The sequence below is a fragment of the Stenotrophomonas sp. I18B00994 genome (assembly GCF_014145825.1).
In the GTDB taxonomy this organism is placed as follows: Bacteria; Pseudomonadota; Gammaproteobacteria; order Xanthomonadales; family Xanthomonadaceae; genus Stenotrophomonas; species Stenotrophomonas maltophilia.
The window spans coordinates 1-96642 of sequence record NZ_JACIUW010000016.1; the positions used below are offsets into that span (position 1 = coordinate 1).

Sequence of the window (96642 nt, forward strand, 5' to 3'; positions counted from 1 at the left end):
CCAGCGCCAGGATGTTGCCGTTGTCGTCCTTGATGCACGCATCGGTGGACGGGATCGGCCCCGCCCCGCCCAGCTAGCAGCAATCCAGAGCCGCTCTGGACGTTGATGTTGCTGTCGCCGTTGCCGTTGCCGTTGCCTGCCGCAGGCAGCGCCCGCGGCCGCCGCCGCAAAGGAAACCCCTTAGATCTTCTTCGCCAGGGCCTCGGCCAGACCCGTGTAGCTGCCGGGGGTCATCTCCAGCAGGCGCTGCTTCGCATCCGCCGGCAGCTCCAGCCCCTGCACGAACGCACGCATCGACTCGGCGGTGATGCCCTGGCCACGGGTCAGCGCCTTCAGCTGCTCATACGGGTTCGGCAGGCCGTGGCGGCGCATCACCGTCTGCACGGCCTCGGCCAGCACTTCCCAGGCCGCGTCCAGATCGGCGTCCAGGCGCTGTGGGTTCACCTCCAGCTTGCCCAGGCCCTTGGCCAGCGAATCCAGCGCCACCTGGCTGTGGCCGAACGCGGTGCCCAGTGCGCGCAGCACGGTGGAATCGGTCAGGTCACGCTGCCAGCGGCTGATCGGCAGCTTCGCGCTGAAGTGCTCGAACAGCGCGTTGGCGATACCGAAGTTGCCTTCCGCATTCTCGAAATCGATCGGATTGACCTTGTGCGGCATCGTCGACGAGCCGACTTCGCCTTCCTTCAGGCGCTGCTTGAAGTAGCCCAGCGAGATGTAGCCCCAGATGTCGCGGGCCAGGTCGATCAGGATGATGTTGGCGCGGCGCGCGGCATCGCCGATCTCGGCAACATTGTCGTGCGGCTCGATCTGCGTGGTGTACGGGTTGAACACCAGGCCCAGGCCGGTCACGAAGCGCTCGGCGAAGGCCGGCCAGTCCACGTCCGGGTAGCTGGCCACGTGGGCGTTGTAGTTGCCGACCGCGCCGTTGATCTTGCCGGTCAGCTCGACCGCGGCGATCTGCCGGCGCTGGCGCTCCAGGCGGGCGACCACGTTGGCCAGCTCCTTGCCCAGCGTGGTCGGCGAGGCGGTCTGGCCATGGGTGCGCGACAGCATCGGCTGGCCGGCCTGGGCGTGGGCGAGGTTGCGCAGCGTGGTGGCGATGCCGTCCAGGGTCGGCAGCAGCACCTCGCGGCGGGCCTGTTCCAGCATCAGGCCGTAGCTGAGGTTGTTGATGTCTTCGCTGGTGCAGGCGAAATGCACGAATTCCAGCGCCGGAGCCAGCTCGGCGTCGTCCTTCAGCTGTTCCTTGATGAAGTACTCCACCGCCTTGACGTCATGGTTGGTGGTGCGCTCGATCTCCTTCACGCGCGCGGCCTGGGCCGGGCTGAAGCGGGCGGCCAACCCGCGCAGGCGGGCGACGGCGGCGTCGGAGAACGGCGCCAGTTCGACGATGCCCGGTTCGGCGGCCAGCGCCAGCAGCCATTCCACCTCGACCACGATGCGGGCCTTGATCAGGCCGTATTCGGAGAAGATCGGGCGCAGGGCGTCGACCTTGCCGGCGTAGCGGCCATCGAGCGGGGACAGGGCGAGCAGGGCGGAATCGGACATGTCGGCAGGGCTGGGACGAGCGGCGGGGGCCATATTCTACGACGTGCCGGTCAGCTAGTGCCGGCCGCGGGCCGGCAACCACGCCCGGCCCTCGATTCCATGGATTGCCGGCCAGCGGCCGGCACTACCCTTGCGCGCGCAGAACGGCCGTGCAGGTGGAACGATCTGGCCCGCCCTCGTCATCCCATGCTGCGGGCAAGGGAGTATTGTGGCCGCAGCCGCCAGCCCGGGAAGCGACACCCTGCCAGCCGCCGCTTCCCTTTCCCCAACTGAAGTAGTGCGGAGTTGATGCAATGAGCAAAGCTGCAAGCAAGGGTTTCAGAATCGAACACGACAGCATGGGCGAGCTGCAGGTGCCTGCCGATGCCCTGTGGGGCGCGCAGACCCAGCGCGCCGTGCAGAATTTCCCGGTGTCGGGCCAGCGCATGCCGCGCGGTTTCATCCGCGCCCTGGGCCTGGTCAAGGGCGCAGCCGCCGGCGTCAACGCCGAGCTGGGCCACCTGCCGAAGAATGTGGCCAAGGCCATCCAGACCGCTGCTGCCGAAGTGGCCGCCGGCAACTGGGACGCGCAGTTCCCGATCGACGTCTACCAGACGGGTTCGGGCACGTCGTCGAACATGAATGCCAATGAGGTCATCGCCACCCTGGCCAACCGTGCCGGCAAGGCGGGCAAGACCACCGTGCATCCCAATGACCACGTCAACCAGGGGCAGAGCTCCAATGACGTGATTCCGACTGCGCTGCGGGTGTCGGCGGTGCTGGCGACGCACGAGCAGCTGCTGCCGGCGCTGGTGCACCTGCGCAAGACCCTGGACAAGAAGGGCCGCAGCCTGCGCAAGGTGGTCAAGACCGGCCGTACCCACCTGATGGACGCGATGCCGCTCACCTTCGAGCAGGAATTCGGTGCGTGGTCGGCGCAGCTGGCCTCGGCGCAGGAGCGCATCGAAGACAGCCTCAAGCGCGTGCGCCGCCTGCCGCTGGGCGGCAGCGCCATCGGGACCGGCATCAATGCCGACCCACGCTTCGGTGCACAGGTGGCCAAGGCGCTGAAGCAGCAGTCCGGTTTCAAGTTCGACAGCGCCGAGAACAAGTTCGAAGGTCTGGCCGCGCAGGATGATGCAGTGGAACTGTCGGGCCAGCTCAATGCGCTGGCCGTGGCGCTGATCAAGATCGCCAATGACCTGCGCTGGATGAACGCCGGTCCGCTGGCCGGGCTGGGCGAGATCGAACTGCCGGCACTGCAGCCGGGCAGCTCGATCATGCCAGGCAAGGTCAACCCGGTCATTCCGGAAGCCACGGTGATGGCCTGCGCGCAGGTGATCGGCCACCACACCGCGATCACCGTGGCCGGGCAGACCGGCAACTTCCAGCTCAACGTCACCCTGCCGTTGATCGCGGTGAACCTGCTCGATGGCATCGGCCTGCTGGCCAATGTGTCCAGGCTGCTGGCCGACAGCGCGATCGCCGGGCTGAAGGTGCGCGAGGACCGCGTGGCCGAGGCGCTGGCGCGCAACCCGATCCTGGTCACCGCGCTGAACCCGATCATCGGCTACGAGAAGGCAGCGGCGATTGCCAAGCGTGCCTACAAGGAACAGCGCCCGGTGCTGGACGTGGCGCTGGAAGACAGCGGGCTTGACGAGGCCGAGCTGCGTCGCCTGCTGGACCCGACTGCGCTGACTGCTGGTGGCATCCAGGCTGGCGGTGGTGGCGCCGGGGGGTGATCTGCCGGTTGCAGAGTCGAGCCACGCTCGACGGTTGTTCCGGAGTCGGGCATGGTTCGACTCTACGGAAACGAAGAACGCCGCCCTCGGGCGGCGTTTTTCGTCAGCGACGGTCGGCGACGATGTTGCCGAAGGTGTCGGTGTAATCCTTGAACTCGGGGATGCGCTGGATCAGGTCGGCCGGGATCACCTCCATGCCCTCCGGCGGCTGGATCTTCACCGGCTGCATGTTCGGATCGGCCGGTGCGGCCACCAGCGTGTTCTGGCGCAGCACCTGCAGCTTGCCGAACATCGTCTGCAGCATCTGCTTCTGCCCGTCGTCCAGTGGAATCTGGATCTCGTCCACCTTCATCGTGCCGTCGCCGAGGATGATGATGTTCGGTGCCGGCGGGCGGCGCACGGTCACCATGCCTTCGCTGACGGAAATCTTGGGCTTGCCGCGCTCGGCGCGGTGATTGCGGTAATCCTTGTCGCAGCCGACCAGGCCCAGGCAGAGCAGGGCGGCCAGCAGCAGGAACAACTTCTTCATGGCGTTCGGTTCGGGGGCATCCGGGGGGCCCATTGTAAGCCCGCCGACAGTGCCCGACCGGCAACGGAAGGCCGCAGCCGGTCGGGTGCGTCGATTTGTCTCAGTTGGAGAACGTGACCGAGTTGTCCTTGCCGCAGTCGTCCACGTCGCTCTGGTCCATCGTCGCGTAGGGCTTGAATGCCGGCAGCTCGCGCGCCAGTGCCTGCTGGCTGGCCAGCATCGCCGGCAGGCGATCGCAGATGCGCTTGGCCTGGGCCTCGATCTTGGCGGCTTCGGCGTTGATGCGCTTCTCCACCCCTTCGCTGTCGCCGCTGAAGATGCCCTTCAGCGCTTCACCGGCGGCGTTGGCGCCGAGTTTGGCGCCGGCCAGCCCGACATCCATGCCCGCCATCGCAACGGCGACCACGTGACCGCGGTACTCCTGCAGGTGGCGGCGCTGGACGTCGTTGGCGGCGACCTCCTTGCCGGCGATCAGCAGGCGGCCATCCGGCGTGATCTCCGCACGCGGCTGCTTGTCGGCCGAGATCTTGATGTTGCCCTGGGCGATGTCCTTGCGGGCATCGTCCATGGCTTCCTTGACGGTCTGGCCAACGCCGCTGGTGGCTTCGGCGACGCTCTTGCCGACGCTCTTGTCGGGGGCGGAGGACGTGCCACCACAGGCGATCAGCGGCAGGCACAGCAGGGTAGCGGGCAGCAGGCGCAACAGGTTCATGATGTTCCCCTGGACGTGTGTGGAAGAGGATTACTTGCTGCGCGGCAGGGTGACCCGGCCGCTGACGTTGCGGTGTTCGATATCGCCGCTGCCGCTGTGATCGACGGTCAGGCTGCCGCGTACGCCGTCCACCTGGATGTCGCCCGAGCCGTGGCTGCGCACATGCACGTTGCCGCCGATATCGGCCAGATCGATGCCACCGGAGCCGACCACGCCGACTTCGACGCTGCCCTGCACGCGCTTGAACTCGATGTCGCCGGAGCCGACCGTATCCAGGCGTGCGTTGCCACGCACATCGGTGATCTTCAGGTCACCCGAACCGACAGTGCCGGTGATGGCATCGCCGCCGATGTTGCGGACATTGACGTCGCCCGAACCCAGCGACAGCAGATTCAGCGAACTGCCGCCATCGATGGTGAGGTCGCCGGAACCCACTGCAGCGTGGATGCTGCCACGGGTACCGCGGGCCACCGCGTCACCGGAGCCGACGTCCACGCTGAGCGACTGTGCGTTTTCCACGCTGGCGTCACCCGAGCCGACCTTGAACTGCAGCGGCAGGTTGTCCGGCACGCTGCCACGGATATCCAGCCAGGCGTAGCTGTTGCCCAGGCTGATGCCGCTTTGGCGGCCGTCGCGGCGCAGGCTCACCACCAGCTTGTCGCCCACCTTGCGCTGGTCCAGTACCAGCTGGTCCAGCCATTCCTGGCTGGACGCGCAGGCGCGGCCGTCCAGCTGGCCGCCGCCAGCGCTGGCGACCACCTTCAGGTCATGCTGGTTGACCTCGAACACCACCGTCTTGGCACCGGCCACGTCCAGCTTCAGTGCGCGGGCGGCAGTGAACTTGCAGTTCGGAGCATCGGCGGCCAGCGCCGACAACGGCAACAGCAACAACGCAGAACAGGCGAGCAAAGAACGCATGGGTGGTGCCTCCGGGTGGATGGAATCAGATCTCGCCGGCGCGCTTGCGCAGGCGGATGGCGAGGAAGATGAACAGTGCCCCGACGGCCGCACCGATCCACAGCTCCGGCATCGCCAGCGACTTCAGCTGCGAGGCGGGGGACATCAGGCTGACCACCGAATCCAGGTCGCGGCGCGAACCTTCACCTGCGCCGAGGCGGTACAGCAGGTCCATGCCGGGCACGCCGCCCAGCAGCAGGCGGCCGACGATGTTCTGCCAGAACCAGCCGGTGGTCAGGCCGATCAGCGGCATGATCTTGGTGGTGCTGACGATGACGCCGGCAAACAATGGCAGCATCACCGCCCACAGGAACGGCTTGCTCTTGGCCCAGGCCGAGCACAGCAGCAGCCACCCTGCAGTGGGCAGGGCCCAAAGCGCGTAGACCGGAATCCAGCTCAGGTGGCCAGCGGCCAGGGTCAACGGGCTGGCGGGCCCCCAGATCAGCGCCATCGGGCTGCCACCGTGCATCAGCGCGACGATGCTGATGATCAGCATGAAGCCGAACATGGTGATGATGCCGGCAATCACCGCGATCAGCGGTGCCACGACCAGTGCGCTGATGACCTTGGACAGCACGGTCTGGGTATCCGACAGCGGCAACGACTTCCAGAACAGGATGCTGCGGTCGCGGCGGTCGTCGTACAGGGCGCCGAGGCAATAGAAGAACACCACGAAGGCCAGCACCAGGAACGGCCATGCCGAGCTGAGCACCAGGGTCAGGTCAAGGCCGTTACCGAGGTCGGCAAGGTCCTTGCCGTCGATGTTGCGGGTGAGCAGCGCCAGGTCCAGGCCATTGACGTTCACGCTCTCGCCATCGACATGCAGCGCACCGTTGCGCGCCGCGCGGTTCAGCGCGAACAGGCCGAAGGCGATGCCGACGGTGCTCATCACCAGCGAGATCAGGCCGGCGATCAGCGGGGCATACAGGAAACCGCCGCGGTTTTCCCAGTACTCGCGCTTGAGCAGCCAGCGCAGCGTGCCGAGGGGGCTGACGGGATGGTTGACGGCATTCATGCGTAGGTCCCCTTCATGACGGCGACGAACAGGTCGGCCAGGCCCGGGCTGCGGGTCTCGCCAAGGGTGGAAAGCTGGGCGCGCGGTACGCCGTCGAACAGCATTACGGTCTTGCCGAACGCCAGGCTGCGTTCGTCGATCGGCTTCAGGGCGCGTGCGGTCTCCAGCTGGTCGGCGTTGACCAGCAGTTCGGTGTAACGCTGGCCGACCTCGTCCATTTCCGCATCGAGCACGATGCGGCCATCACGGATGAACATGACGTCGCTGAGGATGTGCTCGATCTCTTCCACCTGGTGGGTGGTGACGATGATGGTCTTCTGCTCGTCGAAGTAGTCTTCCAGCAGGCGCTGGTAGAACTCCTTGCGGTACAGGATGTCCAGGCCCAGGGTGGGCTCGTCCAGCACCAGGATGCGGGCATCGATGGCCATCACCAGTGCCAGGTGCAGCTGCACGATCATGCCCTTGGACAGCTCGCGCACGCGCTGCTTCGGCTGCAGCTTGGTGTTGGCCAGGAAGCGCTCGCAGCGTGCGCGGTCGAAGCGCGGATGCACGCCGGCGACGAAATCGATGGCTTCGCGCACCTTCAGCCAGCGCGGCAGCACGGCGACGTCGGCGATGAAGCAGATGTCGTTCATCAGTTCGTCGCGGTGCAGCCGCGGGTCGCGCCCGAGCACGCTCAACTCACCTTCCACCGAGGTGAGGCCAAGAATGGCCTTCAGCGCGGTGGTCTTGCCGGCGCCATTGGGACCGATCAGGCCGACGATGCGCCCGCTCGGAATGCTGAAGCTGGCACTGTCGAGGGCAACGGTGGACTTGTAGGCCTTGCGCAGGCCGCGGGCGGTGATGACCGGTTCGCTTGCGGTGCTATTCATCAGACTTTCCCCTGGGGCAGCAATTCGTCGAGGCTCAGGCCCAGGCGCTGGATGCGCTCCAGCACGGCCGGCCATTCTTCATTGAGGAAGCGCTCGCGCTCGCTGCTGCGCAGCTGCTTGGCGGCCTGCTCGGTCATGAACATGCCCAGCCCGCGGCGCTTTTCGACCAGGCCTTCGTCGGCCAGTTCCTGGTAAGCGCGCGAAACGGTGATGGGGTTCAGTTGGTAATCGGCGGCCACCTGGCGCACCGAAGGCAGGGCATCGCCCGGCTTGAGGATTCCGTCGAGCATCATGGCGATCACGCGCTCCTTCAACTGACGGTAGATGGGAGCGCCGTCGCTCCACTGGATGTCGCTCATATTCAGCTCCGTGGGGTCAGCGGCTGGGCGAACGAGAAATACGGCATGGACAGGGAGCTGTGCAGCCGACGCGGGGGAGGGGGGGAGGAATCGGCGTTCCCGGCCGGTGTAGCGATTGCATCCTGCGCACTGTCAGGCGAGGCGGGGGCGGTGGGCGTGGCCAGCCAGGCCAGCACGATCAGGGTCGAAACAGCAGCGGCCGCGGGTGCGGTGAGGTTGCGACGGATCCGGGCGTTCATGGCTTCCCCCTGTCTCAGGTGACTGGTGTTGTATGCAACTATAACACCGGCACGCCTACGTGCAACCCCTTGCCGTCCCCAACTGATGGCAGGGGTGGTCAAATCACTGAAATATCCGCTTATCCGATTGATTCGGAAGGGAAATCAGGTTCTGGCGCGGGCCGACCCAGGCCCGCCTTCCATTCAGTATTGTCCATGCTATGTCATTACTGCGCCGTTGCTGGCGGGTCGTGCAGGAAAGCGCCATGCAGCGCAAAGCCACAGGCGCCCCTTGCAACAAGGGGGAAGGGGGGCCGGTGCTATAGTTCGGCCGACTCCGGCCGCTACCGGCCGGCCCTGTGAATGGCCACCGCGGACTGCTCTCGATGCCCTTGCCGACCGTTATGCCGCGCCGCCTGCGCGGCCTGTCCCTGCTGACCCTGCTGGTAACCGGCCTGGCCGGTTCCACCCAGGTGCTGGCGGCCGATCTTCTCGACCTCGACTACCGCCCGCTGGCCAGCAAGCAGCAGGTCAACCTGCAGCAGCGCTACCACGGACAGGTGCTGCTGGTGGTCAATACCGCAAGCAAGTGCGGCTATACCCCTCAGTACGAAGGCCTGGAGGCGCTGCAGAAGCGCTATGCCGGCCGAGGTTTTGCCGTGCTCGGCTTCCCGTCCAACGATTTCAAGGGCCAGGAGCCCGGTGACGAGAAGCAGATCCAGGATTTCTGCACGCTCACCTACGGGGTCAAGTTCCCGATGTTCGAGAAGGTGCACGTGGTCGGTGCGGAGGCGACGCCGCTCTATCAACGGTTGACCGCGGCCACCGGCGTGGCACCGGGCTGGAATTTCCACAAGTACCTGGTCGGCCGCGATGGCAAGGTCATCGCCCAGTTCGCCAGCAAGGTGACGCCGGATGATCCGCAGCTGACTGCGGCCATCGACAAGGCGCTGGCCGCAGCGGCCGCACATTGATATCCGGCACGGATGCCTCGACATCGACGGCATGCGTGCGACAATGCTTCTTTTCGCGCCGACGTCGGCGCCCAGACACTTCCAGGAATGCAGCGAATGAAGATGGGAATGCGCGGCGCCGCGGCGTCGGTTCTGATTCTGGCGATGGGCACTTCAGGTGTCGCTCTGTCGCAACAATCGGCTGCCCCCGCAGCCGCCAAGGAGACCGCAACCTTGAATTCCCCCAAGCAGAAGCTCGGCTACGCCATCGGCCTGGACGTGGCCAAGTCGTTCACCCCGATCGCCGATGAGATCGACGTGGCCGCGCTGCGCACCGCCGTGGAGCGTTCGTTCGAAGGCCTGCAGCCGCAGATCACCCAGGAACAGGCCAAGGCCACCGACGCGGCCCTGCGCCAGGTCGTGATGGCCCGCAGCGGCCAGCAGGTGCCGGGCATGGCGCCGGGTTCGCAGCCGCCGAAGGTCGACCGCGTCAAGGTGTCGCAGATGATCGGTTCCTACTCTGTGGGCCCGTCGCTGGCGCAGCTGAAGGACGACATCGATGTTGCCTCGCTGTTTGACGCGATCAGCACCGGCCTGACCAAGGGCCAGCCGAAGATGACGGAAGCTGACGCGACCGCTACCATCCAGGCCTTCATGGGCAGCAAGCAGGCTGAAATGCAGGCCAAGGCTGCCGCTGCTGCGCAGACCAACCGCGAAGAAGGCAATGCCTTCCTGGCCAGGAACAAGACCCAGCCGGGCGTCGTGACGACGGCCTCGGGCCTGCAGTACCAGGTCATCCGCCCGGGTAGCGGCGAGCGCCCGTTGCCGAGCAGCAAGGTGCGCGTGAACTATGAAGGCAAGCTGCTCAACGGCACCGTGTTCGACAGCTCCTATGGTCGTCAGCCGGCCGAGTTCGGCCTGGACCAGGTGATCAAGGGCTGGACCGAGGGCGTTGCGCTGATGCCGGTCGGTTCGAAGTACCGCTTCTGGATCCCGGGCAATCTGGCTTATGGCGAGAACGGCACGCCGGGTGGCCCGATCGGCCCGAACGCGACTCTGACGTTCGACGTCGAGCTGCTGGGCGTCCTGCCGTAAGCCACCACGGAGCCTGCACGGACATGCGCGTTGCGATTTTCGGTACCGGTTATGTAGGTCTGGTGACCGGTACCTGCCTGGCCGATGTCGGTCATCAGGTGGTCTGCGTCGATATCGACCAGGCCAAGGTGGATGGCCTCAACCAGGGCATCATCCCGATCTATGAGCCCGGCCTGGAGCCGATGGTGAAGGCCAACCACGCCGCGTCGCGGCTGGCATTCACCACCGATGCCGCGTCCGCGATCGCGCATGGCCAGGTGGTGTTCATTGCCGTCGGTACCCCGCCGGACGAGGACGGCAGCGCTGACCTGCAGTACGTACTGGCCGTGGCCCGTACCATTGGCCGGCACATGAGCGTGCCGACCGTGGTGGTCAACAAGTCGACGGTGCCGGTGGGCACCGCCGACAAGGTGCGTGCGGCCATTGCTGAAGAACTTGCCGCGCGTGGAGCGGACATCACCTTTGACGTGGTGTCCAACCCGGAATTCCTGAAGGAAGGCGACGCGGTTGCCGACTGCATGCGCCCGGACCGCATCATCATCGGTGCGACCAGCGAGGAGTCGGTGGCGGTGATGCGTCGTCTGTATGCGCCGTTCAACCGCAACCACGACCGCGTGGTGGAAATGGACGTGCGCTCGGCCGAGCTGACCAAGTACGCGGCGAACGCGATGCTGGCGACCAAGATTTCGTTCATGAACGAAATCGCAAACATCGCCGAGCGCGTCGGTGCCGACGTCGAGCAGGTCCGCCAGGGCATCGGCTCGGACCCGCGCATCGGCTGGCACTTCATCTACCCGGGCGCCGGCTACGGTGGCTCCTGCTTCCCCAAGGACGTGCAGGCGCTGGCCCGCACCGCCCAGCAGCATGGTCTTGAGCCGAAGCTGCTGAACGCGGTGGAAGCGGTCAACGATGCGCAGAAGGGCCACCTGTTCGCCCTCATCCAGCGTCATTACGACAAGGGCGAGGACGAAGGCGTGCGTGGCAGGACCTTTGCCGTGTGGGGCCTGGCCTTCAAGCCGAATACCGACGACATGCGTGAAGCCTCCAGCCGTCGCCTGCTGGCGCAGCTGTGGGAAGGCGGTGCCACGGTGCGTGCCTACGACCCGGAAGCGATGCATGAATCGCAGCGCATCTTCGGCGAGCGCGATGACCTGGTGTTCTGCAGCAGTGCTGATGAGGCCCTCGAAGGGGCCGACGCGCTGGCGGTGGTCACCGAGTGGAAGCAGTTCCGCAGCCCCGACTTCCAGAAGCTGCGCGAGCAGCTGAAGGACGCGGCGGTGTTCGATGGGCGCAATCTGTACGATCCGGCCGAAGTGGAAGCTGCCGGCCTGGCGTACTACGGCATTGGCCGGGGGCGTTCGCTGCATGTCTGACCTGCTGCCGACCGAACGCGAGCAGGCGCTGGAAGCGCGCCTGGTCGAACTGGAAATGCGCGTGTCCTTCCAGGAACAGGCGCTTGCCGAATTGAGCGATGCGCTGGCCGATGCCCGCATGCAGGGCATGCGCAACGCCGACGTGCTGCGTGTGCTGCTGGAGGACCTGGGCAAGGTCCGCAACGCACTGAATTCTTCCGATCCGGCGAGCGAACCACCGCCGCCGCACTACTGATCCGAATCCTATGAGCGATACCCTCCGCGACCAGCTGATGGGCCTGGGCTTCAAGCCCGCGCCCAAGCCCGAGCGCAAGAATGATGGCCCCCGCCGTGATGGCCGCCCGCAGGGCAAGGGTGGCAACGGCAATGGAAAGCCGCAGGGCGCTGGCAAGGGCGAGCACAAGCCCGGTGAGCGTCGCGGGCATGGCCACGGTGGCCCGGGCAGGCCCGGCCAGTCGCGTGGCCCGGGCCAGCAGGGCCCGCGCAAGCCGCGCAGCGCCGAAGAGATGGATCTGGCCAAGGCCTATGCCATCCGTGCGCAGCGTGAGAAGGAAGAGCGCATCGAGACCGAGCGCCTGAAGCAGGAAGAAGCACGCGTGCGCCGCGAGGCGAAGGCCAAGCTGGAAGAACTGCTGAAGGACAAGGGCCTGAACTCCGAGGCGGCTGATATCGCTCGCCACTTCCCGTATGGCGGCAAGATCAAGCGCATCTACGTGACCGCCGAACAGCTGACCGCGCTCAATGCCGGTGAGCTGGGCGTGGTCCAGCTCAATGGCCGTTACCTGCTGGTGACCGCCGAAGTGCTGGCACAGTCCGAAGCGGTGTTTGCCGCATCGGTGGCACTGAAGGTCGACCCGAACGCGCCGGCCGAGGAAGATCCCTACGCAGACCCGCAGTACCAGGTACCGGACGACCTGGTCTGGTAACTGCACCTGCTGCACGATGAAAACGCCGGGCATTGCCCGGCGTTTTCGTTACCGGACGCGCGCAGTGCTGTGGCGTGCACGGATCAACGGCAGGCTCAGCGCGAAGAAGCACAGCAGTGCGCCAACCAGAGCGAATCCGCTACCTGCGAGGAAGGCCGTGCGTCCCTCGTCGATCTTCCACAATTGGCCGGCGATGAGCGCGCCCAGCACGCCGCCGACACCGGACGAGAAACCGTACAGCAGGCCCTGGCCATGGCCATTGAGGCGACCGGGGAAGTAGGTCGCCAGCATCTGCATCGCCGCGGCGAAGAACGCGGCAAAGCCCAGCGCGTGCGCGGTCTGCGCCAGCAGCATCACCGGCAGGTTTTCCGGGAACAGCGCGGTCACCGCCCAGCGCAGGCAGGAGCTGACCAGGGCGATCAGCAGCATCCAGCTGGCGTCATAGCGGCGGAAGAAACGGCCGATGGTGAAGAACACGCCCACTTCGAACACCACGCCGATGGTCCAGAGCAGGCCGAGCGTGGATGTGCGATAGCCGTGGTGGTCCATGTAGACCGAGAAGAAGGTGTAGTACGGGCCGAACGAGAGCTGCTCCATGAAAGCGGCCAGGAAGAACGCCAGCACCGGCGGGCGGCGCACGATCTGCCAGAAGCCGCTGGCATCGCCGCCGGTCCTGCCGATGTCGCGTGCGTAGTGGTTGCTGAAGGCCGAGGCGACCAGCAGGACGAACAGCGGCAGCATCATCCAGGGCAGCAGCCCGGCGCGGCCGGCGGTGCCGTCACCTTCGATCAGCCAGCCGAACAGGGTGACGATGGCGATGAAGCCAAGCGAACCCCAGACCCGGATCAGGCCGTAGCGATGGCTGTCGCTGCCGAGATGGGTGAGGGTGATCGACTCGAACTGCGGCATCACCGCGTTGTAGAAGAAGCAGAACACGATCATCGCCGGATACATCCATGGCTGCGGCAGAGGCAGCAGGAATGCGGCGAAGCTGATCAGGGTCAGCACGCAGCCGATGCGCAACAGTCGGATCGGCCGCGGTGAGGTGGCTGCCAGCGAGGTCCAGGCACTGGGTGCAACCACGCGTGTGGCATACCACAGCCCCATCATCACGCTGATGGCGGTCACGCTCATCCCGCGTGCAGTGAGGAACAGGCTCCAGTACGGAGTGAACGCTCCGAGTGCCGCGTAGTAGAAGAGATAGAAGCTGGAGAGGCGGGCAGCAGGAACATTCATCGCGGCATGATGAAGCAAAAAAGGGACGGAGGGGATCAAGTCATTTGTGCCACAAGCGACTTGATCCCCTCCGTCCCCATTCTGTGTCATTCGGGATCGTAGTCGAGGTTGGAGGCCAGCCAGCGCTCGGCCTGGGCGAGCTCCACGCCCTTGCGCCGGGCGTAGTCGGTGACCTGCTCGCGGCTGAGGCGCCCGACCACGAAATACTGGCTTTGCGGATGACTGAAGTAGTAGCCCGACACTGCGGCGGTCGGAAGCATCGCAAAGCTCTCGGTCAGTTCCATGCCGGCGTTGGCCTCGGCCCGCAGCAGATCGAACAGGCGCCGCTTCTCGCTGTGATCGGGGCACGCCGGATAGCCGGGGGCGGGGCGGATGCCACGGTACTGCTCATCGATCAGGGCGTCGTTGTCCAGCGTCTCGGCCTGGTCATAACCCCAGAATTCCGTGCGTACACGCTGATGCAGGCGCTCGGCCAAGGCTTCGGCGAAGCGGTCGGCCAGGGCCTTCAGCAGGATCGCGTTGTAGTCGTCATGCTCGGCTTCGAAGCGCGCAACGTGGGCATCGATGCCGATGCCGGCGGTGACCGCGAACGCGCCGATCCAGTCCTGCCTGCCGCTGTCGGTCGGCGCGATGAAATCGGCCAGGCAGAAATCCGGGCGCTCGGCCGGCTTGTCCACCTGCTGGCGCAGGAAGTGCAGGGTGGTCTCGCCCTGTGGGTGCTGCACGCGCACGTCGTCGCCGACGCTGTTGGCCGGCCACAGGCCGAACACGGCCTTGGCGCTCAGCCACTTCTCGCCGACGATGCGGTCGAGCATCGCGCGGGCATCGCGGTACAGCTCGCTGGCCTGGCTGCCGACGATCTCGTCGGTGAGGATCGCCGGGAACTTGCCGGCAAGCTCCCAGGCCTGGAAGAACGGCGTCCAGTCGATGTACTCGACCAGCTCGGCCAGCGGATAGTCATCGAAGACGTGCAGGCCCGGCTGCTTCGGTGCGGGCGGCGTGTAGTTCCCCCAGTCGCCCTGGAACTTCTGCCCGCGTGCATGTTCCAGCGACACCAGGCGCTTGGCATCGCCACGATTGCGGTGCCGTGCCCGGATCTCGGCATAGTCGGCCTCGTTGGCGGCAACGAAGGCTTCGCGCAGGTCGCGCGAGATCAGCGACTGGGCCACGCCGACCGCGCGCGAGGCGTCCTTCACCCACACCGTAGGCGCTTTGTAGTGCGGGTCGATCTTCAACGCGGTGTGCGCGCGCGAGGTGGTGGCGCCGCCGATCAGCAGCGGCAGATTGAAACCCTGGCGCTCCATCTCGCGGGCGACGTGGCTCATCTCCTCCAGCGAGGGAGTGATCAGACCGGACAGGCCGATCAGGTCGGCATTGTGCTCGCGCGCGGCATCGAGGATCTTCTGCGCCGGCACCATCACGCCAAGGTCGACCACCTCGAAGTTGTTGCAGGCCAGGACCACGCCGACGATGTTCTTGCCGATGTCATGCACATCGCCCTTCACCGTGGCCATGATGATCTTGCCGTTGCTCTTGGCAGTGTCGCCGCTGCGCGCCTTCTCCGCCTCGATGTACGGCAGCAGGTAGGCCACGGCCTTCTTCATTACACGCGCGGATTTCACCACCTGCGGCAGGAACATCTTGCCGGCGCCGAACAGGTCACCGACGATGTTCATGCCGTCCATCAGCGGGCCTTCGATCACGTCCAGCGGGCGGCTGGAGGCCTGTCGGGCCAGTTCGGTGTCTTCCTCAACGAAGGCATCCAGGCCGTTGACCAGTGCATGCGCCAGGCGCTGCGCCACCGGCTTGTCGCGCCAGGCCAGGTCTTCGGTCTTCGCCGCACCCTTCCTGCCCTTGTAGCGCTCGGCGATCTCCAGCAGGCGTTCGGTGGCATCGCTGCGGCGGTTGAGGATCACATCCTCCACGCGCTCACGCAGCTCCGGCTCCAGCTCATCGTAGATCGGCATGGCACCGGCATTGACGATGCCCATGTCCATGCCGGCGGCGATGGCGTGGTACAGGAACACCGAATGGATGGCCTGGCGCACCGTTTCGTTGCCGCGGAACGAGAACGAGACATTGGAGACGCCGCCGGACACATGGCAGTGCGGCAGCGTCTGCTTGATGATGCGGGTGGCTTCGATGAAGTCCACCGCATAGTTGTCATGTTCTTCGATGCCAGTGGCGACGGCGAAGATGTTCGGGTCGAAGATGATGTCCTGCGGCGGGAAGCCGATCTCGTCGACGAGGATGCGGTAGGCGCGGGTACAGATCTCGACCTTGCGCGCACACGTATCGGCCTGCCCGCTTTCATCGAAGGCCATCACCACCGCGGCGGCGCCATAGCGCAGGACCTTGCGCGCGTGTTCGCGGAAAAGCGCCTCGCCTTCCTTCAGCGAGATCGAGTTGACCACGCTCTTGCCCTGCAGGCACTTCAGGCCGGCCTCGATCACGCTCCACTTGGAGGAGTCGACCATCACCGGGATGCGGGCGATGTCCGGCTCGGACATGATCAGGTTGAGGTAGCGGGTCATCGCCGCTTCCGAATCGATCAGGCCCTCGTCCATGTTGACGTCGAGGATCTGCGCGCCGCTTGCCACCTGCTGGCGGGCCACGTCCACCGCTTCTTCGTAGCGGCCTTCCTTGATCAGCTTGCGGAACTGCGCGCTGCCGGTCACGTTGGTGCGTTCGCCGACGTTGATGAACAGCAGGTCCGGGGTGATGACCAGGGGTTCCAGGCCGGACAGGCGGGTAGGGCGGACAGGCGTCATGGCAGGCGTCGGCTCAGCAGCAATAGGGCGGGAAGTGCGGAACGGTGGCGGCGACATTCATGCGGCCTGCTCCCGGGTGCCGGGCAGTGCGCGCGGCGGCAGCCCGGCCACAGCCGCGGCAATGGCGCGGATATGGTCGGGCGTGGAGCCGCAGCAGCCGCCGACCAGGTTCAGCAGGCCATCTTCGGCGAAGCCTCGCAGGGTGCTGGCCATGTCCTCCGGCGTCTCGTCATACTCGCCGAAGGCATTGGGCAGGCCGGCATTGGGGTGTGCGCTGACGTAGCAGTCGGCGACCTGCGCAAGGGTTTCCACGTGCGGTCGCATCGCATCGGCGCCCAGCGCGCAGTTCAGCCCGATCGACAGCGGCCGTGCATGCGCCAGCGAGGCATGGAAGGCTTCCGCAGTCTGCCCGGACAGGGTGCGACCGGAAGCGTCGGTGATAGTGCCGGAGATCATCACCGGCAACCGCGCGCCGCGCGCATCGAACGCTTCCTCCAGCGCATACAGCGCGGCCTTGGCGTTGAGCGTGTCGAAGATGGTCTCGACCATGATGGTGTCGGAGCCGCCGTCGATCAGGCCCTCGATGGCTTCGCGGTAGGTGTCGCGCAGTTCGTCGAAGCTGGTGTTGCGGAAGCCCGGATCGTTCACGTCCGGGCTGATCGAGGCGGTGCGGCTGGTCGGGCCGATCACCCCGATCACGAAGCGCGGCTTCCCCGGGGTGGTTGCGGCCGCGGCGTCACAACAGGTGCGCGCGACCGCAGCGCCGGCCTTGTTCAACTCGTACACCAGGTGTTCGAGGTGGTAGTCGGCCTGGCTGACCGAGGTTGCATTGAAGGTGTTGGTCTCGACCAGGTCCGCGCCCGCTTCCAGGTAGGCGGTGTGGATGTCTGCGACGATCTGCGGCCGGGTCAGCAGCAGCAGATCGTTGTTTCCCTTCAGGTCATGGCCCTCCGGCGTGCCGTGGTCGCAGCCGGGGCCATGGCTGTGATCGTAACCGCCGGCGAAGCGTTCGCCACGGTAATCGTCTTCCTGCAGGCCGTGGCGCTGGATCATCGTGCCCATCGCACCGTCGATGATCAGGATCCGCTCGCGCAGGGCGTCGAGCAGGGCGTTGGCACGCTCAGGATGCAACCAGGGCAGGGCAGGCATGGCGTTCTCGGGCTCAGGGTTTGTGGGCGATCAGCGAAATCACTTCGAAGTGCGGCGGACGCTTCTCGCGGGTGACCGTCTCCAGGCTGGATACCTGCAGGCCGGCCTTGTCGACGAACCTGCGCAGCTCCTTGTCGCTGAAGCCGAGGTTGACGTGGCCGTAGGCTTCCACCGCGGCCTTGTGTTCGTGGCGGGCCAGGCTGCACAGCAGCAGGCGCCCGCCCGGGCGCAGCACGCGCGCGCCTTCGGTCACCGCCTGCGCCGGCTTGCTGGCGTAGGTCAGCGCGTGCATCAGCACTACCAGATCGAAACTGTTGTCCTTGAAGGGCAGCGCATGCATGTCGCCCTCGCGCACTTCCACGTTGGGCAGACGGCGCAGGCGCTCGCTGGCGGCGGCGACCACGCGCGCGCTGGTGTCGATGCAGATGTAGCGCTTGGAATGCGGGGCCACCAGTTCGGCCAGCACGCCGTCACCAGAGGCGATGTCCAGCACGTCGCCGGTCTCCAGCAGCGGCAGCGCGGTGCGGGCGAGGGCTTCCCAGGTGCGCCCCGGGGAGTAGTGGCGTTCCATGTCGCCGGCCACGCTGTCGGCCCAGTTCTGGTCGGAGGCGCGGTGGGCCAGCACGGCAGCGACGCGTTCAGCGTCCTGGCGCAGCAGCGGGTCATCGCTTCCGTTGCTCAAGGCATGCCACAATGCACGCTGCGCCGGGTCCAGCTGGGCCTCGTCGAAGCGGTAATAGGCCGATACGCCCGCACGGCGGTCGCGGACCAGGCCGGCTTCCTTCAGGCGCGCCAGGTGGGTGGACACGCGTGGCTGTGCCAGCCGGGTGATCGCCGACAGTTCGGCCACGGTCAGTTCCTCCTGCTCCAGCAGCGCCAGCAGGCGCACGCGGGTCGCATCGGCGAACACCTTCAGGCGGGTCGACCAGTCTTCAAGATCCATAAATATCTACCTATCGCGATATAGAGATATATTCACTGAAAGGGCCCGTCGCGGTCAAGTCGCCAGCGTACGGAAACAGCCGGGCCCCGGTACAATCGGGGCACCTGGGCGCGCCGTATGTAGCCCATAACTTCATGTACCCGGGAGGGTGTTGTGGATTTCAGCTTTACCGAAGAGCAGTTGATGCTGCAGGACGTTGCGCGGCGCATCGCGCAGGAGAAGATCGCCCCGAGCGCGGAGCACCATGACCGTACCGGCGAGTTCCCGCTCGACAACATCCGCCTGCTGGGCGAGAACGGCCTGATGGGCATCGAAGTGCCGACCGAATACGGTGGCGCGGGCATGGACCCGGTTGCGTACGTGCTGGCGATGGTGGAGGTCGCCGCCGCCGACGCAGCCCATTCGACCATCATGTCGGTCAACAACTCGCTGTTCTGCAACGGCATCCTCACCCACGGTACCGAGCAGCAGAAGCAGACCTACGTGCGTGCCATCGCCGAGGGCGAGGCCATCGGCGCGTTTGCGCTGACCGAGCCGCAGTCCGGCTCCGATGCCACCGCCATGCGCTGCCGCGCGGTGAAGCAGGCCGACGGCACCTTCGTCATCAACGGCAAGAAGAGCTGGATCACCTCCGGCCCCGTGGCCAAGTACATCGTGCTGTTCGCGATGAGCGAGCCGGACAAGGGCGCGCGCGGCATCACCGCCTTCCTCATCGATACCGACAAGGCGGGCTTCGGTCGCGGCAAGACCGAGCCGAAGCTGGGCATCCGCGCTTCGGCCACCTGCGAGATCGAGTTCAGCGATTACGTGGCGCGGGCCGAAGACGTGCTGGGCCAGGAAGGCGAGGGCTTCAAGATCGCCATGAGCGTGCTCGATGCTGGCCGCATCGGCATCGCCTCGCAGGCCATCGGCATCGCCCGCGCCGCCTATGAGGCGACCCTGGAATACGTGAAGGAGCGCAAGGCCTTCGGCGCGGCCATCGGCACCTTCCAGATGACCCAGGCCAAGATCGCCGACATGAAGTGCAAGCTGGACGCAGCGCTGCTGCTGACCCTGCGTGCCGCGTGGGTGAAGGGTCAGGGCAAGCGTTTCAGCACCGAAGCAGCGGTGGCCAAACTGACCGCTTCGGAAGCAGCGATGTGGATCACCCACCAGGCGGTGCAGATCCACGGCGGCATGGGGTACTCGAAGGAGATGCCGCTGGAGCGTTACTTCCGTGATGCCAAGATCACCGAGATCTACGAGGGCACCTCGGAGATCCAGCGCCTGGTGATCGCGCGCAACGAGACCGGGTTGCGCTGATGGACACGACGGGGCGGCGATTGCCGCCCCGTTTCCCTTGTGCGATCAACGTGGCAATCGGCAAACGATATCCGTTCCGTTCCATTCACAGACGATCTGCAGCGACTCAGGTGGAGCACCGGGGAACATGTTCACCCCATAGAGGCGACCGGAGTCGATCCATCGATCCAGATCGTCCCGGCTGTTGAAGTTGTAGGTGCCGGCGAAGTGTTGGGCCAGGCCGGGGCTGGTTGCCGCGCCGTCGGGAATCATGTTGCCATTGGCGTCCTTGCTCTGGCCTTGCACGTATCTGGCGGTGTCCACTGACGAAGAGACGATGGCCAGCGTAGTCTTCGAGCCATCGCGCCAGGTGATCCTGTAGATTGCACCGTCGATTCCGAGGGCCTTGCTGACGAAGCTCAGGCCGATCGAGGACAGGAATGTCGCCATGCTGTTCCAGGCCCTCGACGATGTCGTGGCGCCTGTGAATGCCTTGCCCATGGCGCTCTCCAGCCTGAATCGCTCGGTTGCCATCTGCACGACATCGTAGGCGTTGAGGTTCTTGTGCTCTTCCGGGAAGCCTATGCCGCTGGCGTACTGCGGGTCATCAGGATGAACCTCGTACTGGACTCCTCTTCCGGCCCATTGCCGCGGCGCGAACTGTACGGTTGGCACGTTGTTGTCGAGCATCCCCATGACCCGATTGAAGGATGCGTTGATTGGCCCGGGAATCTGCGCCCTGGTGGCGCGATAGCGACACAGCTTGCGATCGTATTCCACATCGAAACCATGGAGCCGGCGCTGCTGGAAGTCGGCGACGATGGTGGGCCCCGTGCCCGAGGACAGCGCCAGCGCGCGTGGATCGCGACAGTTGTCACAGACGAGGATGCCTGCCGCATGTGCGTCCTGGACGCTGCTGGCCGCGAGGAGCGCGCCAAGCAGAAGGGCGGGGCGGCTGAAGCGTCGTAGTGGTGCTCTTTCCATGAACTGTCTCCTGGGCGGCATCGGATCGATTGCCGTGGAGGCATCTGGATAGCAACGATCCGGGCGTGCCGCACTTCTGCGCGCCCAGGAATCCAAAGCGCGGGCCTTATGCGAAACCGGTAGACGCCTTGAGCGCCTCGTTGTGGGCGCAGCAGTGGAAGGGACTTTTCAGTACAGGCCGTATGCGACCGGTCTCCGGGCAGGCGACATGCCAACGATTCATTGGCATTCCCGCTCCTTGGTCGCAGAATGCTCCACCGTTCATGGACACCACCAGATGCTCATCTATCGAGGCGCAGGGCTGCTGACCCTGCTCACACCGATCGCTGCCGTGCTGCTCATCCTCATCCTGTTCCCGGATCCAGCGGCGGGTCGCGGCAATACTTCACTCAGCCAGGTCCTGCTGGCGTTCGGCCTTGGCTCAGCAATCAACACGGTGCTGGGTTTCGTGCTCAATCGAAAGCCGCGTGCACCTGGGCAGCATGCTCCGCATCACTTCTTCTTCCTGCCGATGCAATGGCCTGCACTGGCGATTGTGGCGGCATGCGTGGTGATCGCAGTGTTGCGCTGAGACGCTGCCCGGACAGCGCCCACCAAGGTTGGCGACTACCGGGTATGCCGTTGCCCCGGTAGATGCCAACCTGGGGCGGCATGGATCCAGAAGCGGCAACAAAAAAGGCCCCGGATCGCTCCGGGGCCTTTCTCGTTTCAGTTCACCGCTGGATCAACGATCCGGACGGTGTGCTGCATCCGCGTCGCGCTGGCGTTCCATGAACTCCTTGGACGGTTCATCCAGCTTGTCGCCAAGCATGCGGCGCACGACCACGAAGAACACCGGGATCATCAACAGGCCGAGCAGGGTGGCGAACAGCATGCCGCCGATCACGCCGGTACCGATGGCGTGGCGGGAGTTGGCGCCCGCGCCGGTGGAGATCGCCATCGGGATCACGCCCATGATGAACGCGAACGAGGTCATCAGGATCGGGCGGAAACGCAGGCGGGCCGCTTCGATGGTGGCATCGCGCAGGTTCTTGCCGGCGGCGCGCTGCTCCACCGCGAACTCCACGATCAGGATCGCGTTCTTCGCCGCAAGGCCGATCACGGTGATCAGGCCGATCTTGAAGAACAGATCGTTGGGCAGGCCGCGCAGCATCGACAGGCCGAGGGCACCGAGCACACCCAGCGGCACCACCAGCAGCACCGCCACCGGGATCGACCAGCTCTCATACAGCGCGGCCAGGCACAGGAACACCACTACGATCGACAGCACCAGCAGCAGCGTCGCCGCGTTGCCAGCCAGGATTTCCTGGTAGGACATGCCCGACCAGTCGTAGCCGAAGCCGGCCGGCAGATCGTCGTTGACGATGCTCTCCATGGTCTGCATCGCCTCGCCCGAGCTGGTACCCGGGGCCTGCGAGCCGACGATGTTGATCGCCGAGTAGCCGTTGTAGCGGCTCAGCGACGGCGGTGCCGACACCCATTCGGACTTGACCACCGTGTTCAGCGGGATCATCGAATTGGTGCCATCGGCGTTCCTGGTCAGGCTGGAGGGGCTGTAGAAGCTCTTCAGCGATTCCTGGCCGGTGCGGTACGGACCATCGGCCTGCATGGTCACGCGCTTGATGCGGCCTTCGTAGAAGAAGTCGTTGACGTACACCGGGGCCAGCATCAGCTGGATGGTGCTGTACACGTCCGACACCGACATGCCCATCGACTGCGCCTGCACGCGGTCCACATGCAGCTGCAGCTGCGGCGCGTTTTCCAGGCCGTTCGGGCGCACGCCGACCAGGTGGTCCGGCTTCTGCGCGGCCTGGCCGAGCAGGATGTTGCGGGCCTGCGTCAGCTGCTCGTAACCGGCACCGCTGCGGTCCTGCAGCCACATGTCGAAGCCGCCGAACTGGCCAAGGCCCTGCACGGTGGGCAGGTTGACCACGAAGATCTGCGCTTCCTTGATGCCGTAGAACGCGCCGTTCATGTTCTGGATGAACTCGGGCGCGGTGAACTTGCGTTCCTCCCACGGCTTCAGGCGGATGAAGCCCATGCCGACGTTCTCGCCGGAACCGACGAAGCTGAAGCCGGCCACCTGCAGCATGCCTTCATAGCCATCCTGCTTTTCCAGGATGCCACGCATCTGCGCGAACACTTCGTTGGTCTGGCCCTTGGTCGAGCCCGGCGGCAGCTGCACGATCGCCAGCGCATAGCCCTGGTCTTCTTCCGGCAGGAAGCTGCCCGGCATGCGGGTGAACAGGAAGCCGCACAGTGCGGTCAGCACCACGAACAGGATCATCCAGCGCGGCGCATGGCGCACCGCCGAGGTGATGTGGCCGACATAGGTGTGGCTGATCTTGTCGTAGTACTTGTTGAAGGTGCGGTAGACGATGTTCGGATTGTCGTTGTGCGTCGGCTTCAGGAAGGTCGCGCACAGCGCCGGGGTGAAGCCCAGCGCCAGGAACGCCGAGAACGCCATCGAAATGGCGATGGTCAGGGCGAACTGCTTGTAGATCTCACCGGCGGCGCCGCCCTGCAGGGCGGACGGGATGAACACCGCAGCCAGCACGACGGTGATCGCCACCACCGCGCCGGTGATCTGGGTCATCGCCTTCTGCGTGGCCGGCTTCGGCGCCAGGCCCTCCTCGGTCATGATGCGTTCGACGTTCTCGATCACCACGATCGCGTCATCGACCACGATGCCGATCGCCAGCACCATCGCGAACAGGGTCAGCTGGTTGATCGTGAAGCCGATCATCCACATGCCCAGGAAGGTACCGAGCAGCGCCACCGGGATGACCAGGGTCGGGATCAGCGTGGCGCGGAAGTTCTGCAGGAAGATCAGCATCACCAGGAACACCAGGAACACTGCTTCAAACAGCGTCTTGACCACTTCCTGGATCGAGATCTTGACGAAGGTGGTGCTGTCGTACGGCGAGAACCAGGTCACCCCGGCCGGGAAGCTGGGCTGCAGCTCGTCCATCTTGGCGCGCACCGCCTCGGCCACGTTCAGGGCGTTGGCGCCCGGCAGCAGCTGGATGGCGAAGGCACCGGTCGGCTTGCCGTTGTACTGGGTGTCGAAACCGTAGTTGTTGGCACCGAAGGCAACGCGGGCGATGTCCTTCAACAGCACCCGCGAGCCGTCAGCGTTGGCGCGCAGGATGATGTTCTCGAACTCCTGCGGCGAACTGAAGCGGCCTTCGGCCGAGACCGTGGCGGTGAAGTGCTGGCCTTCCGGCGACGGATCCGAGCCAAGCGCACCGGCGGCGAACTGCACGTTCTGCGCGCGCACCGCAGCCAGCACCTGGCTGGCCGACAGGCCATAACCCTGCATCTTTTCCGGGTTCAGCCAGATGTTCATGGCGTACTCGGAACCGAACTGCTGGGTGCTGCCGACGCCGGGGATACGCGAGACCTGGTCGAGCACGCGCGAACCAACGATGTCGTTCAGCGCATCACGATTGATGGTCGGGGTATCGGACTGCAGCGCCACCACCATCAGGAAGCCGGCGTTGGCCTTGGCCACCACCACGCCCTGCTGGGTCACCTCCGAAGGCAGTCGGGGCGTGGCCAGCGAGACCTTGTTCTGCACCTGCACCTGGGCGATGTCCGGATCGGTACCCGTCTCGAAGGTCAGGGTGATCTGCGCACGGCCGTTGGACGACGAGGAAGAGCTGAAGTACAGCAGGTGATCGATACCGGTCAGCTGCTGCTCGATCACCTGGGTGACCGATTTTTCCGTGGTGTCGGCACTGGCGCCCGGGTAGGTGGCCGAGACGGTGACCTGCGGCGGGGCGATGTTGGGATAGGATTCCACGCCCAGGTTGAGGATCGCGATCACGCCGCTGAGCGAGATCAGGATCGCCACCACCCAAGCGAAGACTGGATGTTCGATGAAAAATTTAGGCATGACGGAAGGTTCCCGTTACTGCTTGTTCGAATCAGTGGCGGCCGGCTTGGCCGCATCGGCCTGCTCGGGCTTGGCCGCGTCGGCCGGTGCCTTGCCAGCAGCCGGTGCGGTGCCCGCCGCAGCGGCGCCGCCTGCGGCCGGCTTGCCGGTGGCGTCCTGCCCCGGGGTCCACGGCTTGGCGACCGCCGGTGCACCTTCCTTGACCTTCTGCACGCCGGCCACGATCACCTTGTCGCCGGCGGCCAGGCCGTCGCTGACCAGCCAGTTGCCGTTCTGCGCGCCATCGGTCTTCACGTTCTTGCGCGCGACCTTGCCGTCGGCGCCGACCACCATCACGTAGCCGCCGGTGGTGTCGCGCAGCAGGGCCTGCTGCGGTACCAGGAAGGCATTGTTGCGTTCGCCCAGGTTGGCCTGGAAGCTGACGAAGGCGCCCGGCAGCAGGATCTGCTGCGGGTTCGGCAGCAACGCGCGCAACGAGACCGCACCGGTGGCCGGGTCGACCGTGGTCGAGGAGAAGTCCAGGGTGCCCGGCTCACTGTAGGTGCTGCCATCGGCCAGCTTGACGTTCACCGTGGCCTTGCCGTCGCCCGACAGCGCCAGCGCGCCCTTGGCCTGTTGCGCGCGCAGCTGGGTCAGCTCGTCCACGCTCAGCGAGAAGTTCACGTACAGCGGGTCGAGCTGGTCGACGGTGGTCAACAGGGTCACATCGCCCTGGCCGACCAGCGCGCCTTCGGTGACCTGCTGCTTGTTGGCCACGCCGCTGATCGGTGCGGTTACTTCGGTGTAGCCCAGGCTGATGCGCGAGGAAGTCACCGCTGCTTCGGCCTGCTTGACCGCCGCCAGCGCGGTACGCTCGGCCGATTCAGCGTTGTCCAGGTCGGACTTGGAGACGAACTGCTGCGGCGCCAGCGAACGTGCACGGTTGGCGGCCACCTTGGCGTTGGCGTAGGTCGCGCGGGCCGAGGCCAGCTGTGCTTCGGAGGCGTTGAGCGAGGCACGCAGCGGCGCTGGGTCGATCAGGAACAGGGTCTGGCCCTGCTTGACCTGCGAGCCTTCCTGGTAGACGCGCTTGAGCAGCACGCCCGGCACGCGCGCACGCACGTCGGCGCTGCGGAACGGCGACAGGCGACCGACCAGCTCGCGCTGCAGCGGCAGGGTCTGCGGCTTGGCGTCGATCACGCCCACCTCCGGCGGCGGGGGCGTCTGCTGTTCCGGCTTCTTGCAGGCAGCCAGCGCGACAGCAACGGCGCACGTCAAGGCAAGGGTGCGGAGTGGGGCGGTCATCAGGAGGAACTCCGGGGTTGGTTTGAAGACGGGGCCGGCGACGGCTGAGGCGCGAAGGCGCGCAGGAAGCTGTCGACGGAGAACTCTGCCCAGCGCCGACGCAACCGCGCGTCATCACGATGGGGGGTATGGAAACGCTGTTTGTCGAAATCCTGACCGGCAATCATGCTCAGCAGCAGTTCGGCCATGAAGTGCGGGTCGTCATGCCGGAGCTGGCCACGCATGCAAACGGTTTCAATCCATTCAGCAAGATGAAGCGTCAGTGCGCCGGCTCCGTGCCGGTACAGCGTACGCGCCTCTTCGGGAAACTGGGCCGCGTCGGCGGCGATCAGCCGGCAGGCCTGGCCCACGTGCGGTTGGTTGAAGTGCTCCAGGAAGTCGGTGGCGAACTGGAGCAGGCTGGCACGCAGGTCGTCAGTGCGGAGTGCACGAACCATGGCGCCGGTAGCGTGGCCGACGTGGCGCTGCATCACCCGGCGCAGCAGTTCCTGCTTGCTGCCGTAGCGCGAGTACAGGGTCTGCTTGGAGCAGCCGGCGTGCTGGGCAACCGCCTCCATGCTCATCTGCATGCCCTGCTGGGCCAGCAGTTCGCGTACGGCGTCGAACACACGCTCATCGCGTGCATCGAGGGCAACGGGGACGTAGGCCGGGTTCACGCGGTGGACTATACCGTCCAGTTCAGGATTGTGGAATCGCATCGGCGTCGCCGCGTGTGTCTTCCGGTAACACGTTTTGCCGATCCTGTCGGCAGTGCTGAAACAGGCGCCAGCACCATACCGGTGCGAACTGAATAGGCGTTTAAACCGCAGCAAACCCGAATCTGCTTATTCCGTCCTGCAGCAAGGCCTTTTCGCGCGGTAGGGCTACAATTTCATTTTCCCAACTGAGCAAGCGCATCGCTCTGCCATGAAACCGCAAAAAACCGCAGCCAAGACCGTGAAGAACAAGACGAAACCAGCAGAGTCGGAGGTCGCAGTGACCGCTGGTTTCTCCCTGGAGCCGGTGTACACGGCCTTGCGCAAGCGCTACCCCGCGGCCGCACAGGCCGAAGCAGTGGCCTTTGCCACTGACTTCTACAAGCGCATGGAGTCGGACGAGTTCCCGCACCACAGCGCTGAAGAGTGGGCCGCTCTCGCGGCTGAGACGCTGGAATTCGCGCGTGCCCGCAAGGCCGGCAAGGCCAACGTCCGCGTGTTCAATCCGACCGCGAAGGCCAACGGTTGGGAATCGCCGCACACCGTGCTGCAGATCGTCAACGATGACATGCCCTTCCTCGTCGATACGGTCACCATGTCGCTGGCCGAGCAGGGCGTGGGCGTCCACGTGCTGGGCCACCCGGTGCTGCGCTTCACCCGCGACAAGGCCGGCAAGCTGGTCAAGGTCGGCGAGGGTGATGCCGAATCGGTGATGCTGCTGGAGATCGACCGCCAGCCGGCCGAAGCCATGGCCGCCATCGAACAGGCCATCAACAAGGCGCTGGACGAAGTGCGCGCGATCGTGCGCGACTGGCAGCCGATGAAGGACAAGGCGTTGGCGCTGGCCGACGACCTGGGCAAGCGCCAGCTGCCGGTCGACGATGCATCGCGCAAGGAAGCACAGGAGTTCCTGCGCTGGGCCGCCGACAACCACTTCACCTTCTTCGGCTACCGCGAGTACCGCGTCGAGAAGCAGGGCAAGGAAGACGTACTGGCGCCGCTGAACGACACCGGCCTGGGCCTGATGCGCGGCAAGGACAAGTCCGCCGCCCGTCCGGTCAAGACTCTGGCCGCGCAGGGCCTGAACGCCACGGCCGGCCTGAAGGATGCGCTGATCCTGACCAAGACCAATGCCCGTTCGCGCGTGCACCGCGCCGGCTACATGGACTACATCGGCGTGCTGGAATTCGACGCCAAGGGCAAGATCATCGGCGAGCAGCGCTTCCTTGGCCTGTTCACCTCCAGCGCCTACAACCGTCGCCCGTGGGAGATCCCGCTGGTGCGCCAGCGCCACGAGCACGTGATGAAGCAGTCGGGCCTGGCTCCGGCCAGCCACAGCGGCAAGGCCCTGCGCCACATCCTGGAAACCCTGCCGCGCGAAGAGCTGTTCCAGTCCAGCGAGGACGAACTGTTCCGCACCGCGATGGGCGTGCTGGGCCTGCAGGAGCGCGTGCGCAGCCGCCTGTTCCTGCGCCGCGACAAGTACAGCCGTTTCATCTCCGCGCTGGTCTACCTGCCGCGCGAGCGCTTCAACACCGACGTGCGCCTGCGCATCGAAGCGATGCTGAAGGACGCGCTGCACGGCGAGTACGTGGACAGCTCGGTGGTGCTGGGCGAATCGCCGCTGGCCCAGGTGCACCTGATCGTGCGCCCGAAGCCGGGTGAAATGCTCGACGTTGATACCGCCGAACTGGAGCAGAAGCTGGCCCAGGTCCTGCGCAACTGGCAGGACGACCTGCGCGAAGCGCTGGTGGCCCGCCACGGCGAGACCGAAGGCCTGCGCATCGCCGCCCGCATCGGCAAGGCGCTGCCGGCCGGTTACATCGAAGACAACAGCACGGCTGTTGCGGCCAACGATGTCAGCCAGCTTGATGCCCTGACCGGCCCGGACGACCTGCGCCTGAGCCTGCAGGCCGTGCCGCGCGAAAGCGGTGATGGCCTGCGCCTGAAGCTGTATCGCCAGCTGGACGACATCCCGCTGTCGGACGCGCTGCCGATGATGGAAAACATGGGCCTGCGCGTGATCGCCGAGCGTCCGTACCGCCTGTCGGTCGACAACGCCCCGGTGTACGTGCAGGACTTCGAGGTCGAATCGACCGCCGGCGCGATCGATGCCGCCAGCGTCGATGAAGCCTTCGGCGAGACCTTTGCCCGCGTCTGGCACGGCGATGCCGAGAACGACGGCTTCAACCGCCTGGTGCTGGCTGCCGGCCTGCACTGGCGCCAGGTCGCCATGCTGCGTGGCTACTGCAAGTACCTGCTGCAGACCGGCGTGCCGTTCTCGCAGGCCTACGTGGAAGGCACCTTCGCGCGCTACCCGCTGCTGGCCCGACTGCTGGTCGAGCTGTTCGAAGCGCGCTTCGATCCGGCTACCGGCCACGAGAGCAAGGAGGACATCGCCGCCGGCCAGGCCCAGCTGAAGGCCCACTTCGACGTGCTGGCTGCTGGCGACGACGCCACCCTGAAGGTGCTCAAGACCGTGGTCGACGCCCGCAAGGGTGACCGCGACGCGCAGATGCAGGCCGCGCGCGATGCGCTGCTGAAGCTGATGGACCGTGTGTCCAGCCTGGACGAGGACCGCATCCTGCGCTCGTTCATGGGCGTGATCGACGCGACCCTGCGCACCAGCTACTACCAGACCGATGCCAACGGCCAGCACGGCCATGTCATCAGCTTCAAGTTTGATTCGGCGCTGGTGCCGGACCTGCCGAAGCCGCGCCCGTACCGCGAGATCTTCGTCTACGGCCCGCGCGTGGAAGGTACCCACCTGCGCTTCGGCGCGGTCGCCCGTGGTGGCCTGCGCTGGTCGGATCGTCGCGAAGACTTCCGTACCGAAGTGCTGGGCCTGGTCAAGGCGCAGATGGTCAAGAACACCGTGATCGTGCCGGTCGGCGCGAAGGGCGGCTTCTTCGCCAAGACCCCGCCGGTGAACGGCGACCGCGACGCGATCTTCGCCAACGGCGTGGCCTGCTACAAGCTGTTCATCCAGGGCCTGCTGGACATCACCGACAACATCGTCAACAACAAGATCGTGCCGCCGGTGGATGTCGTGCGCCACGACATGGACGATCCGTACCTGGTGGTGGCCGCCGACAAGGGCACCGCGACCTTCTCCGACATCGCCAACGGCCTGGCCATCGCGCACGGCTTCTGGATGGGCGATGCGTTCGCCTCCGGTGGTTCGGTTGGCTATGACCACAAGGGCATGGGCATCACCGCACGCGGTGCGTGGGAATCGGTCAAGCGCCACTTCCGTGCTCTGGGCCGTGACAGCCAGACCCAGGACTTCACTGCGGTCGGCGTCGGCGACATGTCCGGCGACGTGTTCGGCAACGGCATGCTGCTGTCGCGCCACATCCGCCTGGTCGCTGCCTTCGACCACCGCCACATCTTCCTGGACCCGAACCCGGATGCGGCCACCACGTTCGTCGAACGTGAGCGCCTGTTCACCGTGCCGCGTTCGAGCTGGGCTGACTACGACGCCAAGCTGATCAGCAAGGGCGGTGGCGTGTACCCGCGCAGCCTGAAGTCGATCGAGATCACCCCGCAGGTGCGTGAAGCGCTGGGCCTGGATGACAACGTCAAGGCGCTGTCGCCGAACGATCTGATGAGCGCGATCCTGAAGGCACCGGTCGACCTGCTGTGGAACGGCGGCATCGGTACCTACGTGAAGGCTGCCAGCGAGCAGCACAGCGATGTCGGCGACCGCGCCAACAACGCCCTGCGCGTGAACGGGGGCGAGCTGCGCTGCAAGGTGGTGGGCGAGGGCGGCAACCTGGGCATGACCCAGCTGGGCCGCATCGAAGCCGCCCAGGCCGGCGTGCTGCTCAACACCGACTTCATCGACAACTCGGCCGGTGTGGACACCTCCGACCACGAGGTCAACATCAAGATCCTGCTCAACGATGTGGTGCGGGCCAAGAAGCTGACCGTCGAGCAGCGCAACAAGCTGCTGGCCTCGATGACCGATGAAGTCGCCGAGCTGGTGCTCAATGACAACTACCGCCAGAACCAGGCGCTGAGCCTGATGGAGCGGATGGCGGTCAAGCGCCTGGGTTCCAAGCAGCACTTCATCCGTACCCTGGAACAGCAGGGCCTGCTGGATCGCCAGATCGAGTTCCTGCCGTCCGACGCCGAGCTGTCCCAGCGCAAGGCGCGCGGCCAGGGCCTGACCCGCCCGGAACTGTCGGTGCTGCTGTCCTACTCGAAGCTGGTGGCGTTCGCCCAGCTGCTGGAATCGGACATCCCGGAAGATCCGTACCTGTCCAAGGAACTGCAGCGTTACTTCCCGACCCCGCTGCAGAAGAAGTACGCCGACGCGATGGAGCGTCACCGCCTGAAGCGCGAAATCATCGCCACGGCCGTGACCAACCAGACCATCAACCGCATGGGCGCCACTTTCCTGATGCGCATGCAGGAAGACACCGGCCGTTCCATCGCCGAGGTCGCCAAGGCCTACACCATCAGCCGCGAAACACTGGATGCACGCGCGCTGTGGGCGCAGATCGATGCACTCGACGGCAAGGTGCCGGAGTCGGTGCAGATCGACGCACTGGAAGTGATCTGGAAGCTGCAGCGTTCGTTCGTGCGTTGGCTGCTGTCGCGCCCGGGCGCGATGCCGGGCATCACTGAAGCGGTCAACCGCTACCAGGGTCCGTTCAACGACATCCGCGTTGCCTCGGGTGTGCTGCCGGATTCGCAGCGTCCGACCTACGAAGCCCTGGTGGCCGAGTGGAAGGAAAAGGGCCTGCCGTCCGCGCTGGCGCAGCAGCTGGCCGAACTGCACTTCCTGGAGCCGGCGTTCGACATCATCGAACTGGCCCGCACCCGCAAGCTGAAGCCGGTGGACGTGTCCAAGGTCCACTTCCGCCTGGGCGATGCCCTGCAGCTGCCGTGGCTGTTCGAGCAGGTCGATGCGCTGGAGGTCAACGGTCGTTGGCACGCCGTGGCACGTGGCGTGCTGCGTGACGAACTGGCGGCCAACCACCGCAACCTGGCCGGCCAGGTGCTGGGCACCAAGGGCAGCAGCGCGGAAGCCAAGGTCGCAGCCTGGATGGGCCGTGACGACAACAGCCTGCGCTTCACCCTGGCGATGCTGGCCGAACTGGCCGAGCAGAAGACCCTGGACTACCCGACCGTTTCAGTCGCGGTGCAGCGCCTGGGCCAGCTGGCGGCACACGGCGCGTAAGTGAAGTAGTGCCAGGCCATGCCTGGCATGCGTGAACCGGAACGGCCCCGCGAAAGCGGGGCCGTTCTGTTTCTGCCCTTGACCTTTGCGACCACCTGACCCGACGCCGGCCGTGAACCTGCCAGGTGGATGACCGGCCCGTCCGCCGGGACCGTGAGCGCCATGGATGGCGCGACCGAGCCCCCATGGATGGGTTTACGGCGTGTCCCGGCGGACGGGCCGGTCATCCGCCCAGCGGGGTCCAGCCCCCGGCGCTCGGTTATGCTCTCCCTCATGCCTTCCCCCCGGATCCACCGATGAGCGACACCCCCCGCATCGCTTTCCTGGCCAGCACCGCCGAGCCCGCGCAGATGGCCCGCGCGGCGATGATCTCGCGTTATGGCGATCACGCGCCGGAGCAGGCCGACGTGCTGTGCCCGCTGGGGGGCGACGGCTTCATGCTGCAGACCCTGCATCGGCATGGGCACCTGGGCAAGCCGGTGTTCGGCATGAAGCTGGGCACGGTCGGCTTCCTGATGAACCAGTACCGTGGAGACGACGACGTGCAGGCCCGCATCGCACGCGCAGAACCGGCCAACCTGCGCCCGCTGGAAATGGTGGCGCTGACCGAGTCCGGCACCAGTACCGGTTCGCTGGCCTACAACGATGTTTCGCTGCTGCGCCAGACCCGGCAGGCCGCGCATATCGGTATCGATCTGAACGGCCAGGAGCGCGTGGCCGAACTGATCGGCGACGGCGTGCTGGTGGCCACCCCGGCCGGCAGTACCGCCTACAACTATTCCGCGCATGGTCCGGTGCTGCCGCTGGGCTCGCACACCATCGCGCTGACGCCGTTGGCCCCGTACCGGCCGCGGCGCTGGCGCGGCGCGATCCTGAAGGCCGATACCGAAGTGCGCTTCCGCGTGCTCGATCCGTACAAGCGCCCGGTCAGCGTGACTGCCGATTCGCACGAGACCCGCGACGTGGTCGAGGTGACCATCCGTGAGTCGAAGGACCGCCGCGTGACCCTGCTGTTCGACCCGGAGCACAACCTGGAAGACCGGATCCTGAGCGAACAGTTCGTTTTTTGAGGACAATGGGCAGCCGGCCGTGCCGACCGCTTGAAGGACCCCCACCGATGGGCGACAACTCCCCCCGTTTGCTGACCGTCGCGGTGACCTCGCGCGCGCTGTTCGACCTCGAGGAAAGCCACGCGCTGTTCGAGAGCGATGGCGTGGCTGCCTATGCCGAATTCCAGCGCCAGCACGAGGACGATATCCTCGGCCCCGGCGTGGCGTTTCCGGTGGTACGCAAGCTGCTGGCTTTGAACCAGGGCGCCAGCCCGGAGAATCCTCGCGTCGAGGTGATCCTGCTGTCGCGCAACTCGGCCGATACCGGCCTGCGCATCTTCAATTCGATCCAGCACTACGGCCTGGGCATCATCCGCGCAACGTTCACTGCCGGCGAGCCGACCTGGCCGTATGTGAAGCCGTTCGGCACCGACCTGTTCCTGTCAGCCAACCCGGAATCGGTGCGCAGCGCGCTGCGCCACGGCATCGCCGCAGCGACCATCCTGCCCAAGCCGCCCGGCGAGACCGCGGCAGCGGCGGCCGACCAGATCGATACCGGTCGCCCGGCCGGCCAGTTGCGCATCGCCTTCGACGGTGACGCAGTGATCTTCGGTGACGAGAGCGAGCGCATCTCACGCGAGCAGGGCGTGGAGGCGTTTGGCCGGCACGAGCGTGAACGGGCCCGCGAACCCCTCAGCGGCGGCCCATTCCGCGGTTTCCTGTCGGCCCTGCATACGCTGCAGGAAGTGTTCCCGGTCGGCGAGAGCGCACCGATCCGCACTGCGCTGGTGACCGCACGCTCGGCACCGGCGCATGAGCGGGTAATCCGCACCCTGCGCGAGTGGGGAGTGCGCCTGGACGAAGCGCTGTTCCTCGGCGGCCGCCACAAGGGGCCGTTCCTGCAGGCGTTCGGTGCCGACATCTTCTTCGATGATTCGCAGCACAACATCGACAGTGCGCGAGAGCATGTGGCCGCCGGCCACGTACCGCACGGCGTCGCCAACGAGGGGTAAAACCATGCCGGGTGGGTGCCAACCGTTGGTTGGCACTGCCATGCATCGACGCCCACCAAGGTGGGCATCTACCAGAGCGCTGTACCGCGGTAGTCGCCAACCTTGGTTGGCGCCGTCCTGGATCCATGCCCACCAAGGTGGGCATCTACCGAAAGCAGCACCATCGAAGGGGCATGACCGGTCACGGGGTGGCCGACATCCCCAGCTGCAGATCCACCACCTTCCAGCGCAGGCCCTGCGGTTCCAGCACCACTTTCATCGGCGGCTGGTCGGGGCCGCGATCGACGTCGATCACGAAGCGGTCCAGCGCTTCGAAGTGATGCTCGGCGTTCTTCAATGGCCGTGCCGGCTCGGTCGCGCCGAAGGCATCACCGCCCTGCAGTTCATTGCGGCCGCGCTTCCACAGCACGTGGCCCTGCAGCATTGCGCCGATGCCGGTCGGGGTCACCATGGTTTCCACCGCTGCACCGCCGAGCTGGTCGCCGAGGTCGTAGAGCAGGGCGCCGAACGGGCTGGCGGCCACGTCCGGGCCGGCCTGGCGTACCAGATAGTCGTTGAGCTGGGCGCGCAGGCTGCTGCGCACGCGAGGGAAATCGACATAGCGTTCCAGTCGCGCCGTGTCGCGTTCTTCGATGGCCTTGGACAGGCCGTGCACGGCCATGTACGGGCCGCCGAACCACCACGCAGCCAAGGCCAGGACCAGCAGCACAGCCAGTGCAGTGAGCTTCTTCATGCTGTCCAGACTGCCGCAAGTGAGGCAGCCAGTGGTGAACGGCAGGTGATGCGGCTCAGAACTCCAGGTCCAGCGCCGCGCACAGGTAGTCAACGAACGGGCCGAGCCCAGCCAGGTCCTTGCCCAGCGTGGACAGCAGGCGCGGGCCGGTCATGGTGGCATCGTCCAGCGAGCGCCACATCACCCAGTTGCGGTGCTTGAGGTCGTCGATGAACTCGAAGTCGGCCGGGAAGCCACGCGGGGGCCGCACCAGCTTTTCGCTCTCCTCGAAATCGAAGCGTTTGCGCAGGGCCGGTGCATGCGCGGCGGCCTTCCAGCTGCCCGGATTGTCGAGGATGAAGTGGCGTACGCGGCGCTGGGTTTCCGGTTCCGGATGCCACAGGCCGGCGCCGACGAAGCTCTCGCCCGGCTGCAGGTGCACGTAGAACGAGGGCGCGGCCACTTCGCGGCGGCGCTCATGGAACAGGCGTGCACCCTGCCAGGTCTTGTAGGGCGACTTGTCGTTGGAAAAACGCGCGTCACGATGGATGCGGAACAGCGAGCCACCGACGCCACGGGTATCGGCGCGGAAGTGCTCGCTGACCTCGGCCAGCGCCGGCTGCAGGTCGCCCAGCAGGCGCAGGAACGGCTGCCGCACGTGGTCTTCGTACTGCTGGCGGTGATCGTTGAACCAGGCCTTGTCGTTGTGCCGCGCAAGGCTGCGCAGGAACTTGAAGCTGGCGTCCGAGAAATAAGTGCTCACAGCGTCTCCTGCAGGTGCTGGCCCCAGTCGCGCAGCGATTGCAGCAGGGCCTGGCGCCGGGTGTCATCGGGCGCTTCGGCGGCCAGTGCATCCAGCTGCTGCTGGTACTGGGGCAGGTTGAGTTCGCCCAGGCCGCCGTCTCCGAGCAGGCGCTGGCGGCGGTAATCCTGCCAGCGCTGGCGTTCAGGCGGCGCGAGGCTGTCGGGATGATTGCGCGCGCGGTAGCGGAACAGCAGCTCCGGCAGGCGCGGGTCGCGGAAGCGACCTTCCAGCGCGGCCAGCTGCTCGGGCGCGGTGGTGCGTGCGAGCGCAAGCAGCGGCTTGTCACCGTTGCCGAGGAAGCCGTCGTACAGCGAGGCATCGACGTCGGCCACGGTGGCGGCGCGGGGCTGGTTGTAGACCTGCCGGGCTTTTTCGGCCAGCTGCGGGGCGAACGCGCGCAGGCGCTCCACCTTGGCTTCGATCGCAGCCACATCCAGGCCGAGGCGCGCGTGGTCATCGGCGCGCAGGTGGTTCCAGGCGATCAGCGCCGGCACCTTGTTCAGATGCACTTCCTTCAGCGGTAACCGTGCCGCGCCTTCGGGCAGCTCGCTGGCGCGCATGTACAGGCGCTGTGCGATCACCTCGGCCGGCAGCTCCAGCAGATCGTCGATCTCGCCTTCCAGGTCGAACACGATCACCCGGTTGTTGATGGTCGGGTGCACGGCCAACGGCAGCACCGGTGCCGCGCACAGGCGGCTGGCCGGGTAGCGCATGGAAATGTGCAGCACCGGCTTCATCGCGGCCACGTCCAGCAGGCCGCCGACGAAGCGCTTGTCGCGCAGCTTCAGGGCGTAGTCCCACAGGCGTGGTTGCGACTGCTTGAACAGCCGCGCCATGCCGATGGTGGCGCGCACGTCGGACAGTGCTTCGTGTGCATCGCCTTCGCGCACGTGGTTGGCCTCGGCCAGGTGCTCAAGCTTGAACGAGGTGGCGCCATCCTCGCGCAGCGGCCACTGGATGCCGTCCGGGCGCATCGCGCGCATCAGCCGCAGCATGTCCAGCAGGTCCCAGCGCGAATTGCCGTTGCGCCACTCGCGTTCGTACGGGTCGTGGAAGTTGCGGAACAGCCCGTAGCGGACGAACTCATCGTCGAAGCGCAGCGTGTTGTAGCCCAGCGCGCAGGTGCCGGGGCGCGACAGCTGCTCGTTGATGCGGTCAAAGGCCTCGGCCTCGCTGATGCCCTCGGCCAGTGCCTGCTGCGGGGTGATGCCGGTAACCAGGGTGGCCATCGGCGAGGGCAGCAGGTCATCGGCCGGGCGCACGAAGAAGCTGACCGGGGTGTCGATTTCGTTGAGATCGGCGTCGGTGCGGATGGCGGCGAACTGCGAGATGCGCGTGCGCCGCGGGTCCTGGCCGAAGGTTTCCAGATCGTAGAACAGGAAGCTGTCAGCCATCAGTGCGCGCCCTCCAGGACCGGCAGCTGCGCGTGAATCTGCGCTTCCAGCGCGGCCCAGTCGATGTTGTCCAGTGAATCATGGCCGGTGGTGGCGGCCACCAGCATGTCGCGTTGCAGTTCGGTGCGGCGCAGCGCCTCGGCGTACGGCGTGTGCAGGAAGGTGACCATGGTGTAGTGCGGCACGAAGCGGGTCGGCCAGCGCCGCTGCAGTTCCTGTTCCAGTTCGCGCTGCAGCAGGAATGCAGGGTCGGCGACGCGGTCGCGCATTTCCAGGTAGTTCTCCAGCGCCATCTGCTGGATGGCACGTGCATTCGGCTTGCGCTCGGCTTCGAACGCGGCGAACGCACCTTCCAGATCATCGGCCTCCATCAGGTGGCGGGCCAGCGCAACGCAGTCCTCGAACGCGCAGTTCATGCCCTGGCCGTGGAACGGCACCATCGCATGCGCGGCGTCGCCGATCAGCACGGCACGGCCCTGCTGGTGCCAGCGATCGAGCGTCAGCGTGCCAAGCAGGCCCGGCGGGTGCTGTTCCCAGTCTGCACGCAGGTTCGGGATCAGCGGCAGGGTGTCGGCGAACTCGCGCGCGAACAGCGCCTCGGCCTGCGCGCCGGTATTGATCGTGGCGAAGCTGGGATCGCCCTGGTTGGGCAGGAACAAAGTGACGGTGAAGGTGCCTTCGTGATTGGGCAGGGCGATGCACATGTAGTGGCCGCGCGGCCAGAGATGCAGCGCGTTGCGCTCGATGCGGAAGCTGCCATCGTCGGCCGGCGGAATTTCCAGCTCCTTGTAGGAGTGATCGAGGAACGCGATGTCCTCGCCCAGCGGCGCCCGCCGGTTCATCGCCGCGCGCAGGGCCGAGCCTGCACCATCGGCACCGATCAGGGTGTCGAAGCGGATGTCATGCGGGCTGTCGTCGCGGTCGTCGATGAAGCGTGCGTAGCCGGCGTCGAAATCGACGGTGTGCAGGCGGCGGTGGAAGTGTACGGTCGCGCCAGCCTGTTCGGCCAGTTCCAGCAGCGTGGTGTTGAGGTCGCTGCGATGGATCGACCAGATCACTTCGCTGTCGTCGCGGCCATAGCGCTGCAGCTGCGGTTCGCCTTCGCGCGGATGCACCATGCGTCCGCGCATCATCACCGCGCGCGCCATGACCTCGTCTTCCACACCGGCCTGGCGCAGCGCATTGCGCCCACGCTCGGCCAGCGCCAGGTTGATCGAGCGGCCGCTCTCATAGTCGGCCACGCGTGGATCGCCACGGCGTTCGTACAGGGTGATGTGCCAGCCCTGGCGTGACAGCAGGATGGCCAGCAGCGACCCGGCGAGGCCGGCACCGATAATGCTCAACGAGCGGGAAGCATGTGCGATCAACGAACTGTCCAGCAGTAGGGGAGGGACCGGCTCAGAGGCCGGCCCAGGCTTCCACTTCCTCGACGAAGTGGTGCACGTCCAGGTAGCGGTTGTAGAGCGGGGTGGGCGAGATGCGGATCACGTCCGGCTCGCGCCAGTCGCCGAGCACGCCGATGCCGCGCAGGTGCTCGAACAGCGCACGGCCGCGCTCGCGCCCACCGATCACCCGCAATGACAGCTGGCAGCCACGGCGCTGTGGCTCGGCCGGCGTGATGATGTCGAGCACGCCGGAAAGGCGTGCACGTACAAGCGCTTCGAGCATGCCGGTCAACGCCAGCGACTTGTTGCGCAGTGCCTCCATGCCGGCGCGCTCGAACAGGTCCAGCGACGCGCGCAGCGGCGCCAGGCCGAGGATCGGCGGATTGCTGAGCTGCCAGCCTTCGGCACCGATGGCGGGGGTGAACTGCGGTGCCATCTGGAAGCGGGTGGCTTCCTCATGGCCCCACCAGCCGGCAAAGCGCGGCAGCGTGGTGTCGCGGTGATGGCGCTCGTGCACGAACGCGCCGGCCACCGCACCCGGGCCGCTGTTGAGGTATTTGTAGTGGCACCACACGGCGAAATCGGGTGCGACGTCATGCAGGCGCAGCGGCAGGTTGCCGACCGAGTGCGCCAGGTCGAAGCCGATGCGCGCGCCCTGCAGGCGGGCAGCACGGGTGATTGCATCGAGGTCGAAGGCCTGGCCGGTGCGGTACTGCACGCCGGGCCACAGCACCAGTGCAAGGCGCGGACCGTGTTCGGCGATGGCGCGCTCGATCGCGGTGAGCGAGATCGTTCCGTTGGCTTCGTCCGGTTGCACTTCCACCAGGCACTCGGCCGGGTCGAACCCGTGGAAACGGATCTGCGCTTCGACCGCGTGTCGGTCGGTCGGGAATGCACCGGCTTCCATCAGGATCACCGGGCGCTGCGCGGTCGGTCGGTAGAAGCTGACCATCATCAGGTGCAGGTTCACGCTCAGCGTGTTCATCGCCACCACTTCGCTGGGCAGTGCACCGACCACGCGGGCCAGCTGCGCGCTCACCAGACGGTGGTAGGACAGCCACTGCGTCGGGCCCGTGAAGTGGCCTTCCACCGCCAGCTCGCCCCATTGCTTCATCACTTCCTGCACCGCGGCCTGGGCGCCACGCGGCTGCAGGCCCAGCGAGTTGCCGACGAAGTAGGTCTGCTCGCCACCGCCATGTCGCGGAATCAGGAATTCGTTACGCAGCGGGCGCAGCGGATCGGCGGCGTCCAGGGCAATGGCGTGGGTGCGGCTGAGCAGGTCGGACATGGTCGGGCAACAGGCTGCAACGGGACCGCCAGTGTAGCGCCTGGGGCATGGCCCGGTAGACGCGGCCACGCTTCGAGCGCCGCGTTTCCTGGTAGCGGCCAACCTTGGTTGGCGCGCGTGGATCCATGCGCCCACCAAGGTGGGCGCCTACCGGTGTGGGCGTCAGCCCGCCGCCGGCACCGGCAGCGGATCCACATGCCCGCACTGGCTGCAGGTACGCAGCTCCAGGCTGGCGTGATAGCGCGCAAACACCTTGGGCAGGTCGGTCTCGATGTTCTGCAGCGGGAAGAACTCTTCGTGCAGCTTGTGGTTGCAGCGTTCGCAGTGCCAGATCACGCCGTCCTTCTCGTGCGGCAGGCGCTTGCGCTCGACCACCAGGCCGATGCCGCCGGGCGGGCGCCGCGGCGAGTGCGGCACCCTGGGCGGCAGCAGGAAGATCTCGCCGGCGCGGATCGGGATGTCGCGCACCGCGCCGTCCTCCTGCACCTTCAGCACCATCTCGCCCTCGAGCTGGTAGAACCACTCCGGGCCTTCGTCGTAGTGATAGTCGGTGCGCGAATTCGGCCCGCCCACGACCATCACGATGAAGTCGCCGTTGTCGATCATCTTGTTGCCCACCGGCGGCTTCAGCAGGTGGCGGTTTTCTTCGATCCAGGCGTGCAGGTTGATCGGCGAGGCGAGCATGGTCGTGGTCCGTAGTGAGGTCAGTCGCGCCGGCCCTGGCGGGGCACGTAGGACAGTGCCTTTTCATAGGCTGGCTTCAGCTCTTCCGGTCCACCGACATCGATGCCCATTTCGCTGACCCGGCCGTTCTTCAGGCTGTAGACCCAGCCGTGCACCATCAGCTTCTGCCCGCGTGCCCAGGCGTCCTCGACGATGGTCGAGCGGCACAGGTTGGCGACCTGCTCGATCACGTTCAGTTCGCACAGGCGCGCGTGCTTCAGCTCGTCATCCTCGATCGCATCGAGGATGCCCTGGTGCTTATGCACCACGTCACCGACATGGCGCAGCCAGTTGTCGGCCAGGCCGACGCGGGTATTGTGCAGGCAGGCGTGCACGCCGCCGCAGCCGTAGTGGCCGACGATCAGGATGTGCTTCACCTTCAACTGGTCCACCGCGTACTGCACCACGCTCAGGCAGTTCAGGTCGGTGTGCGCGACCACGTTGGCGACGTTGCGGTGCACGAACACTTCACCCGGGGCCATGCCGATGATCTGGTTGGCCGGCACCCGCGAGTCGGAGCAGCCGATCCACAGGTACTCCGGGTGCTGCTGCTTGGACAGCTGCTGGAAGAACCCAGGGTCTTCCTTGGCGATGCGGTCGGCCCAGTCGCGGTTGTTCTGCAGCAGGCGGTGGATGTCTTTCATGTGCGGTATCCCTGGCGTCGGGTGGGGGCAAGGCGCGGCCGTTCTGGTCGCGCCGTCGCGGGAAGCTGGGGTGATCAGCCGCTGGAGGCGGACTGTTCACGGTGCCAGCGCATCCACTGCGCCAGCTCATGGGAGGACGGGGAGGCGAGCGCTTCCAGTGCGGCGATCACGGCCTGCTGGTTGGCGTCGGGATGGTTCTGGCTGAGTTTCAGCTTCAGCTGCAAGTGTTCCACCTGGAAGCGGAAGCCGACGATGGCGCGCAGCTCCGGGCCGTGTTCGGCGCGCGCGGCATCGAACTGCCAGGCCTGGCCGACGCTGGCTTCGAAGCGGTCACTGATCGCGCCGACCAGTTCGGCCAGCGCATCAGCGTCGTCGAAGGTCTGCAGCTGGCCACGCAGCTCGGCAGCGGCGTAGTTCCAGGTGGGTACCCGCGCGGCGGGCTCCTTGTCCGGATACCAGCTGGCCGAGACGTAGCCGTGTGGGCCATCGACCAGTACCTTGGCCGCGCCGCTGTGGCGCGACTGCGGGTTGGCGCGGGCCCAGTGGCCGCGCAGTTCGATCTGGTCGCCGTCACGCCGGTACAGCACCGGCATCCGGGTCAGCTCCGGCAGGCCATCGCTGCCGGGGGTGAGCACGGTGACGAACGGGTCGCGCGCCAGCAGGCGGTCCAGCCAGAGCAGGTCGGTCTCGGCGAAGGCGCGCGGGGTGAACATGCAGGGGTCAGGCGCGCCCGCCCAGCGACTGGACCATGCGGCCACGCAGACCCTCGTCGCTGTCGGCCTGCGGCGGCTGCACTTCGTGCAGGCTGAAGCCGCGCAGCAGTGCGTCCTCCTCGTCCAGGCCGTCGTACTCGACGAACTCGGCGTCGAACAACTGCGAACGGGCGGTGTCTTCGCTGTCGTAGCTCAGCGTGTTGCCATCGCTGTCGAGCACTTCGGCGGTGCCGGCCGGGCGAACGCGCAGGCGTGCCCAGATCAGGGTGTTGCCGAGGCTGGCCAGCCACCAGCTGTCGCGCGAGGCGGTGATGTCGTTCATGAGCGTATTACCAGAGCGAGGCCAGCCAGAGCAGGGCGGCCATGCCCAGTCCGGCCAGCAGGGTCAGCAGCGATACCCAGGCCGGTGTCGCCAGCCCGGACAGCGAGCGGTCCGGTTGCTGCCGATAGTCGCGGCGCAGCAGCCAGGCCAGGGCATCGGGCTTGAGGAAGGCGCCGCTGCCGAAGCGCGCGGCGAGCGCCGGATGGCGGTCGCGCACGTGCACCAGGGTCAGCGGCCAGAAGATCACGAAGGCACTGAACCCGGCCACTGCAACGCCGACGAAACAGAGGGCGAAGAACAGGGTCATGGGGGCAGTACCTCCGTGGTCGTATGGGGCTTAGAAGTCCGCGCTGCCCGGGGCGCGCGGGTAGGGGATCGCATCGCGGATGTTGGACAGCCCGCAGACGTACACCACCAGGCGCTCGAAGCCCAGGCCGAAGCCGGCGTGCGGCACCGAGCCATAGCGGCGGAAATCGCGGTACCAGCTGTAGTGCTCGCGATCCAGGCCGAACTGGGCCATGCGCGCGTCCAAGACGTCCAGGCGCTCTTCGCGCTGGCTGCCGCCGATGATCTCGCCGATGCCCGGGGCCAGCACGTCCATCGCGGCAACGGTCTTGCCGTCGTCGTTCAGGCGCATGTAGAAGGCCTTGATGTGCTCCGGATAGTTGGTCACCACCACCGGGCGGCCGACGTGTTCCTCGGTCAGCCAGCGCTCGTGCTCGGTCTGCAGGTCCAGGCCCCATTCGACCGGGAAGTCGAACTTCCTGCCGGACTTCTGCAGCAGGCTGACCGCGTCGGTGTAGTCGATGCGCTCGAACGGTGCGTTGATGAAGTCTTCCAGCTTGGTGATCGCGTTCTTGTCCACGCGCTCGGCGATGAAGGCCAGGTCGTCGCTGCGCTCGTTCAGCACCGCACGGAACAGGTACTTCAGGAACTCTTCGGCCAGGCGTGCGTCTTCGGCTAGGTCGGCGAAGGCGATTTCCGGCTCGATCATCCAGAACTCCGCCAGGTGGCGGGTGGTGTGGCTGTTCTCGGCGCGGAAGGTCGGGCCGAAGGTGTAGACCTTGCTCAGCGCCAGGCAGTAGGCCTCGACGTTCAGCTGGCCGGACACGGTCAGGAAGGTTTCCTTGCCGAAGAAGTCGCGGCTGAAATCGATCGCGCCCTTCTCATCGCGCGGCAGGTTCACCATGTCCAGGGTGGACACGCGGAACATCTGGCCGGCGCCTTCGGCGTCGGAGGTGGTGATGATCGGGGTGCTGATCCAGTTGAAGCCGTTCTCGTGGAAGAAACGGTGCACGGCCTGGGCCAGGCAGTTGCGGATGCGGGTGACCGCGCCGAACAGGTTGGTGCGCGGGCGCAGGTGCGCCACTTCGCGCAGGAACTCCGGCGACATCGGCTTGGGCTGGATCGGGTAGGTGAGCGGGTCTTCGACCCAGCCGACCACTTCCACTGCACTGGCCTGGATCTCGAACGACTGGCCCTTGCCCTGCGACTTCACCAGGGTACCGGTGGCGATGACCGAGCAGCCGCTGGTCAGGCGCTTGATCTCGTCGAAGTTGGCCAGGCTGTCGCCGGCCACGACCTGGATCGGGGCGAAGCAGGAGCCGTCGCTCACATTCACGAAGGCCAGATTCGCTGAACCGCGCACCGTGCGCACCCATCCGCGTACCGTGACTTCGCCGCCTTCCGGGATCTTCCCGGCAAGCGCATGTTCAACGCTGACCACCGTCATGACTTGAATCCTCTGCTGATCGACTCGATCTGTGAACACGGGAGTTTACCGGTTGCAGCGTTCTGCTTGCGAGGCATTTTTCGCGGCAACGGCTCCTTATAATGTCCCCGTACCTCTGGAGTAGCCCCATGGCCGTCAGCCTGACCCCCATTGCCTTCGAGCGCGTGCAGCGCTTTGTCGCCCAGACCCCCGGTGCGCTGGGCCTGCGTTTCGGCGTGACCAAGACCGGTTGCTCCGGTTGGGGCCATATCACCGACCTGGCACGCGACGAGCGCGAGGGCGATACCGTGTTCGAGCAGGACGGCGTGAAGATCTATGTCGACGCCAAGAGCCTGGCGCTGGTGGACGGCACCGTGATCGACTTCGGCAAGCACGGCCTGAGCGAGACCTTCACGTTCAGCAACCCCAATGCCACCGCCGAGTGTGGCTGCGGCGAGAGCTTCACCACCGACGCCGACAAGGCCTGACGGCCCGGCGCGTCCCGGTAGCTGCCGACCTTGGTCGGCACGCGGGGCTCGGCAGGGACCCCACCGATGGAACGACCGGCTTTTACCTATCACCCCAACGCCTACGCCCTCTCCTTCGAAGAGGTCGACGGAATCTGTGACTGCTGCGGCCAGCCGCGCACACTGCGCTACCGGGGGCCGTTCTACACCCGTCTGCGTCCGGATTACCTTTGCCCCTGGTGTATCGCCGACGGCAGGGCGGCGGCCAGCTACGAGGGTGAATTCACCGGCTGGAGTGATATCGAAGGGGTCTCGCCAGACCCGGCCGACCCGCCGCCGAGCATCGCCCGTGAGCTGCTGCTGGAGATCTGCGAGCGCACCCCGGGCTATCCGTCCTGGCAGCAATCGGTCTGGCTGAGCCATTGTGAACGGCCCTGCGCCTTCCTCGGTTTCGCCGGCAGAGACGATCTGCTGCCCATCCTCGACCAGGTCCGGCCCGATGTGGCGGAGGTCAATCCGCGCGACGCCGACTGGGTGCTGGCGCACCTGAGCCGGGACGGGATGATGGTCGGCTGCCTGTTCCAGTGCCTGGAATGCGGCCAGCACCGCCTTCACGTCGACCTGGGGTGAATCCAGGCGGATTCGTGGACTGTACGGGGCTCCGGTAGCGGCCAGCCTGGGTCGGCATGGGGGGGGGCTGCGCCCCCGGTTCAGGTTGCCGTGTGACCCGCCGGTTGCCCGGCACCCCCATCTGCGCCATAATGCGCGGCTTCCTGCCTCCCCGGCGGGAATCCTTGCCCCACCGCGGTATCAACGGCGGGGGGCTGTCCGGCCGCAAGGCCACATCCGAAAGGTAGAAAAAAACATGAGTCGTCATTACGAAATCGTGTTCATGGTCCACCCGGACCAGAGCGAGCAGGTCCCGGCCATGATCGAGCGCTACAAGTCGCTGGTCGAGAACGGCAACGGCACCATCCACCGTCTGGAAGACTGGGGCCGCCGCCAGCTGGCATACCCGATCCAGAACCTGGTGAAGGCCCACTACGTGCTGATGAACATCGAAGCCGACCAGGCCGTTCTGAACGAACTGACCGAGAGCTTCCGCTTCAACGACGCCGTGCTGCGCAACCTGGTCATCAAGCGTGACGAGGCTGACACCGAGCAGTCGCTGATCATGAAGAGCAAGGACGAGAAGGGTGACAAGCCGGAGCGCGGTGAGCGCCGTCGTCGTGACGACGAAGAAGGCGAGTCCAACAACACCGCTGACAACGAAGCCGGCGACGACGCCGCTTCCGCCGCCTAAGGAGCCTTCCCATGTCCAAGTTCTTCCGTCGCCGCAAGTTCTGCAAGTTCACTGCTGAAGGTGTGAAGGAGATCGACTACAAGGATCTCAACACCCTGCGCCAGTACCTGACCGAGAACGGCAAGATCGTGCCGAGCCGCGTCACCGGCACCAAGTCGAAGTACCAGCGCCAGCTGGCGACCGCCGTCAAGCGCGCTCGCTTCCTGGCCCTGATCCCGTACACCGACAACCACGACGTCTGATGCCGGCGGGGCGGCCCGGCGCCGCCCCCGCTGTGCCAGCTATTCGGACAGCCTTTGTTGCGGGGCATCGCCTCGCTAACGAATAACTTATCTGGAGCAATACCATGCAGCTGATCCTCCTGCAGAAAGTCACCAACCTCGGCAACCTGGGCGACCTGGTCGACGTGAAGCCGGGCTACGGCCGTAACTTCCTCGTGCCGCAGGGCAAGGCCGTGCCGGCCACCGAGAGCAACAAGGCCGAGTTCGAAGCCAAGCGCGCCGAATACGAAGCCAAGGCCCAGGCCATCCACGCCGACGCTGAAGGCCGCAAGGCCAAGCTGGAAGGCGCGAGCGTGACCATCGCCGCCAACGCTTCGACCGAAGGCAAGCTGTACGGCTCGGTTGGCCCGCGCGACATCGCCGAGGCCTTCACCGCCGCCGGCCTGCCGCTGGAAAAGAGCGAAGTCATCCTGGGCGAAGGCGCCTTCCGCAACATCGGCGAATACGACGTGCTGGTCCACCTGCACGCCGACGTCGAGACCACCGTCAAGGTCGTCGTCGTCGCCGAAGCCTGATCCCACGCCGCAAGGCCTGGAATCACCGCAGAACGGGCGCCCGCAAGGGTGCCCGTTTTGTTTTTGGCGCCGTTCCGCGGTGTCGGGCCAGGTCCGTCCGACGGGGTGGGGGTGGGCAATGTTCCACGCCCATTCGTAGAACACGTCCACATCGGTATACTCAGGGCGTCACACCCGTTCCACGGGCATCGATCCCAACAGGATCAATGGCTTGGAGGGTAAACGCAGGCCGCTTGCCGGCCCCAGTCCGGAACCCCTATGCGTCTTTCCACGATCAAGCTCTCCGGCTTCAAGTCGTTCGTCGATCCGACCACCCTGCACCTGCCGACCAACATGACCGGCGTGGTGGGGCCCAATGGCTGCGGCAAGTCGAACATCATCGACGCCGTGCGCTGGGTCATGGGCGAGAGTTCGGCCAGCCGCCTGCGTGGCGACTCGCTGACCGACGTGATCTTCTCCGGGTCCAATGCCCGCAAGCCGGTGTCGCAGGCCACGGTCGAGCTGATCTTCGACAACTCCGACCACACGATTTCCGGCGAGTACGCCTCGTTCAACGAGATCTCGGTCAAGCGCACGGTCAGCCGCGACGGCACCAGCAACTATTACCTCAACGGCACCAAGTGCCGTCGCCGCGACATCACCGATCTGTTCCTCGGCACCGGCCTGGGCCCGCGCAGCTACTCGATCATCGAGCAGGGCATGATCAGCCAGATCATCGAGGCGCGCCCGGAAGACCTGCGCGTGTACCTGGAAGAGGCGGCCGGCATCTCCAAGTACAAGGAGCGCCGCAAGGAGACCGAGACCCGCATCCGCCACACCCGTGAGAACCTGGACCGGCTGGGTGACCTGCGCGACGAGATCAGCAAGCAGCTCGAACACCTCAAGCGCCAGGCCAAGCAGGCCGAGCAGTACCAGGCCCTGCAGGAAGAGCGCCGGATCAAGGATGCCGAGTGGAAGGCGCTGGAATTCCGTGGCCTCGATGGGCGCCTGTCGAAGCTGCGCGAAGGCCTGTCGCAGGAAGAGACCAAGCTGCAGCAGCTGATCGCCGATCAGCGCGACGCAGAGGCCCGCATCGAAACCTCGCGAGTGCGTCGCGAAGAGGCCGCCGATGCGCTCAACACCGCGCAGGCGGCGGTCTATCAGGTCGGCAGCACGCTGGCCCGGCTGGAGCAGCAGATCCAGCACCAGCGCGAGCTGTCGCAGCGCCTGCACAAGGCGCGCGACGAAACCCAGCAGGCCCTGGCGGAACTGGGGCAGCACATCAGTGGCGACGAGGCCAAGCTGAGGGTGCTGCGGGAGGCGGTAGAGGCCGCCACCCCGCAGCTGGAAGAACTGCAGGAAGAAAACGAGATCAAGCAGGAAAGCCTGCGCGAGGCTGAAGACCGGCTGGCCAGCTGGCAGCAGCGCTGGGAACAGCACACCTCGCAGAGTTCGGAAGCCTCGCGCGCCGGCGACGTCGAGCGCACGCGCGTGGACTACCTGGACAAGCAGATCCTCGATGCCGACCGGCGTCGTGAAGCCCTGGCCGCCGAGCGCGCCGGGCTGGACGTGGACGCGCTGGAAGAAGCCTTCGAGCAGCTGCACCTGCAGCACGACACGCAGAAGACCGCGCTGGATGAACTGAGCGAAGACGTCGAGCTGCGCAAGCAGGGCGTGGCGGCGGTGCAGGAACAGCAGCGCAATGGCCAGAACGAGCTGGCCGAACTGCGCAAGCAGGCCAATGGTCTGCGCGGTCGCCTGGCTTCGCTGGAAACCCTGCAGCAGGCCGCGCTGGGCCAGGAGCAGGGTGCTGCCGTGGCCTGGCTGAAGGCGCGTGGGCTGGACTCGGCGGCGCGTGTCGGCGAACGCCTGGATGTCGATGCCGGTTGGGAAAACGCGGTGGAAAGCGCGCTCGGCCAGTTGATCGAAGGCGTGCTGGTCGATGACCCGGCCAGCCTGGTCGACGCGCTGGGCGAACTGGGCGAGGGCCACATTGCGCTGGTCGCCAACGATGGCGCGGACCTGAAGGTCGCGCCGACCTCGCTGGCTGCACGCGTGCGTGGCCCGGCAGCGATCCGGCGCCTGCTGGCACACCTGCACGGTGCCAGGGATCTGTCCGAGGCCAAGGCGCTGCAGGCCAGCCTTCCGGAAGGCGATTCGATCATCACCCAGAGTGGCGAGCGCCTGGGCCAGGGCTGGCTGCGCGTATCGCGTTCCGGTGCCGCCGCGCAGGGCGCGCTGCTGCGCGAACGTGAGATCCAGGAACTGCGTGAGCAGATCGAGCAGCTGCAGGACCGCGAGGCCGAGCTGGAAGAACAGCTGGCCGGCTTCCGAGAGCAGCTGCAGGCTGCCGAACAGCAGCGCGAAGACGCGCAGCGTGCGCTGTACCAGGCCCATCGTGCGGTGTCCGAACTGGCCGGCCAGCTGCAGGGCCAGCAGGGCAAGGTGGAGGCAGCGCGCACGCGCATCGATCGCATCGAAGGCGAGCTGAAGCAGCTGCAGGAAACCATTGAAGCCAACAACGAACAAGCGCGTGAAGCGCGCTCGCGGTTGGAGAACGCGGTCAGCAGCATGGGCGACCTGGAATCGACCCGGCAACGGCTGGAGGGCGAGCGCCGCCAGTTGACCGAGGCGCGCGACCTGGCTCGCGACGCCGCCCGTGCGGTACGCGAGCGCGCGCACTCGCTGGCCTTGACCCTGGAATCGCAGCGTGCGCAGCTGGCCTCGTTGAGCCAGGCGCTGGAGCGCATGGGCACCCAGCGCGGGCAGTTGGATTCGCGACTGGGCGAGCTGCATTCGCAGCTGGACGAAGGTGATTCGCCGGTCGAAGCGCTGCAGGCCGAACACCAGAATGCGCTGGAAGAGCGCGTGCGCGCTGATCGCGTGCTGACCGAGGCGCGCACGCTGCTGGACGGCATCGACGCCGAGCTGCGCAACTACGAACAGACCCGCCACCAGCGCGACGAACAGGCATTGGCCCAGCGTGAGCGTATTTCGCAGCGCAAGCTCGACCAGCAGGCGCTGGTGCTCAGCGCGGATACCCTGCAGGCGGCGGTGGAAAAGGCCGGGTTCGTGCTGCAGGACGTACTCAACGCACTGCCCGAGGATGCCCGCCTGGGCGACTGGGAGCAGGCCGTGCACCAGATCGATGGCCGCATGCGCCGGCTGGAGCCGGTCAATCTGGCCGCGATCCACGAGTACGGCGAGGCCTCGCAGCGCTCGGACTACCTGGATTCGCAGCACGCCGACCTGACCACAGCGCTGGAAACCCTGGAAGATGCCATCCGCAAGATCGACCGCGAGACCCGCGGCCGCTTCAAGGACACTTTCGACCGTGTCAACGCCGGCGTGCAGGCGCTGTACCCGCGCCTGTTCGGTGGCGGCCACGCCTACCTGGAATTGACCGGTGAAGACCTGCTCGACACCGGCGTGACCATCATGGCGCGCCCGCCGGGCAAGCGCGTGTCCAGCATCTCGCTGCTGTCCGGCGGCGAAAAGGCGATGACCGCAGTAGCGCTGGTGTTCGCCATCTTCCAGTTGAATCCGGCACCGTTCTGCCTGCTGGACGAGGTGGACGCACCGCTGGACGAAGCCAACGTCGGCCGCCTGGCCAACATGGTCAAGGAAATGAGCGAGAAGGTGCAGTTCCTGTTCGTCAGCCACAACAAGGCGACGATGGAAGCTGCGCACCAGCTGTCGGGCGTGACCATGCGCGAACCGGGCGTCAGCCGCCTGGTCAGCGTGGACCTGGAAGAAGCCGCACGATTGGCGGGCGCGGCCTGACGTGCCATCCTAATTACCTGAATGAACTAGCCGGAGAACCTATCGAATGTCCGACACGGCACTGTTGCGCATCGGCATCCTGGCCGCCGGCCTGCTGTTGATCGCTGCGATCTTCCTGTTTGGCCGTCCGAAGAAGAAGCCCCAGGGGCGTCGCGTGGAAAGCGCGGAACCGACCGGCGGCGAGCGTCGCGAGCCGGTGCTGGGCGATGATGGCGTCACTGTGGCCGATGGCCGCGTAGAGCCGGGCATGGGCTCGGAAGGCGAGCAGGCCGAGCTTGGCCTGGCCGACACCGACGCCGGCGCGGCCAGCGACCTTGGCAAGCGCGCCACCCAGGACTTCGACAAGATCGTGTCGCTGTTCGTGGCCGCTCGCGCCGGCGAACAGCTGCGTGGCGAAGACATCGTGGTGGCGGCGGAGAAGACCGGCCTGGTGTTCGGCCACATGAACGTGTTCCACCGCCTGGTGGAAGGCCACCCCGAGCGCGGCCCGATCTTCTCGATGGCCAGCATCATGAAGCCGGGCAGCTTCGACATGGCCAACATCCGCGCCATGGAGACCCCGGCCATCGCCTTCTTCCTGACCCTGCCGGCGCCGCTGACCGCGCTGGATGCCTGGGAGAAGATGCTGCCCACCGTGCAGCGCATGGCCGAGCTGCTCGACGGCGTGGTGCTGGACGACAGCCGCAACGCTCTCGGCCGGCAGCGCATCGCGCACATCCGTGACGAACTGCGTGCCTATGATCGCCAGCACCAGGCGCCGCCGCTGACCAAGACCCCGCGCTGGTGAGCGCCCTGGTGTGCCGACCAGCGGTCGGCACCCACAACAGTAGATCCACGCTATGCGTGGATGGGGCGAACCAAGGTTCGCCCCCACCAACAGGGTCAGGCCGGTACGCCGGCGACCTTGGCAAATGCCCCGCGGAACGCGGCCATCTCGTCCTCGGTGCCGACGGTCACGCGCACGCGCTGCGGCCAGATCGGCCAGCTGCGGCCGATGATCACGCCGTTGTCTGCCATCGCCTTGGCAAAGGCGGCACCGTCGCGCTGCACATCCACCACGAAGCAGTTCGCTTCCGACGGCACGCAGCTGAAACCACGCTTGCCCAGCCACGCGACGGTGGCCTGCCGCACCTTGGCATTCTGCAGGCGCCGCTGCGCGATCAACTGAGGATCCTGCAGGCTGGCCAGTGCTGCGGCCAGTGCTGGCACGGGTAGCGGGTTGTCGCCCAGGCTGGCCAGTTCGCGCAGGCGGTCGGGATGCGCGGCCGCCACGCCCAGGCGCAGGCCGGCCATGCCATACAGTTTGGAGAACGTGCGCAACACGATCAGGTCATCGCGCTGCGCCACCTGCGCGATCAGGCTCGGCTGCTCGCTGTACTGCAGGTAGGCCTCGTCGACCAGTACGCGGGTGGACGCAGGCTTGTGGGCCAGCAGCCAGGCGAGCTCATCCGGCGGGCTGATCGAGCCGGTCGGGTTGTTCGGGTTGCACACATACAGCAGCCCGGTCGGGCGCGCGTGTGCGGCGGCGACCATCGCGCGCAGGTCATGTGCGCCGTCGTCGCGCAATGGCACTTTCTGCACGTGCGCACCGTGTGCGGCCGCGACCTCGCCCAGCGTCTCGAAGGTCGGATCGGCGACTACCAGTCCCGCCTGCGGGCCGGTCCACAGCACGGCGGCACGGTTCAGCGGTTCGCTGGAACCCGGATAGAGCCGCACGTGATCGGCCGGAATGCGCGCCTGTTCGATGAAGGCGTCGCGCACCTGTCCGGCCAGTGCGAAACGGTAGCGGCCGCAACCGGCGATGCTGTCGCGCGCGGCCTGCTGGGCAGCGGGCGAGGGGCCGTAGGGGCATTCGTTGAAATTCAGCAGCACCGCACCTTCGGCGGGGGCCGGGGCGGCTGTCGGGGGTTGGGCATGGCCGAGTCGCGGCAGCCCGCTGCCGGCGACGGCGAGGCCGGCACCGGCCAGTTGCAGGAAGCGTCGACGGGAAGCGGGCTGGGGCACGGGCAGGATTCCGAAGGGCAGACCGTCGCACGCTAGCGCCGGTGAGGGTGAGCGGCAAGCTGCTTTTTGTGGCGTCGGGCCATGCAGATGTGCCAACCAAGGTTGGCACCTACCGGAACGAGGGAGAAGGTTGGCACCTGCCGGAACGAGGAAGAAGGTTGGCACCTGCCGGAGCGGGGAGTGCCCGTCGAGCACGCTCGACGCTGCAAAGGCGGAGGCGTTACAGGGCCTGACGGCTGGGCGCGGTAGAATCCCCGGCCATCCCAGAACCACCGGATCCCGATGAGCCCCAGCCCCGCCGAACGCGCCGAAGACCTTCGCCGGCAGATCGCCCAGGCCAACCGCGCCTACCACGAGCTGGACGCGCCGGAGATCCCCGACGTCGACTACGACCGGATGGTGCGCGAGCTGGAAGCGCTGGAGCGCGAGCACCCGGAACTGGCCCGTGCCGACAGCCCGACCCAGCAGGTCGGTGCGCGCCCCTCTGGCCGCTTCCCGGAAGTGCGCCACGCGGTGCCGATGCTGTCGCTGTCCAATGCCTTCAGCAACGAGGAAGTGGCCGATTTCGTGCGCCGCATCGACGAGCGCCTGGGCCGTCGCAGCCTGCAGTTCTCGGCCGAGCCGAAGATGGACGGCCTGGCGATCAGCCTGCGCTACGAGGACGGTCATTTCGTGCTCGGCGCGACCCGTGGCGATGGCAGTACCGGCGAGGACGTGACCGCCAACCTGCGCGAAATCGGTGACATTCCCAAGCGCCTGCACGGCAAGGACTGGCCGGATGTGCTGGAGGTGCGCGGCGAGGTCTACATGGCCCGCGCCGACTTCGAGGCCTACAACGAACGTGCGCGCCTGCAGGGCGGCAAGGTGCTGGCCAATCCGCGCAACGCGGCGGCCGGTTCGCTGCGTCAGCTCGACCCGAAGATCAGTGCGCAGCGCAGGCTGAGTTTCTTCGCCTACGGCACCGGCGAAGTGCAGGGCGGCGAGCTGCCGGACACCCATTCGGGCACCCTGGCCCAGCTCGGCGCCTGGGGCTTCCCGGTCAGTGAGCTGTGCAAAGTGGTGGAGGGCACCGACGGCCTGCTCGGTTACTACCGCACTATCGGTGAACGCCGCGACGGCCTGCCGTTTGATATCGATGGCGTGGTCTACAAGCTGGATGACCGGGCGGGTCAGCAGGCGATGGGCTTCGTCTCCCGTGCGCCGCGCTGGGCCATCGCGCACAAGTTCCCTGCGCAGGAACAGAGCACCACGGTGGAGGCGATCGAGATCCAGATCGGCCGCACCGGTGCTGCCACGCCGGTCGCGCGACTGGCGCCGGTGGCTGTGGCTGGCGTGATCGTGTCCAACGCCACCCTGCACAACGCCGACCAGATCGCGCGCCTCGATGTGCGCGTTGGCGACAGCGTGATCGTGCGCCGCGCTGGCGACGTGATTCCCGAGGTGGTCAGCGTCATTCTCGACCGCCGCCCGCAGGGCACCACGCCGTGGCAGATGCCGACGCGCTGCCCGGTGTGCGGCTCGGAGATCGTGCGTGAGGAGGGGGCGGCGGCGTGGCGTTGTTCGGGCGAACTGTCCTGCCCGGCGCAGCGCAAGGAAGCCATTGCCCATTTCGCTTCGCGCCGTGCCATGGACATCGACGGTCTCGGCGACAAGTACATCGAAACCCTGGTCGACGCGGGCATCGTCAAGAGCGTGGCCGACCTGTACCGGCTCAGCCGCGATACGCTGCTGCACCTGAAGCTGGTGCTGGACGCCGAGGAGCCGTCGGCGCTGGCAGCGGCGCTGAAGCTGCACCTTCCCGCCGAGGGCAGTGGTGCGGTGCTCAATGCGGTGCTCAAGCTGGACGGCAACGATCCGGGCTGGCGCGCGCAGGCGCTGGCGCAGCCGGCCAGCTTCGAATGGAACACGAAGAAGATCGCCACCAAGTGGGCCGACAACCTGATCGCAGCGATCGACGCCAGTCGCGCGGCCACGCTGGAGCGCCTGCTGTTCGCGCTCGGCATCGAGCATGTGGGCGAAAGTACCGCCAAGGCGCTGGCGCAGTGGTTCGGTGACCTGGAGCTGATCCGTCACCTGCCGTGGCCGCTGTTCAAGCGTGTGCCGGACATCGGTGGCGAAGTGGCGCGTTCGCTTGGCCACTTCTTCGAGCAGCAGGGCAACCAGCAGGCCATCGATGACCTGCTGCAGGTCGGCCAGGTGCGCATCAGCGACGTGCATGCGCCCAGTGCCAAGCTGCGCGAAGGGCTGGATCTGGCGCAGTTGCTGGTCGAGTCGGAGATCCCCGGCATCACCCGTCTGCGCGCCGAAAAGCTGGTGGCTGCGCTTCCCGGCGCACAGGCGGTGCTCGACGCCGAGCATGGCCAGTTCGTCAACGCCGGTCTGCCCGATGACACCGCGCGCGGTCTGGCCGAATGGCTGGACGCTGATGGCCACGGTGCGATGCTGTTGGCCGCTGAGAACGCGATGCGGGAGATCCTGGCCAAGGCGCCGGCGCTGGCCGAGATCGTGGCGGGTCCGCTGGATGGGCAGACCGTGGTGCTGACCGGCACCCTGGCCCAGCTCACCCGCGATGCCGCCAAGGAACGCCTGGAAGCGCTGGGTGCCAAGGTCTCCGGCAGTGTGTCGAAGAAGACCAGCTTCGTGGTGGCCGGTACCGAGGCCGGCTCCAAGCTGGACAAGGCACAGTCGCTGGGCGTGCCGGTGTGGGATGAGGACCGCCTGCTGGCCTATCTTGCCGAACACGAATGATGACGCCGCCGGGTGCCCGGCACCCGGCATGAAGCACAAAGGAACACCGATGCAGACTGCCCCACTGGATTTCCGCCTGGCCACCCGTGCCGACGAAGAACTGTTGATCGCGTTGATGCGCGAGTTCTATGCCGAAGACAGGATCGACTTCGACGACGCGCGCGTGCGTCGCGGCGTGGATGCGCTGCTGGCCGACCCACGCAACGGCGAAGTGCTGCTGTGGCTGGACGAGGCGGCCGAGGTGGTCGGCTACGCAGTGATCGCGATGGGCTTCAGCCTGGAGCAGGGCGGCCACTTCATGCTGCTGGACGAGCTGTACCTGAGCCATCGTGCGCGTGGTCGCGGCCGCGGCAAGCAGGCGCTGGCCATCTGCGAACAGCGGGCACGGGGCCGCGGCGTAAGCCGCCTGCGCCTGGAAGTGAACCACCACAACGAGCTGGCCCGTCGCCTCTATCTGGCGAGCGGTTACATCGATGACACCCGCGATCTGCTGACCCTGCCGCTGGACCACCCGCGCCCGGAGGGCATCCTGTGAGCGAGGCCCTGCTGCGCGCGCTGCAGCAGCGCGCCGCGCTCAATGCGCTGGTCCGCCGCTTCTTCGCCGAACGCGATGTGCTGGAAGTGGAAACGCCGATCCTGTCGGTAGCCGGCAACACCGAGCCGAACATCGACAGCTTCCATACCGATTTCACCGGCCATGTCGATGCCGGCGGACGCCGCCGCTGGCTGCGCACCTCGCCGGAGTATCCGCTCAAGCGCCTGTTGGCGGCGGGCGTGGGTGACTGTTACGAACTGGGCCGGGTGTTCCGCAATGGCGAGGCGGGCGGCCGCCACAACCCGGAATTCACCATGCTGGAGTGGTACCGGGTTGGCTGGGATCATCATCGCCTGGTGCAGGAGACCGCCGAACTGGTCGGCCAGGCGCTGGCGCTGGTCGGGCGCAGTGCGACCCTGCGCGTGCTGAGCTACCGCGAGCTGTTCCAGCAGCATGTGGGCGTTGACCCGTTCAAGGCCGATGAGGCTGCATTGCGGGCCGCGCTGGGTGATGTGCACATCGATCCGGTCGGTTTGACCCGCGACGACTGGCTGGACCTGTTGATGACCCATCGCATCCAGCCGCAGTTTGATGACGCAGTGATGACCGTGGTCCATGACTGGCCGGCCAGCCAGGCGGCGCTTGCGCGCATCCGTGCCGGTACACCACCCCTGGCCGAGCGTTTCGAGTTGTACCTGGGCGCGGTGGAGCTGGCCAACGGCTATCACGAACTGAACGACGCCCACGAGCAGCGCGCGCGCTTCCAGCGTGACCTGCAGCGACGCCATGAACGTGGCCAGGTGCAGCCGGCGCTGGACGAGGCCCTGCTCGCCGCGCTGCCATCGATGCCGGCGTGCGCGGGCGTGGCGGTGGGGGTCGATCGCCTCCTGATGGCGATGAACCGCACGCCGCGCATCGCCGACGTGCTGGCCTACGACTTTGCCCACGCATGAGCGACGTGCGTTCCTGAACGTCAAAGACTGAACGGAATTCCGCGATTCCGCGCTTGCTTCGGTAAGCAGGATGATGCTCTTATCACGGCAGATGCCGGACACTGGCACGCAGTTCATCCATTCCTGCTGGGGAAGGCTTTGGTCAAGTGGTTTGCGGTTGTCGCTGCACCGGTTTACTCCATCGCGCTGTGGGGTGCCTGGCTGCCGTCATCGGCATCTGCCCAGCAGGCCGGCTACGACGGTGAAGTGGTGACCTGCGAATCACGCGATATGGGCTGGGTGCATTGCGATATCGATGTCAGCAACGGCGTCGACCTGGTGCGCCAGCTTTCCAACAGCAGCTGCATCCGTGGCAGCGAATGGGGCACCGACCGCAGTGGCGTGTGGGTCACGCTGGGCTGCCGCGCCGAGTTCCGCGCACGCCGCGCTGCGGGTGCTGCGCCGGTAGCCAGCGAGGGCAAGCGCCTGGTCCGTCGCGTGGTGCGTTGTGAATCCAATGGTCGCCCGCAGAGCTGCCCGGTGCGCCTGGATGGCGCGCCAGTGCGCCTGCTGCGCCAGCTGTCGGCGCTGCCATGCCGCGAAGGGCAGGGCTGGGGCTACAAGCGCAATGAAGTCTGGACCAGCCGCGGTTGCCAGGGGGATTTCGAAGTGGCTGACGAGGACGGCCGATTCGTTGACGTACCACGCCGGCTGACCTGTGAATCGAAGTCGAAGAAGCGCCGCTTCTGCGGCGCCAGCATCTCGGTCGGTGCCGCCGTCTCCGAGCAGCTGTCCAGCACGCCGTGCGAGGAAGGCAGTACCTGGGGCTGGAGCCGCAACGGCATCTGGGTGGACGGTGGCTGCCGCGCCGAGTTCTCGGTGAATTGAGCCCGGGCGGGCTCCAACCCCGGGGGGCGTGGCCCTACAATGGGCCCATGAACACTGCCTCCGACATCGACTACGCCCGTTACGACCATATCCGTCCGATCCTGTGGACCGGCGATGCCCTGCAACTGCTGGACCAGCGCAAGCTGCCGTTCGTGGTCGAGCATGTGGTCTGCCATGACAGTGACGAAGTGGCTGCGGCCATCCACGCGTTGACCGTGCGCGGTGCGCCGGCCATCGGCATCGCCGCCGCCTGGGGCGTGGTGCTGGCCGCACGTGACGTGCAGGCCGCAGACGGTGCGCACGCGCTGCAGCAGCTGGAACCGGCGCTGCAGCGTCTGAACGCTTCGCGTCCGACCGCTGTCAATCTGGCCTGGGCGCTGGCGCGCATGCGCCGTTGCCTGAATGCCGCCGGTGCTGACTGGAAGGCGAAGCTGGAGGCCGAAGCGCAGGCCATCGCGGAGGAAGACCTGGCCGCCAATCGCCACATGGGCGCGCTGGGCGCAGGCCTGATCGAAGCCGGCAGCGGCGTGCTGACCCACTGCAACACCGGCTCGCTGGCCACCGCCGGCTTCGGCACCGCGCTGGGCGTGATCCGCGCCGGCATGGCCCAGCACCGCATTGCCCGCGTGTTCGCTGGCGAGACCCGTCCGTGGCTGCAGGGCGCGCGCCTGACCGTGTGGGAGCTGCAGCAGGATGGCATTGACGCCACGCTGATCGCCGATTCAGCCGCCTCGCACCTGATGAAGACCGGCGCTGTGCAGTGGGTGATCGTCGGTGCCGACCGCATCTGCGCCAACGGCGATACCGCCAACAAGATCGGGACCTATCAGCTGGCCATCGCCGCCCGCCATCACGGCGTGAAGTTCATGGTCGTGGCGCCGTCCTCGACGGTGGACATGGAGACCGTGGACGGCAGCCAGATCGAGATCGAGCAGCGCGATCCGGGCGAGCTGTACGGCGTGGGCGGCACCCGCACGGTGGCAGAGGGCATCGCGGCCTGGAACCCGGTGTTCGACGTCACGCCGGGCGAGCTGATCGACGCCATCGTGACCGAGCGCGGCGTGATCCTGAACCCGACCCCGGAGAACATGCGCGCCGCCTTCGGCGGCTGACGCGCGGGGGAGGGGCCGCGTGACCTCCGCCCCCCGGTGGTGCCGGCCGCGGGCCGGCAACCCCCTAAGTTCCTGATTTGTGCAGGTAAAATACCCGTAAAGGGAGGCGGAAAACGGCCTGTTGTGGTAATATCCGCAGGTTGAATCGAGGTTCCGGCACGACCCCCTCCCGCAGGGGGCTGCGCCGGACTGGACCGCTACCAGACAACGGAACCCGAATGGCAGAAACCGCCAAGGAAATCATCCAGGTCAACCTGGAAGACGAGATGCGCAAGAGCTACCTCGATTACGCCATGAGCGTGATCGTGGGCCGCGCGCTCCCGGATGCGCGCGACGGCCTCAAGCCGGTGCATCGCCGCGTGCTGTTCGCGATGAATGAACTCAACGCGCACAGCAACAAGCCCTACTTCAAGTCGGCGCGTATCGTCGGTGACGTCATCGGTAAGTACCACCCGCATGGCGATCAGTCGGTGTACGACACGCTGGTGCGCCTGGCACAGCCGTTCTCGCTGCGTTACATGCTGGTCGATGGCCAGGGTAACTTCGGCTCCATCGATGGCGACTCCGCCGCGGCAATGCGATACACCGAAGCGCGCATGTCGCGCCTGGCGCATGAGCTGATGGCGGACATCGACAAGGAAACCGTCGATTTCCAGCCCAACTACGACGAAAAGGAACTGGAGCCGACGGTCATGCCGACCCGGTTCCCGAACCTGCTGGTCAACGGTTCGGCCGGTATCGCGGTGGGCATGGCGACCAACATCCCGCCGCACAACCTGAGCGAATCGATCAACGCCTGCATCGCGCTGATCGACAACCCGGAAATCGACGTCGACGGCCTGATGGAGTACATCCCGGGCCCGGATTTCCCGACCGCCGGCATCATCAACGGCACCGCCGGCATCGTCGCCGGCTACCGCACCGGCCGTGGCCGCGTGCGCATCCGTGCCAAGGCCGATATCGAAGTGGCCGACAACGGCCGCGAATCGATCATCGTCACTGAAATTCCTTACCAGGTGAACAAGGCGCGTCTGATCGAGAAGATCGCCGAGCTGGTCAAGGAAAAGAAGATCGAAGGCATCAGCGAGCTGCGCGATGAGTCCGACAAGGACGGCATGCGCATCTACATCGAGATCAAGCGCGGTGAATCTGCCGAGGTTGTGCTGAACAACCTGTACCAGCAGACGCAGATGGAATCGGTATTCGGCATCAACATGGTGGCGCTGGTCGATGGCCGCCCGCAGTTGATGAACCTCAAGCAGATGCTGGAGGCGTTCGTCCGCCACCGTCGCGAAGTGGTCACCCGCCGTACCGTGTTCGAGCTGCGCAAGGCGCGCGCCCGTGCCCACGTGCTGGAAGGCCTGACCGTCGCGCTGGCCAACATCGACGAGATGATCGAACTGATCAAGACCTCGCCGAACCCGAACGAAGCACGCGAGCGCATGCTGGCCCGCGTGTGGGAGCCGGGCCTGGTCGGTGCGATGCTGGGTGCCGCCGGCGCCGAAGCCTCGCGCCCGGAAGACCTGCCCAAGGGCGTGGGCCTGATCGAGGGCGGCTACCAGCTGACCGAGATCCAGGCCACCCAGATCCTGGAAATGCGCCTGCACCGCCTGACCGGGCTGGAGCAGGACCGCCTGACCGATGAGTACAAGCAGCTGCTGGAAGTGATCGCCGGGCTGATCCACATCCTGGAAGATCCCGACCGCCTGCTGCAGGTGATCCGCGAAGAGCTGGTCAGTGTGAAGGCCGAATTCGGCGACGAGCGTCGTACCGAGATCCGCCACAGCGAAGAAGACCTGGACATCCTCGACCTGATCGCGCCGGAAGACGTGGTGGTCACCGTGTCGCATGCCGGTTACGTGAAGCGCCAGCCGGTGAGCGTGTACCGCGCGCAGCGCCGTGGTGGTCGTGGCCGTAGTGCGGCCGCGACCAAGGAAGAGGATTTCATCGAACAGCTGTGGCTGGTCAACACGCATGACACGCTGCTGACCTTCACCAGTTCGGGCAAGGTGTTCTGGCTGCCGGTCTACCAGCTGCCGGAAGCGGGCTCCAACGCCCGCGGCCGTCCGATCATCAACTGGATCCCGCTGGAACCGGGTGAACGCGTGCAGGCCGTACTGCCGGTGCGCGATTACGCCGATGGCCAGTTCGTGTTCTTCGCCACCAAGAACGGTACGGTCAAGAAGACCCCGCTGGGTGAGTTCGCCTTCCGTCTGGCGCGCGGCAAGATCGCGATCAACCTCGATGAGGGCGACGCGCTGGTCGGCGTCGGCCTGACCGACGGCCAGCGCGACATCCTGCTGTTCGCCTCCAACGGCAAGACCGTGCGCTTCGGCGAGGACAAGGTCCGCTCGATGGGCCGTACCGCCACCGGCGTGCGGGGCATCAAGATGCCGGCCGGCGAGGAAGTGGTCAGCCTGATCGTGGCCGAAAGTGCCGGTGGCATCGAGGACGAGAACGAGGACGACAGCGGTGTCGAGGAAGCCGCCGCCAATGGCGATGCGGTGATCGAAGGCGCCGACGACGCCAGCGTTCAGTACATCCTGACCGCGACCGAGAACGGCTATGGCAAGCGCACCCCGCTGCCGGACTATCCGCGCAAGGGCCGTGGCACGCAAGGCGTGATCGGCATCCAGACCACCGAGCGCAATGGCAAGCTGGTCGCCGCGGTGCTGATGGGCTCCAGCGACGAAGTCCTGCTGATCTCCGATGGTGGCACCCTGGTGCGTACGCGTGGCTCGGAAATCAGCCGCGTCGGCCGCAACACCCAGGGCGTGACCCTGATCCGCCTCTCCAAGGACGAGAAGCTGCAGGCGGTGGAGCGCATGGATGCCTCGATCGACGAGGACGAGGACGAGGTGGCTGCCGCCGCCCCGGCCACGACCGACGGCGCACCGGCTGCTGCCAGCAGCGAGGACGCCGCGCAGGAGTGATCCTGCCGCGAGCCTGAGGTACCCGACGACGCCGGCCCTGTGCCGGCGTCGTCGTATCCGGATGCCACGCATACGCGCGCGCTTCACGCAGGCGGTGGGATAACGGCGCATGCTGCCCCCGGAGATCGACGATGTCCGCCACGCCGCAGTCCGCTCCTGCTCCCGTCCGCGCCTCCCGGCATCCCCTCGTCACCGTGCTGTCGCTGCTGCTGGTCGTGTTCGGCCTGGTCATCGGTGGCCTCGGTGGGTGGCTGCTCAGCCTGGGTGGCTCGGCTTACTACGCCATCGCCGGGCTCGGCCTGCTGGCCAGCGGAATCCTGTTGTTCGGCAACCGCTGCAGCGGCGCGCTGCTGTATGCGCTGGTGTTCTTCGGCACGCTGCTGTGGACCTGGTGGGAATCGGGCAGCGACTACTGGCGCTGGGTACCGCGGCTCGGGCTGCTGACTGCGCTCGGCATCGTGCTGGCGCTGCTGGTGCCAACGCTTCGCGAGCCGGTTTCAAAACGCCTGTCGCGCAGCGTGGCGGGCGTGCTGATGCTGGTGTTCGTGGCCGCCTTCGGCCTGGCCTTTGCGCCGCATGGGGAAGTGGACGGCCACCTGCCGTTCCCGGAAGGCGCAGTCAGCGCCGGACTGGAACCTACGCGCGATACCACGGGCCTGCAGCCGGCTGACCAGCCCGCCGAGGGCGACTGGCCGGCGTGGGGCCGCAGCAATGCGGGCACCCGCTATTCGCCGCTGCAGCAGATCACCCCGGCCAATGTGGCCACGTTGCAACCGGCCTGGCAGTTCCGTACCGGGGATATGCCGAAGAAGCGCTGGGGTGCCGAAACCACGCCGCTGAAGATCGGCGACCGCCTGTACCTGTGCACCGCACGCAACCGCCTGATCGCGCTTGATGCTGCCAGCGGCAAGGAACTGTGGCGGTTCGATCCAAAGGTGAAGGATGCCTCGATTCCCTATACCGCTGCCTGTCGTGGTGTGAGCTATTACGAGCAGCCCAGCACGCCGACCCTTGCCGACGCAGCATTGGCCGATGTTGCCGCTGATCTGGCGTTGCCGGAACCGCCTCCCAGCGTCACCCGCAGCGCTGCACCGGGCAGTCGACCGGCGTGCTGGGCGCGCATCATTGAAGGCACGCTGGACGGTCGCATCATCGCGGTGGACGCGGACAGCGGCCGCCCCTGCGCGAATTTCGGCAACAACGGGCAGGTCGACATTACCCTGGGCATGGGCGAGGTGCCACCGGGTTACGTGTCGATCAACTCGCCGCCGGCCATCGTGCGCGGCGTGATCGTGACCGGCCACCAGGTGCTGGACGGGCAGCGCCGCGATGCGCCGTCGGGCGTGATCCAGGCGTACGACGCCATCACCGGCAAGCTGCGCTGGGCGTGGGACATGGACCAGCCCGAGCGCAGCGGCCTGCCGCCGCGCGAGCAGACCTACACGCGCGGCACCCCCAACATGTGGACCACTGCCACCGGTGATGAAGCGCTGGGGCTGGTCTACCTGCCGCTGGGTAATTCCGCGGGAGACTATTGGAGTGGTTCGCGCACGGAGAACCAGAATCGCTATGCGACCTCGCTGGTGGCGATCGACGTGGCCACCGGCAAGCCGGTCTGGCATTTCCAGGCGGTGCGCAAGGATGTGTGGGACTACGACCTGGGGTCGCAGGCCAGCCTGATCGACTACCCGACGGCGGCGGGTAAGGTGCCGGCAATCCTGCTGCCGACCAAGCAGGGTGACCTCTATATCCTCGATCGCCGCAACGGCCAGCTGCTGACCGCGGCCGAAGAGCGCAAGGTACCGGTCGGCGGCGTCGAACCCGAGCAGCGTTCCCCCACCCAGCTGTTTTCGCTGTACCACACGCTGCGCCGCGACCATGACCTGACCGAGCGTGACATGTGGGGCATCACCCCGATTGACCAGCTGGTCTGCCGCATCCAGTTCCGCAAGGCGTACTACGAAGGGTTCTACACGCCGCCGAGCAGCGACCGACATTCCATCGAGTACCCCGGCTACAACGGCGGCTCGGACTGGGGCAGCGTGTCCATCGATACGCGCCGCGGCGTGATCGTGGCCAACTACAACGACATGCCCAACTACAACCGGCTGGTGCCACGCGCGGAGGCCGACCGGCTGGGGTGGCTGCCGCGCGAGAAGGTCCGGTTCGACAAGGGCGGTGCCGAAGGCGCGGGCGACCCGCAGGTGGGTACGCCCTACGCCATCCAGGTCAACGCCGGCTGGCGGCTGCCGTTCACTGGCCTGCTGTGCAAGCAGCCGCCCTATGGCGGTATCCGTGCCATCGACCTGCGCACCGGCAAGCTGCTGTGGGACCGACCGTTTGGCAGTGCGCGCGGCAACGGACCGTTCGGCATCCGTTCCGGCCTGCCGATCGAGATCGGCACGCCGAACAACGGCGGTTCGGTAGTGACCGCCAGCGGCCTGATCTTCATCGCCGCCGCCACCGATGACCTGCTGCGCGCCATCGATCTGAAGACCGGCAAGGAGCTTTGGCATGCCAAGCTGCCTGCCGGCGGCCAGGCCAACCCGATGGTGTACGAGCAGGGCGGGCGCCAGTACGTGGTGATCATGGCCGGCGGCCACCATTTCATGGAAACCCCGAACGGCGATTACGTGATTGCGTTTGCGTTGCCGAGGTAACCGCAATGGGGGCGGTGGGCCGTCCCCATTGCACGACACGGGATTACACCGTGACCACCACCTTGCCGATCTGCTCGTTCGATTCCAGGTAACGGTGTGCTTCCTGGATCTGCGCGAACGGGAACACCTTGGCGATCTTTGGTGTCAGCATGCCCTTGTCCAGGCCATCGACAATGAACGCCTTGGCACGGGCCAACGCGGCATCGTCGGAGACGATTTCCGAGTACAGATAGCCCTTCAGCGTCAGCGACTTGCCCAGCACATTGAACAACGGGAACGGCGTGGGTTCGCTGCTCAGCGCGCCGTATTCCAGCAGGATGCCGCCACGCGCCATCGCTTCGGTCAGCGGAACCAACTGCGGGCCACCGATTGGATCGAACACCACGCGGGCACCGGCACCGCTGGTGATGCGTGCCACTTCGGCCACCAGATCCTGCTCCTGGGTGGCGATGACGTGGGCGGCGCCGGCATCGAGCAACGCTTGGCGCTTGCCCGGGCCACGGGTGACCGCGATCGGCGTGGCGCCCACCGCGTTGGCGATCTGGATCGCGGCTAGGCCGACGCTGCTGCTGGCAGCGGTGATGATGACGAAATCCCCGGCGGCCAGATGTGCCTGTTGCAGCAGCGCGCCCCAGGCGGTGACGTACTGCATCCACACCGCGGCCGCCGTTTCGAAGCCCAGTGCCTGCGGATGCTTGACCACCAGTTGCGCGGGCACGTTGGCCAGCTCGCCATAGGTGCCCCAGCGCGCGATGTCCAGCGGCGGTATCACGCTGACCGCATCGCCTGCAGCGAAGCCGCTCACCGCACTGCCGATGGCTTCGACCACGCCGGCCGCTTCGTAGCCCAGCCGGCTGGGGAACTGCGCTTCCTGCAGATAGGCGCCGTTGCGGAACATCACCTCGGCGCGGTTCAGGCCGATCGCCTTGACCCGGATCTGGACTTCGTCGGCGGAGGGGGCGGGAACGTCGATATCGTCGATGCGCAGCACATCGGCGGTGCCATATTCGTGGATGCGGACAACCTGGCTCATGGGGGGCTCCGAGAAAGGGCCGACGAGGGCGCCGGCGAAAGGGTGAGCGCTACTGTGCGCGTCGTCTGTAACCAGAATAAGGGGTAATCTGGCGTTTCATTGAAAAACAATTTTTTGCAATGGACCTGATCGTTCCCCTGCGGACCTTCGCCAAGGTGGCCGAGGTCGGCTCCTTCGCCGCCGCTGCCGAGGCATTGGACCTGTCGCCGCAGCTGGTCGGCAAGCACATCCAAGCGCTGGAGCAGCATCTGGGCGTGCGCCTGCTCAACCGCACCACGCGAAAGCAGAGCCTGACCGACTTCGGTCAGGCCTACTTGGCGCGGGCGCGGGTGATCCTGGAGGAAGTGGAGGGCGCCGAGGAATTGGCGGAAGTGGCGCGTGGACGGCCGATGGGGCGCCTGCGCATCAGCGCGCCGGTCACCTTCGGCGTGCACGCGCTCGGCCCGGCGGTGGTGGCTTACATGCAGCAGTACCCGGATGTGCAGGTCGATCTGAACCTGTCCAACAGCCTGGTGGACATCGTCGAGGACGGCTACGACCTGGTGTTCCGTACCGGTGACCTGGCCGACAGCGGGCTGGTGGCACGGCGGCTGGGGCCGTATCCGCTGGTCCTGTGTGCCTCGCCGGACTATTTGGCTTCGCGCCCGGCCATCACCCATCCCAATGATCTGAGCCGGCACGAGTGCCTGGGCTTCGCGCATTCGATCATCCGCACGCGCTGGAGTTTCCGCGATGCCGATGGCAGCGTGCTTACCGTCCCGGTGTCCAGCCGCTTCATGGTCAACCAGGCCGAGCCGCTGCTGACAGCGGCCGTGGGTGGTCTGGGGTTGATCCTGCAGCCCTACGAAATGCTTGCCGCTGCGCTGGCACGTGGTGAACTGGTGGAAGTGCTGCCGGACCATGTGCCGGTATCGACCTGGATCAACCTGGTGTATCCGCGCGACCGCCAGCTGACCCCCAAGCTGCGCAGCTTCCTGGACTTCTGCGTGGCGCGTTTCACTGAGCAGTCGATGGCACGGCGATAGCGTGGCATCGATCAGTATTCCCGTGTTCCCATGCGAAGGACTCGCCCCGTGATCTCTCTCCCGTTGCCGCAGCATGCCACCCGCTTCCTGCTGCTGGCGTCCTTTTCCAGCGCCAGCGTGCTTGCGCAGCAGATACCTGCGCAGGCGTTGGCCGAGTGGGGGGGTGCAAGGGCGCACGGACGGCCTGGCGCGACCTGATATCGAATGCCAGGATTTCCTGCAGGCGATGGGCCGGAAGCCTCCGGGACTGCAGTATGTAGGTTGCAGCCAGGATGACGCGTCCTACATCAAACCCATGGAAGCCCACTATCGTGTTTCAGGTGCCCAGGCGGCGCAGGTGGAAGCCTATCTGCGCGAGACATTTGGCATGCCTGCATTGCGCTACGTCTGTTGCGGCTGGAGCAATGGCGCGCCGTACTACTGGCGCGACGGCCCGGATACGGTGCGGTATCAGATCGGCATGGGGGTGGAGTCGCTGCCGTACGAACGGGACGAATGGCCGCGCATCGAGGCATTCAACGTCACCGTCGAGGTGTTGAGGCAGAGTCCCTAGCGTGGATGCGGCGGGCCGATCCATCGTCTAGGATGCGCCCAGGGATACCCGCAAAGGAATTGCCATGAAGGCTGTTGGACGCCTGTTTCTCTGCAATGCGTTGGCCTGTTTGATCCTGGTTGCCACGTCGGCGTTTCCGGCATTTGGCGCAGCATCTTCCGAGCGCGAACATCCACGTGCGCAGGATGCCATCGATGACTGGCTTGCGGCCTTCAATGCAGGCAGCCTCGAGGGGTTGCAGGCATTTGCCGACAGATATGCGAAGCAGGAGGGCAGCACTCCCAAGGACTATCTCGAGTTCCGCGAGAGCACCGGCCCGCTGAACGTGCTGGAAACACTCGAGCGCGCGCCCAGCCAGGCGAAGCTGCTGGTAATGGGCCAGCTGAGCGAACGTGCGATGTGGGTGACGGCGGTCATGGACCCGGCCAACCCGTCGCACGTGAAGCAGTTCCAGATCGAGGGCACTGATACGCCGGACAAGTACAAGCCGGAACGGGTTGCTTTGCCCGCGCTGATGGCCGATGCCACAGCAAAACTGGAGGCGCTGCGGGCGCAGGACGCGCTGTCGGGTGCATTGCAGGTGGCACGGAACGGCAAGGTGCTGCTGGACTGGCGCGGTGGCGAGGCTGATCGTACCGCTGGCATTCCAGTGGGCGTGGATACGCAGTTCCGCCTTGCGTCCTCCAACAAGATGTTCACTGCAGTGGCCATCCTGCAGCTGATGCAGGAGGGCAAGCTCAGCCTTGATGACACGATAGGGAAGTTCCTGCCGGACTATCCGAACAGGGTGGTAGCCAGCAGCGTGACCGTACGCCATCTGCTGTCACATACCAGCGGTCTGGGTGATTTCTTCGGCGACGATTTCGAGCAGTATTCCGCGTCGTTGAAGACGCTGGATGACTACGTGCAGCGCTTTGCCAAGGATGCGCCGCAGTTCACGCCGGGCAGCCAGGACAGCTACTCCAACTATGGCTTCATCGTATTGGGGCGCATCATCGAAGCGGTTTCGGGGCAGTCGTACTACGCCTATGTGGACGAGCACATCCTGCGCCCGGCGGGCATGACCGGCACCGGCTTCGAGCCGGAAACAGTGAACGTCCCGCAGCGAGCCGTCGCCTACACGAAGAAGGATGGGCAATGGGTCCGTGAAACGAAGTCGCTGCCCTGGCGCGGCATGTCAGCCGGTGGTGGCTACAGCACGGTGGCCGACATGGTGAAATTCGCCGGGGCACTGCAAAGCGGAAAGCTGGTCTCGCCCGCATTGCTGAAGCAGGCCACCACCGCGCAGAACCACAAGGGCTGGTATGGATTCGGCTTCGTGGTGCAGGGCGAGGGCAGGGAACACCAGTATGGCCATGAAGGCGGTGCGCCCGGATCGAACAGTGCCATCGTGGTGATGCCCGCACAGGGCTATGTGATCGTTGGCCTGGCCAATGTCGATCCGGATGCGATCGGCAACGTGGTCAACTACATCGCGCGTAGAGTGCCGCTGTGAACGCGGCAGGTGCCGGTCATTCCGGCACCCGCACCATCTTCGTCATCAAGTGTTCCACCACACCCGCCGGGTCGGTCGTGCGGCCCACATGCGTGCTCGACATCTGCACGACCGAACTGCGCTTGGCGGTAAGGAAGTGGAAGCGGGCACGCGCGGGCAGTTGCGCGATCGGCCCGGCGTTGGCGTCGCCACGGCAGATGGCCACGATCGCATCCAGCCACGGTTGCAGCGCCTCCTGGTCCAGCGCCGGCGCGAAGGCACGCAGGCGCGCAGGATCGATCTCGATGGCCGCTTCCAGATGGCGCGCGCCAGGGCAGGAGACGATCACCCCGACGTTGATGAACTCCTCGCGTTCCACCCGCGGTACCACGCGGATGACCGCATAGTCATACGTGTGCAGCGTGGGCACGGATGGCCTCCTGCACGAACACCGCACGCACTTTCAGGCGGTGCTTGAGATAATCGATGTAACCCTGGCGGTAGGCTTGGGGGCTGTCGAACGCCGGCTCGTTGACCAGCCAGCTGTCCGGCACCAGGCCGACGATGCGTTCGATCTCGGCATCGGTCAGGCGCGCGGCCAGCTCGGCATCCACCTCGGCGATGCGACTGGCGAACGACAGCAGCACATGGTCGCGGATCAACACGAACGGCTTTTCGCAGGCATCGCCGGCGTTGGCCCAGTCGTGATGGAAGTACATGGCCGCACCGTGATCGATCAGGTACAGCTTTCGATGCCACACCATCAGGTTCGGGTTGCGCGTGGTGCGATCGACATTGCTGGTGAACGCATCGAACCAGACGATGCGCGAGGCCAGGTCGGCATCCACCGGCATTGCCGCCGGATCGTAATTGATCGCACCGGGCAGGTAGTCCAGGCCCAGGTTCAGGCCTTCGCTGGCGCGGATCAGCTCCTGGATTTCCGGGTCGGGCTCGGTGCGGGCGAACTCGCGGTCCAGCTCGACGAACAGGATTTCCGGAATCGGCAGGCCCAGCGTGCGTGCCATCTCGCCGGCGATCAGCTCGGCGATCAACGCTTTCGGGCCCTGGCCGGCGCCACGGAACTTCAGCACGGCCATGCCGTCGTCGTCGGTCTCGACCACGGCCGGCAGGGAGCCACCTTCCCGCAAGGGCGTGATGTAGCGGAGGGCATGTACGGTGCGCATGCGTGCATTCTAGCGTGGGTGCAGGCGCAACCCTCTGACCGGCGAGGACCGATTTCGGCCTTCACCTGTCCCTTCCGCCTGCGATGGCAGCATCCTGCTACAGGAACCCTTGGGTTCATGGGCGTACTGGCACTCTCGATGCAGAGGCTCCAGGCTGGGTACCTGCTCGGCTGCCAGCGACGCGCACTGCGAAGCGGAAACCTCATCCACGATGTCCTGCAGGCTACGGAGGTGCACCGATGAGCGACGAATTCACTCCCATTCTGCCGACCTTGGACGATGCCAAGGCGGAAGAAATGATCGGCAAGGTCGTCCTGGTCGGGGTTACCCGCTATGGCGGCGACGGTCAGGTAAAGGGGCTGGAGCAGTACGCCGGCACGGTGTTGCGCATCAGCGCCGACGAGGGCGTGGTGCTGGCCGACGAGAATGATGGCCACGAGCGCTACCTGCCACCGATGCTGGACCAGTACCAACCAGCCGAACCCGGCGAGTACCGCATGCGCACCAGCGGCATGATCGTGGTCGACCCCGACTACCTGGCCACCTGGGACCTGCACGCGCAGCAGTAGTGCCAGGCCATGCCTGGCAGGTGCCGGCAGTGCCCCGGCACCTCCCGGAGCCGCACTTTGCCCCATCCGGCCACTAGTCCTTCCGGCCCATTCACGACAACCCCTGCGGTGCTAGATTCGGGTCCATGCCCGATTCCGGGCGCCCATTCACACCTCAGGGGATAAGGATGCTCATCCGTCGAACCTCTCTGGCAGCGGCGGTTGCCGTTGCCACCGTCGGCCTGCTGGCCGCTGGCCCGGCGCTTGCCGATTACGCGAAGCCGCCGGAACACCTGCTCAAGGTGTTGAAGGCACCGCCGCCGCCGGCGCCGAACGTGGCCCCGGGCGGCCAGCGCCTGCTGCTGACCACCGCGCAAACCTACCCGTCGATCAGCCGCGTCGCCCAGCCGTACCTGAAGCTGGCCGGCGTGCGCCTGGAGCCGAAGAACCGCAGCCGCCATGACACGCCCGGTGGCTACGGCATTCCGGCCTGCGTGGCCGACTTCACCCTGGTCGACATCGGCAGCGGCAAGGAAACCAAGGTCAACCTGCCGCAGGGCTGCGCCACCGGCGCGCTGTGGTCGGCCGATGGCAGCCATTTCGCCTTCCAGAATGCGGTTGATACCAGCGTGCAGCTGTGGGTGGGCGATGCGGCCACCGGGCAGGTGAAGCAGGTGCCGAATGTGCAGCTGAACCCGATCTTCGGCTACACCGTGCAGTGGCTGGGCGGCAGCCAGAACCTGCTGGTGAAACTCGTACCGGCCAACCAGGGCCCGGCACCTTCCAACGGCGGCGTACCGACCGGCCCGGATGCACAGGAGTCGCTGGGCAGCAGTGGCGAGAGCAGCACCTACGAAGCCCGCGACACGCTGACCAGCGTGCATGACGAGAAGCTGTTCGCTTATTACGGTGCCTCGCAGCTGGCCGTGGTCGATACCGCCGCCAACAGCGTGCGTCCGGTCGGGCAGCCGGCGCTGTTCAACGAAGTCAGCGCCGCACCCGATGGCGTGCACGTGCTGACCGAATCGATCAAGGCGCCGTACTCGCATGCGGTGACCTACCAGCGCTTCGCCAACGACGTGGCCGTGCTGGACATCGCCAGCGGCAAATCCACGCCGATTGCCAGCCTGCCGCTGGCCGACCGCGTACCGGTGCATGGCGTGCCGGAAGGCCCGCGTGGCTTCGACTGGCGTGCCACCGATCCGGCCACCCTGGTCTATGCCGAGGCACTGGACAAGGGCGACTGGAAGGTCAACGTGCCGCACCGCGACCGCGTGCTGATGCTGAAGGCCCCGTTCAACGGCAAGCCGACCGAAATCACCCGTACCGCGCAGCGATTTGAGGGCTTCGCGTGGACCGCCGATCCGGCCGTGGCGTTCCAGTACGAGAACGACGAGAACCGCCACTGGATGCAGACCCGCATCGTCGATGTGGACCAGCCGAAGAAGGAAGGCCGCCTGCTGTGGGACATGTCCAGCGACGAGCTGTATGGCAACCCCGGCAACCTGGTCTTTACCCGCTTGCCGAATGGCGCGCAGGTGGTGCGCCGTGAGGGCAACCATGTGTTCCTCAGCGGCCGTGGCGCGTCGCCGCAGGGCGACCGTCCGTTCCTGGACCGCCTGGACCTGGGCACCCTGAAGAGCGAGCGCCTGTTCCGCAGCAGTGCCGACGCCTACGAACAGTTCCTCGGTTTCAGCAGCACGCCGGGGCGCTACCTGACCTGGCACCAGTCGGTGATCGATCCTCCGAACGCCTTCATCCGCCAGCAGGGTGAGGCAGTGGCTGATGCGAAGACCGGCGAGGCGCAGTTCGCGTCCACCGCGACCGCGCTGACCAAGCTGGTCGACCCGACCCCGGAGGTGCGCCAGATCAAGAAGCAGCTGGTGACCTACAAGCGTGCCGACGGCGTGGACCTGTCGTTCACCCTGTACACGCCGCCGGGCTACAAGGAAGGCCAGCGCGTGCCGGCGATCCTGTATGCGTACCCGGCCGACTTCGCCAATGCCGCGCAGGCCGGCCAGGTGTCCGGTTCGCAGCAGACCTTCACCCGTCTGCAGCCGTACCGCCTGATGCTGCTGGCCGGCTACGCGATCATCGACAACGCCTCGTTCCCGATCGTCGGGGACCCGAAGAACGCGTACGACACTTATCTGGAGCAGCTGGAAGCCGACGCCAAGGCGGCGGTGGACAAGGCCGTGGACATGGGCGTGGTCGACCGCAACCGCATCGGCGTGACCGGTCACAGCCACGGTGGCCTGATGACCGCCAACCTGATCGCGCACACCAAGCTGTTCAAGGCCGGCGTGGCGACCAGTGGTTCGTACAACAAGACCTTCACCCCGTTCGGCTTCCAGAACGAACGCCGCTCGGTCTGGCAGGCGCAGGACGTGTACCTGAAGGCCTCGCCGTTCTTCTATGCCGACAAGATCAAGCTGCCGCTGCTGCTGGTCCACGGCGAGGACGACGCCAACCCGGGCACCGAGCCGTTCCAGTCGCGCAAGCTGTACCAGGCCATTCGTGGCAACGGCGGCACCACCCGCCTGGTGATGCTGCCGAACGAACCACACTGGTACACCGCGCTGGAGTCGAACGAGCAGCTGGTGTCGGAAATGCTGAACTGGTTCGACACCTACGTGAAGAACGCCAAGTGAAGGAACAGGAAGGCCACCTCCGGGTGGCCTTCCTGCATCCTGCTGTAGCGCCGAGCCCACGCTCGGCTGTAACCAGCCGCACGTGCTCTGCAATCAACTGTGGAGACTCGGTAACGACGTGTTACCGGCACATTCGCGTGCCACGCAGATGGGCTAGGCTGGCCCTGTGAGTTCGTCCCGGGTCGGTGCAATGAAAGCCATCGTTCTTGCTGCAACGTTGTCGTTGGTCCTGGTTTCAAACGCCCATGCCCAGTCGCTGCCCACCGAGCTGGCGCAGCTGGGGATCATCGCCGGCATGCCCTACGCCAAGGCCAAGCGCCTGCTGGATGCTGCGGGATGGCAGGTGAAGCCGGCGCAGGGCGCGCCGGAATCGCTGGAGGGCTTTCCGGAAGTGGGGTGCCAGAAGGGCGGGAAGCAGTGCGCGACGACCTTCGAGAAGGGTGAACAGCAGATTGCGGTGCGGCTGGGCACTACCCTGGCAGGGCAGCCGTTCGTGCAGAGCGCTGATTGAGCACCCGAGCTCACGCCAACGGCAGGCGGTCCTGCGCATGCGCCAACCGGTCGTGCAGTTCGCGCACGTGCTCGGCCTTGGCATGGATGCGCGTGGTATCACCGAAACTGCGCAGGTAGGCGCACGCGGCGAAGCCGGCACTCTTCTTTTCGTACTCGGCAATCCAGGCCAGGCGATCCGGGTTGTTGGCCTGCTCGGCTGACCACGCGGCCACCGGCGGACGGATGCGGTACCTCAGGCCAACGCGCCACGGCTTTGGTGTCAGGCGCGCACGGAAGCAGTGCTGCAGCCGGCACATGCGCGCGTACAGGGTGTCGGCGCCCAGCGTTCTGAAGAACGCCTGAAGCTGCTCGTCTTCGGGCAGGAACGTGGCGTGCATGGCCAGCACGCGCAATCCAGCCGGCGTGCGGTACGTACGCAGATGCCAGTCCGGATGCTGTTCGCTGAAGGCCGCGACCCGCTGCAGGGCTACGCCTTCGGCGCCACCGGCCGCGGCCAGGCGCCGCTTGCGCTGCATCAGCATCGCCGTGTTGACCAGCAGCACCGCTGCCACCCCCAGCACCAGTCCCACCAGCCAGTGCCAGATCAGAGTGCCGATGACGGCGCCAGCGAACAGCAGCACTGCGGCGATGATTGCAGGCATCACGCAACCGGCAGGTGGCTGCGCATGATCGATGTCGGCGAACAGCACGTCCGGGGTGTTCAGGCACAGCGCACCGTAGCTGTTGCGTGTAATGATGACGTCGCCGTCGCGCTGCACGATCTGCTCGCGGATCGGCACGCCCTCCACGCCGTAGTTGCTGCGCACTTCGCGTCGCGGAAGCGCCTGCCCGGCGAGGATGGCATTGAGGGCTTCGTTGGCGCGGCGATCGGCGTGCACCTGCGCCTCGGCAGGGCCTTCGTCGGACCAGCCGAAGCGGCGAACGACCACCGGCCGGCCACGGAAACGGGCCTGCAGGCGGGCTTCGGCCCAGTACGCGGGAACGATCATCATCGTGCGGTGCTCCATCTTCCATGGCAGGTGCCGAAGCGAGTCTGGCACAGCGCCGGTGCGCCCGCATCCGCCTGCTGCAGTGGGCCGGGCGGAGTGATAGATTGCGCGCTTCGCATGCACTCCACCAAGGACGGAGCGATGTTCATGATCCTGCGCGGCCTGTTGGCCCTGGCCTGTGCCGGGGCGGTAGGCGTGGCCACCGCAGCGGTACCGGCAGGGCCGCAGATCCTCACCGAGGATGTCAGCCGTTTCTATGCACTTTATGACAGCGCTGGCGGCAAGCCCAGCGTTGCGCAGCTGCGTGGATACCTGGCCGAGGGTTCGGCCGGCCTGGCCGAACTGGCCAAGGCGCGCCGGGTCACTCCCGAACGCATTGTCGAGTCCATCGCCAGCCAGCCCGAGCTGTATGCACAGGGACGGAACTGCCTGGCCGAACTGCCCGCGGTGAAGCAACGCCTGACGCAGGTGTTTTCCAACCTGCAGGCGATCTACCCGCAGACCCGGTTCCCGCCGGTGACCATCGCGGTGGGCCGCGGCCGGCCGGTCGGGCTGACCTCGAAAAGCGGCGTGATCATTGGTCTGGAAGCGCTGTGCGCGGCCGACTTCATGAATGCCAATGTGCAGGATCGCTTCGTGCATGTGATCGCACACGAATACGTGCACATCCAGCAGACCGGCCTGATCGACTTCGAGCCGGGTGACCCGCGTGCCACGGTGCTGCGTGTTTCGCTGGGCGAGGGCATCGCCGAATTCATCACCGAGCTGATTTCCGGCAACGTCGGCAATGGGCGTCACGCGGCCTGGACCCGTGGCCGGGAAGTGCATATCGAAAGCGCGTTCGCGCTGGATCTGGACAGCACCGATCTGTCGCCGTGGCTGTACAACTACAAGCCGGGCTCGCAGGAACCCTACGACCTGGGGTACTGGGTGGGTTACCGCATCGCCAAGGCCTATTACCTGCAGGCCAAGGACAAGCGTGATGCGGTGCGTGCGCTGGTCCAGCAGGACAACCCGAAAACGATCCTGGCCGCCAGCGGCTGGACGCCGGGCATGTGGATGCCGGCGAAAGTCACGGGTGCAGCGGCGCGTACGGCTGCACGCTGAGCACAGGGCAGGGCGTTAGACTGCGCAAGATGATTTCAGGAGTACCCGCATGCGTGGACCTGTTGAGCTTGCCGCTGCAACCGTCGTGACGTTGGGCCTCGCGTTGGCTTCTCCGCTGGGGGCCGCCGAAGCCGTCGCAGTCAATCCGCTGCTGCAGACGCCCATCGACCAGTTGCGCCCCGACGAGGTTCGTTTCATGCAGCAGCGCCTGGCCGATTTTCCGGAGTTGCAGCGCTATCGTGATGTCAACGCGCGACTGCCTGCGGCCGTGCCGGGCCAGCCGCGCGTGGTGTTCTTCGGCGACTCGATCACCGAAGGCTGGGGTGCGGAAGGCAGCGCTGGATTCTTCCCCGGCAAGGGCTGGCTCAACCGCGGCATCAGCGGCCAGACCACGGCGCAGATGCTGGTGCGCTTCCCGCAGGACGTGCTGGCACTGAAGCCACAGGTGGTGGTGATCCTGGCCGGCACCAACGACATTGCCGGCAACACCGGCCCGTCCACGCAGGCGATGATCGAAGACAACCTGCACGCGATGGTGGACCTGGCCCGTGCACATGGCATTGCCGTGGTGCTGGCATCGGTGCTGCCAGTCAGCGATTACCCGTGGTTGCCGGGCACGGCACCTGCGCCCAAGGTGCGCGCATTGAACGCGGCATTGAAGCGCTATGCCGATGCACAGCAGCTGGTCTATCTGGACTACTACACGCCGATGGCCAATGCCGCCGGAGCGCTCGATCCGCAGCTGGCCGAGGATGGCGTGCATCCCACGGCGAAGGGCTATGCGGTGATGGCGCCGTTGGCCGAGGCGGCGGTCAAGCGCGCGCTGGAGCATGGAAACTGATCACCAGCGGATCGGCTATGCCGACCGGGTGCGACATCCAACTTCAGCGCGGGCCGCCAGCGTCGCGGGGGAAATCACCCCATGCAGATAGCGGCCATCTGAAGCTCAGGCATCGTCCAGCTTCAACGCGGCATCGGCCGCCAGCAACGCCTCGGCGGCTGCACTGAGCGACGGCGACGGCGGGGCAACCACGCCGATCGCTTCCATCATCTTCGGCATGCCCAGGAACTGGCGCGCGCGGCGGTCGTAGATGCCGGTGACCAGCAGCGCACGGGTGGCGATCTTCTGCTCGGGCCCGATCAGCACGCGCTGCTCCATGATGCCGCGCGAGCCGATCCAGCCGACCAGGCGTGTTTCCAGGGTGAAGCGCTGGAACGGCTTCAGTTCGCGGCGGAACTGGATGGTGCCGGCGCCGACGATCGGTGCCCACTTCTCGCGCAGCGCCACCCGGCCCAGGCCCATGCGCAGGATCAGGTCCAGCCGGCCCAGATCGAAGATGTTCCAGTAGCGGCCGTTGGTCATGTGCAGGTTGCTGTCCAGGTCGTTGGGCAGTACCCGGAACTGCAGCCGCGAGACCCCGAACGGCGCCTCCAGCTTCGGCCGGAACAGGCTGCACAACAGCAGGTGGAGCAGGCGGAACCAGAGATTCATGGTTATGACGACTGTTATAGAATCGCCGATACGCTAATGTATGACGACTGTCCTGGCAAGGAGCCTGCCATGAGCCCGCGCCCCTCTGATGCGCCACAACGCGTGATTGATGCTGCGGCACAGATGCTGGCGCGCGTGGGTCTCAATGCCACCAGCATCCGTGAGGTGACCAAGCTGGCCGAGGCGCCGCTGGGCTCCACCTATCACCACTTTCCCGGCGGCAAGCAGGAGCTGCTGGCGCGCGCCACCCACATGGCTGGCGACAAGGTGGAGGCGCTCCTCGTTGAGTTGTTGAAGGGCGGGGCCGTGCAGGGCCTGCAGCAGTTCCTGGCGATGTGGCGCGAGCGCCTGCTGCGGTCCGGGTTCCGCGCGGGCTGTCCGGTGCTGGCCGCTGCCGTCGAAGAGCCGGTCGAGGCCGTGCCCAGCCAGCCACGTGTTGCCGCTGCCGAAGTGTTCGCGCGCTGGCAGGGGCATCTCGCCGCAGCCTTCATTGCCGACGGCCACGATCCTGCGGCGGCGGATGGACTGGCCAGCCTGGTGATCGCCAGCGTGGAAGGCGCCGTGGCGATGTGCCGCGCACTGCAGGACATCGCTCCGTTTGATCGGGTAGCAGCGCAGTTGCTGAAGGCCGCCGCGCCGCCTTGATCCGGCCGTACGGTCGCGGGAGACTCGGCGCAGGCCCTGACTGGACGCCGCCATGGACGAATCGCACTGCCGCCACCTGATCGAGCACTACCTGCAGGCCTACAACCGCTTCGACATCGACGCCATGCTTGCGGTGCTGGCGCATAACGTGCGTTTCGAGAACCACAGCGGTAACCAGCTGACGATGGTCACCGAAGGCATCGATGCCTTCGGCGAACTGGCACGGCAATCGGCGCCGTTGTTCCGTGAGCGCGAGCAGCGGTTGCTCGAGCTGACCTTCAAGGATGATGTGGCGCTGGCCAGCATCGGCTGGCGTGGCGTGTTCGCGCAGGACATTCCCGATGGTCCCAGCGCGGGCACGGAACTGGCACTGCAGGGACACAGCGAGTTCGCTTTTGAGGACGGTCGCATCGTGCGGATCGTCGACCGCAGCTGATGATCGATGGCCTCGGCCCGTCGTCTGGACAGCGGCCCCGACCGCGGTAGAATCCGCGCAACACCGCCCACGCGTGCCCGGCAAGGATGTCCGCATGCTGTATCAGGTTCTTGAGCTTCCATGCTCCACGATCCACCGAGCTGCTGGTGGACGCGGCCATCGCCGGTGGCTTGTACCGACGCATGCAGGGCATCCAGGAGCAGGGATGGTGGCGGGTATGCGTGACGCATACGCTCTGGCCATTGTTCGGTCTGCTGGTGTTTTTCACAGTTGTTGGATGGCTCGCGCAGGAACTCGCGCCAGGTGCGACCCACCTGCTGCAGCTCATTCAAGTGCTGTAGCGCCACCTTCCCGGCCGATATCCCCATCTGCTTCATTTCTTCCAGGAACTTCATGCGACAGCGCATTGGACGGAAGCGCATCCTGACGACGGCGGTCGTCCTGTTCGTGGCTGCGGGCGCAGCGCTGGTGGTCAGTGTGCGCCCGCAGTGGCGGCAGGACGCCGGCCCACCGCCGATCAACCTGGGAACCGCACAGATGCAGGCCGAGGTGATGGCAGAGCTCATCGACCTGCGACCGACACCGCCAGGAAAACCGCCGGTACCACCGATTCCAATGAAGGCAGCCTCCTCCCCGATGCTGACCGGTAACAGCGGGTTCGCGACCGCGGAGGTGCCACTGCAAGACGTCGCGCCTGCACGCTTCGAGCCGCGCGGCTGGGAGCCTGACACGGCATTTGCAGTGATGGACTGGACAGTGCCGTCCTGCGGCGAAGAAGAATCCGCCCCGGTCTGCCAGGTTCGTCACAGCGTCGTCGAGTGGCGCGATGATGACAGTGCGGCGTCCTTTCAACTGCAGCAGCATCTGGAGTCGATGCTGCAGGTTGCGAACCGCCGGGCTTCACGGGTACCCGGTCTCGCGTTCGAGCTTGCACACGTGCGGGCGCAACGGATGACGTGGGACGAGCTTCAGCAACGGCGCGCGCGCGGTATCGAGGGATGCACGGGTGGCCCGGACAATCCGGATCTGGGCGTTGTCTATCTGCAGCGTCCTGTGTTCAGCCTGGACGGGAACTGGGCAATGGCATCGTTCGCCTCGGATCTGTGCAGTGGAGGAATGGCGATGCGTGTCCTCTACCTTCTGCATCGCAGGAAGGGCGGCTGGGAGCGTGTTCGAGTGGAGCCTGTCCGCTATACGAGCTTTGGACAGGGCCTGTGGCCCGCGTTGCCGGAGTCGTGATGACAGATACCTCGTTCAAGCCAAACCGTGACTGCCAACAACGGATCGCCTGGCGACGCATTGCATCGCTGGCGGCTGCGCTGTCGGCCTTGGCGCTCATGGCCGGAATCTGCAGCCTGCGCCCGAGGTGGCAGCAGGCGATCGGTCCGCCACCGGTCAACCTGGGAACGGCGCAGATGCAGGCGGAGGCGATGGCGCTGGCGATCCGGCAGAGTCCTCCATTCCGTCTTCCAGCCCCGCCAGTGCCGCAGCCAACGCCAGTTCTGCCATTGTCGCTGAGCAGGGTGCCCACCGCACCGCAGACGCCGTCCACGCGCGTCGATCGATGGCGCTTGCAGGAGCAGCCGCAGTTGACCGACCCGGTGGGGGAGGACATCTACGTGATGGAGCAGACCTTGCCCTATTGCTGGGCGGGCAGCAGTGCCTCGACCTGCCAGGAGGTGGACGACCTGGTCCTGCCGCTGGACGACCGGTGGCCGCCGGACAACCATGCGCTGCGATTGCAGCTGCAGGCGGACCTGGTTCCCGCCAATCGCCGTCCCACGCCAGTACCTGCGGGCGCATTGGCCGGTGCGCAGCGGATGGACGGCGCGGGGCTTCGAGCGCGGCGGGAGCAGGGGTGCAGGGCAACGGTGCATGGGCCGACTCGGACATACGACCACGTCGCCTATCTGACCCGGCCTGTTTTCAGCGTCGATGGGCAGTGGGCTATGATTGCGGTCGCCTGGGATTCGTGTTCCGACGATTTCGTCTACCGGGAGCTTGTCGTGCTGCATCGGGAACAAGGACGCTGGATGGCCGAACCCCCGGAACGGGGTCTGGGCGGCGTATGGGACGGCCGCATACTGCGGCCCTGGACGTACAACCACTGACGAGGAAGAGCGCATGGATGTCGCTGCACGCAGGAACAGGACGTTGTTTCGTTGGATCATGGTGACGCTGCTGGCAGTATTGATGCCGTTTGCGGCACTGGCGCAGCCCGCAGCCGGGCAGGCCGATGGCGCCGAAGCCGCCACTGCCGCGGAAGAGGCCCAATGCCGCGCCTGCAGCTATGAGCGTATCGGGCACAAGGTCGATATCGGGCTGGTTGCACTGGTGTCGCTGCTGGTGGTGGGCCTGCTGGCAGCGGCGTCCCGCGAGTGGGGCACCACCTCGCAGCGCTGGACCTGCCGCACGCTGGCTCTGTTGCTGGTGGGTGTCGGTGTGGCATTGCTGTGGTGGGCTGGCAGCGTCGTCTACCTGGGCTACAACCCGTGGCAGGAAATGGCCGCCCCTGCCGATGGTTCGCTTACCTCGACACTGCTCAACACCTCACCGAAGTGGCTGGCGGCGCTGGCGTTGATTGGTTTCGCACCTTCCATCTGGAAGCGCAGCGAGCGCCTGCCGGCCTGGCGTATCGGCTGATCCTGGAACGACGGCGCCGGATCACACCCGGCGCCGGTCATCAGTCAAACCGCAAACGCACACCAGCGTAGATGCCACGGCCTTCGCCCGGCGTCGAGCGGGCAACATCCCTGCCTGCGTCGTCGTAGCCCGGCGTGACCGTTGCGGCGTAGTGGCGGTTGCCGAGGTTGCGCATCTCCGCCCAGGCCTGCCAGCGGCCACCGGGTGCGTCGTAGCCGATGCGGCTGCCGAAGATCACATGGCTGTCAGCCCAGTAGCTGTTGGCGTAGTCGACGGCGATGCGCGAGGCGTATTCGGTATTGAGCGCAGCGTACAGGCCGGATGCATGATCGAAGCGCAGCTCGGCCTGGTAGGCGTGGCGCGGCAGGCCGGGCAGGCGGTTGCTGCCGAAACGCGCGTCGTGGCGATAGCGGAAATCGCTGAAGGTATACGCCTGGCGTAGCGACAGGCGGCCCGGTGCAGCCTGCCACAGCGTGCTGTCCAATCCGGCCTCCATGCCGCGGTGAACGGTGGGGCTGGCGTTGTTCTCGGCGATGAACAGGTTCGGCACCGGTTGCAGTTCGACGCTCAGCAGTTCGTGGTTCACGTGTGCGTAGTAGCCGGTCAGTTCCCAGCGGCCCAGCGCCGCGTCACCGCGCGCGCCCAGTTCCAGCGTGGTGGCGGTCTGGTTCTGCATCGGCACCGGCGCGCGCTGGCGGTCGCTGGACGGGCCATTGCCTGGACCGAAGTACTGGTTCGAGCCCCAGATCATCGACCAGGGGTGCGGCGCCTCCACCGAGCGGCTGAGGTTGCCGAACCACTGGGTCTGGGCGCTGTGCTGCCAGGTGAAGCCCAGTCGCGGCGCATAGTCCCAGTCGTGGTCGCGCAGGCGGCCGCCGCTGCTTGGCCAGGTCACCTGCACATCGCGGCGGGTGTTGATCAGCGCCAGCCCGGTCTGCATGCGCAGGCGGTCATTGAAGGTGAGGGTATTGCCGACGTGCAGCGTGCTGTCGGTGCCGTGGTGGCGGAAGTCACGCGTGCGCGTACCGGCGGCATAGCCGTTGCTGGCAAAGCGCAGAGACTCGCGCACATCGGCGTCCAGATCGTGGGTGACGCGCAGGCCGACCGTGGTCTCGCTGTCCAGGCCGAACAGCCGGTGGCGGCGGCGGTAGTCCAGCGTGGCGTTGAGGTTGGCGTAGTCCAGCTGCTGCCGGTACAGGCTCTCGTTCAAGTCCATCGGGTACTTGTGATAGACCAGCCCGGCCTGCAACGAGGAGTCCTCATCGATCTGCAGCGTGGTGACGTTGCCCACCCAGGTGCTGCCCGGCTGCGGGCGACGCGCATCGATGGCCAGATTGGCCGCGTTCGCGGCGCGCGGATCGTTGCGGATCTGATCGCGGGTCAGGCGGCCGGGCGTTTCATGATTGGTTTCGCGATAGCGCACGAAGAAGCGCGTCTGCAGGTCGGGCGCGATCTGCCATCCCACATTCGCCATCGCACCCTTGCCGTCGCCGCGCGCATGACGCTGGTAACCGTCGAATTCGGTATCGGTGTAGGCCAGGAAGTAGTCGACATCACCACTGACGCCGCCCCAGCTGATGCCGCGCTTCTGGTAGCCACGGCTGCCGGCTTCGTAGTGCAGCTGCACGCCCGCCGAATCACGACCGCTGCGGCTGACGTAGTCGATGGCACCACCCAGCGCCAACGCACCGCGCTCGAAGCCGTTGGCGCCGCGCAGGACTTCCACGCGCGACAGCCACAGCGGTTCCAGCAGCTCGTAGGGCGTGCCGCCCGGGCCGGTCAGTGGCAGGCCGTCGATCGACACCGCAATGCCCGAGGCGTGCGCGCCCGGGCCACGGTTGATGCCCGAGCCACGGATCGAGATCTTGGTGCCCTCATTGCCCGGCGACTGCGCGCTGATGCCCGGTTGGTAGGCCAGCACATCGGCGCTGGTGGACAGTCGGCTGTCGGCCTTGGCCACGTCGATCAGGTTGCTGGCGCCGGGAACGCGCTTCAGCGCCTCGCGCGCCTGCGCGCTGGCATCGGCGGCAGCGGTGACCTGCACGGCATCCAGCGTGGTGGCCTGTGGGGCCGCAGCGGCGGTGGAAGAGAGGCCGAGGGAAACGGCCAGGAACAGCAGCGAGGGGGTGGGGCGGTACGACGAGAGCGGCATGCGGGAATGCTGTAAACCACAAAAGTGGCGCGCAAGTTAACAGTTCGGCGGCGTCACGTCACCCACCGGCGGCGTATGGCCGCCCGCAACATCCATGTAGAGCCGAGTCCATGCTCGGCTATCGCGCGCAGCGCGGGTCTCCTGAGATTGCAACGAAGAGCAGCCGAGCATGGGCTCGGCTCTGCAGCAGGGTTTAGGGCGAGGGCTTCGCCAGCGCCTTGGCCTTCGCGTACAGCGCCTTGGCAATCTCTGCATCGCCCAATGCCGCATGGCACTCGGCCAGGCTGTCCCACGCGTTGGCCGAATCCGGATACAGCTCGGCGTTGAGCGCGAACACTTTCAGTGCCTTGCTGGCACCCAGACTCTCGCGGATGGCGTAGCCATCGGCATTGATCGCACGTTCCAGTTCGCCGGTGGGAACGCCATTGCTTTCGCGCAGCCAGCTACGCATCTGCGGTTTCGCATCGGTGCTGTCATCCAGCGCATAGCCGATCAGCCGCTCGGACAGCACAGCGTGCGGAAACTCCCCGGGCGCAACCACCGCCATCGTGCTCTCCACCAACGTGCTGGACCAGACATTGCGGGCGCTGCCGTTGGTCAGGTACACGAACACCCAGTAGCCGCTGGCCAGCGTGCCCTTGTAGGCCAATCGCGCACGTACACGGGTGCCACCATCGTGGCCGACCTGGGTGTAGCCGTCGCCGCGGGTGGTGTCCCAGCCAGTGGAGAAGAAATTGCTGCCGCCCCCGCTCAGTTTCTGCGGCTGCCAGAGTTTTTCCAGGGTTGCCGTATGCAGCAGCTTGCCGGTCGCCAGCGCCTGCAGGAAACGGTTCATGTCGCCCACGGTGGTCTGCAGGTCGGCATGGCCCCAGCCGTAGTCCGGCCAGGCATCTTCATTGGCCGGCTGCAGTTGGCCATCCTTGCCGATGTAAGGCACCGCCGCGCGCGTGGCTGGCACGCTGGCACCGCCCCACGAGGTGCTGGCCATCTTCAATGGCTGCAGGATGCGTTCGTGCGCGATGGCTGGGTAAGGCTTGCGGTAATGCGCTTCCAGCAAGGCGGTCAGCACCAGGTAGTTGGCCTGGGTGTACTGCACGCGGCTGCCGGTGGCGAACTGCATCGGTGTCGCGCCGGCCACCTTCAGTGCTGCTGCAAGGTCCGGCGCCACTCCGGTGTAGCCCTTACTCACCCAGCGGTTGTCCACCCGGTCGTAGTACTCGCCGATACCCGAGCTGTGGTTGAGGAAATCGCGTACGTGAATGGTCTGCCATGCTGATGGCAGGTCCGGCACATAGTGGCTGGCCGGCGCGTCCAGATCCACCTTGCCCTGGTCGACCAATTGCATCACCAGCGTGCTGGTCAGCAGCTTGGCCATCGACTGCGCGGCGAAGATGGTCTCGACGGTGGCGGGCGCATGGGTAGCGGGATCACTTTCACCGCTGGCGCCCTGGTACAGCACCTGGCCGTTGTGGGCGACCAGTACCGCCTGGCCGGCGATGCCGTAGCGTTCGCGGTTGGCCTGCAGCTGGGTGTCGAGCTGGGTAGAGAGAGCTGTGAGGATGTTATGCGCCGAAGCAGACGAAACCACCAATAGCGTGCAGAGCAATGCGGCAGCGAGCGTGCGGTACATCGCGGTGATCCATCAGCGGTGATGGCGCATGTTGGTCAAGGCTGCAGATTGGGTCAAGCTGGCCCTGTTCGATGGAGCACGCATGCATGAGCGGCTGGGCCTCGTGCCGCACGGGATCATGCGGGTATGCTCGGATGGAGGACGTGGCGGCAGTCGAGCGTTGCATTCAGGTCCTCAGCGGCCATGAAGGGCGTGCTGTGCGTGGCTTCCTTACTTCCTGATGGCGGTGATGCCAACCGGTGGCCGGCACCCTATCGATGGTGGCTGAGGGCTTACCTGGGGCTCTTGTCCATGAGCCAGCCACGGCCATAGCAGTTGCGCATGAACCCGCGGGTCGGACAGCGCTCCTCCAGGGTGTTGCTCAGCAGCTCGATGAGACGCGGTAACGGGGTCGGACCAATGAAGTTCATATCGCCGAGCTTGGTAATGGTCCACATCTGGTCCTTGCTGAGCTCTATCGTGCCAAGCAGCGGGCGTTCGCCGTCGCCTGGTCCAGACAGATTCATCACCAGGTAGCTTTGTTTTCTTTCGTCCACCAAGCCGTGGTAAGTCAGCACGTACCGATCGGGGTACTTTTCAAGCACGCCTTGCTTCCACTCAGCGAACGCGGCGTAATACTCCTTGTAGCCGATGGGCGCATCAGGCGTGAAGGACTCTATTTTCGCGTCGAAGCCGCGGGTAATGAGTGACGCGAACAGGGCTTGTGCAAGGATGCTGCAACGCTGCCTGAGATCGGGGAAGTAGGGGGTGCGGCGACGCCCATCTGGCGAGGGCAGTGCGCAGGAACCCTCATTATTCGCATCCAGAATAACGAGCGGGCTGATCCGGGCCTCGTGTGGGAGTTTTGTGCTGATATGGTTTGCTGCGCTCGCAGGCCCGGCGACCGCAATGCAGGCGGCGACAAGTAGCAGACGTTGAAGAACGCTCATTGGAGAGAATATCTCGATGGTGCAAAACGGGATTCAGACGAAGTCCTGGCACTGAGGCCTCGCCGCAGGGCGATGTGGCAATCCGCGATCGATCTACTTGATCTTTACATCCTTGCCATGGTCCTGCATCAGCTCGGCAAACCTGGCCCAGCTCAGCCGCTTCTTGTTCACCGAATTACCTGCGGGCACCCATTCGATGTTGCCTTTGCTGATCAGGGCGGTGCCGAGCAGCTTTCCGTCTTTCCTGACGGCAAGTTCGACGTCCTTGTGCAGAACGAACTTGGTGGCAAGATCCATGGTGATTTCGTGAGCCATACGGTGTATTCCTTTCAGTAGAAGAGTTCATCAGAAAGGAATGAGCCCACAGGGGCGCTGGCCCGAGTAAACAGGCCGGAGGGCCACATTCCTTGTTGACCTCCGGTATCGGCAGGGCGCCGCGCAACTTTAGGTACGATGCCACTGAAGCTGGCACAAGCCTCTTCCATGGCACGCGCGCCGGTGGATCGGGGACACTATCGCGCATTGCCTTGATGGCACCGGATGATGTGCGCGCTGGTCGCTGACTTGTCAGCCGAGAATCCCTGGCAGATCCAGCCCCTTTTCCTTCGCGCAGTCGATCGCGATGTCGTACCCCGCATCGGCATGGCGCATCACGCCGGTGGCCGGGTCGTTCCACAGCACGCGGCCAATCCGCTTGGCCGCTGCCTCGGTGCCGTCGCAGACGATCACCATGCCGGCGTGCTGCGAGAAGCCCATGCCGACGCCACCGCCGTGGTGCAGCGACACCCAGGTCGCGCCGCTGGCGGTGTTGAGCAGGGCGTTCAGCAGCGGCCAGTCGGATACCGCATCGGAGCCGTCGGCCATCGCTTCAGTTTCGCGGTTCGGCGAAGCGACGCTGCCGCTGTCCAGATGGTCACGGCCGATCACCACGGGCGCCTTCAGTTCGCCGTTGGCGACCATTTCGTTGAAGGCCAGGCCCAATCGATCGCGGTCGCCCAGACCGACCCAGCAGATGCGCGCCGGCAGGCCCTGGAACTTGATCTTCTCGGCGGCCATGTCCAGCCAGCGGTGCAGGTGCGGGTTGTCCGGAATCAGTTCCTTCACCTTGGCATCGGTCTTGGCGATGTCTTCCGGGTCGCCGCTCAGCGCCGCCCAGCGGAACGGGCCGATGCCGCGGCAGAACAACGGGCGGATGTAGGCCGGCACGAAACCGGGGAAGTCGAACGCATTGGCCACGCCTTCTTCCAGCGCCATCTGCCGCAGGTTGTTGCCGTAGTCCACGGTCGGCACGCCCAGCGCGTGGAAGCCGAGCATGGCGCGGATGTGGTTGGCCATCGATGCACGCGCAGCCTTTTCCACGTCCTTCGGTGCACTCACACGCTTCTCGTCCCACTGTTCGACCGTCCAGCCCTGCGGCAGGTAGCCGTTCACCGGGTCGTGCGCCGAGGTCTGGTCGGTCAGCAGGTCCGGCTTCACGCCGCGCTTGAGCAGTTCAGCCAGTACATCGGCGACGTTGCCGAGCAGGCCCACCGACTTCGGCGTACCGGCCTTGCACGACTCGTCGATCAGGCGCAGCGCTTCGTCCAGGTTGTCGGTCCAAGTGTCGAGGTAGCCGGTGCGCAGGCGCATGTCGATGCTGCTCTTGCGGCATTCGACGGCCAGGCAGGAGGCGCCGGCCATCACGGCAGCCAGCGGCTGCGCGCCACCCATGCCGCCCAGGCCACCGGTGAACAGCCACTTGCCGGTCAGGTCGCCACCGAAATGCTGGCGCCCCATTTCCACGAAGGTCTCGTAGGTGCCCTGTACGATGCCCTGCGCGCCGATGTAGATCCAGCTGCCGGCGGTCATCTGGCCGTACATGGCCAGGCCCTTCCTATCCAGCTCGTTGAAGTGGTCCCAGTTGGCCCAGCGCGGCACCAGGTTGGAATTGGCGATCAGCACGCGCGGTGCATCGGCGTGGGTGCGGAACACGCCCACCGGCTTGCCCGATTGCACCAGCAGGGTCTGGTCATCGTCCAGGCGCTTGAGCGTTTCGACGATGGCGTCGAAGCTTTCCCAGTCGCGTGCGGCGCGGCCGATGCCGCCATACACCACCAGTTCCTGCGGGCGCTCGGCCACGTCCGGGTGCAGGTTGTTCATCAGCATGCGCAGCGGTGCTTCGGTCAGCCAGCTCTTGGCATTGAGCGTGGTGCCGGTCGGCGCGGCGATGGTGCGGGACGGGTCGTTGCGGGTCATGCGGCGCTCCGGTTCGTAGCGAATTCAAGGCAGGCGTTGAGCACCTGCGCCAGGGTGTGGCGCAGTGGTGCGGCGTGGTCGGGGTCGAGCGGGGTGGGCCAGCTGTGTTCGTCCACCTGGTCCGGCAGGGGTTCGTGCATGTAGCCGCGGCAGGCCAGTTCCATCTGCAGGCTGTGCACGCCGCCGGCGATGTTGCTGTAGTGGCGGGTGATCCAGCCGCCCTTGAAGCGGCCGTTGCGCACCTGGCTCATGCCGCTGATCTTCAGCAGGTTTTCCACCACGTCGCTCAGGGCGTTGTCGCAGGAGGTGTCCGGTGCGCCGGACGGACCGGCAGTCCCCAGGTTGAACTGCGGCAGTTCGCCCTCGAACAGGTGCGGGATATGCGAGCGGATCGAGTGCGCGTCGTACACCACCACGGTGCCGTGGCGTGCACGCAGGCGCGTGATCTGCGAAGCCAGCGCATCGTGGTAAGGCAGGAAATACGTGTCGCGACGACGGGCGATTTCTGCTTCGTCCGGTTCGCGCCCGGCGTGGTACAGCGGCTGGTTGTCGAAGGTGGTCAGCGGACACAGGCCGGTGGTGTTCTGGCCCGGGTACAGCGACACGCCGCTGGGATCGCGGTTGAGGTCGATCACCGAACGCGAGATCGCCGAGCGCACCGTGGTCGCGCCCATGCCGCGCACGAAGTCGTACAGCTCGTGCACCCACCAGTCGGCATCGCGGCGGGCCAGCCACGGCGAGTGGTAGTCGCCGATCAGGTCGTGCGGCAGCTCGCTGCCGGTATGCGGGAAGCTGACGATGAGGGGGGCATCGCCCTCGTGCACCGTCAACCATTCAGGAAGGGTCGTCATGCCTGCGGTTCCACAGTCGGCAACAGATCGCCCAGGCCCTGCGCCAGCGCGCCACTGCGCACAAGATTCGTGGCGGTCACCATGTCGGGGTGGAAATAGCGGTCTTCTTCCAGCGTCGGCACCTGCGCACGCAGGGTGGCGCGCACCGTTTCCAGCGCGGCGCTGGAGCGCAGCGGCGCATGGAAATCACAGCCCTGCGCGGCGGCCAGCAGCTCGATGCCGATCACGTTGGCGGCGTTCTCGGCCATCTGCATCAGCCGGCGCGCGCCATGCGCGGCCATCGACACATGGTCTTCCTGGTTGGCCGAGGTCGGAATCGAATCAACGCTGGCCGGGTAGGCGCGCTGCTTGTTTTCCGAGACCAGCGCGGCGGCGGTCACCTGCGGAATCATGAAGCCGGAATTCAGGCCCGGGCGCGGGGTCAGGAACGCCGGCAGGCCGGACAGGGCCGGGTCCACCAGCATCGCCAGGCGGCGCTCGCTGATCGAACCGATCTCGCACACCGCCATCGCCAGCATGTCGGCGGCGAAGGCCACCGGCTCGGCGTGGAAGTTGCCACCGGACAGCGCTTCGCCGGTGTCGGTGAACACCAGCGGATTGTCGGACACGCCGTTGGCTTCAATTTCCAGCGTGGTCGCGGCCTGGCGCAGGATGTCCAGGGCCGCGCCCATCACCTGCGGCTGGCAGCGCAGGCAGTACGGGTCCTGCACGCGTACGTCGTTGTCGCGATGCGACTCGCGGATGTCCGAGCCCTGCATCAGCGCGCGCAGGGTGGCGGCGGTGGCGATCTGCCCGCGCTGGCCGCGGATCGCGTGTATGCGCGGGTCGAAGGGCGTGTCGGAACCCTTGGCAGCTTCCACCGACAGCGCGCCGGTGACCAGTGCGGCCTGGAACACGGTCTCGATCTCGAACAGGCCCGCCAGCGCATAGGCGGTGGAGAACTGGGTGCCGTTGAGCAGCGCCAGGCCTTCCTTCGCGCCCAGTTCGATCGGCTGCAGGCCGGCACGTGCCAGTGCGTCGGCTGCCGGTAGGCGCTCGTCACCGATGAAGGCTTCGCCAACGCCCAGCATCACGCTGGCCAGGTGCGAGAGCGGCGCCAGATCGCCCGAGGCACCCACCGAACCCTGTGCGGGCACCACCGGCAGCACGCCCTTGACCAGCATCGCTTCCAGCAGCAGCAGGGTTTCCTCGCGAATGCCCGAAGCCCCCTGCGCCAGGCTGACCAGCTTCAGCGCCATCATCAGGCGCACCACGCTGGCCGGCATCGGCTCGCCCACGCCAGCGGCATGCGAGAGCACGATGTTCCGCTGCAGGGTGGCTAGATCTTCGCGCTCGATGCGCACGCTGGCCAGCTTGCCGAAGCCGGTATTGATGCCATACACCGGCGCGCCCTTGGCGACGATGGCGGCCACCGCCGCCGCACTGGCGCGCACCACCGGCAGCGCGGCCGGGTCCAGTGCAAGCGGCGCACCGCGATAGACCTGCCGCCACTGGGCGAGAGTGACACGGCCGGGGCGAAGAACCAGGGTGTTGCTCATGTGTTGCTCCAGGAGGCAGGCAGGTCGGGCTGTCCGCGCACCACGCGCGCGTGCAGCGGGTTGAATCCAATGCGATAGACCAGGTCGGCGGGGCCATCGATGTCCCAGATCGCCAGGTCGCAGTCCAGGCCCACGGCGAGGCGGCCGATGCGATCGCTGCGTCCGAGCGCGCGCGCCGCTTCACGGGTGAAGCCGGCGATGCACTCATCGACGGTCAGGCGGAACAGGGTGGCGCCCATGTTCATCGCCAGCAGCGGGCTGGTCAGCGGCGAAGTGCCCGGATTGCTGTCGGTGGCCAGCGCCAGCGGCACGCCGGCCGCACGCAGTGCAGCGATCGGCGGCAGGGTGGTATCGCGGGTGAAATAGAAGGCACCGGGCAACAGCACGGCGACGGTGCCGGCGGCGGCCATCGCGGCGATGCCGGCATCGTCCAGATGTTCGATATGGTCGGCCGAGAGGGCACCGAAGCTGGCGGCCAGTTCGGCGCCATGCTGGTTGCTCAGCTGCTCGGCATGAATCTTCACCGCCAGCCCGTTGGCGCGCGCCGCTTCGAAGACCTGCCGCGCCTGCGCCGGCGAGAAGGCGATGTTCTCGCAGAATACGTCCACCGCTTCGGCCAGGCCTTCGGCGGCGATGGCCGGAATCATCACGTTGCACACCTCGTCGGTGTATTCCTGCGCCTCGCGGCCTGGCGGAATCGCGTGTGCGCCGAGGAATGTGGTCACCACGTTGACCCGGCACTCCTCGCCCAGCGCACGCGCTACCTGCAGCTGCTTGCGTTCGTCGGGCAGGGTCAGGCCGTAGCCGGACTTGATCTCGATCGTGGTCACGCCTTCGGCACGCATCGCCAGCAGGCGCGGCCGGCTTTCGCTGGCCAGCTGTTCCGGGGTGGCAGCACGGGTGGCGCGCACGGTGGAGACGATGCCGCCGCCGGCACGGGCGATCTCGGCATAGCTGACGCCCTGCAGGCGCTGCTCGAATTCGTTGGCGCGGTTGCCGGCGTAGACCAGGTGGGTGTGGCAGTCGATCAGGCCGGGCGAGATCCAGCGGCCTTCGCCATCGATGCGGGTGGTCGGCTGCAGGTGGGCGTCGCTGCCGGCCGGGCCAACATGGACGATGCGGCCGCCAGCGCAGGCCAGTACGCCATCGCGGATGACACCCAGCCCCTCGCCATCGAGGGTCATCAGGTGGACGTTGGACCAGAGGGTATCGACGTGCATGGCATCCACAACGCGGCTGTGCTTATATGTCTATACAATATAGGCGTCCATTTCGGGTTGTCCAGCCATGTCCGATTCGCGTTCCCCGCTCTGTTTCCATGCCGCCCACGCCCTTCTGGCCGACGGCTGGGCCCGCGATGTCCGCCTGCAGGTGCAGGACGGCCGCATCACGGCGATCCACATGGGGCAGGGCGCCCAGCACGGCGACACCCGCGTCGACATCCTGGTGCCGGGCCTGCCCAACCTGCACAGCCACGCCTTCCAGCGCGGCATGGCTGGGCTGACCGAGATCGGCGGCGGCGACGGTGACAGCTTCTGGAGCTGGCGTGAGCTGATGTACCGCTTCCTGGCCCATCTGCGCCCGGACGCGGTGCAGGCCATCGCCGCCCAGGCCTACATGGAAATGCTGGAAAGCGGCTTCACCCGCGTCGGCGAATTCCATTACCTGCACCACGACGCCGATGGTCGCGCCTATGCCAACCGCGCCGAGATGAGTGCACGGATTGCTGCCGCCGCCGACCAGACCGGTATCGGCCTGACCCTGCTGCCGGTGTTCTATGCACATGCCGATTTCGGCGGGGCGCCGCCGAATCCGGCGCAGCGTCGCCTGATCCACGATGTGGACGGTTTCGCGCAGCTGCTGGACGCCGCCAAGCCGGCACTGGCCGCGCTGCCGGATGCGGTGCTCGGCATCGCGCCGCACAGCCTGCGTGCAGTCACCGGCGAGGAATTGAGTGCGTTGCTGCCGCTGACCGACGGCCCGGTGCACATCCATATCGCCGAGCAGGTGCGTGAAGTCGAGGCCTGCCTGGCCTGGAGCGGCCAGCGTCCGGTGCAGTGGCTGTACGACCATGCACCGGTGGATGCGCGCTGGTGCCTGGTGCACGCCACCCACATCACCGACGATGAGCGCGCCGCCATCGTGGCCAGCCAGGCCGTGGCCGGCCTGTGCCCGATCACCGAAGCCAATCTGGGCGACGGCCTGTTCCCGATGCAGGCGTTCGCGCGCGAGGGCGGGCGCTTCGGTGTCGGCTCCGATTCCAATGTGCTGATTGATGCGGCCGAAGAACTGCGCCTGCTCGAATACGGCCAGCGCCTGACCCTGCGCGGTCGCAACGTGCTGGCCCCGGATGCCACCCGCAGTACCGGCCGCTTCCTGTTCGAAGGCGCACTGCACGGTGGTGCACAGGCGCTGGGCGTGCCCGCTGGCCTGCAGGTCGGCGCCAGTGCCGACCTGGTCGAACTGGATGCCGGGCACCCGGCGCTGCAGGCGCGACAGGATGACGCATGGCTTGACAGCTGGGTGTTCGCCGCACGTAATGGCGCGCTGCGATCGGTCTGGCGCCATGGCCGCCAATGCGTGGCCGAGGGCCGCCACCTGCAGCGCGAGGCGATCACCACCGCCTTTACCGCCGCCCTGCGTGGCGTGCTGGGCTGATCGCCTCCCGCCACCGAGACCCCATTACGTGAAGGCCAGCAAGTCCGCCACGCTCAACCAGCGTATCCGCAGCGATCTGGAAAGCCGCATCCTCAGTGGAGAGTGGGCGCCGGGCTTTCGGATTCCGTACGAACACGAGCTGATGGAGCAGTACGGCTGCTCGCGGATGACGGTGAACAAGGTGCTGACCGCGTTGGCCGAGAGCGGCATGATCGAGCGTCGCCGCCGTGCCGGTTCGTTCGTGGCGCGGCAACCCCCGCACCTGGAGCAGGTGGCGCTGGAGATTCCCGATATCGCGATGGAGGTTGGCTCGCGCGGCCACCAGTACGCCTATCGCCTGCTGCAGCGCGACCTGCGCCTTGCCGATGCCGGCAATGCCGGTGAAGTCGAGCTGGCCGGGCAGGAAAACCTGCTGGCGATGCGCTGCCTGCATCTGGCCGATGGTCGCCCGCTGGCATTGGAGCATCGCCTGATCAGCCCGGTGGGCGTGCCTGAGGTACTGGAGGTCGACTTCAGCACTACCGCGCCGGGCAGCTGGCTGCTGCAGAACGTGTCGTGGACCCGTGCCCAGCACCGCATCAGTGCCTGGGGGGCAGATACCGCCACCGCCAGGCTGCTGGAGGTGAAGCCCGGTACCGCCTGCCTGGTGATCGAACGCCTGACCTGGCGTGGCGAACAGCCGATCACCCGCGTGCGCCAGGTGTTCCTGGGGGATGCCTGGGATCTGGTGGCGCGCTTCGCACCGGGCGCGCGATAGGGATTCCATCCACGCATGGCGTGGATCTACTGGGCCGGAACGACTGTCGCCTTGAACTCTGTCGGGGGGTGTGTACGATGTGTATCGTCCCTGCATGAAGAGCAGGGACCTCATCCGGGATCTGGAAGCGGCATGTTGGATCTGTCGTCGGATCCGCGGATCCCATCATGTATTCGTGCACCCGCAGCACCCTCACATCATCACCGTTCCTCACCCAAGGAAGGATCTGGGGAAGGGCTGGTGCAGGCGTTGCGGAAGCTCGCAGGACTGACGTAGGAGGGCCCATGCGATATCCAGTCCTGATCGAGGCAGGCGATGAGCGCACCGCGTGGGGTGTGGTCGTTCCAGATCTGCCGGGGTGCTTCTCGGCGGCCGACACGCTTGATGATGCGCTCAGCGCTGCCGAGGAAGCTGCACTCGCCTGGATTGATGCGGCCCTGGATGAGGGGCGCTCGATTCCGACACCTTCCGCGCCACAGAAGATCGCCGCCGAGGCATCCAAGGACATCCGTTGGATTCTTGCGTACATCTGCATTGATCCGGCTCTGCTGGACGATACCATCGAGCGGGTCAATATCAGCCTGCCACGCCGGATCCTGGCGAGGCTGGATGCGCAGGCCAGAGCGGCGGGTGAATCGCGCTCCAGTTACATCGCCCATCTCGCGGCATTGGGCTGAGCTGGCGCCATGTGGAGCCGAGCCGATGCTCGGCTGCTGTTCGCGTGTGGCTCAACTCTGCAAAGGCATCCACGCGTGGCGTGGATCTACCAAGGGGTCGCGCATCGGGGTTCAGTAAATCCACGCCACGCGTGGATGCGGCCCCATCAGTACGTGGCGCACTGCCGCCAGCGCACCGGCTCATCCACGCCGGGGCGGGCGTTGAGCTGGATGCGCACGTTGCGCAGGGCGGGGTAGTGCAGCACTTCCTCGCAGACCTGCGGCCAGACCGCGTCCAGCTCGCCCGTGCGGTTGATCGCCAGCGTCTGCCGGGTCAGCCAGACCCCGCTGGCGATACCGGGCTTGCCGGCCAAGGCGCGGGACAGATCGGCCTGGAAGCGCTCCAGCGTGGCGGCATCCGGGTTGGGGTTGCTGCGCGCGTCGGCTGAGGGCGCGGCCGGTGCAGGCGCAGCGGCCGGCGGCGTGGTGGCGGGGGCCGGCGCCGGTTCGGGCGCCGCTTCAACCGCAGGTGCAACCGGCGCGGGGGTGTCCGCCACCTCGGCAACAGGCGCGGTGTCCTGCACATGCAAGCCTTGCAGGCTCAATCCCACCAGCAGGCCCAGCGTGACCGCGCCGAGCGCGGCAATGGCGATCCGGCGCAGGGCTTCATGGCGGGCGCTGGCACGCACACGGGTTTCGATTTCCGCCGGCAGGTAGGGCTGCAGCAGCGGCCACAGGCGCGGACCGTCCAGCACCTCGACCGCCTGCTTCTCGGCAGCGCTGCGCCCGTCGCGTTCCATCCGGCCTTCGGTCAGCAGCACGCCGCCCTTGGCGCCGGCCAGGCGCGCAGCAGCCCCCAGCTCGTTCACTGCGGCGGTGCCGATACGGTAGGCAAGGCCATGCTTGCAGGACACCAGCCACTGGTTGGGGCCGTCGCTGAGCAGGAAGTCGCTGCTCGGCTCGCGGGATTCCTCCGCCGGGTCATTCAGTTCACGCAGGCCGCGCTGTTCGCGCAGCATGCGCTTGACCAGTACCGAGAACTCGCGCCAGTGCATGCCGGCCAGCGCTTGCAGGCCAAGTTGCATCTCCTTCTGCCGCCGCTTGATCCACCACAGATAGACAACAGCCAGGGAACAGGTAAGCAGGGCCGACAGCAGGGCCAGGATCCAAGGGAGCATGCAGGAGGTGCGCGGAAGGGGCGAATGCGGAAGACGACAGTGTAAAGGTCGCACTATCCGGCTGGGTCAGGACGTTCCTGACAGGAAGCGTGATGGAACGCTCAGATCGGCATACGGCGAGCACGAAAAACCCGCCAATCCTGAAGCCGTGAGGGGAGGGAACAAACGGCAGCCGAAGCGATTGGCGGGTTGCTCGCGATTGTCAATCAAATTTTATTGCATTGCAACAATGGCCGGTCAGGGCACGCTGCCTGGCGACTGATGGCTGCCCGGGGCGGGAGCATCGGTGCCCGAGGCCGCACGGTTTTCCAGCTTGGCCAGCCGCGCGTGCAGGGCGTCGATACGGGCTTCCAGCGCGGTCACCTCGTCCGCAGTTGGGACATGCAGGCGCTTGAGCACGCCCTGCACCTGGTCATCGAAGGCCTTTTCGACCTTGTTCCAGGTGCCAGAGGCCTTCTCGCGGGCCTCATCCAGTGAGGATTCCACGTTGTCGCGCCAGCCCGGGCCCTGTTCGCCGTGGCGTTCACGGCGGCGGGCCTCCCAGGCTTCGCCTTCCTTCACCAGGCCGTCGAAGAAGCGGCTGCCTTCGGCCTGTGCACGGCCCAGGGCGCCCAGGCCGGCCAGCCAGACCTGCTGCGCCGAGTCACTCAGCTTGCGCGAGAAGCGCTCGGCCTGGTCACCGAACGAGGCGTCGTCGTTGCGGCGGTCATCGTTTTCGTACTGGTTCATCGCACTTCCCGTGGGAGTTGGGCCTGCCCCCGAGAGTAGCGCGCACTGGCGTTGCACGGCCGTGACGGCCGCCGCCGGGGTTCAGCCCAGCTTTTCCTTCAGGACGCGCTGGATCTCGCCCTCGACCATGCCCTTCATCGCCGACAGCAGGAAGCCCAGCTTGGCGGTGACGCGCACGGCGCCCGGCTGCAGTTCGATCGCACCGTCCACGCCGCTGCCAGAGAAGTTCAGCACGTCGGCGGTCCAGGACGACTTCAGGCCGAAGCGCTCGGACAGCTTGGCGGCGACCTGTTCGATCGCGGCGCGTGCCTGCGCGTCGGGCAGGGCGTGGGCGTGGCGGACATCGATGGTGGACATGCAGGCTCCTGGCGCCGGGCGGGGATGATCAATGAGGGCGAGCATTGTGCGCATCGAGGGCCGTCGCGCCAAGCACTCATCGCAGGTTCTTCTTCGTTGGCGGCCAACCTGCTAGGCTGCGCCGCGTGCAGAACCTGCTTGTTCACTTCAGTCAACAACAACAGCCCGACCAGCCGCTGCGGCCCGGGGTGCAACGCATCGTGCGCCAGGCCAACGGCAGTGTGCGGCTCGGCGACGCCGGCCACGGCGCCCTGCTGCTGGCGCAGTTCTGCATGGACGATCGCGGCCTGTGGCTGCAGGTCGGCAACGGTATCCGTGGCATCCACGTGAATGGTCGGCCGGTGCGTCGCATGGCGCTGCTGCGTGCAGGCGATGCGGTCTATGTGGACGGCGTGGAGATGGTGCTGCAGGGCGAGGTCGAGAGCCTGCTGCAGGCACCCGCGCCGAAGAACGACGATGGCACCGATGAGCAGCAGCGCCTGCTGCGCGGTGTCGGCGGCCTGCATCATGGCCGCAGCTATACGCTGTCGCGGGCACGGTTGATCGGCCGCGGCAGCGACGCCGACATCGCCATCGACGATCCGGCCTTCGCCGAACAGCACGCCCGCGTGGAAGTGCACGGTGATCGTGTGCTGCTGCGCGACCTCGGCAGTGCCGACGGCACCCGGGTCAACGGCGTGGCCGTGCGCCACTGCTGGCTGCAGGCCGGCGACCAGGTGGTGTTCGATGGCCAGCATCGTTTCGTGCTGGAAGTGCCGCATGATCCACGTCGGCGGCCGTTGCCGGCCGAGGACGAGTCCGGCGAGGACGCGGAACAGGCGCCGGTGCTGCCTGTGACGCCGCGCAGAGTCCGGCGCTGGCCGTGGCTGCTGGCCAGCGCCTTGTTGCTGGCAGCAGTGCTCAGCCTGCTGCTCTGGTTCGGCGCGCGCTGACGGTCGCGCGGTGACGGTAGTGTCGGCCGCTGGCCGGCAACCGCCGCCCCGAATCCATGAGGTTGGTGCATCTGCTGGGCTGGTCGGTGGGTGGCATCCTCGCCCAGGCGATGGCGGTGCGCCTCCACGAGATCGGGCGCG

The 96642-nt window shown here is 66.4% G+C and carries 87 protein-coding genes and 1 pseudogene; 44 read left to right on the forward strand and 44 right to left on the reverse strand.

The window, feature by feature from the left end; all coding sequences use genetic code 11:
- Positions 1-180 precede the first annotated feature (180 nt).
- Positions 181-1548, reverse strand: coding sequence for an adenylosuccinate lyase (purB, locus tag H4O10_RS16235; protein ID WP_024958488.1), 1368 nt, complete (start codon positions 1546-1548; stop codon positions 181-183).
- Positions 1549-1841: 293 nt separating this feature from the next.
- Here purB and H4O10_RS16240 point away from each other — a divergent pair, with 293 nt between their 5' ends.
- Entirely contained in the window at positions 1842-3269 is a 1428-nt protein-coding gene (locus H4O10_RS16240; RefSeq protein WP_180845650.1) for a class II fumarate hydratase, read from the forward strand.
- 103 nt (positions 3270-3372) lie between these two features.
- On the opposite strand, the gene H4O10_RS16245 is transcribed toward H4O10_RS16240, so the two are convergent.
- From H4O10_RS16245 to H4O10_RS16275, 7 genes are all read right to left on the reverse strand, one after another.
- Complete coding sequence (locus H4O10_RS16245; protein ID WP_033833950.1) at positions 3373-3798, reverse strand: hypothetical protein; 426 nt, start codon at positions 3796-3798, stop codon at positions 3373-3375.
- Between the two features lie 100 nt (positions 3799-3898).
- A complete protein-coding gene (locus H4O10_RS16250) occupies positions 3899-4510 on the reverse strand; it encodes a hypothetical protein (protein WP_005413931.1) in 612 nt (203 codons plus the stop codon).
- A 30-nt stretch (positions 4511-4540) separates the two neighbouring features.
- The gene (locus H4O10_RS16255) at positions 4541-5428 is read right to left on the reverse strand and encodes a DUF4097 family beta strand repeat-containing protein (RefSeq protein WP_088470144.1); all 888 of its coding nucleotides are present in this window, start codon (positions 5426-5428) and stop codon (positions 4541-4543) included.
- A 25-nt stretch (positions 5429-5453) separates the two neighbouring features.
- Positions 5454-6482 carry an ABC-2 transporter permease gene (locus H4O10_RS16260; RefSeq protein WP_049403129.1) on the reverse strand — a complete coding sequence of 343 codons (1029 nt, stop codon included), beginning with the start codon at positions 6480-6482 and terminating at the stop codon, positions 5454-5456.
- A complete protein-coding gene (locus tag H4O10_RS16265; RefSeq protein ID WP_005410262.1) occupies positions 6479-7354 on the reverse strand; it encodes an ABC transporter ATP-binding protein in 876 nt (291 codons plus the stop codon). Before H4O10_RS16265 ends, H4O10_RS16260 begins: the two co-directional genes overlap by 4 nt.
- Positions 7354-7713, reverse strand: a complete 360-nt coding sequence (locus H4O10_RS16270) for a GntR family transcriptional regulator (RefSeq protein ID WP_049453778.1) — start codon at positions 7711-7713, stop codon at positions 7354-7356. The genes H4O10_RS16265 and H4O10_RS16270 overlap by 1 nt, the downstream gene beginning before the upstream one ends.
- Positions 7714-7715: 2 nt before the next feature.
- A complete protein-coding gene (locus H4O10_RS16275) occupies positions 7716-7952 on the reverse strand; it encodes a hypothetical protein (protein ID WP_005410260.1) in 237 nt (78 codons plus the stop codon).
- A 365-nt stretch (positions 7953-8317) separates the two neighbouring features.
- On the opposite strand from H4O10_RS16275, the gene H4O10_RS16280 reads away from it, so the two are divergent.
- From H4O10_RS16280 to H4O10_RS16300, 5 genes are all read left to right on the forward strand, one after another.
- Complete coding sequence (locus tag H4O10_RS16280; RefSeq protein WP_049453780.1) at positions 8318-8905, forward strand: glutathione peroxidase; 588 nt, start codon at positions 8318-8320, stop codon at positions 8903-8905.
- Positions 8906-9001: 96 nt separating this feature from the next.
- Positions 9002-9979, forward strand: a complete 978-nt coding sequence (locus H4O10_RS16285) for an FKBP-type peptidyl-prolyl cis-trans isomerase (RefSeq protein ID WP_005410258.1) — start codon at positions 9002-9004, stop codon at positions 9977-9979.
- 23 nt (positions 9980-10002) lie between these two features.
- Positions 10003-11352 carry a UDP-glucose/GDP-mannose dehydrogenase family protein gene (locus tag H4O10_RS16290; protein WP_180845649.1) on the forward strand — a complete coding sequence of 450 codons (1350 nt, stop codon included), beginning with the start codon at positions 10003-10005 and terminating at the stop codon, positions 11350-11352.
- Entirely contained in the window at positions 11345-11587 is a 243-nt protein-coding gene (locus H4O10_RS16295) for a SlyX family protein (RefSeq protein ID WP_005410256.1), read from the forward strand. Before H4O10_RS16290 ends, H4O10_RS16295 begins: the two co-directional genes overlap by 8 nt.
- A gap of 10 nt (positions 11588-11597) precedes the next feature.
- Complete coding sequence (locus tag H4O10_RS16300; RefSeq protein ID WP_005410255.1) at positions 11598-12278, forward strand: DUF2058 family protein; 681 nt, start codon at positions 11598-11600, stop codon at positions 12276-12278.
- 48 nt (positions 12279-12326) lie between these two features.
- Here the strand turns inward: H4O10_RS16300 and H4O10_RS16305 are convergent, their stop codons facing one another.
- The 4 genes from H4O10_RS16305 to H4O10_RS16315 all read right to left on the reverse strand — a co-directional run bounded on the left by H4O10_RS16305 (position 12327) and on the right by H4O10_RS16315 (position 18377).
- The gene (locus H4O10_RS16305) at positions 12327-13514 is read right to left on the reverse strand and encodes an MFS transporter (RefSeq protein ID WP_049453782.1); all 1188 of its coding nucleotides are present in this window, start codon (positions 13512-13514) and stop codon (positions 12327-12329) included.
- A gap of 86 nt (positions 13515-13600) precedes the next feature.
- Positions 13601-16285 carry a methionine synthase gene (gene metH / locus H4O10_RS16310; protein ID WP_049453784.1) on the reverse strand — a complete coding sequence of 895 codons (2685 nt, stop codon included), beginning with the start codon at positions 16283-16285 and terminating at the stop codon, positions 13601-13603.
- Positions 16286-16342: 57 nt separating this feature from the next.
- Entirely contained in the window at positions 16343-17434 is a 1092-nt protein-coding gene (locus tag H4O10_RS22190; RefSeq protein ID WP_180845648.1) for a homocysteine S-methyltransferase family protein, read from the reverse strand.
- A 13-nt stretch (positions 17435-17447) separates the two neighbouring features.
- Entirely contained in the window at positions 17448-18377 is a 930-nt protein-coding gene (locus H4O10_RS16315; RefSeq protein WP_049403124.1) for a metalloregulator ArsR/SmtB family transcription factor, read from the reverse strand.
- 153 nt (positions 18378-18530) lie between these two features.
- Here H4O10_RS16315 and H4O10_RS16320 point away from each other — a divergent pair, with 153 nt between their 5' ends.
- A complete protein-coding gene (locus H4O10_RS16320) occupies positions 18531-19679 on the forward strand; it encodes an acyl-CoA dehydrogenase family protein (protein ID WP_049453788.1) in 1149 nt (382 codons plus the stop codon).
- 45 nt (positions 19680-19724) lie between these two features.
- Here the strand turns inward: H4O10_RS16320 and H4O10_RS16325 are convergent, their stop codons facing one another.
- Complete coding sequence (locus H4O10_RS16325; RefSeq protein ID WP_049453789.1) at positions 19725-20642, reverse strand: hypothetical protein; 918 nt, start codon at positions 20640-20642, stop codon at positions 19725-19727.
- A 277-nt stretch (positions 20643-20919) separates the two neighbouring features.
- Here H4O10_RS16325 and H4O10_RS16330 point away from each other — a divergent pair, with 277 nt between their 5' ends.
- Complete coding sequence (locus H4O10_RS16330) at positions 20920-21213, forward strand: hypothetical protein (RefSeq protein WP_049453791.1); 294 nt, start codon at positions 20920-20922, stop codon at positions 21211-21213.
- A gap of 153 nt (positions 21214-21366) precedes the next feature.
- Here the strand turns inward: H4O10_RS16330 and H4O10_RS16335 are convergent, their stop codons facing one another.
- From H4O10_RS16335 to H4O10_RS16345, 3 genes are read right to left on the reverse strand one after another with little or no spacing between them, the layout of a single operon-like run.
- Positions 21367-24540, reverse strand: coding sequence for a multidrug efflux RND transporter permease subunit (locus H4O10_RS16335; RefSeq protein ID WP_049403121.1), 3174 nt, complete (start codon positions 24538-24540; stop codon positions 21367-21369).
- 15 nt (positions 24541-24555) lie between these two features.
- A complete protein-coding gene (locus tag H4O10_RS16340; protein WP_049453793.1) occupies positions 24556-25824 on the reverse strand; it encodes an efflux RND transporter periplasmic adaptor subunit in 1269 nt (422 codons plus the stop codon).
- Entirely contained in the window at positions 25824-26480 is a 657-nt protein-coding gene (locus H4O10_RS16345; RefSeq protein WP_049453795.1) for a TetR/AcrR family transcriptional regulator, read from the reverse strand. The genes H4O10_RS16340 and H4O10_RS16345 overlap by 1 nt, the downstream gene beginning before the upstream one ends.
- 250 nt (positions 26481-26730) lie before the next feature.
- On the opposite strand from H4O10_RS16345, the gene H4O10_RS16350 reads away from it, so the two are divergent.
- The 3 genes from H4O10_RS16350 (at position 26731) to H4O10_RS16360 (ending at position 33769) form a co-directional block, all read left to right on the forward strand.
- Entirely contained in the window at positions 26731-31707 is a 4977-nt protein-coding gene (locus tag H4O10_RS16350) for an NAD-glutamate dehydrogenase domain-containing protein (RefSeq protein WP_049453797.1), read from the forward strand.
- A 296-nt stretch (positions 31708-32003) separates the two neighbouring features.
- The gene (locus H4O10_RS16355; RefSeq protein WP_005410243.1) at positions 32004-32777 is read left to right on the forward strand and encodes an NAD kinase; all 774 of its coding nucleotides are present in this window, start codon (positions 32004-32006) and stop codon (positions 32775-32777) included.
- A gap of 47 nt (positions 32778-32824) precedes the next feature.
- Positions 32825-33769, forward strand: a complete 945-nt coding sequence (locus H4O10_RS16360; RefSeq protein ID WP_049453799.1) for a 5'-nucleotidase — start codon at positions 32825-32827, stop codon at positions 33767-33769.
- Positions 33770-33950: 181 nt separating this feature from the next.
- On the opposite strand, the gene H4O10_RS16365 is transcribed toward H4O10_RS16360, so the two are convergent.
- From H4O10_RS16365 to asnS, 11 genes are all read right to left on the reverse strand, one after another.
- Positions 33951-34502 carry a DUF2939 domain-containing protein gene (locus H4O10_RS16365; protein ID WP_049453802.1) on the reverse strand — a complete coding sequence of 184 codons (552 nt, stop codon included), beginning with the start codon at positions 34500-34502 and terminating at the stop codon, positions 33951-33953.
- Between the two features lie 55 nt (positions 34503-34557).
- Positions 34558-35244 (reverse strand): DUF2461 domain-containing protein, encoded by a 687-nt coding sequence (locus H4O10_RS16370; protein ID WP_005410240.1) that lies wholly within the window; start codon positions 35242-35244, stop codon positions 34558-34560.
- Positions 35241-36680, reverse strand: a complete 1440-nt coding sequence (gene sbcB, locus H4O10_RS16375; RefSeq protein WP_049453803.1) for an exodeoxyribonuclease I — start codon at positions 36678-36680, stop codon at positions 35241-35243. Before sbcB ends, H4O10_RS16370 begins: the two co-directional genes overlap by 4 nt.
- Positions 36680-38047, reverse strand: coding sequence for an NAD(P)/FAD-dependent oxidoreductase (locus H4O10_RS16380; protein WP_049453805.1), 1368 nt, complete (start codon positions 38045-38047; stop codon positions 36680-36682). Before H4O10_RS16380 ends, sbcB begins: the two co-directional genes overlap by 1 nt.
- Before the next feature lie 31 nt (positions 38048-38078).
- The gene (kynU, locus tag H4O10_RS16385) at positions 38079-39353 is read right to left on the reverse strand and encodes a kynureninase (RefSeq protein WP_005410237.1); all 1275 of its coding nucleotides are present in this window, start codon (positions 39351-39353) and stop codon (positions 38079-38081) included.
- A 162-nt stretch (positions 39354-39515) separates the two neighbouring features.
- Positions 39516-40037 carry a 3-hydroxyanthranilate 3,4-dioxygenase gene (locus H4O10_RS16390; protein WP_049403116.1) on the reverse strand — a complete coding sequence of 174 codons (522 nt, stop codon included), beginning with the start codon at positions 40035-40037 and terminating at the stop codon, positions 39516-39518.
- Between the two features lie 20 nt (positions 40038-40057).
- Entirely contained in the window at positions 40058-40720 is a 663-nt protein-coding gene (can, locus tag H4O10_RS16395) for a carbonate dehydratase (RefSeq protein ID WP_049453807.1), read from the reverse strand.
- 74 nt (positions 40721-40794) lie between these two features.
- Positions 40795-41433 carry an FMN-binding negative transcriptional regulator gene (locus tag H4O10_RS16400; RefSeq protein WP_049453808.1) on the reverse strand — a complete coding sequence of 213 codons (639 nt, stop codon included), beginning with the start codon at positions 41431-41433 and terminating at the stop codon, positions 40795-40797.
- 7 nt (positions 41434-41440) lie between these two features.
- Entirely contained in the window at positions 41441-41755 is a 315-nt protein-coding gene (locus H4O10_RS16405) for a hypothetical protein (protein WP_049453810.1), read from the reverse strand.
- Between the two features lie 7 nt (positions 41756-41762).
- Positions 41763-42062 carry a hypothetical protein gene (locus H4O10_RS16410; RefSeq protein WP_005410232.1) on the reverse strand — a complete coding sequence of 100 codons (300 nt, stop codon included), beginning with the start codon at positions 42060-42062 and terminating at the stop codon, positions 41763-41765.
- Between the two features lie 30 nt (positions 42063-42092).
- Entirely contained in the window at positions 42093-43487 is a 1395-nt protein-coding gene (gene asnS, locus H4O10_RS16415; protein ID WP_005410231.1) for an asparagine--tRNA ligase, read from the reverse strand.
- A 128-nt stretch (positions 43488-43615) separates the two neighbouring features.
- Here asnS and H4O10_RS16420 point away from each other — a divergent pair, with 128 nt between their 5' ends.
- From H4O10_RS16420 to zipA, 7 genes are all read left to right on the forward strand, one after another.
- Positions 43616-43954 (forward strand): iron-sulfur cluster assembly accessory protein, encoded by a 339-nt coding sequence (locus tag H4O10_RS16420; RefSeq protein ID WP_005410230.1) that lies wholly within the window; start codon positions 43616-43618, stop codon positions 43952-43954.
- A 66-nt stretch (positions 43955-44020) separates the two neighbouring features.
- The gene (locus H4O10_RS16425) at positions 44021-44563 is read left to right on the forward strand and encodes a CbrC family protein (protein ID WP_049453812.1); all 543 of its coding nucleotides are present in this window, start codon (positions 44021-44023) and stop codon (positions 44561-44563) included.
- A gap of 235 nt (positions 44564-44798) precedes the next feature.
- Positions 44799-45236 carry a 30S ribosomal protein S6 gene (gene rpsF, locus H4O10_RS16430; protein WP_005410228.1) on the forward strand — a complete coding sequence of 146 codons (438 nt, stop codon included), beginning with the start codon at positions 44799-44801 and terminating at the stop codon, positions 45234-45236.
- A gap of 11 nt (positions 45237-45247) precedes the next feature.
- Positions 45248-45478 (forward strand): 30S ribosomal protein S18, encoded by a 231-nt coding sequence (gene rpsR, locus H4O10_RS16435; RefSeq protein WP_002804494.1) that lies wholly within the window; start codon positions 45248-45250, stop codon positions 45476-45478.
- A gap of 104 nt (positions 45479-45582) precedes the next feature.
- Positions 45583-46032 (forward strand): 50S ribosomal protein L9, encoded by a 450-nt coding sequence (rplI, locus tag H4O10_RS16440; protein ID WP_005410227.1) that lies wholly within the window; start codon positions 45583-45585, stop codon positions 46030-46032.
- Between the two features lie 258 nt (positions 46033-46290).
- Entirely contained in the window at positions 46291-49794 is a 3504-nt protein-coding gene (smc, locus tag H4O10_RS16445; RefSeq protein WP_005413908.1) for a chromosome segregation protein SMC, read from the forward strand.
- A gap of 46 nt (positions 49795-49840) precedes the next feature.
- Positions 49841-50581: a cell division protein ZipA gene (gene zipA, locus H4O10_RS16450; protein ID WP_005410225.1), complete on the forward strand. Its 741-nt coding sequence runs from the start codon at positions 49841-49843 to the stop codon at positions 50579-50581.
- Between the two features lie 95 nt (positions 50582-50676).
- Here the strand turns inward: zipA and H4O10_RS16455 are convergent, their stop codons facing one another.
- Entirely contained in the window at positions 50677-51798 is a 1122-nt protein-coding gene (locus H4O10_RS16455; RefSeq protein ID WP_049453814.1) for a pyridoxal phosphate-dependent aminotransferase, read from the reverse strand.
- Positions 51799-52074: 276 nt separating this feature from the next.
- On the opposite strand from H4O10_RS16455, the gene ligA reads away from it, so the two are divergent.
- The 7 genes from ligA (at position 52075) to H4O10_RS16490 (ending at position 63606) form a co-directional block, all read left to right on the forward strand.
- Positions 52075-54546, forward strand: a complete 2472-nt coding sequence (gene ligA, locus H4O10_RS16460; RefSeq protein ID WP_171968718.1) for an NAD-dependent DNA ligase LigA — start codon at positions 52075-52077, stop codon at positions 54544-54546.
- Between the two features lie 49 nt (positions 54547-54595).
- Positions 54596-55081: a GNAT family N-acetyltransferase gene (locus H4O10_RS16465; RefSeq protein ID WP_005413904.1), complete on the forward strand. Its 486-nt coding sequence runs from the start codon at positions 54596-54598 to the stop codon at positions 55079-55081.
- Entirely contained in the window at positions 55078-56034 is a 957-nt protein-coding gene (epmA, locus tag H4O10_RS16470) for an EF-P lysine aminoacylase EpmA (RefSeq protein WP_049453818.1), read from the forward strand. Before H4O10_RS16465 ends, epmA begins: the two co-directional genes overlap by 4 nt.
- A gap of 138 nt (positions 56035-56172) precedes the next feature.
- Positions 56173-56901, forward strand: a complete 729-nt coding sequence (locus H4O10_RS16475) for a DUF3011 domain-containing protein (RefSeq protein WP_005413902.1) — start codon at positions 56173-56175, stop codon at positions 56899-56901.
- A 47-nt stretch (positions 56902-56948) separates the two neighbouring features.
- Positions 56949-58013 (forward strand): S-methyl-5-thioribose-1-phosphate isomerase, encoded by a 1065-nt coding sequence (gene mtnA, locus H4O10_RS16480; protein ID WP_005413901.1) that lies wholly within the window; start codon positions 56949-56951, stop codon positions 58011-58013.
- Positions 58014-58231: 218 nt separating this feature from the next.
- Positions 58232-60946, forward strand: coding sequence for a DNA gyrase subunit A (gene gyrA / locus H4O10_RS16485; RefSeq protein WP_012480752.1), 2715 nt, complete (start codon positions 58232-58234; stop codon positions 60944-60946).
- A 131-nt stretch (positions 60947-61077) separates the two neighbouring features.
- Entirely contained in the window at positions 61078-63606 is a 2529-nt protein-coding gene (locus H4O10_RS16490; protein WP_012480751.1) for a membrane-bound PQQ-dependent dehydrogenase, glucose/quinate/shikimate family, read from the forward strand.
- A gap of 43 nt (positions 63607-63649) precedes the next feature.
- On the opposite strand, the gene H4O10_RS16495 is transcribed toward H4O10_RS16490, so the two are convergent.
- Positions 63650-64639 (reverse strand): zinc-dependent alcohol dehydrogenase family protein, encoded by a 990-nt coding sequence (locus H4O10_RS16495; RefSeq protein ID WP_012480750.1) that lies wholly within the window; start codon positions 64637-64639, stop codon positions 63650-63652.
- Positions 64640-64758: 119 nt separating this feature from the next.
- Here H4O10_RS16495 and H4O10_RS16500 point away from each other — a divergent pair, with 119 nt between their 5' ends.
- The 3 genes from H4O10_RS16500 to H4O10_RS16510 all read left to right on the forward strand — a co-directional run bounded on the left by H4O10_RS16500 (position 64759) and on the right by H4O10_RS16510 (position 67712).
- Positions 64759-65664 (forward strand): LysR family transcriptional regulator, encoded by a 906-nt coding sequence (locus tag H4O10_RS16500; RefSeq protein WP_012480749.1) that lies wholly within the window; start codon positions 64759-64761, stop codon positions 65662-65664.
- 226 nt (positions 65665-65890) lie between these two features.
- The gene (locus tag H4O10_RS22355; protein ID WP_229302666.1) at positions 65891-66217 is read left to right on the forward strand and encodes a DUF4952 domain-containing protein; all 327 of its coding nucleotides are present in this window, start codon (positions 65891-65893) and stop codon (positions 66215-66217) included.
- A gap of 64 nt (positions 66218-66281) precedes the next feature.
- Positions 66282-67712, forward strand: coding sequence for a serine hydrolase domain-containing protein (locus H4O10_RS16510; protein WP_012480747.1), 1431 nt, complete (start codon positions 66282-66284; stop codon positions 67710-67712).
- A gap of 16 nt (positions 67713-67728) precedes the next feature.
- Here the strand turns inward: H4O10_RS16510 and H4O10_RS16515 are convergent, their stop codons facing one another.
- Positions 67729-68121: a DUF3037 domain-containing protein gene (locus H4O10_RS16515; RefSeq protein ID WP_012480746.1), complete on the reverse strand. Its 393-nt coding sequence runs from the start codon at positions 68119-68121 to the stop codon at positions 67729-67731.
- Positions 68099-68875 (reverse strand): HipA family kinase, encoded by a 777-nt coding sequence (locus H4O10_RS16520; RefSeq protein WP_021202746.1) that lies wholly within the window; start codon positions 68873-68875, stop codon positions 68099-68101. The genes H4O10_RS16515 and H4O10_RS16520 overlap by 23 nt, the downstream gene beginning before the upstream one ends.
- A 239-nt stretch (positions 68876-69114) precedes the next feature.
- Between H4O10_RS16520 and H4O10_RS16525 the strand changes: the two genes are divergently transcribed.
- The 3 genes from H4O10_RS16525 to H4O10_RS16535 all read left to right on the forward strand — a co-directional run bounded on the left by H4O10_RS16525 (position 69115) and on the right by H4O10_RS16535 (position 72585).
- On the forward strand, positions 69115-69444 hold the full coding sequence (locus H4O10_RS16525) for a hypothetical protein (protein ID WP_005413891.1): 330 nt from the start codon (positions 69115-69117) through the stop codon (positions 69442-69444).
- 167 nt (positions 69445-69611) lie between these two features.
- Entirely contained in the window at positions 69612-72074 is a 2463-nt protein-coding gene (locus H4O10_RS16530; protein ID WP_012480743.1) for a prolyl oligopeptidase family serine peptidase, read from the forward strand.
- A gap of 190 nt (positions 72075-72264) precedes the next feature.
- The gene (locus tag H4O10_RS16535; RefSeq protein ID WP_005410210.1) at positions 72265-72585 is read left to right on the forward strand and encodes a hypothetical protein; all 321 of its coding nucleotides are present in this window, start codon (positions 72265-72267) and stop codon (positions 72583-72585) included.
- A gap of 10 nt (positions 72586-72595) precedes the next feature.
- Here the strand turns inward: H4O10_RS16535 and H4O10_RS16540 are convergent, their stop codons facing one another.
- The gene (locus H4O10_RS16540) at positions 72596-73579 is read right to left on the reverse strand and encodes a hypothetical protein (RefSeq protein WP_043034683.1); all 984 of its coding nucleotides are present in this window, start codon (positions 73577-73579) and stop codon (positions 72596-72598) included.
- A 138-nt stretch (positions 73580-73717) separates the two neighbouring features.
- Here H4O10_RS16540 and H4O10_RS16545 point away from each other — a divergent pair, with 138 nt between their 5' ends.
- Positions 73718-74683 (forward strand): DUF2268 domain-containing putative Zn-dependent protease, encoded by a 966-nt coding sequence (locus H4O10_RS16545; RefSeq protein WP_044570560.1) that lies wholly within the window; start codon positions 73718-73720, stop codon positions 74681-74683.
- Positions 74684-74732: 49 nt separating this feature from the next.
- Positions 74733-75524, forward strand: a complete 792-nt coding sequence (locus tag H4O10_RS16550; protein WP_012480740.1) for an SGNH/GDSL hydrolase family protein — start codon at positions 74733-74735, stop codon at positions 75522-75524.
- 105 nt (positions 75525-75629) lie between these two features.
- Here H4O10_RS16550 and H4O10_RS16555 read toward each other — a convergent pair whose 3' ends face one another.
- Complete coding sequence (locus H4O10_RS16555) at positions 75630-76175, reverse strand: thioesterase family protein (RefSeq protein ID WP_012480739.1); 546 nt, start codon at positions 76173-76175, stop codon at positions 75630-75632.
- Between the two features lie 69 nt (positions 76176-76244).
- Here H4O10_RS16555 and H4O10_RS16560 point away from each other — a divergent pair, with 69 nt between their 5' ends.
- The 6 genes and pseudogenes from H4O10_RS16560 (at position 76245) to H4O10_RS16585 (ending at position 79899) form a co-directional block, all read left to right on the forward strand.
- Positions 76245-76820: a TetR/AcrR family transcriptional regulator gene (locus H4O10_RS16560; protein ID WP_012480738.1), complete on the forward strand. Its 576-nt coding sequence runs from the start codon at positions 76245-76247 to the stop codon at positions 76818-76820.
- Between the two features lie 52 nt (positions 76821-76872).
- Positions 76873-77256 (forward strand): nuclear transport factor 2 family protein, encoded by a 384-nt coding sequence (locus H4O10_RS16565; RefSeq protein ID WP_012480737.1) that lies wholly within the window; start codon positions 76873-76875, stop codon positions 77254-77256.
- Positions 77257-77393: 137 nt separating this feature from the next.
- A pseudogene (locus H4O10_RS16570) lies at positions 77394-77597 on the forward strand (hypothetical protein); the annotation flags it as partial.
- A 52-nt stretch (positions 77598-77649) separates the two neighbouring features.
- The gene (locus H4O10_RS16575; protein WP_099595925.1) at positions 77650-78495 is read left to right on the forward strand and encodes an energy transducer TonB; all 846 of its coding nucleotides are present in this window, start codon (positions 77650-77652) and stop codon (positions 78493-78495) included.
- A complete protein-coding gene (locus tag H4O10_RS16580; RefSeq protein ID WP_044570554.1) occupies positions 78495-79367 on the forward strand; it encodes a hypothetical protein in 873 nt (290 codons plus the stop codon). Before H4O10_RS16575 ends, H4O10_RS16580 begins: the two co-directional genes overlap by 1 nt.
- 13 nt (positions 79368-79380) lie before the next feature.
- Complete coding sequence (locus tag H4O10_RS16585; RefSeq protein ID WP_012480733.1) at positions 79381-79899, forward strand: hypothetical protein; 519 nt, start codon at positions 79381-79383, stop codon at positions 79897-79899.
- 40 nt (positions 79900-79939) lie between these two features.
- Here H4O10_RS16585 and H4O10_RS16590 read toward each other — a convergent pair whose 3' ends face one another.
- From H4O10_RS16590 to hutI, 8 genes are all read right to left on the reverse strand, one after another.
- Positions 79940-82051 (reverse strand): TonB-dependent receptor, encoded by a 2112-nt coding sequence (locus H4O10_RS16590; RefSeq protein ID WP_012480732.1) that lies wholly within the window; start codon positions 82049-82051, stop codon positions 79940-79942.
- A 193-nt stretch (positions 82052-82244) separates the two neighbouring features.
- Positions 82245-83681, reverse strand: a complete 1437-nt coding sequence (locus tag H4O10_RS16595) for a serine hydrolase domain-containing protein (RefSeq protein WP_012480731.1) — start codon at positions 83679-83681, stop codon at positions 82245-82247.
- 272 nt (positions 83682-83953) lie between these two features.
- Positions 83954-84610, reverse strand: coding sequence for a hypothetical protein (locus H4O10_RS16600; RefSeq protein WP_012480730.1), 657 nt, complete (start codon positions 84608-84610; stop codon positions 83954-83956).
- 93 nt (positions 84611-84703) lie between these two features.
- Positions 84704-84925, reverse strand: coding sequence for a hypothetical protein (locus H4O10_RS16605; protein ID WP_012480729.1), 222 nt, complete (start codon positions 84923-84925; stop codon positions 84704-84706).
- A gap of 252 nt (positions 84926-85177) precedes the next feature.
- Positions 85178-86845, reverse strand: a complete 1668-nt coding sequence (gene hutU / locus H4O10_RS16610; RefSeq protein WP_012480728.1) for a urocanate hydratase — start codon at positions 86843-86845, stop codon at positions 85178-85180.
- Positions 86842-87696, reverse strand: a complete 855-nt coding sequence (gene hutG / locus H4O10_RS16615; RefSeq protein WP_012480727.1) for an N-formylglutamate deformylase — start codon at positions 87694-87696, stop codon at positions 86842-86844. Before hutG ends, hutU begins: the two co-directional genes overlap by 4 nt.
- Complete coding sequence (gene hutH, locus H4O10_RS16620; protein WP_012480726.1) at positions 87693-89234, reverse strand: histidine ammonia-lyase; 1542 nt, start codon at positions 89232-89234, stop codon at positions 87693-87695. Before hutH ends, hutG begins: the two co-directional genes overlap by 4 nt.
- Positions 89231-90454, reverse strand: coding sequence for an imidazolonepropionase (gene hutI, locus H4O10_RS16625; RefSeq protein ID WP_044571424.1), 1224 nt, complete (start codon positions 90452-90454; stop codon positions 89231-89233). The genes hutH and hutI overlap by 4 nt, the downstream gene beginning before the upstream one ends.
- A 67-nt stretch (positions 90455-90521) precedes the next feature.
- Between hutI and H4O10_RS16630 the strand changes: the two genes are divergently transcribed.
- The 4 genes from H4O10_RS16630 to H4O10_RS16645 all read left to right on the forward strand — a co-directional run bounded on the left by H4O10_RS16630 (position 90522) and on the right by H4O10_RS16645 (position 93326).
- Positions 90522-91892 carry a formimidoylglutamate deiminase gene (locus tag H4O10_RS16630; protein ID WP_012480724.1) on the forward strand — a complete coding sequence of 457 codons (1371 nt, stop codon included), beginning with the start codon at positions 90522-90524 and terminating at the stop codon, positions 91890-91892.
- Positions 91893-91920: 28 nt separating this feature from the next.
- A complete protein-coding gene (gene hutC, locus H4O10_RS16635) occupies positions 91921-92649 on the forward strand; it encodes a histidine utilization repressor (protein WP_012480723.1) in 729 nt (242 codons plus the stop codon).
- A gap of 94 nt (positions 92650-92743) precedes the next feature.
- Positions 92744-92920 carry a type II toxin-antitoxin system HicA family toxin gene (locus H4O10_RS16640; RefSeq protein WP_076738546.1) on the forward strand — a complete coding sequence of 59 codons (177 nt, stop codon included), beginning with the start codon at positions 92744-92746 and terminating at the stop codon, positions 92918-92920.
- Positions 92921-92933: 13 nt separating this feature from the next.
- Positions 92934-93326 carry a type II toxin-antitoxin system HicB family antitoxin gene (locus tag H4O10_RS16645; RefSeq protein ID WP_005410188.1) on the forward strand — a complete coding sequence of 131 codons (393 nt, stop codon included), beginning with the start codon at positions 92934-92936 and terminating at the stop codon, positions 93324-93326.
- Positions 93327-93472: 146 nt separating this feature from the next.
- On the opposite strand, the gene H4O10_RS16650 is transcribed toward H4O10_RS16645, so the two are convergent.
- The 3 genes from H4O10_RS16650 to H4O10_RS16660 form a co-directional block, all read right to left on the reverse strand.
- A complete protein-coding gene (locus H4O10_RS16650) occupies positions 93473-94483 on the reverse strand; it encodes a restriction endonuclease (protein ID WP_012480722.1) in 1011 nt (336 codons plus the stop codon).
- 237 nt (positions 94484-94720) lie between these two features.
- The gene (locus H4O10_RS16655) at positions 94721-95212 is read right to left on the reverse strand and encodes a phasin family protein (RefSeq protein WP_012480721.1); all 492 of its coding nucleotides are present in this window, start codon (positions 95210-95212) and stop codon (positions 94721-94723) included.
- A gap of 81 nt (positions 95213-95293) precedes the next feature.
- The gene (locus H4O10_RS16660; protein WP_005417302.1) at positions 95294-95569 is read right to left on the reverse strand and encodes a polyhydroxyalkanoic acid system family protein; all 276 of its coding nucleotides are present in this window, start codon (positions 95567-95569) and stop codon (positions 95294-95296) included.
- 125 nt (positions 95570-95694) lie between these two features.
- On the opposite strand from H4O10_RS16660, the gene H4O10_RS16665 reads away from it, so the two are divergent.
- The gene (locus tag H4O10_RS16665) at positions 95695-96501 is read left to right on the forward strand and encodes an FHA domain-containing protein (RefSeq protein ID WP_005410184.1); all 807 of its coding nucleotides are present in this window, start codon (positions 95695-95697) and stop codon (positions 96499-96501) included.
- Positions 96502-96642: the final 141 nt, after the last annotated feature.

What these genes read in the sequence shown, in the direction of transcription:
- H4O10_RS16545 (WP_044570560.1), top strand. Translation starts at nt 73,718, where the DNA reads ATGTTCATGATCCTGCGCGGCCTGTTGGCCCTGGCCTGTGCCGGGGCG.
- H4O10_RS16365 (WP_049453802.1), bottom strand. Translation starts at nt 34,502, where the DNA reads ATGAAGAAGCTCACTGCACTGGCTGTGCTGCTGGTCCTGGCCTTGGCT.
- H4O10_RS16330 (WP_049453791.1), top strand. Translation starts at nt 20,920, where the DNA reads ATGCTCATCTATCGAGGCGCAGGGCTGCTGACCCTGCTCACACCGATC.
- hutG (WP_012480727.1), bottom strand. Translation starts at nt 87,696, where the DNA reads ATGACGACCCTTCCTGAATGGTTGACGGTGCACGAGGGCGATGCCCCC.
- H4O10_RS22190 (WP_180845648.1), bottom strand. Translation starts at nt 17,434, where the DNA reads ATGCCTGCCCTGCCCTGGTTGCATCCTGAGCGTGCCAACGCCCTGCTC.
- metH (WP_049453784.1), bottom strand. Translation starts at nt 16,285, where the DNA reads ATGACGCCTGTCCGCCCTACCCGCCTGTCCGGCCTGGAACCCCTGGTC.
- rplI (WP_005410227.1), top strand. Translation starts at nt 45,583, where the DNA reads ATGCAGCTGATCCTCCTGCAGAAAGTCACCAACCTCGGCAACCTGGGC.
- H4O10_RS16530 (WP_012480743.1), top strand. Translation starts at nt 69,612, where the DNA reads ATGCTCATCCGTCGAACCTCTCTGGCAGCGGCGGTTGCCGTTGCCACC.
- gyrA (WP_012480752.1), top strand. Translation starts at nt 58,232, where the DNA reads ATGGCAGAAACCGCCAAGGAAATCATCCAGGTCAACCTGGAAGACGAG.
- H4O10_RS16265 (WP_005410262.1), bottom strand. Translation starts at nt 7,354, where the DNA reads ATGAATAGCACCGCAAGCGAACCGGTCATCACCGCCCGCGGCCTGCGC.
- H4O10_RS16520 (WP_021202746.1), bottom strand. Translation starts at nt 68,875, where the DNA reads ATGCGCACCGTACATGCCCTCCGCTACATCACGCCCTTGCGGGAAGGT.
- H4O10_RS16275 (WP_005410260.1), bottom strand. Translation starts at nt 7,952, where the DNA reads ATGAACGCCCGGATCCGTCGCAACCTCACCGCACCCGCGGCCGCTGCT.
- H4O10_RS16400 (WP_049453808.1), bottom strand. Translation starts at nt 41,433, where the DNA reads ATGTTCACCCCGCGCGCCTTCGCCGAGACCGACCTGCTCTGGCTGGAC.
- H4O10_RS16535 (WP_005410210.1), top strand. Translation starts at nt 72,265, where the DNA reads ATGAAAGCCATCGTTCTTGCTGCAACGTTGTCGTTGGTCCTGGTTTCA.
- H4O10_RS22355 (WP_229302666.1), top strand. Translation starts at nt 65,891, where the DNA reads ATGGGCCGGAAGCCTCCGGGACTGCAGTATGTAGGTTGCAGCCAGGAT.
- H4O10_RS16300 (WP_005410255.1), top strand. Translation starts at nt 11,598, where the DNA reads ATGAGCGATACCCTCCGCGACCAGCTGATGGGCCTGGGCTTCAAGCCC.
- H4O10_RS16650 (WP_012480722.1), bottom strand. Translation starts at nt 94,483, where the DNA reads ATGCTCCCTTGGATCCTGGCCCTGCTGTCGGCCCTGCTTACCTGTTCC.
- H4O10_RS16250 (WP_005413931.1), bottom strand. Translation starts at nt 4,510, where the DNA reads ATGAACCTGTTGCGCCTGCTGCCCGCTACCCTGCTGTGCCTGCCGCTG.
- H4O10_RS16280 (WP_049453780.1), top strand. Translation starts at nt 8,318, where the DNA reads ATGCCCTTGCCGACCGTTATGCCGCGCCGCCTGCGCGGCCTGTCCCTG.
- H4O10_RS16335 (WP_049403121.1), bottom strand. Translation starts at nt 24,540, where the DNA reads ATGCCTAAATTTTTCATCGAACATCCAGTCTTCGCTTGGGTGGTGGCG.
- H4O10_RS16350 (WP_049453797.1), top strand. Translation starts at nt 26,731, where the DNA reads ATGAAACCGCAAAAAACCGCAGCCAAGACCGTGAAGAACAAGACGAAA.
- H4O10_RS16240 (WP_180845650.1), top strand. Translation starts at nt 1,842, where the DNA reads ATGAGCAAAGCTGCAAGCAAGGGTTTCAGAATCGAACACGACAGCATG.
- H4O10_RS16420 (WP_005410230.1), top strand. Translation starts at nt 43,616, where the DNA reads ATGGCCGTCAGCCTGACCCCCATTGCCTTCGAGCGCGTGCAGCGCTTT.
- H4O10_RS16255 (WP_088470144.1), bottom strand. Translation starts at nt 5,428, where the DNA reads ATGCGTTCTTTGCTCGCCTGTTCTGCGTTGTTGCTGTTGCCGTTGTCG.
- zipA (WP_005410225.1), top strand. Translation starts at nt 49,841, where the DNA reads ATGTCCGACACGGCACTGTTGCGCATCGGCATCCTGGCCGCCGGCCTG.
- kynU (WP_005410237.1), bottom strand. Translation starts at nt 39,353, where the DNA reads ATGTCCGACCTGCTCAGCCGCACCCACGCCATTGCCCTGGACGCCGCC.
- H4O10_RS16550 (WP_012480740.1), top strand. Translation starts at nt 74,733, where the DNA reads ATGCGTGGACCTGTTGAGCTTGCCGCTGCAACCGTCGTGACGTTGGGC.
- H4O10_RS16270 (WP_049453778.1), bottom strand. Translation starts at nt 7,713, where the DNA reads ATGAGCGACATCCAGTGGAGCGACGGCGCTCCCATCTACCGTCAGTTG.
- H4O10_RS16525 (WP_005413891.1), top strand. Translation starts at nt 69,115, where the DNA reads ATGAGCGACGAATTCACTCCCATTCTGCCGACCTTGGACGATGCCAAG.
- smc (WP_005413908.1), top strand. Translation starts at nt 46,291, where the DNA reads ATGCGTCTTTCCACGATCAAGCTCTCCGGCTTCAAGTCGTTCGTCGAT.
- H4O10_RS16510 (WP_012480747.1), top strand. Translation starts at nt 66,282, where the DNA reads ATGAAGGCTGTTGGACGCCTGTTTCTCTGCAATGCGTTGGCCTGTTTG.
- H4O10_RS16500 (WP_012480749.1), top strand. Translation starts at nt 64,759, where the DNA reads ATGGACCTGATCGTTCCCCTGCGGACCTTCGCCAAGGTGGCCGAGGTC.
- H4O10_RS16360 (WP_049453799.1), top strand. Translation starts at nt 32,825, where the DNA reads ATGGGCGACAACTCCCCCCGTTTGCTGACCGTCGCGGTGACCTCGCGC.
- H4O10_RS16245 (WP_033833950.1), bottom strand. Translation starts at nt 3,798, where the DNA reads ATGAAGAAGTTGTTCCTGCTGCTGGCCGCCCTGCTCTGCCTGGGCCTG.
- H4O10_RS16315 (WP_049403124.1), bottom strand. Translation starts at nt 18,377, where the DNA reads ATGGATCTTGAAGACTGGTCGACCCGCCTGAAGGTGTTCGCCGATGCG.
- H4O10_RS16655 (WP_012480721.1), bottom strand. Translation starts at nt 95,212, where the DNA reads ATGAACCAGTACGAAAACGATGACCGCCGCAACGACGACGCCTCGTTC.
- H4O10_RS16560 (WP_012480738.1), top strand. Translation starts at nt 76,245, where the DNA reads ATGAGCCCGCGCCCCTCTGATGCGCCACAACGCGTGATTGATGCTGCG.
- H4O10_RS16305 (WP_049453782.1), bottom strand. Translation starts at nt 13,514, where the DNA reads ATGAATGTTCCTGCTGCCCGCCTCTCCAGCTTCTATCTCTTCTACTAC.
- H4O10_RS16645 (WP_005410188.1), top strand. Translation starts at nt 92,934, where the DNA reads ATGCGATATCCAGTCCTGATCGAGGCAGGCGATGAGCGCACCGCGTGG.
- can (WP_049453807.1), bottom strand. Translation starts at nt 40,720, where the DNA reads ATGAAAGACATCCACCGCCTGCTGCAGAACAACCGCGACTGGGCCGAC.
- H4O10_RS16605 (WP_012480729.1), bottom strand. Translation starts at nt 84,925, where the DNA reads ATGGCTCACGAAATCACCATGGATCTTGCCACCAAGTTCGTTCTGCAC.
- H4O10_RS16565 (WP_012480737.1), top strand. Translation starts at nt 76,873, where the DNA reads ATGGACGAATCGCACTGCCGCCACCTGATCGAGCACTACCTGCAGGCC.
- H4O10_RS16630 (WP_012480724.1), top strand. Translation starts at nt 90,522, where the DNA reads ATGTCCGATTCGCGTTCCCCGCTCTGTTTCCATGCCGCCCACGCCCTT.
- asnS (WP_005410231.1), bottom strand. Translation starts at nt 43,487, where the DNA reads ATGACGGTGGTCAGCGTTGAACATGCGCTTGCCGGGAAGATCCCGGAA.
- H4O10_RS16640 (WP_076738546.1), top strand. Translation starts at nt 92,744, where the DNA reads ATGAAGAGCAGGGACCTCATCCGGGATCTGGAAGCGGCATGTTGGATC.
- H4O10_RS16340 (WP_049453793.1), bottom strand. Translation starts at nt 25,824, where the DNA reads ATGACCGCCCCACTCCGCACCCTTGCCTTGACGTGCGCCGTTGCTGTC.
- H4O10_RS16355 (WP_005410243.1), top strand. Translation starts at nt 32,004, where the DNA reads ATGAGCGACACCCCCCGCATCGCTTTCCTGGCCAGCACCGCCGAGCCC.
- H4O10_RS16595 (WP_012480731.1), bottom strand. Translation starts at nt 83,681, where the DNA reads ATGTACCGCACGCTCGCTGCCGCATTGCTCTGCACGCTATTGGTGGTT.
- H4O10_RS16390 (WP_049403116.1), bottom strand. Translation starts at nt 40,037, where the DNA reads ATGCTCGCCTCGCCGATCAACCTGCACGCCTGGATCGAAGAAAACCGC.
- H4O10_RS16660 (WP_005417302.1), bottom strand. Translation starts at nt 95,569, where the DNA reads ATGTCCACCATCGATGTCCGCCACGCCCACGCCCTGCCCGACGCGCAG.
- H4O10_RS16600 (WP_012480730.1), bottom strand. Translation starts at nt 84,610, where the DNA reads ATGAGCGTTCTTCAACGTCTGCTACTTGTCGCCGCCTGCATTGCGGTC.
- H4O10_RS16590 (WP_012480732.1), bottom strand. Translation starts at nt 82,051, where the DNA reads ATGCCGCTCTCGTCGTACCGCCCCACCCCCTCGCTGCTGTTCCTGGCC.
- H4O10_RS16410 (WP_005410232.1), bottom strand. Translation starts at nt 42,062, where the DNA reads ATGACCCTGTTCTTCGCCCTCTGTTTCGTCGGCGTTGCAGTGGCCGGG.
- H4O10_RS16295 (WP_005410256.1), top strand. Translation starts at nt 11,345, where the DNA reads ATGTCTGACCTGCTGCCGACCGAACGCGAGCAGGCGCTGGAAGCGCGC.
- H4O10_RS16325 (WP_049453789.1), bottom strand. Translation starts at nt 20,642, where the DNA reads ATGGAAAGAGCACCACTACGACGCTTCAGCCGCCCCGCCCTTCTGCTT.
- H4O10_RS16425 (WP_049453812.1), top strand. Translation starts at nt 44,021, where the DNA reads ATGGAACGACCGGCTTTTACCTATCACCCCAACGCCTACGCCCTCTCC.
- rpsR (WP_002804494.1), top strand. Translation starts at nt 45,248, where the DNA reads ATGTCCAAGTTCTTCCGTCGCCGCAAGTTCTGCAAGTTCACTGCTGAA.
- H4O10_RS16490 (WP_012480751.1), top strand. Translation starts at nt 61,078, where the DNA reads ATGTCCGCCACGCCGCAGTCCGCTCCTGCTCCCGTCCGCGCCTCCCGG.
- H4O10_RS16495 (WP_012480750.1), bottom strand. Translation starts at nt 64,639, where the DNA reads ATGAGCCAGGTTGTCCGCATCCACGAATATGGCACCGCCGATGTGCTG.
- hutU (WP_012480728.1), bottom strand. Translation starts at nt 86,845, where the DNA reads ATGACCCGCAACGACCCGTCCCGCACCATCGCCGCGCCGACCGGCACC.
- H4O10_RS16285 (WP_005410258.1), top strand. Translation starts at nt 9,002, where the DNA reads ATGAAGATGGGAATGCGCGGCGCCGCGGCGTCGGTTCTGATTCTGGCG.
- mtnA (WP_005413901.1), top strand. Translation starts at nt 56,949, where the DNA reads ATGAACACTGCCTCCGACATCGACTACGCCCGTTACGACCATATCCGT.
- H4O10_RS16540 (WP_043034683.1), bottom strand. Translation starts at nt 73,579, where the DNA reads ATGATGATCGTTCCCGCGTACTGGGCCGAAGCCCGCCTGCAGGCCCGT.
- H4O10_RS16575 (WP_099595925.1), top strand. Translation starts at nt 77,650, where the DNA reads ATGCGACAGCGCATTGGACGGAAGCGCATCCTGACGACGGCGGTCGTC.
- H4O10_RS16580 (WP_044570554.1), top strand. Translation starts at nt 78,495, where the DNA reads ATGACAGATACCTCGTTCAAGCCAAACCGTGACTGCCAACAACGGATC.
- H4O10_RS16405 (WP_049453810.1), bottom strand. Translation starts at nt 41,755, where the DNA reads ATGAACGACATCACCGCCTCGCGCGACAGCTGGTGGCTGGCCAGCCTC.
- H4O10_RS16465 (WP_005413904.1), top strand. Translation starts at nt 54,596, where the DNA reads ATGCAGACTGCCCCACTGGATTTCCGCCTGGCCACCCGTGCCGACGAA.
- hutH (WP_012480726.1), bottom strand. Translation starts at nt 89,234, where the DNA reads ATGAGCAACACCCTGGTTCTTCGCCCCGGCCGTGTCACTCTCGCCCAG.
- rpsF (WP_005410228.1), top strand. Translation starts at nt 44,799, where the DNA reads ATGAGTCGTCATTACGAAATCGTGTTCATGGTCCACCCGGACCAGAGC.
- H4O10_RS16555 (WP_012480739.1), bottom strand. Translation starts at nt 76,175, where the DNA reads ATGAATCTCTGGTTCCGCCTGCTCCACCTGCTGTTGTGCAGCCTGTTC.
- sbcB (WP_049453803.1), bottom strand. Translation starts at nt 36,680, where the DNA reads ATGGCTGACAGCTTCCTGTTCTACGATCTGGAAACCTTCGGCCAGGAC.
- H4O10_RS16290 (WP_180845649.1), top strand. Translation starts at nt 10,003, where the DNA reads ATGCGCGTTGCGATTTTCGGTACCGGTTATGTAGGTCTGGTGACCGGT.
- H4O10_RS16585 (WP_012480733.1), top strand. Translation starts at nt 79,381, where the DNA reads ATGGATGTCGCTGCACGCAGGAACAGGACGTTGTTTCGTTGGATCATG.
- purB (WP_024958488.1), bottom strand. Translation starts at nt 1,548, where the DNA reads ATGTCCGATTCCGCCCTGCTCGCCCTGTCCCCGCTCGATGGCCGCTAC.
- H4O10_RS16260 (WP_049403129.1), bottom strand. Translation starts at nt 6,482, where the DNA reads ATGAATGCCGTCAACCATCCCGTCAGCCCCCTCGGCACGCTGCGCTGG.
- hutI (WP_044571424.1), bottom strand. Translation starts at nt 90,454, where the DNA reads ATGCACGTCGATACCCTCTGGTCCAACGTCCACCTGATGACCCTCGAT.